Source organism: [Clostridium] citroniae WAL-17108, assembly GCF_000233455.1.
Taxonomy (GTDB): Bacteria; Bacillota; Clostridia; order Lachnospirales; family Lachnospiraceae; genus Enterocloster; species Enterocloster citroniae.
This window is the reverse complement of sequence record NZ_JH376420.1, coordinates 1,004,535-1,119,877: the sequence shown is the minus strand read 5'-3', so window position 1 is coordinate 1,119,877 and position 115,343 is coordinate 1,004,535. Positions and strand designations below refer to the sequence as shown.

Here is a 115,343-nt window from a genome sequence, read left to right as displayed (position 1 = left end):
CAATGCCATGGGGGATTCCAGGACGCCTTTGTACCTGCTCATATTCTCGTCCCTGCTGAATGTGGTTCTGGATATCATATCAGTTACCTGGCTGGGAATGGGGGTGGACGGCGTGGCCATTGCAACCGTAATGGCCCAGGGTGTATCCGCCCTTATCTCTTTTGCCCTTTTGTTGAAAAAATTAAGAGGGTATGCCCAGGGACCGGAAGATGAATTCCGCCTTTATGACACCAGGATGCTGGGATCAGGCACCAAGATCGCGGTTCCGTCCATCCTTCAGCAGTCCATTGTGTCCATCGGGATGCTGCTGGTGCAGTCCGTGGTCAATGGCTTTGGCTCCGCTGCCCTGGCCGGATACTCTGCGGGCAGCCGCATTGAGTCTATCTGCGTGGTGCCAATGATCGCCACAGGAAATGCAGTTGCAACCTTTACGGCCCAGAATATCGGCGCAGGTAAGCTGGAACGGGTGAAAAAGGGGTACAGGGCCAGTTACGGGATCATAATAGGCTTTTCAGTACTCATAGCAGTGGTGGTCTCCCTGACCAACGGCCCGATTATCGCCTCCTTCCTGGGAGGCAGCATGAGCCCTGACGCATACGCGGCAGGCACCGGGTATCTGTCCTTTATCGCATACTTCTTTGTGCTCATCGGGTTAAAAGCGTGTACGGACGGCCTTTTAAGAGGGTCCGGGGATGTGCTTGTGTTTACCATAGCAAACCTGGTGAACCTGGCGATCCGCGTGTTCGGCGCCTTCCATTTCGCACCGGTATGGGGTGTTGCTGCTGTCTGGTATGCGGTTCCCATGGGCTGGATGGCCAACTATGTGATCTCCTTTGCGCGGTATCTCACAGGGAAATGGAAGGATAAGAGGGTGATCTGATTCAGATCAGAAACCGGAAGGGCTGCATTACAAACCCTACCACCTTCCACGCGGCGCGTTTGTAGAGAGGAACGGATGCCACATTTACGTGGGCGGGGATTTTATAGGTGCCGTCTGACTGCAGGGTGCGGCAGTCCTGCTGATAGGAATCCATGTGCTCCTTCAGCTGGGCGGTGAGCGGCGGACTCTGGATGACCAGCATCAGCTCAGTGTCCATATAGGTGCTGCGCAGGTCAAAGTTATAGGAGCCAATGGCGCACAGTTCATCATCGATCACAAGGGATTTGCCGTGATAGGAGAGTCCGCCGTCATACTCCAGGATTTCCATGCCTGTGTTGATAAATTTCTTTTTGTGCAGGGGATAGTCGCTGGAGGCAAAAAAGTTATCTCCGTTTTCCACGGAATTGACCATCATGGTGACCGGGACCTGCTTTGTCACTTCTGACATGGTTTCATACATGGTATTGTTGAATACGGCATAGGGCGTGTGGATCACCACACGCTCTTTTGCTTGTTTCATCAGCTGGGTCAAGGTGTAGAATACCACCGGTTCTTTGGCATAGATGGTGGTGGGATTGGACACCAGGGTTATCTTTCCCGCGGGCACGGTGTGGGTCTGATAATAGGTGAGGGGATCCGGCCCTTCCAGGATCGCCAGGTCATCCTCATTATCCGGGGCAAACAGCTCCGGATGGGCGGATGCCAACGAGTCATACCGCTCCCTGAGCACGGCAGCGGCATTTTTAACAGATGTTTTCTCACCCAGGGTTTCACTGTCGTGGAACAGGGAGGATACCTCCAGGTTCCAGACCTGGTTAAAATATTCCTCTACCTGGTACAGGGAGCTTTTTGCACTGTCTTCTGTGCCGTGGGCCGTGTTGTACACCAGGACTTCCCTGTCGTGGCTGCGGGAGTTGGTGGGATAGGAACCGATAAAATAGTCAAAGGTATTCCTTCCCCCCAGTATATAGCCGTAATCGTCCGCGATCACATATTTGTCATGCATCCGGCCCTGGGTTGTCCAGGGCTGAAGCAGATTTATCTTGTTGTAGATCTTGATCTCTATATTGGGATGGCTGGACAGTGCATAGAAGTAATTGTTCCTCTCCATGCGCACCAGACCGGAAAAACCATCCACCAGTATCTGGACCTTTACCCCCTCATCCGCTTTGTGAAGCATTAGGGACATGATATCCCTGGGGCTTTCTCCGTCCCTGAAATCAAAGGTGGACAGAATGATCCGTTCCTTTGCCATCCCCATCAGGCGCATCCGTTCGTCCCAGGCGCTCTGGTTCGTCTCCAGGATCATGGCCCGGTCACAGCCCGGACCATCCTGATAAAAATCAGCGGCCGAAGTATTTTCTTTTGTTATTTGGGAAACAGGTTTATAATGATAAAAGGGCGCAGTGGCCCCCAGGACAAGATAGAGGAAAATGATCAGGAGGGCCGTCAAAGGTCTGTGTCTTTTTATCCATTTAAGAATCATAAGAAACTCCTTTTGTGTGCATACTCTAATGTGCGGCGGAAAGCCGGATTGATACGGGATCATACTATAGGGTACTATACTAATAATAGAATGGAAAGTCAAATAATTTGAAGGGAGAGCGCATCATGGGACAGATATTGTATTACAATGGAACGATCCTTACCATGGAGGACCAAAAGCCATGCGTGGAGGCCGTGCTTACGGAGAATGGGAGGATTACAGATGCCGGAACTTATAAAGACCTGCTGGAGCGGGCCGGTTCCCAGGTCCGTAAGGGGGATCTTCAGGGAAATGTAATGGTGCCGGGTTTCATCGATCCCCACAGCCATTTTACCGCGTGTGCCAGCAATACCATGGAGGTAAACCTGGACGGAGCGGAAAATTTTGATACCATTATTTCACGCATACAGGATTTTATCAGGCAGAGGAAGATACCGGAGGGCCAGTGGGTACAGGCGTCCGGGTATGACCATAACTGCCTGAAGGAGCACACCCATCCCAGGCGGATGGTGCTGGATCAGGCGGCGCCCCGCAATCCCCTGATCATGAAACACCAGTCAGGCCATATGGGTGTGCTGAATACCATGGCCCTGAACCAGCTTGGGATTACACCCGATACCGTATGTCCCCAGGGAGGCGTGATCGAGATTAAGGACAAAACCATCACCGGCTACATGGAAGAGGCAGCCTTTTTAAAGTACCAGAACCAGGTTCCCATGCCTGATAAGGAGGAGTTTTTGCAGGCGTATTCCAGGGCGCAGGAACTGTACGCCTCCCATGGGATCACCACGGTCCAGGAGGGGCTGCTGTCCCAACGTCTGCTTCCCCTGTACGGGCTGCTGGCCGGTTCCGGGCTTTTGAAACTGGATCTGGTGGCGTATGGGGATATCAGGGACAGCAAGACTGTCACTGAACAATTAAAGGATCACATCAGGATTTATAAAAACCATATCAAGCTGGGCGGATATAAAATGTTCCTGGATGGTTCGCCGCAGGGCAGGACAGCTTGGATGAGGGAACCCTATGAGGCGGATCAAGAGGGCGGACAGCCAAAGGATTACAGAGGATATGGTACGCTGCAGGATGAGGAAGTATACGCCCACATACTGAAAGCTGAAAGGGAGGGAATGCAGCTTCTGGCGCACTGTAACGGGGATATGGCCTGCGAACAGTATCTGAACCAGATGGAAGCTGTTTACGGATATCTGAAAAAAAATGAAGATCCGGACTGTCCCGCCTTTTATCCCGGAGATATACGCCCGGTGATGATACACGCCCAGCTTCTTGGACTGGATCAGCTAAAGCAGGTGAAGCGGCTGAAAGTGATTCCCTCCTTTTTCCTGGCACATGTATACCACTGGGGGGACGTGCACATCAAAAATTTCGGAATGGAGCGGGCCGGCCGCATCAGTCCGGCCGCATCAGCTCTTAAGGAGGGCATTGTATTTACCTTACATCAGGACAGCCCGGTCATACGTCCCGATATGATGGAAACGCTGTGGTGCGCGGTAAACCGCAGGACAAAAGGAGGCGTGGTGCTTGGCGGTACGGAGCGGCTGCCGGTTTGGGAGGCATTAAAGGCCATCACGGTCAATGGGGCGTACCAATACTTTGAGGAAGATGAAAAAGGTTCGATTGTAAGCGGAAAAAAGGCTGATTTTGCAGTGCTGGACAAAAACCCATTGTCAACAGAGCCGGATGGAATCAGGGACATAAAGGTTCTTGCAACCATAAAAGAAGACCAGCTCATCTGGAAAAGACAATAGGAAAAATCCATAACAGCCAAAGGCAGACGGCGTGGGGGCGCTCCGTCTGCCTTTGGCTATGTGGTAAATGTATATTAAAAGAGGGTAAGAAAAGGGAGGGATTACAGTATGTCGATATATTTAGGGGTTTCTTCTACCTTGGGCGCATCCTTTGGCACCTGCAGTTTCAGGATGCCGTTTTCAAAGCCTGCCTTAATGTCTTCCTGTCTGGTCTGCTCGCCTACAAAGAAGGTTCTCTTGCAGGAACTGGTGTAGCGCTCTCTGTGGATCACGGTTCCCTTATCATCCTTGCTCTCGCTGGAGGCGTCATGCTCAGCTGAAATGGTCAGGTATCCGTCCTTTAATTCTGCCTTGATGTCTTCCTTCTTAAATCCCGGAAGTTCAATTTCCATTATATAGTTGCCATCCTTTTCCGTAATATCGGTTCGCATCACGGGAAGCTTCCTGCTGTCGCTGTTTTTCTCAGTGGAGCCGGTAAAGAATGGATCATTAAAAAATTCATCAAATAAATTAAGTCCGTAGTTTCTTCTTGGTATTAACATCATCGTTGTATCCTCCTTGCTGATAGAACTGTTTGTTTTATTTGTTATACATGCATTATAACACAATTGTTAGCACTGTCAAGAGGTGAGTGCTAATTTTATATATTTTTTAGATTTCAGATAAAAGGTCTGGTTTTTTGGTTTCCGCAGATTTCACCGTTTCCCCTAAAACCAATGCAATTTCCAAGGCAATGGCAATATATTTATCACTTAAATGACGCCCGTAATCTGTCAGGTCCCTTGGCTCCCAGCGGTCCGAGTCAAGATGATCGGCTCCGAACAGGAAGGGGATGACCGGAACATTTCTGAATTTAGACACGGCCAGGGAAGCGGAGCATTCCATATCAACCGCAATACAGCCCTGTTTTTTGCGCTCCTCAATTAATCCGGTGGTCTCCCTGTAGATGGCGTCCGTGGTCCAGACCTTTCCGGCCACATAAGGAATCCCATGCTGTTCCAAGCATCTTGTTGTAAGATTGACTGAAGAACTGTCAGCGCTTATCTCTTCACTGCTGGGAATATAGTGATAGCTTGTGCCCTCATCCCTGACCGCTGACAATGGAATGATGATCTTGTTCTGAACAACCGACTGGTTCAACACTCCGCAGCACCCAAAAAGAACGATACCTTTTGCGCCTAAGGCTATTATTTCCTCAAGCCCGGCCACGCATGCCGGAGCGCCGACCCTGGAAAGGAATAAACCAAAGGTCATATCAGCATATTTGACGGCGTACACGGGGATGGCTCCGTTTGAAGAATACAAATGTGCAATTATGCGGGCTTCATTGGTTTCAATAAAATGATTGATAATGTTTTCTGAAAAAGTGGAGATACAGATTTGAGGGAACCCGCTTATCTCTTTTGTCAGGTCGCCTGGGTTTATAAAAGCATTGGTATCCTCCTGAAAATTGTTAAAAACAGCTGCCATTGTTTAATCCTCCCTTATTAATATTTTTTTGATCTCTTTTATGATGCCGGACGGTATCTGTTCATTGATTGGCATCAGTTTGCTGAACATGCGCACACCCTGATAAGAGAACACGATCAGATCAAATACTGCAGGAATATCCACATGGTTAAATTCATTTCTCTCAATCCCATATTGAATAAGTTTTTCCCAGCTGTTGGCGGACAGCATGTACTGTTGATACAGAGCGTTTTTCCGACCGTCCGTCCTCTGTCAACCGCTTTATCGGGCTGCATTGGGTGACAAACCTGTTATATCCGGATTTATATGATGTGGATATTGTGGATCTGGCCATTGACTACTATAAAGTTATGTACCATGTGGATGTGGCCAGGGAGGACATGGAGGGGCTCCTGGTGGATTCCGTTCCCCGGAAATAAGACTCTGAATCTGAAAAACTGCTGCAAAAGGGAAAATGCTCATCCCTTCCGTGGCAGTTTTTTGCTGTCTCTAATAGCAGTTCTTAATAGCAGTTCTTAATGGCTGTTCTCCACAGACCGCCGTGTCTGGGTCCGTTTGCCCTTTAAATTCCACAGCAGCCGTCCATATGTAAATTCCGAGCTCTCATAGAGATTGCCGTCCTCGTCCGCGTGTTCCGCCATCCAGCGGTATATTTTCTCAATCCGATCCGTGGTCCTCTCACCGGGCGGCAGGATAATGGAACCGGATATCTCTGCAAACTCCCTGTCCGCTGTCCGGTAATTTTCCTTGGTCTGGGTATAATAGCTGGTGACCGGCAGGTACCCGGTAAGGAAAAGAGTATTGAAACTGGTGTAAAAATGCCGTCCGTTCCAGCTGTTTAGGGTATCCCTGTGAAACACCTCCCTGGCAATGCGCTCGTGGAGTTGGTGGCGGCCGGATACAATGGCGTTCATGCAGCACCAGGACCTGCTCAACTCCATGAATTTTTCAAGGCCCTCAAGGCCGGAAACAGCCGGGGACAGGGAACAGAAGGCAAGATCAAAGGCATGGTAAAGTCCTTCAGCCTCAAGGTCCATGCTGCAGAAATCACGGACCAGGAACCGGGTGTTGTCCCGTCCCTGCTCACGGGTAAACAGTTGGGCATATTCAATGGTGCGGGTGGAAATGTCAATGCCCACCACCCGGCGCGCGGTGGAGGCAAATTCGGATACAAAACGTCCCGGCCCGCATCCGATATCCACCACATCCGTATCCGGTCCAAGGACTCCGTTGACTCTCAGATAATCAGCAGTTTCCATGATCCGGTCCATGGCTTTTCCCTTTTTCAGGTTTTGATTCCAGAAGTTCTGCTTCCAGTTCTTTACACGCCGGTCCCACATGTCCGCTTTAAGATCTGCCCGGCCGTCATGGGCCTCCTCCTGAAGCTTCAGTATATGTGACAGTTCACTGGATCGATTAAATTCGCTCATATTGGTTTCTCCCGCCCCTGCTCTCAGAGGAAAAGGAAATACACCATAGTCGTCCCTGCCCACTGAGGATATTTATAAAAGTAGCATACAACAAAATTTACCAGGAGTAAATAGATCCGGGAGCAAATAGATTCATGGGCAAATCGTTTTCCGGGTACACGGTTCAAAAAAACACGACAAAATATTTTTTAATACTGGAATATCATTCCTTGAAACAAGGTACTTTATATGTTAGAATGGGGAAAGAGTTTTCAGTACTCATACATAAGGAGGACGCTATGATTAGTCAGTTGATTGAAAAGATAAAGAAGACAAACGCCCCGATCTGTGTCGGACTGGATCCGATGCTGTCCTATGTGCCCGGACATGTGGTTAAGAAATCCTTTGATGCATACGGAGAGACCCTGGAGGGGGCTGCGGACGCTATCTGGCAGTTTAATAAGGAAATCATTGACCATACATGTGATCTGATCCCGGCAGTTAAGCCGCAGATCGCCATGTATGAACAGTTTGGCATAGAAGGGCTTATTGCATATAAGAAAACAGTGGAATACTGCCACGAAAAGGGCCTGACCGTTATTGGAGACGCCAAGCGGGGGGATATTGGTTCCACTTCCGCGGCATATGCCACCGGCCATTTGGGCGCGGTCCAGGTGGGAAGCAATGCATACAGAGGATTTGACGTGGATATGCTTACGGTCAATCCATATCTTGGAACAGACGGAGTAAAGCCCTTTGTAGATGTGTGCAACACTGATGATAAGGGACTGTTTGTCCTGGTTAAGACATCCAACCCCAGCAGCGGCGAATTTCAGGACCGCTTGATCGATGGAAGACCCTTATACGAATGGGTGGCCCAGAAGGTGATGGAGTGGGGAGCTGCTTCCATGGACGGTGCATACAGCAATGTGGGAGCCGTGGTGGGCGCCACCTACCCGGAGATGAGCAGGATCCTCCGCAAGCTGATGCCCGCAACCTATTTCCTGGTGCCGGGATACGGTGCACAGGGCGGTACGGCGGATGACCTAAAGCACTGTTTTAATGAGGATGGACTTGGGGCCATTGTGAACTCATCCAGGGGCATCATAGCTGCTTACAAGCAGGATAAGTATAAACAGTTCGGTCCGGAGCATTTTGGCGAAGCCTCCAGACAGGCCGTACTGGATATGGTTGCTGATATCAACAGCGTACTGTAACGGACTGCAGCACCGGCAGATTATTGCCGGTGCTGTAAGAACATAATGTGGCGGCACAATAAAGATGGAGATTTTTTATGGCAAAGATAAAAATGACAGCGGTCATCACAAAACAGGACCGGCTGACTGAGGATATATATGATATGAGGATCAAGGCCCCCCAGATCGCGGGGGAAGCAGTTCCGGGACAGTTTTTGTCCCTGTACTCAAAGGACGGATCAAAGATGCTTCCAAGGCCCATCAGCCTGTGCGGCATTGACCGGGAAAAGGGAGAACTGCGCCTGGTTTACCGCATTGCAGGCGCCGGCACAAAGGAGTTTTCCTGCCTGAAGGAAGGGGATACCATTGATGTGCTGGGACCTCTGGGCAACGGCTTTCCGTTAAAGCCTGAGAAGAGAGCGTTTCTGATCGGAGGAGGCATCGGAATCCCTCCCCTGCTGGAACTGGCCAAAGCCCTTCAGGCGGAACAAGAGTCCGGCCGGGAGAGCGGAGCTGACAGCGGCCGGGGAATGGTCCGGTCAGTGCTGGGATACAGGGACAGCCAGATGTTCCTGAAGGAGGAGTTTGAGGCGTACGGACCGGTCTATGCGGCCACCGAGGACGGAAGTGCGGGAACAAAAGGCAATGTACTGGATGCCATACGTGAACAGGGGTTAAAGGCCGATATCATTTATGCCTGCGGTCCCACCCCCATGCTCCGTGCCCTGAAGGCTTATGCCGCTGAGCAGGGAATGGAGTGCTGGCTGTCACTGGAAGAAAAGATGGCCTGCGGCGTGGGAGCCTGTCTGGCCTGCGTGTGCCAGTCAAAGGATATTGACCGCCATTCACAGGTACACAATAAGCGCATCTGTAAGGACGGACCCGTATTCCTGGCAGATGAGATCGAACTATAACGGAGGTGCCCAGTGATGAATATGAGTGTAAATATTGCCGGCGTGGAATTTAAGAATCCGGTGATGGAAGCATCGGGGACATTTGGCTCCGGTATGGAATACAGTGAATTTGTGGATTTAAACCGCCTGGGAGCAGTGGTCACCAAGGGCGTGGCCAATGTTGCGTGGCCTGGTAACCCAACCCCCAGGATCGCGGAAACATACGGCGGCATGATCAATGCCATCGGCCTTCAGAATCCCGGCATAGAAGTTTTTGCCAAAAGGGATATTCCCTTTTTAAAACAGTATGACACCAGGATCATTGTCAATGTCTGCGGAAGGACCACAGAGGACTATGTAGAGGTGGTGGAGCGTCTGGGTGACGAACCGGTGGACATGTTGGAGATCAACATATCCTGCCCCAATGTAAAGGAAGGGGGCATTGCCTTTGGCCAGGATCCCAAGGCGGTGGAGGCCATTACCAGGGAGGTAAAGGCCCATGCAAAACAGCCCATTATCATGAAGCTGAGCCCCAATGTGACGGATATTACCGTCATGGCCAAGGCGGCGGAGGCCGGGGGTACGGATGCCGTTTCCCTGATCAACACCCTGACCGGCATGAAGATCGATATACACAAAAGGGCGTTTGCCCTGGCCAACAGGACCGGCGGGCTTTCAGGACCGGCCATTAAGCCGGTGGCTGTGCGTATGGTGTACCAGGTGGCCCAGGCAGTGAAGGTGCCCATTATCGGAATGGGCGGGATCCGGAATGGGGATGATGCCCTGGAATTCATTCTGGCAGGAGCCAGCGCGGTGGCCATCGGCACCGCTAATTTCCACAACCCTTATGCTACTGTGGAGACAGTGGAGGGGATCCGGGCCTATATGGAGCGGTATGGGATTGAGGATATCAACCAGCTCATTGGAGCAGTAAGATAAAAACCGAAAGTGAGGATATAATATATGGAGAGCTATAAGCAGGAATTTATTGAATTTATGGTGGAAAGCAATATGACCAAAAAAATCCTATAAAATACAATGGTTTTTTGAATAATATTCACAAAAAAATAGGATAAAAGTATCGTAAATTATCGCCTATTATCGTAGCTTATTATTAAAACTGTGTAGTAAACTGTGTAGTAAAATATTATATTAAATATCCTTCTTAGTAAATAAAAGTCACAATAATCACTGTGGCTTTTATTTTTTATGATCATAAACATAACATAGCCTTTGTATGCATATACTGGTAATATATGGACATGCTAAAAGTATCCATAGAAGACTTATTTACAGAAAAAGGAGAACATAATTATGGCACGCGGAGTAAGAAAATCACCACTTGAAAAGTTGCAGGGAGAACTGGCAGAGGTGCAGAATTCCATTGCACAGTATGAGAATTGCTTGGAAACATTAAAAGAGAAAGAGAAATTAATCCAAAATCAGATAGAATTAGAGGAGTTTAAGGAATTTAAATCCATGCTTAATGAGCAGGGGATGACCATGGACGATATCAAAGAGTTAGTTTCTACACAGAACGAGATTCAGCAGAGCGCCTAATAAGCGCTCTGTTTTACTATTCAATAGACACAGCTTATTTGGAAAATAGATTTGATTTTTCACCCGTTTCCTTTGTAATCCAATCTTTAAGTACGATATTGATATATTGGCTCACGGAACGATCATCATCCTCTGCTAACTCTTTAATCATTTCCAGGATATCCGAATCAAGTGTGATACTTATGCGCGTTTTTAATGGTCTCATATAACATTCTCCTTTTGCGTATAATATATCATTATTGAACATAAGATATTGATTAATACGATTAAATCATATAAAATAGTATAATATACGATAAAGTAAATAGGAGGCTTACATGAATAATGAATTTATGGAAGTGCTTAAAATAATAGCCGATAAAAGAATGGAAGTATCTCTGGATTCTATGTTAAATGAAGATTGCGAATACAAGAAGATGGAGGAAAGGGCTGCTGCTATGGGAGTAGCTTATGATTCTTTAAAGCTATCTCCAGAATTAAAAGAGGTAGTTGATGATCTATTAGCTGAGAGAGATGGTATGAATATTGAGAAGGTGTCATTAGCATATTGGGCAGGTGTGAAGGATGCAATAATTATTCTAAAGGAGCTAGAGATAATTGCCTTTTAAATCGGCACATAGTATGATATTATAGTATCGTACAAATGACACGATATCAGGAGGTTCAAAATGGCCGGTAGAAAACGGGATATGACTAAGTATGAAAACGAGTTAAAGAAGATTGCTGAAAAGATAGAAAAAAAGAGCAAGAGTTGGTTGAGTTACAGAAAAAGCATGATAGTATCATAGAAGAGATGGATAAGGTTCGGGTAGAGGGCTTGGTAAGTCTAATGAATGAAAAGAACATGACATTTGAGGAACTGAAAACCTTAATTGAAAATAGATAGAACCCTACTGTGGGTTCTATTTTTTTGTCACTGATTCCGAGTGCATATAATATCTTCCTTCGGAGATACTTCTAAAACAGAATTTAATAAATTTGGAAAGTTTGGGTTTTATTTTTTTAGTGATTTAAAGAAATCCGATTATAAATTGGAATTATTTCCTGGGATAGAGAATAATGGTGTTTATGAAGTTACCGTAGCAGCTACAAACAATGGAACATCATTTGTTAATGTGTGCTGCGAAAATCCATATGATGGTACTGATAATCAATTATTATGAATCTGTAGAATGTAGTAGATATACTTCAAGAAAGACGAGGAGTGGAATTCTCCTCGTCTTTTTTTGGAACAACACTTATATTTCATTGCATCCGGTAATATTGAAGCGGTTATATCAGATAAAGCTATTTGCAAATTTCATTATACAACTCCAATACATAAAAATGATTTCCATATTTCATTTAAAATTGAAGCCATTTTTTCTACAGATAGATCCATATCTTGCTGGCACCAGGAAGAAAACAGACAAACATATAAGGAACTTAGGGCAGCTTCTCTGTAAAGCATAATGCGGTCATTTTCACTATTGACCTGTGGGTAGCTGTTCCAGATTTTAATCGTTGCTAATCTGGTTTTGGAAATTGCCTTTGCAAAACGTTCAGAAAACCCTGTTTCATTTTTGGGCCCAAGTAGGGACTTAAATTCGGAAAAGTGTACTTCAATATATTGAAAATACTGTGTAAAGTAGATAATTCGATTATTATTAATATTTTCATAGTAGGCCTTTTTGCCTGTTGCACGCAATTGAAGCATAATATCTAGAAATCCAGAAATCAATTCTTTTTCAATTTGTTCTACAACGTCATACTTGGAATTGTAATAGGTGTAGAAGCTACTACGGCTAACCTCAGCCTCCTCGCAAATTTGTAGAGTAGATATCTGAGTCAGATTGTAAGAAGATAACAGACGTAATAATGCTTTGCGAATATTCCTTTGCGTTTTATTTATCTGATTGGGATTGGTCATATGGTCCTTTCTTGTGTCAATAGATACTTTTCGGTAAGTAATAACTGAAAAATGGACACTTTTTTAAAAAAGTGCAAAAAAAGACAGATTGATGCGTTTTGTTCTGGTTAAATTTCAATTTATATTTTACACTATTTTTATAAAAAATCAATAATTTTTAATAAAGAGGGAGGGAGAAGACTAATGTTGGGCAAAATAATTTCGGCTGAACAGGCAGTCAGCGACATTCATGACAGAAATATCATAATGGTAGCCGGATTCGGTAGTTCTGGTTATGCCTGCGATATGCTTCGGGCACTATATGAAACAACATCAGTTGTAGATCTGACGTTTTATTTGAATTCAAGCTTCAGTAAGATGCATACATATCTGGAATTACTGCTCAAAGAGCGGTGCAAACATGCAAAGTGTAGCTTTATGCGAAATAGTCCAGCACTTCAACAATTGTATCAAGATGGAAAGGTGGAGATGCTTTCACAAGGAACATTGGCAGAGAGTATTCATTTGGCAGGTATCGGTATCCCTGCATTTTATTCACCCGTAGGAATCGGAACTTTTTTAGAAGAAGGACGGGAAACGCGTGATTTTGACGGTAAGGAATACATTCTTATGAATACGCTGGCAGGGGATGTGGCTCTGATTCGTGCATCAAAGGTGGATCGTATGGGAAACTGTTTCCTAAAAGGTTCGACAAAAAATTTCGGATTATCTATGGCAATGGCGTGCAAGCGCGTCTATGTAGAAACCCCTGTTCTTGTGGAAACAGGACAGATCGGGCCGGAAGAGATTACCATTCCGGGTATGCTGATAGATGGAGTGGTGGAGGTGAAGAACGCAGATGGTAATTGATGTTCATAATACGATTGCAAAATGCATCGCCGGAATATTACAGGACGGACAGACAGTAAATTTGGGGATTGGAATTCCAACGCTCGTTACAAAATATATAGCTGATAAGCATATTTTTATTCATACAGAAAACGGTATCCTGGGTTTAGGCGATGTTGCTGAACCAGGACATGAGGATTTAGAGATTATTGACCCGGGTTCTCGCTGTGTAACCGTACTCCCAGGAGGCATGTTTATGGAAAGCCCATTATCATTTGGCCTGATTTGGGGGGGACATGTAGATGTTACAGTGTTGGGAGCACTTCAGGTGGATGAGAAGGGAAATTTGGCGAATTGGACGGTCCCTGGAAAAATGATTGCAGGCGTGGGTGGGGCGATGGATCTAGTTACCTGTGTGCCTACTGTGATTGTTGCCATGGAGCACACGAATCGTGGTAAAGCGAAAATTCTGGAAGAGTGCACGTTCCCTTTGACAGGATTTCATTGTGTGAATTACATTATTACCGAAATGTGTATGATCGAGGTAACATCTGATGGGCTGGTTTTGCGAAAATTGGCGTCCAGCAGAACTGTCGAGGAGGTACAGGATGCAACTGCAGCAAAAATTATTATCCCCGAACAAATCGAGATTATGGAAGAGGTAAGAGAAATACTGGTATAAAAACAATTGTCAAATAGGAAACTCCCCAATGTGCATATGCTTTTGGGATAATCAATAAATCAATCAAGTAGGAGGTATATTTATGGTAACTATTGCAGTACGATATCGGTTAAAACCCGGAAAGAGGGAAGAACTTTTAAAGTTTGTTATGGACAACGTGGTCAATACACGTAAGGAAAAAGGAAATATTTCCTATGATCAATATCCGTCAATGGAAAATGAGCAGGACATGTTTGTTTTCGAATGTTGGGAGACGGAGGACGATGTTAATCGTCACAATAGCGCGCCGCATTTCCTTGAGTTTGCTATGAAGAGAAAACCGATGTTGGAGTCATATACATCTACACGCTATGAGAGCAAGGTTATCCGTACGCATCATGGAATGCCTTCATGGCAAGATCAGGATCCCAATGATACAACTTTTGCCGATTTGAATCTTGATAAGAAGTAAATAGCTATCGTTATTTCTATGCGATAGGAGAGTCATAGAGATGAGAAGAGGGAGTTGCCTATGTGGTAGGCATTTAGCCTCATAGGTAGCTCTTTGTACGAGGAGGTTTGTATATGAGCGGGAGACAAGTGGTGATCACTCATGGGGTGAGAACAGCAATTGGAAAAATTGGGAAATCACTTAAGGATGTCTGTGATACGGAGCTGGCAACTATCGTTTTAGATGATTTACTGAATAATCGAGCGAAGTTGGACGGCTGTTTGGTCGATCAGGTTATCATGGGCGAGGTTAAGCAAAAAGCGGCTCCTGCAAATGTGGCTAGGGTGGCAGCATTAAATGCAGGACTTCCAGAGGAGGTTCCCTGCTATACAGTAAACCGTCAGTGCGGCTCCGGCCTGCAGGCGATTATAGATGGTTATGAGATGATTTCAACAAAAGAGGCTGAAGTGATCGTATCGGGCGGAGTAGAGAATATGAGCCAGTCTGTCTATTTTATGAGAGATGTCAGACAAGGGCTGGGAAATGGTTCCTATATAATCGAAGATTCCTTAACAGAGGGCGGCCCGGGTGCGATCCCGAAGGATAAATATGGATACTTCCCAATGGGAATTACAGCGGAAAAACTAGCAGAGGTCTACGGGATTTCCCGTGCTATGCAGGATGAATTTGCGATGAGCAGTCAGATTAAGATGGCGGCTGCCATGAAAGCCGGACGTTTCCAGGATCAGATAGTGCCGGTGCCAACATTGAGTGGCGGTAGTGAGCATCAGTTTGATATCGATGAACATCCTTTTATGTCTTCTATGGAAAAGTTAGCATCTTTGCGTCCATCCTTTAAGAAGGATGGTACGGTGACAGCGGGGAACTCTTCAGGCCGCAATGATGCAGCCGGTGCCGTTTTGCTGATGTCTGAAGACAAAGCGAAGGAACTGGGCTATGCTCCGATGGTACGGATACTAGGTACTGCAAGTAGTGGCTGTGATCCTACAATGATGGGGTTGGGGCCGGTGGAATGCTCTAAGAAGGCCTTGAGGAGGGCAGGAATCTCCTTAAGCGATGTAGATGTGATTGAGTTAAATGAAGCATTTGCGGCACAGTCACTGGCTGTAATTGCAGAGTGGAAAAAACTAGGCATCGAAGAAGCCGCACTGATGGAAAAAATCAATCCAAACGGCGGTGCAATAGCTCATGGGCATCCGCTAGGCTGCACAGGTGTTGCACTGACTGTAAAGTGCATGTATGAGTTGAAACGCCGTCCAGAAGCAAAATACGGTCTCATCACGCTTTGTTGTGCAGGTGGGCTTGGTGTTGCCGTTGTGATAGGGAGGTGTTGAGATGAAAAAAGTGTGGATTGCGGGTTCTTCCCGCACACCGATCGGAGTTTATGATGGTGTACTGAAGAATTGTAAGGAACAGGAGTTGGCGGTATACGCTGTTAAGGATGTGTTGGAGAAGACTGGTATTAATGGTGCATGTATCGATGAGATAATCTTCGGTATCGCGAAACAGACCAGTACGCCATCCAACTGTGCCAGATACATCGGTTTGGCTGCGGATATTCCGGAAGCGGTTCCAGCTTATACTGTTCAGAGGCAGGGGGCCTCTGGAATGCAGGCGATTGTGAACGGTTTTTTAAAGATTTCTGCAGGAAATGCAGATGTTATTCTGGCTGGAGGGGCGGAGAGTATGTCTCAAATTCCTTATGAAATCCAGAATGCACGTTACGCCTTTTCACCGGATAAGATTGTGGTCGACCCAATTCGTGCGCTGGTAGCCGGCGGCCAACCGGTCAATCGGTATGGAAAGCTGACTATCGAGGATATGAATGGGGTGATTGCAGATTCCCATAGAATTACTAATGCTGATCAAATCGCCTATGCGAGGGAAAGCCTTCGCAGGGCACGAGCCGCAGCACTTGACGAGCAGCTAGTGCCCATTATAGTAAAAGAAAAGAAAATAACACATACGATTACCGAAGATGAACTTTATGTACAACCTAGTGAGGTAGCAGGAGCCGCTGATGCGGCAGCAGCTTGTCTGCTCGTAAGCGAACAGGCGGCGAAGGAAAAGAAAATTCCTATGTTAGGTGAGCTTGTTGCCATAGGCATATCTGCGGGTTCTCCAACTGGTGATGGAATGGTAGGAATTCAGGCGGCTAAAAAAGCGTTGGAGTTTGCTGGAAAAGCAGCGTGCGATGTAGATATTATCCAAATGAACGAGCTTACGGCTGCGCAGAGTATAGCTCTGATTAAAGGGTTGGGGATTACAGCAGAGGAAGCCGCGAAGAAAGTGAATCCCTATGGTGGAGCTCTAGCGACAGGAAATGCTTGGGGAGCCAGTGGCTGCGTGGAATTTCATCGATTGTTGTGTGCACTTAGGATGCAACATAGGGAATGGGGATTGGCGCTTTGCGGAGCAGAGGGCGGACAGGCTCTTGCTGTAGTGGTGAGAATGGCTTCGTTAAACTTCTAGGGGAGGGGTATAAACTATGACAGGTATTACAGTTTCAATTATTATGGGTATTCTTATTGTTTTCGGCGGTATGGCCGTTTTGGGGATTGTTTCTGTACGGAAGGTTAAAAATGCGGAGGACTTTGTAGTTGGTGGAAAACGCGCATCTTCCGTCATGGTAGCTGGTGCGATTCTTTGCTCAATCGTAGGCTCCGGTACCACCATTGGAACAGCGCAGACAGCTTTCACTTACGGTCTGGTAGGCTGGTGGCAGTCTTTAGGCCAAACGATTGGTCTTTTTATTCTGGGCTGTTTACTAAGCCAATTTATCTATAAACTGACTAAAGCACAGACTATTTCTCAGGTGCTAAGTCATACGTATGGGAAAAAAATTGTGGCGGTGACAGCATTGTTTAGTTCCTTAGCAATATTCTTTTCCATTTTATCACAGTCTAAAGGCTTCATTCCTTTACTGACTTCGATTTTTGCTATATCTGACTATGCCGCAGCCTTCATTTGCTTTGCACTGGTCTGTCTCTTTGTTGTATTTGGAGGTATTTTTGCAAACAGTATCGGCGGACTTTTAAAGATGGCTATTATCTATATAGGTGTTGTGGCCAGTGCGGTTATCGCGATGGCGGCTGTGGGAGGTTTTTCTGGTATTACGCAGACTTTGGGCAGTGGAGTCTGGAATATGATGGCACGAAGTAATGCGGAAAACGGGCATTTTTATGATATTGGAATCGCTGTAGGGTTTATGCTTGGAGTTTTGGTTACGCAGGCATATATTCAGGGAGTCCTGTCTGCTAAGGATGCGAAGGCAGCGAGAAATGGTTGTATACTGGGTGGGCTGCTGACACTCCCTGTAGGTTTTATGTGTGCGCTGATCGGCATGTACATGAGAATTACTTATCCGGAAATGACGGCCAGCCGTGCGTTACCCATGTTTATGGTTTATAATTTTCCAGGTATCTTTGCAGGTATCTTCATAGGTGGTCTCATGCTTGCATCTCTTACATCTAATGCTGGCTTGTCCTTAAGTGTAGCGACTATGTTACAGAGAGATGTTATCTGCCGAAATAAACAGGATATGGACTCCCAAAAGCAGGTTTTGCTAATGAGAATTATCATTGTGGTGGTAGTAGCTCTGAGCTGTATTTTCTCTGTATCAACAATCGGTACCTACATTCAAACATTCATCTTTTTGTCTTTTGGTATGCGGACAACAGTGTTCCTCATTCCGATGCTTGCAGCTTTCTTTTGGAAGGGAAAACTGACAAGGAGTTCAGGTATCGCCGCGGCCATTGCAGGGCCAGTAATGGATATTATCGCTTACTTCGTAATGGGTAAGAGTGGTACTCATGTATTTTATGGTCTGGGGGCATCCGTAATTATATTTATTATCGTGAACATTATGTCAAAGGATTTGGTCGAAAACAGGGAGTTATAGGTATATGGAGAGGAATATACAATTACTTATCTGTGCTCTCTATTTTGGGTTAACGTTAGTAGTAGGCCTTATTGCCTCATTTAAAATGCAAGGATCGGCAGCCTATCACGGGACGCAGCTCGGCGTTACTGCAATTGCCTGTGCTTCCTGTGGAGAATGGCTGGGTGGAACGGCGACTACTGGCGTGTCAGAGTACGGCTTCTTGTATGGAATATCTGGAGCATGGTATACGATTGCTAATGCTCTAGGGATATTCCTTTTAGGGGTCCTGTTTGCCAGTCTATACCGGAGTATTGGTAGCATAACAGTTCCTGGTATTATGGAGCATTTCTTTGGTGCAGAGGCTAGAACGGTATCCAGTATACTTTTAATTATTGTTATGCTTGCTGTGGGCGTATCACAGATGGTTGCGGCCGGTAAGCTTGGAGAAGGAATTTTAGGTATAGATTTTACACATTCCTGCCTGGTTTTCGCAGTGATTTTCATTGCATATACCATGATGGGAGGTATGAAAGCCATTACTTCAACAAACAGGATGCACTTGATTGTTATGTATCTTGGTGTGATTTTGGGTATGGTGTTCGCAATAGGAAAAGTGGGCGGTTTTTCTCAGCTGTTTTCGATGTTAAAAGTAGTGGACGCTCAAGAGGGCACTAACCATTTTGGTATGTTTTCAATCGGAATGCCTAAGGTATCCTCTTGGATTATCGCATCTATGCTCGGTGCAGGAACGGCGCAAGCCGGTTTACAACCAGTTCTAGTTGCAAAGGATACAGTATCGGCGAAAAAATCCTGTTTGTTAACTGCATGCATTGTAGCTCCATTTGGCTTTTTTACGGCAGTCATGGGTATGGCGGCAAAAGTACTGTCCAGCTCGGGGCAACTTATAGCAATTACTGGAGAAAATGTCACAGAGGCAAAACTAGGGTTTTCAACATTGCTTTTACAACTCCCGGATTTAGCAGGAGGGTTGATTTTAGCTTCGGTGCTGGCAGCACTTTTGAGCACGGCTTCTCCAATAATTCTGGCTTCAGCTACACTATTCACTAAGGACATTTATCAGCGAAAGCTAAAGCCTAATTCAACAGACAAAGAGATTGTTTGCATTAGTAAGATTATGACAGTGGCATCCGGCATTATCTGTTGTATCTGTGCTATCGCATTAGTGGATGCTACAACAGTGCTTGACCTGGTGTATTCAGCTTATTCTCTGCGCGGTGCCATCTTCATAGTGCTATTGTGTGGGATATGTGGATGGAAACTCTCCAGTAAAGTGGCCTGCCAGAGTATGATTGCATCTAGTATTGTCATGCTATTGTGGGTGGGTTATAAAATGATTTACAGTGTCTATCCACTCTCAATTGGTGGATTTGCAATTACAGAAACTTACGCAGGAATGATGACTGCTGTTGTTATTTGTGTCTTAGGAAAGCTGTTGTTAAAGAAGAACGTAACCGATGTAGAGGAGGTAGACTAAGCAATAGAATGGCCTCATTAATTGCTTATAAAAATTAAATAGATACTCCGCATTTTGTTTAGATTTAAGGGATAGAAAAGTGAAAAAGATGAAAAAGTTTGCAGTGTTTTGCAGGCCTTTTCATCTTTTTTTACCCAATAATTTGGTGACATGTCAAAGAATTCCTCGTCTATTTTTTATTAACACTTTATTTGGACTTAAACGGCCTCATTAAAATTTCCACTATATCTTCAATTGTTTTTTGTTCATATTCTAAAATGTTTTGTGGCAATAATTTCATAATTTTCGAGCCTGAGGATATAGTTGATAATCTATTGACATTTTTTAATATAGGCAGAAATTTTGCCAGACAAAACTTTTAATTTTAAAACTACAGACTATATTGAGATATTATTCCAAATATAGTATAATCATAGTCATATTTAGGCGCGAATAGAAGAATAAAAATATATTTTTTCAGGCTAAATATATAAATAATTAAAATATATCGGAAAATATGGTACGATAATAATGTCCATATTAAATGTATAGAATTTTCTGCAGGCAGAAAGATTGGGGATCATCTATAACAACCTGCAAATGTATCAATAAAGGGGTGGTAGTTATATGGAAAAAAATAATATCGTACGGGTTGTGGGGATTGATTTCGGAACCAGTACATCGCTGATCAAAGTAAAGCGGTATCAGAATGGAGAGCCATTGGGGGATCGGTTTCTTACAACCAGTGTTACCTTTGGAAACGGGGAGGCAGATTCAAAGGCAGTCACAATCGTGCGAAAAAACGCAGACGGAACAATGACCTGCGGACGGGATGCAGATGAACCTGTGGAAGGGGCCCGGATTTTTAAAAATTTCAAGATAGATCTGGAATGTGAAAATACGGAAAAGAGAGAACTCGCCAGACAATTAACAGAAAGCTTTTTGGCGTATATGTATACTTGGTATACTCAACAGTCCAGTACCCTTGGCTCAGTAGAGGATGAAGAGCAGACCATCATCAGCTACCCGGTAAAATGGAAAAATGAGACACGCACCTTTATGGAACAGGCAGCCAGAAAGGCAGGCTTTAAGAATGTTACTTCCATGGATGAGGCATCAGCGGCCCTTTACACCGTACTATGTCAGAAGGCCGGAGAACTGGAAAAGCAGGGGATTTTAAAAAGTGGACAGAACGGCTATCTGCTTTTGGTGGATATGGGGGCAGGGACTACGGATCTTGCCTTTTGTCGGTTCCATGTGGCAGAAAAAACTAAGGGAGTCCTTCATGCCGAGGACATTTCTAATGAAATTATTGCAACCTGGCCGGGGGAGGGGAGTTGCCTGACCTGCGGTGGTTGTGAGATCGATAAGGCCTTAGAGATGTATGTGGCAGACTATCTAAAAGGAATGAAAAGTAATGGACAATCGCTTCCACCCGAGCAGGCGGAGCAGATAGCATCAGCTAACTCTGCTGCAAAGAAGTGGAAGGAGGAGACGGTTTCCCGTGACCTGAATGAGGGGAAACGGGTTACAACCTGCGGATATGTTGCCCCGTTTTCCATGATATTTGAAGGGGCTTCCTTTCCGGGCTTTGATCGTTTCAGGTTTGAGCAGATGATTTCAGATCATTTTTTGAATTTCAGTCAGCTTTTGGAGAGCGGAATGCAAATGGCGGAGATGAAGGATGAGGTATTGTCCATAAAACATCTAGATTTTGTGATACTTACAGGAGGGCACAGTAACTGGTATTTTGCCAAAGATATGTTGGACGGAACCCGGGGAGGTTTATATCATCCTCTTCTGATTAGGGCGCAGTCCGAGAAACAGCGGGTCATCTGCCTGCCTAATCCTCAGGAGACAGTGTCTACAGGGCTTGTGTATAGTTTTTTGCCTTTTAAAATGGAGGCAAAAGAAAGCGCAGAACCGGAGCTGCAATCAGAATCACAACCAGAACAAGAACCTAAGCCACAACCGGAATCACAACCAAAGTCAGAACCGGAGCTAAAACTGGATCGGAGAGATGACTATTATAAAAAATACTCGCGTAAGATTTTGTTTATTGGCGGGGAGGATATTGCAGTAGTTAAATCCGATGGGACGGTTTATTGTACGGCACAAAAGGAGTTTTATACGGGTAACTTAAAAGATATTGATAGGCTCATTGCAGTAAGCTATCTTGAACTACTTGAGATGAGAACGTATCAAATCTTTATTGCAATAGACAAGAGAGGGTATCCTTCATTCGACACCAATATCCATAATGATAGATTTAAAGAAACAATTGTTCCGGCAAGGAAAACAAGAACTCGTTTTGTGGATTTTCTACGTCATGGTTTTCCACAGCTGACGTATTTAATAGGATTGACTTATGACGGAAGAATCGTGGAATTGGATGGTAGCGAGACAGGAAGGAATCTAACTCCGTTTAACGATATTGTATATATGACAGGTACATGGGAATGTATTTGTTTTTTTAGAACAGATGGCACCCTATGGGAATTTAATGGTTCCATTTCAGAAACGGATAAGCATTTATATGGAGATGTTAAGGAGCATGAGTGGAGTTATTGTCATCTGAAACAATTTGTTATGAGTCCTGAAAATGAATGGTTGTATGCTGGTCTTACAAAAGATGGAACTATAAAGGCCTGTTCTGCTTTCAGTGAGGCAGAAAGCTGGAAGAAAATTTCTTCGATTTCCATTGGAGATAACCATTTGATTGGATTAACAATAAAAGGAAATGTAAAAGTGTGTGAATGTAATTACAGGCCGTTTCCGTGGTATCCGCTGTATCATTTTGGAGTGGGATTTTCTTGTGTGTTGGGGAAATTTATTGAAGCCATTGCAGATGGAAGACGGTCAGCTGCCATTCGTCCAAACGGACGAGTTGTTTATACAACTTGGGGACCACAGATGGACCGCCATGGTAGAGTAAAAGACTATGGTTACCTGGATACACCGGAGATTGAGTGTGTCAAATTATTTTAATAATCATTTCGGAATACTGGAAAATATAAATATACGTTTTCAAGGGTGAAATGTACAAAACAATCTGATTTACAGGAACTTCATGATAGTATGGCGTCAGAAGCAACTATACACAAGGAGAATACATATGGAAGTGAGCAACTCAAAGAAGAGGCCGTCCATCCGTTTTGAGGATTTGTTTCATGGGATCGACCCCAATACGTTAGTGATCGATAATCCGATCCAGGTACCAAACAGCTTTTACCGGGAACTGCTGGACTGTTCCATGGAACGCAGCTATCTGGATTATGTCAGTGAGCGTAAGGCATTCCCCCAAAAGACCGGAGAGACGCAGCCGTTTAAAGCCACCTGGCTTCAGATTACGCGTCTTCCGGTCCATCCTGATAATTCAGACAGCTATGATTTGTTTAACCGCTGGCAGGGAGTGCTTTCCTCACTGCATGCATGGGGATACCGTTTCCTTTTCCTGCTGCAGAGACGGGAAGGAAAGACCCATCTTTATCTGGGAGCCATGTCATCCAATCCCAATTTCATTGCATCGGATGCTATAGAGCAGGTGAAGGAGGCGAGTTCCGGCAGTATGCCGGGGGTGGAACTCCGGGCGCTTACAGATATGGAGGCGGCCATGGAGATCAATTTTCCACTTCAGGGTTATGGCTGTATGGGGGCCGTAACGGGACTTCCGTCATTCTTTTCAGAGAAGGAACCAGGTGTTCTTCAAACGCTGGATTCCCTGGCTTTTGGTATCAGAGGGACCCAGAATGAAGACCGGCCCTACTCCCTGCTGGTGATTGCGGATCCTATATCTGATGCAGGTACAAATGAAATTATTAATAAAATGCGTTCCATTGGAAGTGAGATCCATTCCGATGTGGACCGGCGCGTCAACCTCAATGAGAGTAACAGTACATCCGGGCAGAAGGGATTAAATCCTTATGCGGCAGCTGAAGTGTCCAAAATGGCAGGAGTTGGTCTGGGACGATTGATGGGAAAAATGGGCGCGAAAATTGGCACAGAGATTGCCCCAGGATTTGGAACGGCAATCGGCCAGGCCGTAGGAAATGGAGCGGGAAGGCTTCTGGGGAGCGCCGCAGGCGTGGCACTGGGACAGCTGAACAAAACAACGAGCAGCAGCTTTTCACTTACCGTTGACACCTCCTATCTGGACAAATATGCCCAGTATGCCGAAGAACTGACGGAAAAGCACATTGAGCGGATGAAGCAGGGAAGAAATCTGGGGTATTGGAACGTAGGCGTCTATGTATTGGGGAAAAATCGCAAGGACGTGACTACGGTTAACGGTATGCTTCGCTCCATCTACTCAGGAAGGGAGAGTTATTTGGAGCCGATCCGCCTTCATGTGCTGAATGGCACGTCCGGAGCCATGGACATTGTCCGGGGTGGTTTTAACATGATCCCTCTATATAACGCCAGTGCGGATGGGATGTCGGAGGATGTGGAGTGGCACGTATTCGGACGAAATTATCAATATCTCAGCACCCCTATGAACACGAAAGAATTGGCTCTGACTACGTCTTTGCCAAGGCGTGATGTACCGGGGCTGCGTTTTGTAAAGACCGCCGTCCGTTTTGCCAATAACCCGCCCGTGACGGAGGGGGATACCATATGTCTTGGCAAGCTTGTGGATATGGGAGTGGAGCAGAAAAATGAATACCGGATCGAGCCTGATGTCCTGGTAAGGCACGCGCTGGTTACGGGGAGCACCGGTTCCGGAAAGAGCACCAGCGGCAAGCGTATTTTAAAGGGACTGCTGGAGAAGAAGATACCTGTGCTGATCATAGAACCGGCCAAGGATGATTATGTGCGCTGGGCCATGGAAATGAACCGGCACCTGCCACAGGATATGCAGTTTCGGATTTATATGCCAGGCCACACGGAGTTAAACGGTAAAGAGCTGAATCGTCTTCAGTTAAATCCCTTTGAGCCGGCGGCTGTCTCTGGGGCAAAGGTTGATATGACGGCCCGATGTGAAAACCTGATCGCACTATTAAATGCCAGCCTGCCTACCAGTGATATCCTGCCGGTACTCATGGATGAAACGGTTTATAACCTTTACCGCGGTTTTTATGGGAAAGAGTTTGTAAATGGTTTTCCAATGATCCAGCAGGAAAAATATCCCACCCTGGATCTCCTTACAAAGATGGCGCAGCTGGTAATGGATAAGAAGCATTATGAGCAAAAGGTAAAGGATAATCTGATGGCCTGTCTGGAAACACGTTTCCAGTATTTAAACAGGGGGACCAGAGGACGTCTCCTGGCTGTAAAGCGATCCACAGATTATGATAACCTGTTCAGCCGTCCCACAGTAATCAATATAAGCGGTATTTCCTCCGCAAAGGATAAGGCATTGATTATGTCACTGCTTATGCTGAGCCTGTACGAGTACCGGAAATCGATCTATGAAAACGATGCAGAATACCGCAGCTGCGCTGACAGGAATAAGCTTTTACACCTGACCCTGGTGGAGGAGGCGCACAATGTACTGATGAAACCGGAGACGGATGCAGGCGGCACAGGTAATCCCCAGCAGGTGGTTGCCGATCTGTTCAGCAACATGTTGTCAGAAATCCGCAGTTATGGGGAAGGTCTGATGATCGTGGATCAGGTGCCCACCCGTCTGATCCCGGATGCGATCAAGAATACCAACTATAAGATCGTCCACCGCATGACGGCTCCGGATGACTGTCAGGTCATGGCAGCCAGCCTGGCTCTCAGGGAGGAGCAGAAGGCATTGATCCCATCCCTTCCCGTAGGTCATGCTATTGTCTATGGTGATAAGGATGACGCGGCGGCCTGGGTGCACTTAAGCCTTTAGTGTCTTGCAGAAATGAGGAAAAATGAGCAAGAGTATATTATCAAAAGCAACACCGCTCACCATGTTGGCTGTAGTAATTGCAGCGGTAATTGCAGCGGTAACAGCTGGTGCGGCAATTTGTAAAATCCGGAAAAGGAAGCGGATAAGTTCAGAAGAACATAAGGCGGAAGGACTGCTGGTCAGCGGAATCGGAAAAAATTCAGAACTTTTTGACGGCCTGTATGAGAGTCTGTACCTGTCTGTGTTAAAACCAGAACTGGATAACCGGGATGGGTATCTGGAATGGTGCGGCAGGGTCAGGCATCTGGATAACCAAAATGAGTTTCAGATAGCTTTTTTAAAGGAATTGGAAATCGGGGAAAATGCAGACCCTGCAGTGTATCAGAAAGCGGCAAGGTATTTGTTGCAACTGATTGAGAAAGCGAAGATCTGCCGTTCCCAGGATCAGGAGCTTAAAACCAGTGCCGGGGTATTGAGGGATTATCTGTATCTGGGACCTCCTGCTCCGGAAGACGGGGAGGTTTGTGTGGTATTGAAACCGGCCTGGTACCATGATGGAAAACTTGTAGAGCAAGGCATATTGATGCCAAAGGAGATGGGAAAATGAGTGCTGAGTTTGAGTATTTTAGTCCTGAGGAGATAGTTGATCTGACAGAGCCTGTCGGGGAGACGGATCCGGAATGGAAAGAGATCATTGACAATCTTCAGGAGGGGTCTGAGTCCGGAGAGCAGGATCCGGCAGAATGGAAACGGATCATGGAAAACCTTCAGGAACTGGGAACGGAAGGTGAAAAGGAACATGGATCGGAGGGGAATGAGGACAACGGCGTCCGCATTTTTAAGGAAAAAATGGAGGATGGTACTCTGAGGGAAACCATCCGCTCCCCCTTGCTGGAGAAAATGATACAGGAACATAAGATGGAGCAGGACCGTATACATGATACAGGGGAAGCCGCAAAAGAATGGCATCTGCAAAAGTATAATGATACCTGTGCCATTGTCAGCCAGCAGTTCATTCTGAACGAGTATACAAAAGTCATAGAAACTGAGGAAGAAATGAGATTTGCAGCCATGAACCATGGCTGGTATGTGCCGGGTGAGGGTACATCAGGGGAGGATATAGGAAACTTATTAGAGTTATATGGAGTGCATACGACCACAAAGTGGGCAGCTTCTTTTGATGATATTTTGCAGGCCTCCAGAAAGGGGGAGCGTATGATCGTTACAGTAAACGATCTTGCGCTCAGCACAGAATATAGTGACTATTATCCATTATGTTCATCCAACCATGCCATTGAGATCGTAACCGTGGACGAGGTGAAACAGAAGGTCATTGTCAATGATCCGGGTATAGAGGATGGGCGGATGAAGGAAATATCCTATGATAATTTTATGGACGCTTGGTTTACAGGTTTGAATTACCTGCTGATCGCGCATCGTGAATAAGGAGGAACATATGGATTGGAAACAATTTTTAGCTAATATGCAGGGAAATGAGATTTTAAGGAAAATAATTCCCCTGGAACAGGGGATGCTGTATCCGGCATTTTCTCTGATAAATGGTGAACTGTGTGTACATTTTCTCTATCATCGTTTGCGGGTCCGGGAAAATGGCCTGGAGATCTGGAAACCTCAGTATGAAGCCGTTGTGCTCTATCCCCAGGGAAGGGTGATCCGCGTGCAGAATCTGACCTTCCATCCGCAGTTTTGTGATAAAGATTACCACACGCCACAGCTGCTTTTGCCAAAGAGTCCTGAGGAAAAGATAAGGTACCAGAAAGCGTCAAAAAGGTATGAGGAAGCTCTGGCACTGATGCTTAAGGAGGCCGGCGCCCCGGCGGGAGAACACAGAGATCAGAGACTAAGAGATGAGATTAAGCAGTATTATATGGCGTTAAGGGAACTTCTTCTGCCAGATCAGTACGATACTTATTGCAGGCTCACGGGGATAAAAGACCAATGAAAACATAGATGGAAAGGATGTAGATGAGAAACTGAATATGATCATCAATGGATATGTCTTAAAGCCTGAAGAATCAATAACTGAGGATGCGCTGATAATTCTTAGAATGGGGTATGAAATTGGAAAATAAGAAAGACGAGGAGTATAATTCTCCCCGTCTTTTTTTTGAAACATCTATTTGGATTTAAACTGCTTCTTTAAGATTTCCACTATATCTTCAATCGCCTTTTCTTGTTCTGGCGCTAAACCATCAATTACAATTATCTTACGGTTTTCAAGTCCAAGGATATAATCAGTAGTAGTATGGTATAAAATTGCAAGTTTGGACAAAACTTCGGCAGATGGATAAGACAGGTTCCCTTCATAATTACTAATTGCAGATCGTGTGATATCCAAGTGTGCGGCAACTTGCGATTGGGATAAATTGCGTTTTTCTCTAAGTTCTCTTAAACGGTATCCAAAATCATATATTTCCATGCGCACCCCCTATATACCTATTGTTACTATTCTACTAGCTAATTAGACATTTAAAGTGTCAATAAATATATAAAAGTTCAAATAAAATGTCGTATTGGTGGGGATTTTAATATAACATAGCGTTTGCTATAGGGAGGGGGATAAAAATGGGTACATATAGAAGATGTTTTATTGCAGTTATATTAATTATATTATTAGGCGGTATATACATCTGTATTCCAGAATACAAGATATACAAAATATTTTCTCAGGAGGGTGCAGACTTCAGGGATACGGAGCTTCATGTCGTTGTGTATAAGCCGTGGCATACAGATGAAACTGTTGAACGGATTTTAACTCAGCATAAAAAAATGAATGGAATGCCTGATAAGCTGACGGTTTTGCTGTATCATAGTAAATATGATGTAGATCGTGGCCGGGATTATTACATGGCGGTGTTTCTATGTAAAGATTTTAGATAGAAAAATGAAATTATCGTTACAATGGAGTTACAAAGGCAAAAAAGATTGAATTATTTCCTAATGTACCGAATAACGGGGTTTACGAGGTTACTGTAGCGGCAACAACCTATGGTACATCCTTTGCAAATGTATGCTGCAAAAATCCGTATGATCATGAAATTTATACAATGTGGTGAATTGTAAAAAATGGGGAGACAGAATAACTGCCTCCCTAAAAATATGTAAATTATATCCAAAATGTCTATTGTATAAAGACACAAAACGCTAAAAAAACGATAAAGTCCGCCATAAACGGACAAAAATCGCAAAGAATGGTTTCATGGTATAAGCTTTGACAGGATATTGTAAAATTAACTGAGAACTATCAATGGACGAGAAGAAGAAATCTCCCCGTCCATTTTTTTGGAAAAACACCTTCTATTTCGCTGCAGGCGGTAATATAGAGCAAGAATAATTAAGTTTAATAAATATTAGCTTTTAAATGTTCTTCTATTTTGTTAACTTCCTGATTCTTAATGTATTCTAAATATTCCCGATGCTCTTGAGCAACTATGTTTAATGAATCTTTTATGATTCCTTGTTGCAGTAAGTGTGAACGGGTTTTGGATGATATATTATTCCATAAAGCACAGATTGTAAGACTAGAAGCGTGTGTTCAATCAGATAGGAATGAAATTTCATATCCAAATCAGTTAAGTTATAAAGGTCATCTTCCGCATCAGCCATTTCCATTTGCTGAATAAGAGATTCTAAGTACTGGTAATCTGCAATGGTTAAATACCGGCAAGCATTTTTAGCAACAAATGTCTCAATGACTCTTCTGGTAGGCACAAATACTTCTCCTTCTTGATCAATCCGAAGGATTGCTTCACGAACCGGTCCACGGCTAATCACCCTATTATTGTGGTCAGCCTGTTTTTTATGAGGCATCCCTTTTCCTTTTTCTTTCTGATCAGACGATGGATAGTAAATTTTTGAAAGTGTATAAATAAAAACAATGTACTAATTTCATTTTTGAATTAATATATATAAAAATATAAAATAATTTCAAAAATGAATTGACATAGCTAGAAAAATGTGCAAAAATAATAATATGAATCAAATGCAACTTAAAAATTTATTAATTTTAACCAAAAGGGGGAATCAATTATGACATTTGGAATTCATCACACGTGCCTGACTGTCAGTGACATGGACAAGTCTTTGATCTTTTACAGGGATGGACTTGGTCTTGATGTTGTCAAGGATGTTGACGAGCAGGGGGAGCGGCTAAGCATGGAGACTCAGATGGAAGGGGCTCATAACCGTCTTGTATGGTTGAAAACATCCATGGGTAACACGCTTGTTGAGCTTCTTCAGTATATTCATCCGCTAGGAAAAGCCTTTCCTTCCGATGCCAGATGCTGCGATGTAGGTATGCCTCATATTTCTTTTCTGGTTGAAAATATTGATGAGATGTATGAAAAACTTTGCGGTATGGGAGTAACATTTACTGCATCGCCAATGGACTGCGATAACAGTACATTTGAAGGAGCAAAAACAGCTTACTGCTATGATCCCGATGGAATTTTTGTAGAACTGTTTCAAATCCCGGTTGATACGAAAACTTTTTATTAATTTACAGGGGGCTTTACATAAAACTGAACCAGGCAATCCTGGATAAAAATAAAAAAGGAGAAGGAACTATGAAAAAGAAAAAAGTTATTGCATTCGTTTTAACAGCTTTTATGCTGCTGAGTTTAGCGGCGTGCGGGTCGGCGGGCTCTAAAACTGAGACGGCCCCGGCTCCGGAGAAAACAGAAGCGTCTTCCGCTACGGTAGGGACTGAAGCATCCTCCGCTACGGCAGAGACGGAAACGAAAGAGGGCGGACGTGTATTGGGACTTGTTCTTCTGAACGGCGCGATTGAACATTGCCAGCATTTTGACGAAGGCGTACGCGACATTGCGGCAAAAAACGGAGATGAGGTTGTCACCCTTGACGGAGCCTATTCTGTTGAGACCATCAACCAGTGTATAGAAGACCTAGTTGCCAGGGAAGTCGATGGTATCATTGTAGATGCGCTTGATAAAGAAGGACATATTTCATCCATTAAAATAGCAAATGCCGCTGGTATTCCGGTTGTACAGTCGGATAACATTTGTGCGGATGAATCAGTTGTAATTGGCATGACGGCTTCTGACAATTATGACGCCGGTTACCAATGCGGTGTTGACGCGGCCGCCAAAATGGAAAAACGGGGAGAAAAGGGAAAAGCCATATGTCTTGAAAATCCGGGGGCGCCGGCGCCTGAAGCCCGTCTTGAAGGATTTCTTAAGGCGTGCGAGGATAACGATATAGAAATATTGGCTGTTCAGCCGGGGGCAGGAACCGAAGCGGCGGCATCCACCACTGAGAATCTGATTCAGGCACATCCGGAAGCTAATATTTGTTTCTGTATAGATGATCCGGCTGCAATGGGCGCATATTCTTCCTTAAAAACTGCCGGGATGATTCCGAATTGTCTGGTTTATGGCGTGGATGGAAATACAGAGAATAAAGAACTTATCGCTTCCGGTGAAATTGCAGGAACCGTTCAGCAGGATCCGTTTTTAATGGGCCAGACATCAGCGGAATTTTTCTATTCCTACTGGGCCAATGAGGACTATGAGTTTAACATAACGCTACCAATTACATTTATTAACAGTGATAATGTAGCAGATTACCTGTAACCCTTTCCGGCCTTAATGGAATTTGTTAGAAAAAGCAGATCATAAGGGGATAGACGTCATCCCCTTTTGAAAGGTGATGTTTCTATGCATGAAGTCGCATTAAAAATGAAGAATATACAGAAATCCTTTTCTGGAATAAAGGCTCTGGACAATATAAGCTTTGAGCTGAGAAAGGGTGAGGTGCATGCCCTGTTGGGGGAAAATGGCGCCGGAAAATCAACATTGATAAAAATTCTGTCGGGAATTTATCAGGCGGACAGCGGCAGTATAGAAATAGAAGGAAAAGAAATTTCTATACATAATTCACTGGATGCGATTAAACAGGGAATTGCCGTAATACATCAGGAATTGGTTTTAGCTGATAATATGTCAATCGCCGAAAATATATACATGGGTCGTGAGCGCTGTAATAAATTCTGTTTTATTGATTTTAAAGCTGCGGAAAAGGAAATTCAGGAAAGGCTTGATTTGTTGGGTATTGATTTGAAAGCAACCATGATTGTAAGCAAACTCAGCACACCGCAAAAGCAGGTTGTGGAAATTGTAAAAGCTCTTACCTACAATGCCAAAATTGTCGTTATGGATGAACCCACGGCGTCCCTGAGTAATAAAGAAATTGAAATGCTTTTTTCGATAATAGAACAATTAAAAGAGCAACACATTTCAATTATCTATATTTCCCACCGTATGGAAGAAATTTTTCATATTTCAGATCGTGTTACGGTAATCCGCGATGGTGAGTATGTTGAAACGCTTAAAACAGAAGATACCAATGCAGACGAGCTTGTGCGGCTGATGGTTGGCCGCCGGATATCTGATTATTACTCCCACATAAAACGGAAGCTGGATGAGGTTGTACTGGAAGTAGAGGGCCTGTGTACATCAGATAAGCTGCAGGATATCAATATGAAGCTTTATAAAGGCGAGATACTTGGACTATCCGGATTAGTCGGAGCAGGGCGCACAGAATTAGCCAGGGCAATGTTCGGCATTGACAGAATAGAAGCCGGCTCCATAAAAATAAATGGCCGGGCAACGGCAATAGAATCGCCTGAAGATGCAATCAGAAACGGAATTGTACTAATTCCAGAAAGTCGTAAGGAGGAAGGACTCATTCTTGGAAATACGGTTGGGTTTAATATTACAATTACCGTTTTGGAGGAATTTATTAAATTTATTCATGTAAAGCGGCCCAAAGAACAGGAAATCATTCATACGTTTTTCTCAAAGCTTTCAATTAAAGCCAGTTCTCCGTGGCAGACAGTCGGTTCCTTGTCCGGCGGTAACCAGCAGAAGGCAGTTGTTGCAAAATGGCTTGCAACCAAGCCGGATATTATTATTATGGACGAACCGACCCGCGGTATTGATGTGGGAGCAAAGGCTGAAATATACACACTAATGGATGAGCTTGCCAAACAGGGCACTAGTATCATTATGATTTCCTCTGAGCTTCCTGAGGTTCTTGGCATGAGCGACCGTGTTTATGTCATGAACAGTGGCAGGATTGTTGCGTGCCTTGACGGCGCGGAAGCCACGCAGGAACTAATTATGAGTTATGCAGCGGGGGTTAAAAATGATTAAAAAAGTTGAAACGGTGAAAAGACATGCAGAAAGCAAGACAGTGCAAAGCGCCAGAGAGCTTTTAGGCATCCTGGCCGCGCTGATTATAATTTGTATTATACTTACTTTTTTAAGTGAAAAGTTTCTCCGGATTACCAATGTGATTACAATTCTGAGGACCACATCCATTAATGCCATTGTAGCGGTAGGAATGACATTTGTAATCCTTACAGGAGGCATCGATCTTTCTGTAGGCTCTATTATGAGTCTTGGCGGCGTGCTTTGTTCGCTGATGATAGCGCGGACAAATGTGGGCATTTTAGCCTCTCTGCTTATCGGCTTGTTAGCCGGCGCCGCTGTTGGTTTTATTAACGGAATGTGTATAACGAAACTGCGTCTGGTTCCGTTTATTGTTACTCTTGCAACAAGCTATGTAGCCCGCGGCGGTTCCTATCTTTTAACCAATGCCCGCCCGGTCTCTATAAAAGAAGAGTTTTTCTACGAATTTGGCAATGGCATGATTGGCAATGCATTTCCCTACCTGATTATCTATATGCTTATTGTATTTGCTATCTTCTGGATCTTGCTGAACCGTACAAAATACGGCAGGCGTATTTTTGCAATAGGCGGAAACGAAGAAGCCGCAAGATTTTCTGGAATTAAAATTGACCGGATAATTATTATTACATATGTATTAAGCGGGGTTTTGGCGGCATTTGCCGGGATTATAACCTGTGCCAAGATGTACAGCGGCCAGCCTGTTATCGGGGAAGACGCAGCGATGGATGCAATTGCGGGAGTTGTTCTCGGAGGAACCTCCATGACCGGAGGCTTTGGAACATTAACCGGAACGATTATTGGCTGTATCATCATCGCCGTAATTAATAATGGCATGAATTTGATTGGTCTTAATTCTTTCTGGCAGCAAGTGGCAAAGGGGCTTGTTATTCTGATAGCAGTATATGTGGACGCCATGAAAAAAACACGTAAAAATTGATTGCGCCTTCAGAGGAGATGATAACAGGTGGATGAACAGATATGGGAATTGGAGCAGATTTCTAACGAATGTAGAAAAACAATATTAAAAATGATCCATCACGCCCAAAACGGTCATGTTGGAGGTTCTTTATCAGAAATAGACATCCTGGTGGCCCTATATTTTAAAATAATGAAGATAGACCCGGAAAACCCTGGCTGGATTGAAAGGGACAGGCTGATATTGTCAAAGGGACACTCCAGTCCAGGCTATTACACAGCTCTTGCCAAGCGAGGTTATTTTGATGAGGCGCTGCTCGACTCATTTGACCAAATTGATAGCAGGCTTCAGGCGCATCCGGACATGAACAAGTGTCCGGGAGTTGATTACAGCACCGGTTCACTGGGACAGGGTCTTTCTGTTGGCATAGGAATTGCCGAGGCAGGGATCATAAAAAATCTTTCATTTACAACGTTTGTATTAATGGGGGATGGAGAAACTCAGGAAGGCCAGATATGGGAAGCCCTTATGTATGCGGGTGTGAAACAGGTGAAAAACCTGGTGGCAGTTTTTGACTGCAATAAGGTACAGCTGTCCACGCTGTTATCCGACAGCATTGATCTATCACCTTTTTCAGATAAGCTAAAGGCATTTCGCTGGAGGGTTGTAGAAACAGAGGGTAATCATATGGAAGATATCAGCTCCGCGCTTATAAGGGCAAAGGAGGAAAGCAGCAGCGGACCTGTGGCGGTCATAGCAAATACTGTAAAAGGCTGTGGAGTCAGCTTTATGGAAAATAAATACCAATGGCATGGAAAAGCGCCTAATGACGAACAACTGGAATTGGCGCTCCAGGAGCTTGGGAGGTGAAGGATTATGCAATATAAAATTTCATCCATGGTTTCTCAAAGAGCCGCTTTCGGACAGGGTCTAATAGAAAAAGGTGCCGAAAATCCTAATCTAGTAGTACTGGACGCCGATGTATGCTGCTCTACCCAAACACATTTATTTCGCGAAGCTTATCCTGAACGGTTCTTCCAGGTTGGAATTGCCGAACAGAATATGCTGGGAATTGCCGCCGGCATGGCATCAATGGGATTGATACCCTTTGTATCTGCGTTTGCTGTATTTTTGACAGAGCGCGGCGGGGATCAAATCAGGAATTCAATCGCGCACCCCCGGGCCAATGTAAAGTTAAACGGTGCCTATTGCGGCCTGCCTACAGGGAGAGGCGGAGCCACTCATTCGGCAGTGGAAGATATAGCTGTTATGAGATGCCTGCCTAATATGGTCATTTTGGATCCAGCCGATGCTACAGAGACAAGGCTTTGTATTGATTTGGCCATGGAAATAGAAGGCCCCGTATATTTGAGAACTGTTAGATGCGAGGTTCCTACAATCTTCGGTCCGGAGCATCAAATAAAGCTGGGAAGGACGGTAAAGCTTTTAGAAGGCAATGATATTACGGTTATATCCAGTGGCATGATGACGGGCAAAGCAAAAGCGGCAGGTGCCATGCTGGAAAAGCAGGGCATTCACATTGATTTACTTCATATGCCTTCTATTAAACCCCTGGATGAAGAAGCTGTGATAGAATCGGCAGCGAAAACAGGGAAAGTTATTACTGTCGAAAACCATTCCGTAATCGGAGGATTAGGAAGCGCAGTATGCGAATTGTTATCAAAAAAATATCCGGTTAAAACCAGTTGTCTAGGTTTTCCTGATATATTTCTGCAATGCGGAGCTGATGAGGAATTATTCTCAAGGTATGGTATGAACACGGAAAACATTGCAGATACAATATTGAAAAGAGTAAAGTAACAACAGACACATTTTAAGGTTTATTGTCCATTTTATAGTAAATTCAAAAATTCCATAGAATCTAAAAAAGTATTGCATCTATACATAAATGGATTATAATTACAATAATGGATAAATTTGCTAAAAATGGAGGTTGGTTTTAAGATGGATAACAAAAACGAACAGGGTGGTCAGATGATCACAAAATTATTTTCAATATTGGAATATATGTCCAAACGAACAGGGCAGGTGCGGCTGCAGAATTTAGCAGCTCATTTGGATATGTCACAATCAACGCTGCTTCGTTATCTAAACAGTATGATTCGTGAAGGCTATGTTTATCAGGATAAAGATACTTTGGGTTATGCGTTAACGTGGAAAATATGTAAAATAGCGAGTGAACTAAGCTCTCCGCTGGCAGCCAAATGTATCGTCAGCCCTTATGTGAACCATTTATCTCGGGATACCGGACTGGGCGCGGCTGCAATGGTAATGCAGGGGTACGAGGGAATTTACGTTGATTTGATCGATGATCCCACAACACTTCTGACTTCTCTTGTAAGACTAGGAAATTGCCCTCCGTTAAATGCTACGGCTTCCGGGAAGGTGCTGCTGTCACAGCTGTCACCTTTAGAATTTGAAGATTTCTATGCGCTGAAGGGATTGGAAAGAAAGACATCCAGTACAATTGTTGATAGAAACCAGTTAATGGAAGAACTTGAATGTGTTCGAAGACAGGGGTATGCTTTAGAGCTTGATGAATGCACAGATGGTGTGGAATGTGTTGCAATGCCTATTTATGATTACCGCAATAAAATTTACATGGCATTGTGTGTGTTTGATAGCAGGCATTTTACAGAACCAACCTATTTAAAAGAACAGATTTTACCGAAACTTAGTAAATACGCAAAGGAAGTATCCTTTCGCTTAGGATGTTCAGAGAATCAGTTAAAAAGCTACAAATATTAGTAAATGGTTCAGCTAAGACCTGTTCATCAGTGTTTTCTGTTAGATGTTTGCAAAATAATATACATGTAAAGGGGTATTATGATGAGTCAGGAAATTAATTATGCAGAAACAAAGCGTATCAAGGGAAAAGAATCGGAGGTAAAGGTGGCGTCCATACAGATGGAGCCTGTTTTCGGAAATAAAAAAATAAATCTGGAAAAGACGCTGCGGTTAATAAATGAGGCAGCGGATCATGGAGCGCAGATAATTGTGCTGCCGGAGTTATGCAATACGGGTTATATGTTTAACAGCAGAGCGGAAGCTTTTTTACTGGCCGAAGAAGTTCCGGCAGGAGAAACCAGCCAGGCTTGGATTGATGTGGCCAGGAAACGGAAGTTGTATATTGCCGCCGGCATTGCGGAGCGTGAAGGTAATGATTTATATAACTCAAGTGTATTTGTGGGGCCTGAGGGCTATATTGGAACCCACAGAAAGGTTTGCTTATGGGATGAAGAAAAAATGTTTTTCGAGCCCGGAAACCTGGGTAATCAGGTGTTCCACACTCCCTACGGGCGGATCAGCCTGCTAATCTGCTATGATATGTGGTATCCGGAGCAGTGGAGGAACTGCGCGCTGGGAGGGGCGGACATCGTATTGGTTTCAACGGCCTGGATTTATTATCCGGATCTTCCCTATGGGGTAGGGAATCTGGGAGTTTTTCTCGGTATCAGCGCTGCGCTCTGCAATAATTATTTTGTTGCGGTTGCAGACAGAGTGGGAACAGAAAGAGGATGTAGATTCCCCGGAAACAGCCTGATTATTGATCAGGGAGGAAAACCTATTGCCGGGCCTGTGGGAATGGAAGAAGAGACGGTTATCTATGCAGATATTAATATGAGCGATGCAAGACGTAACCAGTGGACGGAATTTGCAAATCCCATCAGAGACAGACGAATTGATTTGTGGGGATCTTATATTGGGGATACCTCTTTCGATAGGGTTTTGCCAAGGTAGTAAAGCAGCTTAACAGGTCTTGCAGGGAAATAAAAGGAGAAACAGGGTATGGATGATATAATAAAAAAAGGTTACTGCGTAAACGGTGAATGGAAGGAATCTAAAACAAGTAAGTGGATGTCCGTTACAGACTCATCTACGGGAGAGGTAATGGCGGAGGTGCCCTGCTGTACAGCTGATGAGGTAGAAGAAGCCATTGCTTCAGCTCAGGCGGCATTTTCTGAATGGTCGATGCTCTCCCTCAGTAAACGGACGCAGATGTTGTTTAGATGGCGCAGTGTTTTGACAGAGCATGTAGAAGAATTAGCTTTGTTGTGCGCGAAGGAATTAGGGAAAACACTTGATGAGGCAAGAGGCGATGTTTTAAAGGCGATTGAACCTACAGAGCTGGCGTGCGCCGCGCCGTTTATCACCCAGGGGTCCGCATCGCTGCAGGTCACCAGCGGTTTTGACACGGCCTCTTACAGAATGCCCCTAGGCGTTGTGGCGGGTATTGTTCCCTTTAACTTTCCGGCAATGATTCCCTGGGGATGGATGGTGCCCCTGGCAATCGCAACAGGAAATACCGTAGTGTTGAAAGCCGCATCCTACACACCGCTTACTTCTATGAGAATGCTGGAACTATTTTATGAGGAAGCAGGATTTCCCAAAGGTGTAGTGAATTTAGTTACGTGCAGCAGAAAAGAATCCGAGCTGTTTTTGACAGATCCAAGAATTAAGGCAGTAACCTTCGTGGGCTCTACGGATGTTGGAAAGCATATCTATTCGGTGGCGGCAGCTCACGGAAAACGTGTGCAGGCACAATGCGAAGCGAAAAACCATGCGCTGGTGCTGGAAGACTGTGATCTGGAAAGCACCACAAACGCCATTATTAATTCTACATACGGATGTGCGGGAATGCGCTGCATGGCCTTGCCTGCTATTGTTGTGCAGGAAAGTATTGCAGATAAATTTGTCCATTTACTGAAAGAAAAAGCTATGGCAATGAAAATAGGCTGCGCCTATGATCCAGAGACACAACTGGGCCCAGTAGTAAATGAGAAACATAAGCAGTTTATATGCGATTGGATTCAAAAGGGAATTGACGAAGGAGCGGAACTTGTTCTTGACGGGCGTGCTGTTTCGGTTCCTGGGTTTGAAAAAGGTTTTTTTGTAGGACCTACAATTTTAGACCATGTAGAGAATGAAATGACAGTTGGGGATAGGGAAATATTTGGGCCGGTCACTGTTATTAAGAGAGTGAAAGACTTTGAAGAAGGTCTGGCAGTTATGAACTCCAATCCCTTTGCCAATGGTTCGGTTATCTTTACACAGAGCGGATATTATGCCCGCCAGTTTGAACTGCTAACAGACGGCGGTATGGTAGGAATCAATGTGGGCATTCCGGTTCCCTCGGCCTACTTCCCCTTCTCAGGCAATAAAGACTCGTTCTTTGGAGATCAGCATGTACTGGGGATCGATGGGGTCCGCTTTTATACCAGGGCAAAGACTGTTACAAAGCACTGGTATGATGAGCATTCTAAAAAGAAAGTTATGGATACATGGGAAGGAACAGTAGAACGTATTTAAACTCTGCCGGTTCTGCTCTCCACAGCTTGCTACAGCAAATTAGGCTAAGCTAAATAAACTGCCCCTGCGGCAAGCCGCAGGGCAGTTTATTTAGTAATATTTATAATGGAGAAAAGGCAAATGAAAGAACAGTGGGATCTGATTATAAAAGCCGGCACGATTGTAAACAGTAGCGGATCCATTCGTGCCGATTTGGCAGTTAAAAAGGGGAAGATTGCGGCTATCGGTTATTTTGAGCATATGGAAAATGTAAAGAGCATTGATGCAAATGGCAAGCTGGTTTTACCGGGCTTGATTGATGCCCACGCCCACATACAAACAGGCGTTGGGGAAGCAAAATCAAAGGATAACTATTTAAATGGAAGCATTGCCGCCGCATATGGAGGAACCACTTCCTTTATAGATTTTGCTTTTAATAATGAAGGTGAAAAGCCCAAAAATTCCATGGAAAGAAAATTAAGGGAAGCAGCCGGAAACAGCATTCTGGATTTTTCGTTTCATCCCTGCATTAACCAATTGGATACGGAGTCTTTAGAGGATATCAGATATTATTTAAGAAACGGTTTTCCTTCAGTAAAGTTATTTACTGTATATAGAAATAGTTTAATGCTGGAAAAAAAAGGAATCTATGAGGTGCTGAAAATAGTTGCGGAAGAAAACGGGATTTCTCTTATTCATGCAGAAGAAGCGGATATAATCGAGAGAAATATTTCAGATGCAATAGAGTCAGGTAAAACGCTGCCGAAAAATCACGCTGAAAGCAGACCAGTTATTTCGGAGATTGAAGCAATGTACGGTATTCTTGCTATGTCTGCCGAGACAAAGGCGCCGGTTATATTTGCTCATATGACAACTGGAGCAAGCAGGGCGCTCTTAGAAAGAAGAGATGGAGCAAAACTTTTCGCGGAAGCATGTCCTCACTATTTGGTTCTGGATGAAAGGGTTTATGAACAGGAAGACGGGTATAACTATATCTGCAGCCCGCCTATTCGGTCTGCATCAGACAGAGAGAAACTTTGGCAATTAATTAAAGACGGTTATGTGCAGATGATTAACAGTGATCATACGGATTATTCATCGGAGCAAAAGAAAAAGTATTGTAATTACTTCCCCAAAATACCAAACGGTCTTCCCACCATTGAAACACGGGGAATGGTATTCTTTTCAGAAGCGGTTATGAAAAGAAGAATGCCTGTAGAGCGTTTTGTGGCTCTGACATCTGCAAATGCTGCAAAATTAATGGGGCTTTATCCTCGGAAGGGTGTGCTGCAGCCCGGGAGCGATGCAGATATCATAATTGTGGATCCGGATAGGAAATATATTATGAGGGCTTCCGATATGCATATGCAGACAGATTTTTGTCCCTATGAAGGAATTCAGATGAGAGGGAAGGTTGAATATACAATAGCGGGGGGAGATATTTTGATAGAAAATGGAATATATACCGGAAAAGCGCATACCGGAAAGCTGTTGAAACGCGGAAAACCCATACTTGATTTGTAGGAGAGATAGAAAAATGGAGAAAGAGTATGTTTTTATAACTGGAGGAACGGGATTTATAGGCATGAATATTGCTAGTCTTCTTCTAAACAAAAGGTACAATGTCATTTTGTATGCAAGAAAACCTCCGGCGGATACTTTTACCAGGGAATTCGAAAAAATGCCGGGAAAGATTTTTTTTGAGCAGGGAGATGTTCTGGATCAGGAAAAAATAGAGAAAGTAATCCAAAAATATCGCGTGAGCTATTTTATCCATGGGGCGGCCATTACTCCGGACAGAACCATGGAGGAAAACAATCCATCTTCTATCATAGAAGTAAATTGCCTTGGGCTTTTAAAGGCTGTTTTGGCAGCAAAAAATCAACATGTGAAACGGTTTATATATTTAGGCTCTATTTCTGCATATGGAGAAACCGCTTTTCAGGAGAAAAAGCTGAGTGAGGAAAGCAGTATTGGAACCCCAAAATCGCTATATGAGATTTCAAAATACGCTGGAGAAAAAATACTGCTGCGTTTAAAAGAGTTGTATATGATGGATGCGGTAATTGCCAGAATCGGAGATGTCTATGGGCCCTGGGAGAGATATACGGGCGTAAGAGGACATATGAGTTTGATTTATCAATTAACGCAAAAAGCAATCAGCGGCGAGCATGCTGTTTTGCCAAGACCATGTTGTCAGGATTGGGTATGCGGAATTGATATTGCAGATGCAGCTGTCAGACTTATGGAGGCAGAAACCCTCCGCTATGACAGCTATCCTTTATGCAGCGGCAAGCAATGGAGCCTGCTTGAATGGTGTGAATTGTTAAAAAAAAGATACCCTGATTTCTCATATAGCCTGGCATCGATTCCAGAAGAGGCAACTATACAGGTAAACCAGACGAGGGATAACGCTGCCATGTCTCTCGATAGATTATATGAAGATACCGGATTTGTCCCGGCTGCCGACACTCCGGAGAAAGGGTTTGAATGCTATATGAAGTGGTTAAGCAGCCATCCGGATTTCCTGGTTTAGCGCAGACATGTTCATGAAAACAGTCCAACGGGAAAAGAATATGGTAAGAGGCGTAAATCAAATACCATACCGGCTTACCTCCTAAGCTACACCAAATGCATTGTTCATGAATGCCAGGATATTTTCATTCTCGTCCAGAGAATCACAGAAGTATTCAAAGATCGTATGACTGGAACTATGACCCAGTAAAGCGGAAATTTTAATAAGCGGAACCTCCATTTCCAGCAAGATGACCACATACATTTGTCGCAGAAAATCCAAACATTTGGATTTTCTTCATCATTCCTTTGCAAGTCACATGATTGAACAGGGCGTTCCAATCAACAATATTCGGTCTATGCTTGGACACAGATTTATATCCACATCTCCAATAAAACGGTAATAGATCCCCTTCCCACCAAAAAACGGAAGTCCTCAAGATGCCCACTAAAACCATCAGTCCAACCAAGGTAGGCGGAATTCCCGCTAATATATGGTCGGCTCTGAGCACCCACAGAAGAAGGCGATATTCGAGATGGAAATAGGAACATAAGCCGCGTAATGGCGCGTTTATTGATGCGGTAGCCCATTATGTGGTTGAACACTACGAATAGAGATTACATACGATTATATTTATTGATATAAACATTTTATTATGGTAAAATAACTACAGTATGCAGACAGTTGTCTGTGTACGCCTAGAGTGAAATCCTCATAACTATGTTCGTTTTAAACAAGTATGCACGATAGTTGATTGTAATAGCAATTAGCGTCTTGCAAATTTGCTGAACATGGGAGGTGGTCACGTGAATTATGATCTACTTATGATTTTGCTTATAATTCTGGTGATTTCAAAAAAGTAACAACTTTTTATGGGGGTGTGAACCCCCATTTTTTATCGTAAAAAAAATAGGGCAGAAGAGTATTAAAACTCAACTGCCCTATCGATTTGTATCTTGTTTAATATCCCACTAAAATAATTAAAGAAGGATAGATCAAAGGTGTATATAAAAGCTACCATCATAAATATCATATATAATTCTCATAATACTAATTAAAAATATGCATATGAATAAAATATTAAAAATACCATGTTTTCTTAGAAAACACGATTTGCTTGATTTGTGAAACTCCACGTTATCTTTATTGTTGTAAAGAATATGTAGCAAGACAGATGAAAAGAATCCTATCACATTGATTACAAATTTCACATAATATGCTGTTACATTTATGTACGACAACACTTTTTCACCATACCCAACTCTTACATATCCAAAAAATCCTTCCAATTCGACAATTAACATAAAAAATAGGTAAAAAGATATAATCTGAAGAATTACTATATTTTGCTTGTTTCTTCTAACTTCAAAGTAATCATTAATTAATACCTCTCTTAAAATTATAAACACGCCTATAGATAAAATAGGAGTATTTCTGTAAAAGAAATATTTATAAATATCCCCAGATATCTCAAAATGGTTTACCAATAAGCCATCAAAGCCAATTAGAAAACCACTTGTAACTAATTTTGAGTAACTGTTTAGATAATAAATTAAAAGTAAGAATGCAAATACGTAGGAAAACTTTATTATATATGAAAGTATATAGAAAGCCACATTGGGTTTTCCATTTATGACTACTAATGGCTGACTAATGGGGTTTATATTTATATAAAGAATTAATAAAACGCAGCAAATAAGCCCAAAAGCCAATATGAAATAAGTTAATGAATTTGGTGTTAATTTTACCAACAAATCGTTTGCCTCATAACTCATCCATCCACCCCCTCACTGCGCCTTACAATATTATATCACCCTTTCCTTGTGATTCCAATATTACTTTTCCCAAAACTAGACACTGTATATAAGAGTACCGCCAGTCCCGGCATTGTAAGGCAAGCCAGCATCATCAATCTTAATATCTATATCAGGTGTTACTTTTGACTCCAATGCTTCAGATATACGGGTGTATTTTGTGTCTTTCCATACTTTAAGCATACTAATCTTTAAGGTATCGAAGTTATAGTATTGATCTCCATTGACTATGGCTTCTGCGAGAGCTTGGCCTGAAGTGTAATATTCAGGATTCTTTGTTGTGGGTGTTTTTCTATCGCCTGTGTTTATGTATAGATATCCGGAATATTTTTGAAGAACACCAGGAGATGCGATTGCATTATATTCTGATACTTCATCATAGTTTGTTTTAAAAGTATCTTGAGTCAACAATACTGTGAATGGATACGACTTTAGCACAGATGGATCTGTTTTAAATACTCTGCTGTATCGTTCTACATTCGTGCTTTGAGAGGATGGAGTATGATTCATACATAGATAAAAGGATTCATACGTATCAGCGTTAAACTGTATTGTAACGCCACAGGTGCCGGTGTTATTACTCGGAGCCTTGCTGGTGATCATGTGAGTACCCTCGATGTTGTCTTTTGATGGATAGGAATATCCTTCAATGGTAGCTAGTACAGTGCTGTTTTCATTTAGGCCAGATAGTGGAACATATGCTATCTTCCTGCCAAAGTCGTAATATTTCTCAGCAGTTGGCATATTGACTGTCAAGGTTGCAACATTTGATTCAACGCTATTCCCGAAAGTATCTGATACTACACACTTATATTGTCTGCCATTGCGTACACCTAAGGCTTCAACCGTTAACGATGCCCCCATAGATGCATCCATCCATTTGTTGTTTGTATAATATTTCCATTGATAGGATATGTCTGTACCAGTAGCTTCAATATCAAAGGATGCATATTCACAAGCATTTGCTGTGACATTCTCTGGCTGCCGAGTTATAACTAAGCTTGTACCTACCAGGATTGATAGGATACATGTAAGCCCATCATGATTTATAGTAAAAGTGTTTGTTCCCGCTTTTAATATGAGATCAGCTTCTGTGATCGTAAAATCTGATATGGTCTGTTTTGTCCCGTCTGCCTCTGTTAGGGTAACATTTATTAATGATTGATCAACCGTGTCTCCAACTGCCGGAGTTTTATTGCTATAAGTAGCTGAAATGTAACGTCCGGTTTTCTCCGTTCTTATAAAGAAACGTTTAAGAGTTGCTTTTAAAGGACGATCCTTCGCTGATCGGTTCAATAGGTATATACTGTTTCCAGTGATTGCAGCACGAGTGAAGTGACTTAATGGCTGGATCGTTCCAGGCGTATTATAGTCATTCATCTCTGAGACAACGATTTCTTCTTCCGTGCCTCCAGATGGTGTACGGGTATATCGGAAAGATGAGCAAGGATGGGAAATATCATCAAAGCGCATAGTCAGCTTAAAATTGCTATAGGAATACTGTGTGCTAAGCTGCGGTGTTCTTCCTACAACTGTAGTATTATTGTCATTTGTATATTCAATAGCAATGTATTTTCTTGAATCATCATCGCATATCACATAGCAGTCATATATATCATCATTCATTATGATGAATCGCCCTCTGTGGTTTATTGTAGTGAATGGGAAATCCGCAAACTCCATACCGATTTCAACGGGACCAGATAATTGATCAAGTCCAAGATTACTTATAGTAACCAAACCGGTGCCATCTGTATTATTTAGATATCCGGCGGAATTAAATCCGGATGTTGCAATACCAGTAAAACCTGACAAGCTAACTGTTGCATGTCCCATTTTATCATTGGCAACAAGGTTGTCATTTGAGCCGGTAAAGTCAATGTCAACATGATAATCATATTCTGGTCCAGGCGCTTCTTGCACTTCATGATAGAAGGTAACTTCATCCCGTACTTCAAAACCATCCTTGGTGCCTTTTACGACAAAGACCTCATCGGATGTAGAGGAAGAGAAGGAGACATTTTTAAACTCCCAGACAACGCCACATTTTGTAGCTGTGGTAAGTGTGGCGATCAATGTGGTCCCATCTGCCCGGTAAAGTGATACCGAGTCCGTGTTCGCATAGACCTTGATGGATATTGTATCTGGACGCACTGCAGTAAATCGGCGGCTTGTAATGTAGATCATCGGTTCAGGGTTCCAGGCAGCCTTATATAAGAAAAAGGAATCTTTCTTAACCTGTCTATCCCGCGTGATGAGCCCTTTATTGTTTGTATAGGGCATCCGGCCCTCGTTTCTCCCGGATACCGCAAAATCAAACAGTACCCAGAGCGAGGTGAATACCAGCCATGGCTTGGCTTGGATCTGCTCTAAGTGAGACTCGTGGAATAGATTCTGATACTCTTCATCATGAACAGCTCCGCCGGTTCCGGTTGTGGTGGTTGTCAAAGGAGTCTCGCTGTGGGTTGCTGGATTCCCACCGGCGCCATATTCTGTTAATGCGAGAAAAGGCCTATGGTTGTGATAATGATCCAGGGCAGTAGTAAGCCCATTAAAATTACCATAGTACCATCCATAATATAGATTGAGTCCGATCCAATCAGCCGACCAATCAGCCGAATTTGCCGGGGTATTGTTAAAGGTGTTTGGATGTGCAACAAAACCAATAAACCTGGTGCTATCCAGTGTCTTTGCATATGTGTACAAAAGGTTATTCCATTCCAGCGCTTTTGAATAGCTATAACCTCCTTGTGGATCTCCGCCGCCTTTCCAGTGGCTTCCATTCAGTTCATTGGAAAGTCCCCAGAAAACAATGGAGGGGTGGTTGTAGTGATTTCTTATCATACTTTCCAGATTGGTTTTTATGCAGTCATAGTATTCCTGAGTGGCATTTACGCCGCAATGATTCACCCATGGAATTTCAGTCTGTACAATCAGGCCGAGTTCATCACATTTTTGAAATGCATATTTATCGTGCGGGTAATGAGCCAGCCTAACTACATTACAGCCAATATCAATCACGGTAGAGTAGTCAGCATCAAAGCAGTCTTTGGTCATAGCAGACATGACTCCCGGATAATCCTGATGCATTGCAACGCCTCTCAGCGGGTAGCTTTTATCATTCAGTAGAAAGCCGTTTGCTTCATCCAGAGATATTTTGCGGAAACCAATGCGGTCGGAGAGTGTGTCTACCAGAATATCACCATATACGAGAAGATCCAGCTTGACGATATATAGGAAGGGATCCTTAATACCATTCCATAAATGTACAGAGGTTACGTCAAATGTGGCATCATAATTGTAACTTCCGGAAGATGGCAGCATAACATTTTCAGAATCAGAGAGTATTGTATTCCCGGTCGATCTCTCATACAGTGTCATTCGGATAACCGCATTGATGTTTTTTACTCCGGTATTAATTATTTTAGCCTTTATAGACAACTTGGCGCTGGCATTGCTAGTGCTGCCAATTGTAACAACGGATGGAATAATGTGCATTCTTGAATCACCAAATTCGACTGCATCAAAGCCAACCAATGACTGGGTAAAGAGATAGACATCCCTATGTAGCCCGTTATTAAAGTTGAAATCTGCTGATACTGGTATCAGGTTAGTATCAGCAGTATTATCACACATTATCTTTATTTTATGTGCGCCGGATGTGAGATTAGCAAGTTTAAGTATGAATGGTGTATATCCGCCTCCATAACTGCTCATCTCTACGTTGTCTACATAAACAATGGATTTCTGTCCGGCCGCTTCAAATATAATATAAAATACCTTCGTTCCATCATCATTGGATACAACTAAATCTTTACTATACCATGTCTTCCCACGGTACATACTTTGGCTTGCCCCATCCGTTTGGTTGCAGGTATGGGGGAGATTGACGATTGTATATGTAGAGTTATCTTTTGTAAAACTCCAATTATCTGACCAATTGACAACGGAGTATGTGGAGAGGCCGCTGATGACGGGATTGATCAACCCCAGTTCAATCGCACGGTTAATGATACATTCTACCATATGATCCATTGATATTTTTTTCTGGATATCTTCGCTGATTACAATCCCATACTCTAATTCAGTAGCCTCCTCTAAAGCATTGACGTCTGTTCCTGAATATGATTCAAGATGTTTTTCTAAGCTGTTTCCTTTATAACTTACGTTTGAGGCATCAACAACCTTAAAATCAGATGTCTTAGGCTCGATTGTGTCAATAACTTTTATAGGCATTTCAACAAGCCTCCATTCTATGAAATATCAATTGTTGTGTTGCCGAGTCCTTTATTTGTTGAACGATATACATTATAATTTTCAGTATAACCGCTTGCGTTTGTAAAGCTGAGTGTCTTTGCTAGTGAAAAACCACCTTCAAAACCGCTGACCTTAAATACCGGAGTTCCGAGACGGGCGGGGATAGCATAGTAAATATACTCATCTGTTCCAGGATTCACAGTAATAGTGCGTGCCTTAGAATTAGAAAGAACTTTTGTAAAACTAAGGATGAGCTGATTATTAATAGCTGCATCACTAACATCTGAACTGACTCCGTAATAGCATCCATTGAGAAATGCGATAGATGCGGTCTTACTGGCACTGGCATTTCTTTCATCTGTGGCGGTAAGTCTGTATGTCTTGTCCGAGGTGATCCCAGCATTCGTTAGTACTTTCTGAGATAAAGAAGTATTGATGACTTCGCTATCAAGAATCAAGGACTTGGGAACTTTATTTGTTGTCCACTTTAGAGTTAGAGAGTTTACAGTTGATCCTAATTCGGCTGTCGTTACATTTGTTGTGAAGCTAGTAATAGAAATAGCTTTATACAATAGATCGGCAATCTGATTTTCTAAAGCTGTAATCCTTGGTAGTATATCATCCGGAAGCGTGATTTCGGGATTCTTTTCCATATAAGTTTCAACTGCTTCAGATATTTGTTCTGGTGTCACGGCATTTTTTTGTATATTTTCCAAGGCGGTTTGGGTGTCCTGAACGTATTCCACGGCCACATCTGGTTCCGCCCCTCCGGCAGTGATGGTGATGTGGGTGGTACCGGTAAAGGTGGTAAGGGCGTTTAGGGCGGATTGAGTTGCGGCGGGGAGGTCTGTCTCCACTGGAGTATCCAGATAGGTGACTATCTTAAGTGGATGGGATGCAAGATGGGCTTTCCAGGCAGCAAGGCCCTTATCGGCGGCTGTGTCATCAAAAAATTGACTATTTATAGCATAAATAGCTTTATTGCCACTGTTTGGGCCTAACCATAAACCGTTTTCTGTTTTTCGGCCAATTGTATCAATTTTTAATTGATTACAAAATCCTTCTCGCCTATTCATTTTTTCCGGAAGCGCATTGTATAACCAAAACCCTTTATATACTGTGCTATCATAAAGACCCCAATCCTCGCTCCCATTAAACTCAAGCTCCACACACCGGTTAATCCGCTTGGTCATAGTAATCTCATCTTTGTGATCCTCCACAGCATAGAGCGGAGATGTTAACTGGATAGTTGCGGTATTGGACTGGTAAGGCCTCCAATCAACTTTTGATTCCGATAAGATCACCCTTTCAAAGACTGCTTCTGTGCCTATTACAGGATATGAGTTATCATTTTTATACTCAGTGATACACAAGTATAGCGACAAAGTATCTGCTGAATCAGGAATAGAAGAAGGGATATCAATTTCCTTCCATGTTCCAAATTGGGATTTACCATATGTGAAAAATGACGTGACAGCACCAATATTATCTTTCGTCCAAACTAACATAGCCCTTGCCGTATCCGTTCCCCCGCTCATATTCGTAATATGCAGATATAACTTCTTCCCGGCATATTTTTCTGCTGGACCGATGCGAAAATGTATATTTTGCCAGCCAGTATCATCTACAGCTACGATTTTAATTTTATCATTAATAACAGTGCAGATAGCGCGGCTGGCATTTCTACTATCTGGATTAATTAATTGCGCGCCAGTTACAGTTATGGCCAGTGGTTGCGGATACTCACTTGAGGGGCTGGGTTTCCCTCCTGTATATGGTTCCCATGGGTTAGTTCTGGTTCCAATATTAAGCATAACTTGTGGTTCTGTAGTATATTCAGTAGAATCAAGCTTTCTAAATGATATCCCTAAGTATCCATCTGATGCCAATATACATGTATATCCTGATCCATCTACAATGGCAGTGTTATTATTGCCAAATACTCCATCGATAACTGTCTTAACGATCATTGCTCCACCAGAAACTGAAAATGTGTATGTTCCGGCCAATAGATTAATCCAGATCGTCCTATAAATACTGTTTGGGTCTTTTTTCCCATCCGCACTCGTTAAGTAACCTGTGGACAGGGCACTATCTGGTAATAATTGCATTCCCATTGTAACTGTCCCTGTTCCGATAACCTCCTGCGGATACTCCGGTGACGGCGAAGGCTTACCGCCTGTGTAGGGTTCCCAAGGTAGAGGTATGGGACCTGCATTAAGCATAGGATAGACAACAACCTTAAAATCAGATAATCCCTGATAGATTTGGATAAAATAGTCTATTTTCGTTTCTGTTCCATCTACAACAAAAGAAGTATCATTGATAACAACAGATGAACCGTCACTATACCATTTCTTTGCCTTGACAAAAATCTTGGAATTGTCTATTGGGACACTTCCACTGACATAGTAGGTACCAGGTGATAAATTAGTTGAAGCAACGGCAGAATTAGCTGCATTCTGTAATGTATTCCCCGTCACCAGAATACTACCATCCTCCCGAACAGTAAAAACAACATCATTGTGTATTCTCGCCATCCTAGAAGTGTCCATTAACTGTGCTCCGGTCGCTCTCACCTGCTCACCCTTGCCCGCAACATTTAGATTGACAAAAGGTGCTGCGGCAGCATCATTAACTGTAACGTGGCCGGATCCTCCGGTCGAGCTAGTAAGCGCATTAGCATATTTAACATCCGTTTCGTGACGGTTATATCCCACAAAGGCATCTTTCTGGGATTCTACATAAGCCTTATTGTCTGCAAGCGCCTGGGCAGAAGCAGCAGCCGACTCGGCGGACTTGGTAGCAGCATCGGAAGAATCATTGGCAAAATGCGAAGCTACAGTAACCTGAGCAGACATTCTATCTTCAAAGTTCGCAATATCATTTGTAATAGAAGCATTCAGCTTATTCATTCGGTATTCCCACATCGAAAGAATGGACGGTGTAATTAATAGATCAGACTTAGTTGTGTCCATACCATCCAGGATTGACGTTTTTGCTTCTAATGTATTGAAGTTATATGAAAAGGAATTATCGGTGATTGAGTAGAATCTAATAGCAAAAAACACATTACCGGGAATACTGGTGACATCATTGTTAACGGTCCAGCCAAAAATGATTTTATCTGGAACAGAATCTAAATCAAACTCAGTAACTGGATAAAAGCCCTCGGCGATTTGCACACCATCAGAACATATGTATTGTACAATACAGGTGTGAATGCTAAGGTCCGTGCCATCGTAATATCTATCAATTTCAAAATAGAACGTTTTTGCAGCATGATCATTTTCAACACCCAGGAAACGAAAGTCTGTTGGCAATTGTATTTCACGAGTTTTGGTATTGATAATGAGGTGCTGATCCAAGGAGTTAAAAGTAGTATGAGTTACGGATGTATTGTTTTGAATTTCTTTGAGTTCATCTTTATAATGCTGTACATCTAGGATCAATTACGTCACCTCCTTATGTAATAATACAATTTTTTCATATATATCAATATTTAGTTTGGTTAGCTCTTCAATTTTGGTGTACGTATCCGCCAATTGTTTGGAAAAAGTTTCTGTTAGTAGCGTATAGTGACTAACTTTCATTTTATCAATCTTTACAATTACGTGTAAATCCTGCGAAATAGTGATAGATCCCATATCCGGGCTAATTAAAACTAGATATATTATTGAATTGCCAGACTTAATCCGATAAGAATAAGAAGGGTCAAAGTTGAAGACTTTATAATTGGCTCTAAGTTCCGTATTTGTTAAGCTGCAGATTTCATTAACACCGGTACAGTCATAAATGATGGCATAAATTGTATGATCAAAATATTCGGCAGGAATATAAAAACTCAAATCAGTCAGTTCATATTCTGTACTGGAGCTAAAATCTACGGTTCTGATTTTGCTATTGTCTAATATTATATTTGGCATTTTGTCTCCTAACTGGATTTAATCATCCGTAGAAGTGCGGCTGATAACTTTCCATAAATTTGATTCGGGCTCACATGTGTCGTGAACAAAACTATTTTTACCCCCATGCGCTTCATAATCGCGGATTAAGTCCCCGAAGGATTCCTTCTCCATATAGCTCCATTCACCTTTTTCATGGTAAATCCTATATGCTTGAGAGATTCGATCCTTGAGTCTGGCTCTTTCAGTTGCGTCAGTTTTATCTTGCATGTCTAAAATCATTTGCCCAAGCACATTGATTTTGTCTTTTGTTGTATGTACATATGAGGAAATATCATTGAGTTTTTCTTCATGCCGCAAAAGCATATCTTTATCATATTTCTTTTGCAAAGACCATTTTGTCTGAACTCCTAATATTTCTAAAAACCAATTTAAAATATTCCATATCTCCTTGAGCGCAAACAGCAATAAAAAAATGGATAATAAGGTATCCATTGTCCATGTATTAAATAACGTTTCTATTGTATTCAAACCAACTCACACCATTCCTTTCATTCAGCTAATTCATACTTTAACAAATCAGGAGTTGTTGTATCCCATTTTTCTTCCCAGATACCGTCAGTGTTAAGCCAACAATATACACCGGAGGTTGTGGATTTGACATATGTATTTTGGGCTGTCAGACCCGATTTGGTTGCGTAATACCATTTTCCATTTATATCGAACCATTGGGAAGAAAGCATGGCACCATCGGCAGGATTCATGTAATACCAACCATTTTCAGCATTTCCAAACCATCCGGTAACCATTGTCCCATCTCCGACAAACGCAAACCATTGTTTCCCAGCAGCAGTAGCGATTTCTTTCCAAGAATCTCTGATATACTCACCGTTTAGAAGATACTTCCAAGTTCCATCTGTTTGCCGTTCCCAACCAGTCCTGGTTAGTTCCATATGCTTTTTACATGCTACATAACCACACCAGGATACGAACTGGGCACACCAAGCAACGCCATTGCACCCGTACCACTTTCCATATTTAGTATAGTTATTGTCGCCAGAATTGGAAGTTTTGCTGTCCAATTGGCTATTAGATGCTTTTTCAATATATCCTACTTCACCTTCAAGAATCTCAATGAATTCATCAATGGTACAAGTATCATTGCCATACATAGGACGAGCAAAACCGTTGAATTTGTTTTTACCACCAATCTCAGAGAATTTGATAGTATATTCTTTAATAGCGACCATTCCACCATTACGTTCATAGGCTACCCCAGAAGTATTTCCTTCAATGGATTTGATATAAATGGTTTGCTTCGTCTGATTAACCGATACTACATAGGCAGCTAAGACATGTCCTACACGACCGAGGGAAGAGTAGTAGAAGAATGCTAAATCACCTCGTTGAACTTTAGATCCATCAGTTATATATCGCCCAGCCTTTTTCGCAAGACTAACGCCGGTAGGAGTGTATTGAAAATAATCACCCCAAAACAGTTTTTTTCCTTTTGCATAAGCATTATCCATAATGCAATCACTATTCCTTTCCATAAGATTTAAGCGAATAGGCTTAAATAACGCCGCCATCTTTAACAGCTGCTAATATATCCGTTTTTTCTTTATCTGATAATTTTGTGTATCCTGATAAGATTTCTTCAGGTTTTTCTCCATGGCTCACCCGGATCCGTAAGGCACGGATAATGATATTGCGCTGTATATTGCTAATCATATTGAAACACCTCCAATTATATCTGCCAAGGCTATCGTCAGTTCCTGGTTTTCCTGTTTAAGTAGCAGACTTTCGTCTCTTAACTGGGTGATTTCTTGCTCTGGTGTAGGTAGCCATGCCCTAACGGTACCATTAATATCATAAAAGGTACCATCTATGTATGTGTCACCTTCCTCACAGGGGCAATATGTACAATTCACCGCGAACGCATTATCACCATAAACACACCGTGCCACTCGGTTGGCATCCTCATAACTAAAGGCTACACCAACCTGTGTTACGGTATTATTATAAATTTGCGCGTATATCTCATGAGCTATCATTTAATCATCCTCCTAATATAACCTCATTAGTATTACACCAGATCCGCCGCGTCCTGCATCTTTCCAGAGACCGTCATCGCGAGCACGTCCACCACCACCGCCTCCAGTATTGGCAACACCATTTTGGGCAGGTATTTCTGCGTCAATCGAACCGTTTTGTCCACCTTGTCCAGTCCATCCACCGCCGTTTGCGCCACCGCCAGCGCCGCCTTTTCCACCGGCACTAAAGTAGTAGTTCCGTTCTCCTTCGTTATCTACTCGGTCGTACCAGCTATTACCGCCAGCACCAGCCCCGGAGTATACTGTCCCAGATGCATCTCCCCATGCTCTTGTTGTTGTTTTTTGGCCAGTACCTCCAGATGTACCGCTTCCGCCACCTAAAATTTTAGGCGTTACGCCATCAGAGCCATCAGAGCCACCATCGCCGGGAGAAGTAGCGCCAATCGTACATCCGCCGCCTCCAGAACCGCCGGATCCACCATTATCGCCACCAGCGTTTCCTCCTGACGCCGAAGCTATTGTTATTCCAGCGCGTGAGACAGAAGATGCCCCACCATTTCCCTGTTGTGCTCCGCCAGCACCAACTGTCATTGCTAATACTTCACCGGTATTAACAGACACCCCCTTTTTGGTAGTCGTTCTGCCGCTACCACCGCCTCCGAGATGACCACCACCACCACCTCCGACTAAAAAGAAATCTGCATATTTGAAGCCTTGTATAGTATAGGTTTGTGTTGCCTTAATAGTCACATAAATCTCTGTTAATGTCTTTATGGAAGCATTAAGTACATCCCCTGTCATCTCCCCTGTACTACAAGTTACATAGGGATAAATACTCAAATAGTAGGTTGTATTTAAATTGGGAAGATCAAGATATGCTTGAGAATTTCCTCCAGATGAAGAGCTGCTTCCGGCTCCCTTATAGATCTGCGTCCCCCCGGTCTTACCAGGATATCCGCTGGTGCTGTAGCGGATGATCACTCCGCTGTAAGGTTTTCCAGTCGCCGCCTTTGGATTCTGCCATTTGGCCAACACCCTCCGGCCAGAATAGGCGGCACAGCTAAAAGACAGTAAACTATTTACAACTACATTGCCAGTAAGCTTTTTCTTTGCGTCCGTGGAGTAGAAGCTATATCCATTGAGAACGCGAGATTCTATAGCGTTTCCCGTTAACTCAAGAGTACCAATGCCACCTTCGTCTCCAGAATCTGAAGTCATAGCTTTTTTCCCTTTTATTACATCTCCGAGAGTAGAATCCATGTCTTCAGATAGGACACTAATCCCCCCGGAGCAGTTCGTTTTCCCGTATTTAGCCATTTTTTCTTATCACCTCAATATTTCGTATTGTTAAGTCTGTATAGGGGAGTTTTCTGGCAAGGAGAGTAAGGCTGCCAGCTAGATTATCTTCTTTGACAATAATAAAAGCTTTGGAAGCATTGAGCATGCTTGTATTATCAAAATTCACGCTTACGCCATCATCCGCCATGATAGAAGAGTTTTCATATGTATAAGAGAAACCATAATCTTGAATATCTGTTAAGGCTGTCCAATCTGATTGCTTAATTACAATGTTTTCTGCTAATTGAAAGCCGCTATATTTTTCAACCTTATCATCAAGGCGTACTATATCATCGCTTTTTGCAATGGATATCTTTCCATTTTCAGAACCATCCCCTTCAATTCGATACCAAGGAAGTCCGTTCTTTATCCCTAAGTTATATCTGGTATTTGTAGTATCATCAATCAAACAAAATTTCTCAGAACTGAATTCCATTACAGGTAGCCAGGTACCTGCGTTTGCAGTACTGGGTTCCTTTCCAGTATTGTTTACTAAGGCTGCCCACAGTTTGTTATTCCAACTCACCATATCATCTTTATAGTAGTCCACATATAGATTCCATGTACCGCGTGGAGAGAGGCCAGTTCCTGATTCTCCCTTTTCACCCCGAGCTGTCCATGGGATCCAGCAGGATAAGTCAGTAGGTAAGGTACCTATCGGACAGTCCGGAACAATGCAGAGGTAAGCCTGTTGAGCATTGTGGACTATATACGTTACTACTGAGTATTTAGGATATTTTTTTGTTGGAACATATTCTCCAGAATATTGAACAATATTTTGAAGATATGCTTGAAAATCACTGAAATAGAATCTTTCCATTGCTATAATGGCATCATACAATTTGTTCATGCTCTCGGCATTTACAATTATACGTTTTAATGAGGGATTACTTTCAATAACTATATTTGCTTCTTCAAATTTGGATTGACTGTATAGCGACTGATATTGCTGAATCGCAGCAATGGTCTGAAGTGTAGGATCAAGCCAACGGTCCCAATTATCTATTTCATCCGGGAATTTTGTCCCGGTTAAGTCAGGATTTGTAACTGACATGGATTACTCCTTTCAAATGTTGTATTTGTAAGTTGGGTAGAAAGAGATACAGCTAATAGACATCTCCGCATCGGTTGTGCTGCCGGATATAGACTTAACAATATATTGTTTTTCCTCTAACTCATTTTGGGAGATATAGGATATTTTTTGGTTGACATCCAGCCAAGGAATAGATACCAGATTTAGATCTAGAGATGTGCTGAGGACTGTATGGTTATATATTTCATATCTGGCCCGTTGATTAGCTAAGTCATTACTGTATATATTGTCAAAATCGCTACCTTCGCAGACAAGCAGTAACTCTTTGCCTAATGCATCAATTCTAAAAGGGCTGTCAGGATTTTCATCATATGCTTCACCGAATACCTGGTACTGACCAAGGTAATACATGCTTTTGTCTTTACGGCGATATTTGAATACACCATCTGTCCCAGTTGGAAGAGTTTGAGCGGGAAGAGGGTTGCCGGAATCATCAACAATAAGCAGTTTTTCTAACCCATTTATGGATATTGCAGCGTTTGCTGGGTTGGTTGTATTTATCTTGAAGGCTATCTTTTCAAAGTTATCCAAGTCCGAAAGTGAAGCTATGCCATCCAAAGAAATGTTGTAAGTATCACCAGAGAGGGCAGAAGCATTCACGTATCGGTCAGTTTCAATTATCTGTCCCCACACTTGGATATGATTGTATATTCCAGTTAAAGAGGTTGAGCGTCCCTCATTAATAACAAGAGGGCGTAGCTGAGTGTAATCAAGTGTTATATTATCTTCAAACCTTTGAGGAATCTTCCGAAAGAAAAATGTTCCATAAATGTCAAACCCCATTTCATATCCAGAATATAGGTTCCTTATTTCATCAAGGATTTCATAAGCAGTAACATTTGCATTAAATTCCAAATCATAAGGGATCTCAAAATCAACATCCTCAATTATGTATTTTGATATTCCGATTTCCTTGAGTGTACCAACAAGGGCCTTGTAAGCGTCCGTTCCCGCCTCGATTTTTGTAGACAGCCCCTCGAGGTGACCACCACGGTCGCCGTTAATAGTAGCAATGAGATCACCACATTCCAAGCTTAGTGAATAGGATTCAGCATCATCATATGATACATTGGTAGGCACGTAAGTCCCCATAAGATTCCATATGATTTCTCCGCTACGTAGATGCTCAATACCAACATATGGTCGCACATAATTATCCAGCCAGACCCAACTATTTTGATCAAGGATAAAGGACGCATCGGTGACAGCGAGAGAGCAGTCATATGTTCTTCTCATATCAGAATCAGCATCAATGGAATATTTGTCATCTAATAGGTTACCTTCTACATAATTGATGATTTTAAAATTCCGATTCAGAATTTCAACCTTTGAATGAAGTACCCAATCAGATTGATAAATAATGTCCCGTTGAGCTTGCGTAATATCTGTCATATTATCACCTGCTTCCTAGATGCTGCGGCTGACATCTCTATCACAATCAATAAAGTTATTGTCATATAAGTCGTTTATGGATTCGCAATCTCCAGTTTCGGCGGCCGTGAGACTTGTTGTTATATTTAGTGGGTGGCCATTTTCAGAATGTGAAATGGAATCAACAATACATACCAGCGCCATCCGCCCATCAAAAGCTTTAAAGATTTTGGGTTTTTTATTAGAAAGAAAGTTGTCAACCTTTTCCCGATATTCTCTGCTGTTTTCAATATCAAACGTACAGGCATCTTCTTTCATATATACGAAGGAGGCATCGATATTGAACTCGCGATAATTAGTGTCTCCATTGTAAATGACAAGGGGCTTTTTCCTGCCTTTCGGTTCGAGCTTACTGGATGTGAAAATGCGTTCTTCCTGAATTGATATATCAATTATTGTATGGTATGCCACCTCTTTTTCAACCAAAAATATACCATCAAATTTTGAAAGGATTGTACTCATGTTATGGTTAGAAGAGTAGTTCCCTTCAACTCCATTTAGGGTAGGAATGAGACAATACTGATATTCGCATCCAGATCGGTTATAATAATCGTTTCTGATAAAGTTGAAGTCTTGGTTTGAATTTATCGGTATTTCAAAAAACGTTTTCCATGCTAGTTCGCCGACACGCCGCTTTTTTACCAGAATTGAAGATACGGTTTCGGAGGTAAAGTCAACGTTACCACCAAAAAGGCTTTTCTGGAATAAAGCATGCATTTTCGTATCAAAATCCCAATCTTGTGGTATTGTTCCATCCCAAGTAGTGTATACCTGTGTGGTTATAAAGAGTTCATCAAACACCCCGTTTTGCATACGAATATCATTTATATTATTTACTGTTGTAGGGGTAGACATCATTGAGTTTTTGTCTCCGCAGGCTGTGCTGCCTAGAATGATCATGTTCTAGTCACCGCCTTTCCATAATTGTAAGCACAGATTTCATAATAGTTTTCTTTTCTAGATAACATAAAACCAATAAGGACATTAGAGGAGGGAAGATCTATATAATTACTGTAAATGGAATATATCATTTCATTTTCAACCTTGGCTTCGAAATAGGCTTTTTCAATACCACCTGCGCTATCATAGCATCCTGCACGGTAATACACGGATATGTGGTATTTTCCATTGGTTAGGATAAGGGGGATTGTATTACGGATAAACCCATATCCCTTAAGTTCAAGAGTGAAATTATTTGGGATAATAAAACTATCTGCAAATTTCAGTACATCTGATTGGTTGCTAAGATCAACATATTCTCCGTTAATATAGTTTGGATCTATTTCAACTCCATCTCTATATACTCGCCCTCTTAATGAAACAATATTTGACTTGATAGTGGTATATCCACCGCGGTAATTATTACTTAATTCAATAAGGCTATATAGCGTGGGTTGTAGGTAACGCACAGTTATGTGTATTAAGGTTGTTTCGATGTCCATCCCGGTGATGGTTTTTCCAAAGGCCTTTATATAATATTGAGTATTGTTCTCTAAGCCAGGAACAACTAAACTCATGTTTTCTGTATCATAACGAATTGAAGAAGTGTACAGTACCCGGTTGTCATTTGAATAAAGTGTGATATAGTAGTCTTCAAGCTCCTCATTTTCAGGCTGGAAATATGAGATTTCCACCCTGAAACTATCACTTTCAATTAACTGATCCTGTGCAAGATTTGTAAAAGCTAAAGTAGGGGTAGTGTAGCAGTAGAATAGCAGTGCTTCACTCGGTGCCGAGGTACCTTCACTAGATATAACACAGATAGTCGCCTTATACAATACGCCGTTAACCAGCGTGTTAGCAGGAATGATGCATTCCGTTCTATAATAATTTGGAGTAGTTGCAGTATACACAACGGAATTTGTTTCATTATTATAAATGGTTACTACATTTCCTGTCTGCTGCGGGTTATTGCCGTCCCACTTATATGTAATTTTAAAATCGTTGAATGCGTCTTTAGAGATACGCGTATCATCATAAAGAACAGGAACACCAATCATATTTGAGCCTCCTTTTAATATACAATAAAGGCACGGTTCCATTCTCCATCGGGAAGCATTACCTCTACAATGCTGTCAGGAGGGTAAGTGCCCCGTCCTCTAACGAGATGAGTATTTCCATTACGTTTGACCAGGTATTTGTTATCCCCGGTCTTGGAAATGATTTTACAGGATACAACAACGGGGAACTTTGCTTTCTTTATAAGACCTTCAAATAGTTCTGTTAGCAGAGCTATAAAGTCCTTTGATAGATTATTGTTTGTCATATCTCCTCCAAATAGAGTGGGAGCCCAGACAAGTGGACTCCCGGAGCCTATCTTCGTTTATAAAGTTGTTGTTGAATAGCAGATTGCATGCTGCCATCAGTCATGGATTTTAGGAAGCTATCACTATCTTTTACACGTGGCAATGTCACATTAGCTATCTCAACCTTTATATCCCCGTGTCTTACATTACTGTTGGAGACATTCGGTGGGAGAGTTGAGATACCTTTGAAGATATTTCCTTTAGTAAACATAGCATTATTGCTAAGCATTCCTGAGAATGAGGAAATGTTATCGGCGTCAAATATGAGTTGGGCACCTGAAACGTCAGCCAATTTCTCCGTATTCTGAATGGCCTGTTCCTGCTGATCAGGGTTCAAGACGACTTCATTTTCATGACCAATAATAGGAATTTCTCCATTTTTAAGATCATGTGTAGTCAGATACTTAAGCATCTTTTCTTTTTCAGATTCGCTACGTCCACCAAGACGCCCATTTAATATTCCATCAGCGTATACGCCTGGGCCCCCGGACGCACCGGAAGAGTCCCAATGACCACCGCTTGAGGATCCACCACCATTCTCTGCTTTATCCAAACTACGTAATGCTCGTTCTGCTTCTTTGCATGCATCAACAATGCTTTTGCATTTGTCTCCAATTACAGAAGCCATTTCGGCATAAACATCTTTGAAAAGACTTAATTTGCTTATTCTGGCATCAAGAAATAAACCTTCAGCATTTGTGGCAGCGGCGTTGGCTTCAGTAATGTTAGATAGCGAACTTCCAACGGAAAGAACATTATTGGCCCATTGATCAGCATACTGTAATGCAGCATCACGCCGTTGGTTTGTTGCATTTACCTCGGCACTGTTATTAGCAGTTGTATCATTGAGGGCGCTAATGTTTTCGCTTACCCTATCATTAGCATTGGTCCATTGATCCTGGTAAGTTGAAATACTATTGACACGCTCATCGTTTGCCTCAATTTCAGGAGCAATATCTCCTACAATATCATTAATAGATTCCCGGGCCTCCCGGATGCTGATTTCTCCCATCTGCCAAGCTGATACATATCGTTCAACTTCACGGATAAGCCGTTCATTGGCTTCAATTTGTTCTTCCACCCAAGAGCGATCACGATCATTTTTATCATACTTGCCGGTTATGTCTTCTAAATCACTTGTATCGCCACTGGTAACACGATCTTGCCATCCAGCGCCGAAGATAGAATTAGCCATAGCCATATCTTTAGCTCGTTGGATTGCATCAGTAATATCATTCCATGAATCCATAATTGTTTGAAGCCGGTCAATTTCATTATCATAAGAATCTAACAATGCATCGCGTGAATCCTCAATGTCCTTAATCTTGTCTTCCAGATCAGACAATTGCTTGTTCAAGAGAGCATCATCATAAGCATCTTGGGCATCACGAATAGCGCTTTGATCAGCTTCATATATAAAGCCGCCAGCTTCTTCACGGAAGACTTTAGTTGTCTTTTGATTCTTAGCCCGTTCAAGATCATATTGCTTTTGCTCTAATTCTAGCTGTTGCTTACGCTTATCGTTTGATTCCTGGAGGCCATCAATTTGTTCCTGAATAGCATCGATCTGAGCCTGCGATGTTTTTTCTGCTTCATCCCTTAGTTTTTGCTGGGCGTCAATTTGTTCTTGCAAATGGCTGGTGACACCATTTATAGCACTGTCATAATCGTTCTGCTTGTCCTGTAACTCCTCCAGCTGGTCATTGAGCTCATCATTGGCCTTCTCTAAATATTGAATGGGAAGTTCCAACATAGCCTTATTCCATTTGGCTTGATTCTGAGCACATTGGGATATTGCATTTTCGCAATTCTGGATTGCTTCAGCGGTTTCGTAATACTGGTCGGTGTTTGTTTCTCCGGCAACCTCCATGGCGATTAGATTTGCCATATATCCTTGAAGCTTATTCTGTTGGTAGGAAGCAGCCTGTTTTGAAAGACTGATTAAGTTCTTATACTGCTTTTTGGTGGATTGCAAGCCCATGGCTTCAGCTTCGTCCATTTTATTTTGGATATCAGTTATTTTATTCTCAAGAAGACCAATTTCATTATCTAACTTTGTTTGAGCTAAATCATGCGTCTTTTGCTTGGTCGTATCCAATTCACCGTTTGCTTTTTGGATCTCTTGTTTTACAGCAACCCATTTATCTTTCAATCCCTGAGCTTCTGTGACAGCATCTTTTATGGATTCAGGAACCTCATCAATGGAAAAGTTATCATCGCCGGTAATCCTATCTTGCCATTCTTGAGGTAGAGAAGAGAGGGACTGCTGGTATGCTCCATTGTAAAATTCATCCTGCTTTTTTAACGCATCAAAGTATTCCTTCTGTTTTTCAACAATGAGATTAAGAATTCTTAGCTGCTGATCATAAGGCTTCGTATTTTCAAGTACGCCATTTAAGGAGTCAATTTGGGCTTTTAGATTTTTAACTGATTCCGCAGCTGCATCAAATTCTGTTGGCTTTTTAGGCTTACTCCCTTTTGAGCCACTTTTGTTGGATTCATTACCACCAATGTAATTGACCTTGCCTTTTCCTTTATATTCGGCAGCCTTCTTTAAAGCTTCTTCAATTTCAAGCTGTGCCTGTCGAACAAGATAGTCATAGCCTTCCTTACCGCCAATATTTCCGCCAACATCGCCGCCTTGTCGTAATGTATTTAAGGCTTTTAATGCAGTATTAGCAGAACCGATTATTCCAACGAGTGCAAGTAAGTTTTCAATGTCTGCAGAGGTATCAAGGGATATTCCATTGGCAATTTCTTTTTGCAGAGCAAATCCAGCCATCGCTTGTTTTGCCTCGTCAACAACATCTGCTTCATCAAAAATTTTATTAATCTCGCTGGCAGTGGCTCCCTCAAGATTAGCTGACATCTCAGCATTGAATTTCTTCTCAAGCGCTGCGTATTCATGAGCATCGGCGAGATGGCTCATTACCAATTCTTCGGCATTTGCAACACCCATAATTTTAAGCATTGCCACGGTTACGCCCGCAGTATCTTCATTAACATCATCTAAGATGTGGGTGCTTTCAAGCCATGTGGTGATCAAGTCATTAAAAGCACTTTGACAAGCAGCAATATCTTTAGGAGAACTTGCTATTTGTTCTACGAAGTCCGTGTAGCTTTTGCCGAGTCCGCCAAATGTATCCTTGAAATTTTTATTATCAAGCAATGAAAAGTCAAACGGATCTTTTCCCTTGAGGCTTTTGTAAATCTTATCCAATTCTTCAAAACCATCAGTAAGAGCGTTTACGGCACTGATTGCTTCGGCTTTGGTTTGGGGCTTAACAATTTCCTGCTTGGATACTGTACTCTGTACAACACCAAGTTGAACTAATAATGATATCAGCTCTCCAACATTAACTTGATACCGTTTTGCTTTTGCGGATAACCGATCAAAGATATCACCATTTGCTCCATTATCCGACATAGCTTGTAAGTCCACATCCGACAAATTCAAATCCTTGATTTCAGAAACTAAATCCCCGATCCCCTCTTTGTTGGAACCAATGAGATTATTGAAATCGATAAGTCTTGTATCAGCAGCACTAAATACATCACTAATAACAGACTCGTATCCATCCCATGCACTGGAATTTTCTTCTATAGAAGCTCGGATGATCTGCAAGTTTTCATACGCTTCAGTAACGGCTTTGTCATCATACGGATTAGAACTTTTTAGTAATGCTTCATTGTATTCATTTACCGCGGCAGTGGCATCACTATATCCTTGAGAGAGGACATTATCAGCCCGTCCATAGTCCGTTTGGACTTCAGCCAATAGTGCTTCTTGGAATTGGTCTCCATACAGATTGAAGAAATCATCCTGAAGGTTCTTCATGACCCGGCTGGAAGAATCCAGTACATTTTCTACGGCACTATCATTAAATCTGCCTTGCATCTTGCTCAAGTCAGTCATGAAACTATTTGTTGTTTCTTTGGCTTGAGTAGCGTCTGCTTTAATGTATAGACTAAACAATCCATACTCTTCATTTTCCGCGATTTTTATACCATGCTTTTTGGCTAGATTTTTAATGGATATTCCAGAACTGGATTTTGATGAAATCATATCTGCCAATTGGAAGGTATTGATTTCAGTCATTTTTTGCTTGGCATCATTAATACCTAAGCGATTCTCATTTAAATATTTCTCGCTGGCAGCACGCTTGTAAGCTAGAATAGCCTCCGTCTGATCTCTATAAGCATCAGTGACGAGATTGATTTTCCCATACTCATCACCGTATTTCTCGTTTAATTCTTTTTGAAGTGCTAATAGATCACTCTTAATTTTGTATGTTTCTTCTTCACTATCTTTTGCATCATGAAGAGCTGTATGAAGTTCCTTATATCTATCCGCATAAGTGCCAATTTCTTTTGATGAGTTTTCTAGTTCGGCTGCTGCATCCGCTGTAGTCTGGCGTAATTCTTCTTGAGCCTGTTTCCATTTTGTAACTCCCAGAGTAACTGCTGATATTAAGCCGACAACTAGGATTAACGGGTTGGCCATTAGGGTAGCCCATAAACCTTGGAGCAGGAATTTGGATTGGACAATTGTTCTGGAAAACAGTACTGTTGTAGCAGACGTTACTTTTTGTGCTGTACCAAGTATTCCTGTTGCTGTAGCTATTTGATAGGTAGACATGGCTTCCTTGAGCTGTTCTGCCCGTAATCCCTTAGAATATAGTATCCTGGCGGCCAGTTGCTTATTGACTTGGGCATAAGACAAATATTCCATTGTTTTCTGGACAGTCATATCTTTTGTCAGCTCTAAGAGTTCATTTGTTATGTTTTTTAGAGATGATGATGATGTGACGGCGGCCTTGATTCCATTTATTTTTTCCCCAACTAATTCGAATGTCACAATGTGGTAGGTAGCCATACATATATGAAATAGCAGGTGCATTGCATATATTCATATGTTATAATTGGTTAAAAAGAGGGGAGGGGAAATAATGATGGTATCTCAAAAATATACTTTAAATGAACGCAAAATTTTGCAAAAAAGTAGTTCGCTTTTTACTGAAATTCGGAAAAGTAATAGTGTTCATGAAAGAAAAAGGTTAATACAAAGAATTAGCGAAGTCGGAGGATGTAGCCCTGATGAAGCAAGGGTTATAGTTGAGAAATACATCTCCTTTGAAAATAGTAATGATATGCGATTGCGCAATGAATATAAAAAAGAACATGTTGTTCGTTGCCCAACTTGTTCAAGCACAAATGTTCATAAAATATCAGAGATATCAAAGGCAGGATCGGTACTGGCTTTTGGGATATTTTCGCAGAAAGTGAAACGTCAGTTTCACTGTGATAATTGTGGATATGAATGGTAATCTATAATTATTTGTTGGCATTAGATCAAAAGAAAGATCCAATAAAAATAGCAGAAGAGTGTTCTGCGTATTTAAAACATACCGTGTTGAATAATAATAATTTTTTTGATGAAATTACCAGAACGATTACTTGGCGAAATGTATGGAGCGAATATTATCAAGAGATAGATTAGTTAAAGATATTATGAGAGAAATGAAATAGGCTATAATTTTGATGCAATTGGTTGGGATACAAATACTTTTTGCATAGAATGATTAAGAGGTAAATATACTATATGCCAAAGGAACAGTTTAAATGGATTCAAACTGCTAAAGTGGAAAAAAGACGGGACATACAGGCATCTTATGATGATTTACAAATATTATATAACAGTATTGAGAAAATTGAAAAGCAAGTACAGGAATTAAGGACCAAGAGTAAACGTGCTAGGAATTCTGGCAACAAAGCTGATGTATTAAATAACCCACTAAAGTATATTGCTATAGATAAAAAGATTGCATTTTTAAAGGAATCAATTCAAATATTGCGACAAGAAATTGATGAGATAAAAAAAACAATAAAGTATATTAATGAAAAATGTATATACTTGGAGGATAATTCAGCTTACTTGGACTCATACAATAATGCTAAGCGGAGTTATAGTACATCTCTTAATATGTTACGATTATATAGGATTAAATTAAATAGTACTTTGCAACTTAGGTCAGTTATTATTAAGTTTCCACATTATTATTTTTCAACAATAGAAAAAGCTATTATCGGAATAAATGAAATAAATGATTTTAGAGAGAGGAATAAAAGGAATCCTATCCACCCAACGGAATTAAAGAATACCCTTTCTAAAGATTGGTTTTTTAAAAATCAAAAAAGAATCAGAAATGGAAAAATGCCTGACTTAGAGATTGACTTTTATAATTTTGCAAATTTTGATTTTGGCATTGTGCCTTTAAAACAGGCAGATTGGTACAAGAGGTTAGAGGATGATATAAATAGTGGAATTCATAAGAGCATAATGGAGGGATTTCGAGATTGGTCAAAGGATCTCTATCGCCTTGATGAGTGGGTTAAAGAGAAATATAGGCAATATAAAAAACTTGATCTAGAAGAGAAAATTGCATTATATAATCTTGACAATGAATATTTTCCTCTATATAGATATTACAATTCACTGAATTGTAAACAGCGACTTGATGCAAACAAAATCCCCCCAAAAACGTTTAGACTAAACAAATATAATTGTGAGTCAAAAAATATTGATTGCTATTGTAATAAAAAAAATTACTGTATTAACAACAATGTGGAATATTCTCAGTGTGATTTCGCCAGTTTTCCTCCTCTGACCACTAGCACACAAATTAAAGAGGCTATTTTAGAAAGCGGAACTTTGTATGAAGGTATTGTAGAACTGATTATTTAGTAATATGTAGTAGAGGGAATTGAAGTTATGTTTGACATGAACCATGATAATAAAATCGACTCCCGAGATCACTATCTTTTTGATCAGGCAAGAGGTGTTGATAGAGAAAAGACACCCAAGAGGTTTTCTCTAAAACAGACGAAGAATAAAAAAGTGAAGGGACAGAAGCCCACTGGAGAATCATTACTTTGGATTATTATCTTTATATTTTTGGCTATTTTAATGTTTTATTTCCTTTTATAATTTTTAGAAAATATCACTCATTTAAGAGCACTTCGATTGCCACCGGGATAACCCGTTGCACCAGGCAATAGAAGAAGAGTACCACACGGAGCACTACTCCGACCGAAGTGTTATCCAATTTCCTTCGGCATTTGGACTGTATTTTGAATCCGCACGCAATTATCCCTGCGGGCAGACCGGCCTTGTCAGTCTCTGGGGCGATTCCATATGCTTACGCACTTAGGAAACAGCCTGCTTTCACCCATATGGGCTACCTATTGACCCTCCCTTGACCAGAAAATATTGGACTGGTGTATTGAACAGAATTTTGTTCTGAACAAGAACCTCTTACTTTTTTCTGCCTCACGGCCCCGGCTGTACAGCACACCTTTCGGTGAGTTTCGGTGAAGAGGTGTTTGGGGGAGTTCCCAGCATATTATACGCCTATGCGTCCCTTAGTTATTTATTTACGTGACGGGACATTCTCATCGTTTACTTTGTGGGAGTATATTACGCAGCATTAATGAGAAGGGCACATTCGTTGTCACGGTTACGAATTACTTTACCCGCATATTTGATACCAGCTAATAATGTCGTTAAGGTTGCAACTATAGGAAGTAGTCCTCCCATATCAGTTGCAACTTTAGTGACACTTGTCGCAAGTTCAATAAAGAATTTGATTGAATCGTCATTTAGGGTGGTCTGCCAAAGCTCTTGATACTGAGCCTGTAATTGCTTAACGCGACCAGATATTGAATCAAGATAGGTTTCGTTTTCTTTGGCTGCTGATCCAGATGAATCCAAGGAAGTTTTTAGTATGGCTTCGGCTTCGGACCAATTGTTTAAAAGCGCAGATACTCCTTGAGCTCTCATCTTACCTGCGATTAATTCAAGTAAGCCAGCTCTGGATATATCATCCATACCTTTCCACTTTTCAGCAATTCCATCCATCATTTCGTATACATCTTTGAATGTATTATCATCCTTCATTATGTCAAATCCGCCAGATCCATTTATGTTCGTCAGGGCTTTGATTTTTTCGCGAAGTTTTGATGTGGATTCTGCCATACCTTCAGTTGATTCACCCGCAGCCTCTAATTCTACTTTTGCTCCGCGTAGCCTCATGGACAATATTTTCAATGTGCTACCAGAAGTAGAACTATCTTGTAGAACTTCATTCATGGCAGCGCCCATTGCTATTGTTTTATCTATTGAAGTATTGGCGGCAGCGAGAGAGGATGAGGAATGATTTAGAATATTTCCTAGATCTTTTGATGTGACAGCAAAATTATTTGATACAGCATTTAGACGATCAACAATGCCTATTGAATCATCTGCGTTCATATTAAACGCTTTAATGGTAGAAACTAAGTCTGATGTAGCCTCGGTTATGTTAACATCGTCACCAACATTAACATAGAGTGATGATGATTTTGCGAGATTAAGGGATTCCTGTAAATTGTATCCCATCTTTTTCCAGTCAGACGAAGCCTGAACCATGTCGCTCGTAGTTTGGGCAACATCGCGCCCTTCGGCAGCTGCCTGCTTTTGAAACTTAGTGTATGTATAGGCAGTTTCATCACTGACCTTCTTGAGTTCAGTCATGGCATCATCAATGTCACGAATGATAGTAATTCCCTGTTTTAGTTCTGCCCATAATCTATAAAAAGACCCAAAACTAAAGATATATGACGATACCTTCTTAAAACTCTGAGATAAAAAGTTGAAAAATTCTTGTGTTGGACCTATGGCCTGAATAGTCTTTGTTTGATAACGAAGAAGTTCGTCATTAAGTGAATTGATGGCAATAGAATACTTACTAATATTTCCAGCAGCATCTTTTGTTTCATATGACATTCTTTTTGATTGTTCATTGAATGCAATACTTTCTGGAATAATACCTTCAGTTGCCAGAGCAAGAGCGCGCATCTCTTTTTCCAGTATAATTATGTTCTGTGGATTAGTCGAAAAGACGCCGGTCTCTGCGCCGGTTAAGTTATATTTTTTATTACTTAATTCACTATTGATTTTTGCTATCTCTGTTTCATATTTCTTTGCAGATATGCTACCATTCTCCCAGGCAGTCGCCAGATGATTAGCCTTATCACTGGCACTTTGAACTGCACGCCCATAGCCAATTACTTTACCTTCAGCCGCAGCATAGGATGATAACATCCTGTTAGTCTCTGCTATAATCCAACTTTGGTTATAATTATTTTCTTGTTCTTTCCTTAAGTTAGCATAAGCTTCTTGCTGTGCAACTCCATCTTTTAAAAGCTTTTCCCGTGTCTCCCAATATGAATTCTCTCGTTCGTCTAAGAATAAGAGTTCTTTTTGGAGCGCAATTTCATTTTGTTTCTGCTTTTCCTGTACATCATCTAACTCTTTAGTAGCTTTAGTTTTTTTCTCAAGTTTATCAATATCAGTATCCAACGTGGAATCGATAGAAGCGGTGGGGGCATCTAACTTATCCCTTTCTTTTTCAGCTTCATTCAATTGGTTAATGGCTTCCGTGGTGTTTTCTATATTAGTGATATGATCATCGGATAATGATGATGTTTTTGATAAAGCTTCATCAGATTCTGCCTGGCGCTGCATTGCTTCGGTTAAATTTTCAATGGCGTCAGTTTTTGCCTCTATTTTAGATTCATCACTATCTGGATTAAGGGAATTTTCCACTTTTTCAATAGCAGGAACAGCTTCCTCAGCAGTAGACTCCAATTGATTGAGTTGATCTATTGTGGATTTAAATACTTCTTCTAATGATTCGTCAACTGTAAATTCATCTTTTAAGAAACTCTGGATTTCTTTTAGCTCATCTTGGAAGCCAAAGAACTCATCACCTTCTAAAGAAAGCTTCGATAAATCACCCTCAGAAAAGTGTTCCAGTAAAGCCATCATCTTTGTGAGGTCTGAAATGCTCCTACTGCTTAATCCATAAAAGCCATCATCGCTATCATTAGCCTGAGAAAATATTTTGTCAATCTTCACGAATACTTCTTCGGCAGTAGCCCCATATTTGTCAAATAACTGAGCAGATGAAGTAAGTTGCTTATGTGAAGTTTCTAGCGTTTCGGAAGTCTTTCCTTTAATGAGGCCGAGCTTCATTAAATAGTCTTGAGCAGATGATTCGATAGCATTAAATTTACTAATAAGATCCGGGAAAACAAACTCATCGAATTTGCCTTCTCTCATTATTTTGTTAGCAGATTTTTCATAATCCTTTAACGCTACCAATATATTTTCTTTTTCTTTATCAGCAGCAGTATAGAGTTCATCAGCCATTAATCTTTTTGATTCTTTTAATGCTTCCTTTTGCGCATTTACATCGGATCCATTAAATTTTGTAGACCAATCGCTTTTTGGAAGAAAGGGTTTTACTTTTGTATCTATTTGTAGAATTTTTTCTTTTAAAGCTATTTGTTGTTGCAGTAGCTCAATATTGGCTCTTGCTTTGCTTATAGATGGTCCATCATCCATCCATACTTGCTTTAAGGCTTTATGTTTTGATGTGTTTTCGCCTAGTCTAGCAAGAAGTTTCTCTCTGGCGATTAGCTGCTTAGAAAATGAATCGGTCTGTAATGATGGAAGATCATAGTTCATTCTGGCTTTTGCTATCTGCCGATCAATTTTCTTTTGTGTTTCTTCCCATAACTCAACATCACGCAAGTTGAATTGGATCTTGGGGATGTAATTGATGACCCTTTTATCAATATTAGCTTTTCTTTTAGCTATAATACGATCAATTTCATCAAACTCTTTTGTGAATTCTTTTACAAATCCACCGAGATTAACTTTAATTGGTTCTTCAGCATTCTTCTTGGTCTCATCTATTTCGCCATTTACCTTACGGAGAGCTTTAATAATATCATCATCATTAAAACCTCCTTTAAATTCAATATCTACTCCTTTATTAGCCACTTTTACCTCCTATTAAAAAGGGCATGATCCCACAATTTTTTTAGCGCTCTCAATAGCTTTGGATTTAATATCTTTGTCATTATACAAATTGATATAATCTATTATTCTTTTCATTGGAGCAGGGAGGGAGATTTTGACCTTTGCTGTACCGTGTTTTCCCATTATAATAGCACCAACAAAAATATACTCAGTCGGATCTCTATACCAATCCTCCATATAAGCACTTCTTATTGAAAACAATATTGATGGTTCTGAAAACGAATACCTTCTTGTTATATGAATGGCATTGTAAAGTCCATAGTTACGTTTATAATAGATTGGATCGTAATCAGCATAAAAATCATCAATAATTTTCCAAGCCATCCATTCTAATTCAGTGGCTAATAGTTCCAAATATTCAATATTACATTGTCGATAGTAGTTTTTTAACCAGTTAATTTTCTTTTCAGACATATATTTCATGATTACCTCCAATAAATAAGTCTGGCGGCTATGACCCCGACAGACTCTAAATTAAGTATTTAAGTTCTATTTCAATAGTTTAATCATACTATTCTTGAGATTATCCTTTTGGCTTTCATTGAGGTTATTCATTTCTGACTGGATTGTGTTCGCGAGTGGCCTGAAAGCTGAACTGATCAATGTCCCGAAACGTGTTATCTGGTTTGAAAGCTGAACAACCAAATCGTTCTCTGTGGCCATATTTTCCAAGTATAGATCCCTTATTTTTTCCAATTCTTTGTAGTCAGCGCCAATTTGACGCTTAAGTACGTTCCATAATTCACAAGACTGGAAAATATCGTAGGTGCGGAAACCGGCTGTTCTATCATTTTCTTTTTTATCAATTTCTAGATCAGTGTATAGGGATAGGATTATAATATGGAAATTGATATGGAGGCACAGTGCATTAGGGATTTTCAATCCATCTTTCTCATCGAAGGCCACCCCTAATAGTTCTTGGATAATAGATACTTTTTCAGTGACTGGAACATAAGACCTTTTAATAATACTACGTACTAAACTATTTCGGTCACTTTCCTTTTTACAATTAATATATTGGGTTGTAAATGTAGATACGGTCATTTTTTTATTCATTAAATATCTCCTTTAAGTCCGGGTTGTATTTGTTAATAGCAGCAATTCCAATTAAAATCGATTCTGCGACATCATCATTTACTGTGATATTAAATATACTTTTTACCATTTCAATCGCCGCGATCTTCAGTTCATTTTTACGCTTTCCCTTACTTTTAATTCCTACTAAGGACCTCCAACTGGATGGCCTAATAAATTCGCAATCGGCACCGTGTGATATTGCCCAAGAATATACAACGCCTTGAAGCCGGACAAGAAGACGCTGAGTATGCGGATTCCTTGGATTGGCCGCCTCTTCCATATATATGATATCTGGATTTAGGGTGTCCAGTTCTCTCAATATAGCTAAACACATTTTATTAAAGCGAGAGTCAGCAATTTTATCATCATATTGGATAAGAGTGGAAGATTGGTATTCACCGTTTAAAAAGTATGAAATCCCTGTAGAAGTAGTAGATGCGTCAATGGAACATAACCTGCAGTCCATATTTATGTCAGATCATGCCTACACCATTTGTCGTACAATGGCTTAGAAGCAGCCCTGTCGAATGCGAAGACAAGTGTGCCATTTGAGCAAAATAAATCAACGAGTGGACAGTTTTTTAAAACATAGAAGTATGCTTGCTTGGTATTGTAAATTAGTATTACATCTTCAGCTTCGTAATAGTGTTTAAAAATATCAGAATATTCTCTCATTCATTCTCCTTTAATTCAGCGTAAAAAGTAAGGCATGCAAAAACTATACTCGTGACGAGTTAGATGCATGCCTTTTGGCTTAGATCAATTCTCGTCACTTAAATCTGCGTCTTGGGTTTTCGATGCTTTAATACTTTATCACTTGATTCGTTTTCGGGGCTGATAATATCATCCTCTCCATCAGGTTTAAAGAGTTCGCGGAGTACAGCGCCCGTCTGAGTGTTGAATCTTTCATAACCCTCCGTATTTGTTTTTGCCAGCATCTCTAAAATTTTGTCCTTTGGTAACTTCCCATTCACATAATCCCGAACCAACTCAAAAATCTTGAAGTGATCCACTGAACAATGCATGGTTCGCCATGGCGTATAGCCAACGTCTGTAGGGCAATGAATGCATAAATCATAGGTTTTCCCGCAGCAGATACATTTTTGTTTTCTTGGCATAGATGTCTCCTATATAAATTAAGAAGAGATGGTGTTACCATCCCTCCTTAACGATTAGTCTTGACTCACTAATATTTCAAACAGCTTAGACTCTTCTTCATTGCAATAATCTGGACGGATTAAATATGTAGCAGAGTGCTTGCTATCGGATTTCAAGCCGATTTCTACGCTGCTTGGATCAATTTGGGCATTTTCGGCCACTATAACACCGGCATACTTTACATTCTCATTACAAGGATCATGAAAGATTGCATGCATCCAGATGGTCTTAATCTCCGGAATGCCATCGCTGCGTTTAGATACCGAAGCACCGGTAGAAGTCTCTCTGACATAACTCACAAAAACTCGTCCAGTTACTCCTTTGGGCAATGTGATTACTTTGTCCGCCAGAGAGAACTTTTTGTCATCTGCAGAAGCTGCCGTATCAAGGATGTATGTTTCTCCAAAAGTCTTATTTGCATTTACTACTTTCACATACTTTACAGTACCTGTAATAGGAGTGTAATGTAATTCCGCAGTGGGAGCTTCAGCGGTCCCGCCCACTTTAATGATTTCGGATGTCGGTATTTTTAGTTTTGCATCTTCACCCGCAACCACTTTTTCTGATCCAAACTGAGTAGCAGCTAAATCAAGAGAGAAAAGTGAGTTGGTAAAACTTAATTGTGCTTGCTGATTCCGATAAAAAGTCATGATCGGTGTTCCCATAGCGTCAGTAACATCAGTTCCTTCTGCTGATGTTTGAAGCGATGGCTCTTCAATCTGAGTGTATCTACCGGTTAATTCTAAGGTCTGAGGATCATATTCCTCAATAGCCCGAATTTTCTCCAATATTAATTCATTTGGATTAAAAACCATAATTTGTCTCCTTTCAAAGAAAAGGGATGAGTTAGTATAAACCGCCCATCCAATTGAGTTGTTTTTGATCAACTTCTTTTAAATTTATTCCAAAACCTGAATACCCACTTTGAAGTAACAGGCTTGCATTTTTTATTTTCCCTATCCTCATAACACTATCCATGAATACGTTTATTTTAAGATTCCATACTTCATTATGGTTATACTTAAATCCTTCGCTATTGACCATGGCTGATATCATGTTTAGTAAAGAGGAATGCTTATGATTACGGCTTTTAATCAAAGCTTCATCACGAGCATCTTCTATTAAAACCATCTTCGTACTTTCATTAGCTGGTATGGCTACATTCTTTTCTAGAAAATGTACTTTGCGTAGGTAATCAACAAGAATTTCATATGTACATTCGTCAATATACCAGCTACCATCAGGATACTCCATAACGATCTCACCTTTATTATTTGGATGAGCTTTCAGACGGAATTTTGTGAAATCCAGTCTGCCGAAAATAATAGATGTTTTTTCTGGTGGGAACATCTTAGATATAAGCTGCGAAAAAAGAACATAGTCAGAGATGGTCGTATAATCAAATCCAAGGTCCCATAACTGATAGCATAGATCGGTGGGAGTAGCAGCTAGAAAATGAATGAGCGAAAAGTATTCATCTTCACCATAATTGCATATTTCATCAAGTGTTGGAGTATGGACAACGATATGTTCATTGATTACATAATCCTCCCCACGGTATATGCGCAGTTCTTCACTTCCGGATGAGAATAAGCTCATGCATACCACTCCTCATCTGGATCATTATTACAGAAATAGGTTTCACCATTTGTCATGTCTGTCTTGGCAATTCCATTGGGGAGTTCGCATTCAAATATTAGTGTTCTGGTGGCGTAGTTAAGGTCAGTAGTACTGGCCTTGTCTTGAACAATTTTACATTTCATTCCAAAGGCTTCAGACCAATTAATGTCTCTGGTTAACAACGCAGATATTAAATCATGGCGGGCTATACCGCTTTGTGGGTGAATAATGTCAGACTTATTTATGCATATATAAAATATAATTTGCATGGTTTTATATATTTCACTATATCTAGGTGTTTCAAAGAATGAAGTTTCAAAGCACAGGTAGTTGTGCACTTCCGCGTTTGAACTATCTACAATATAGCAGGGTAATACATATTTTCCAAAAAAGTCCTCTGCTTCATAATCATCCTCGGCGGCATTAAGCAAATATAATATATCGTTATTTGCCAGTATCTTCTTTTTTATAATATCTTTAATTCTGATATTATCTGAATCTGGAAGAGACAGGAATTTTGTGAAATCCATAGTTGGTTGAGGATTCGTTATAAATACTCCCATACAATACTCCTTATAAACTTAAAATCTCAAGTCCAATATATGCCTTCTCATCACCTGCAGGGTTATGAGCTTCTACCATAAGTATTTTGGTGAGATAATTGAAGTCACCTAAAAACTGTATCTTGATCACATTTGGTAGGATATTATTATCAGAATCATAAACGGGGATCATATCAACTAAGTTAGAAACATCATTGTTATCAATTGAGAAATTCCAGTCATTGATCATAGTTGTAATAGATTTGTTTTCAGAACCATTCGGATTCATCCATTGCACTTGTACCTTCTTATGGCCTCCACCAACTCGTATGTTCTTTGTACTAACGATCATGTTACCGTGAATGCCAGAGACAGAGGAATCAGATGGCAGGGTAGGAGAGATGGGTGATAAATAGTAATCAGCATACATTTCGCCGGTGTCAAGATTGACATAATCAATATCGCGGTTAAATGTGTCTTGATAAAGTACCAAGCGATTTATACCATACGGCAAAGTATTTTCTACCTTACTTACCGCCCATGTTAATGGACAGTCAATTGGTGCAGAGACTATAAGCCGTTTATCATATGTCAGTTTTTCTGAAATGGAATTCATAGGAAGCCATAATACTGTTTGGTTCTCCACTCGTGTAAAAACTCTATCTGTATAAACCCCTGCGTTGTAACTGTTTCTCATTCTTTCAACAGCCCACATATGCCGGAGCAATCTTGAACTGCCACTTTCATCGATCCAATGTAATAAATAATTTGTCGGATAAACACAGTACTTATCAAAAGAAAGATCATAGCGACTTCCGTCCTCGGCTATTAACCAACGGCGATAAGAGCCTTTTCTATCGGGGATATCAATATAAAGTCCAATAGGAAACTGGGCTCCATATTTCTTTTCATATGATTGCTCATAATAATCAAGTGAACAGGAATATGATGGCTTAAACTGTATGTGGTAACTAACCTGGTCTTTTCCATCTGCGTTGTAGGAATGTACGATGAATTTAATGTGAACGGGTATCTTCAATGAATCTTTTGGTGAGTTCAGCTTATATGCCATAGATGATTCGTTATCATGAAAATAGTCATATATGTAAGCAATGCGACTTTGAGGATCACCATCCCACGTTGACTCCATGATAAGATCTGATGCTTCACTGCGTATTTCTCCCAGGGACACAGCTGATCCATCTTGATTTCTGTATATCTCCTTTAACTTAGATAATGAAGGCATGTTATTCCTCCTTTATCATGTCGGTTATAGAGTGCGCATCAAGCACTAATTTTCTGTACATTTTAAAGTCACAATCGGGAGAATCATTCATATCCCTTATGGCTTGTAGAAGGCTTAGTAAAGTGACTAATTCGGCAGGTTCGTTTAAAAGCTTGTTCAATCCAGATATGCGTATCATCAAAGACTTTATATAACTTGATAAATGGGGATACTGTTGTTCTTTGTAAAGCAAAAGCCAGTGGATGGAATTATGCAGATTCTCCTTCTGCTGATGAATCTGTTCAGCCGAAAAAGTTCCATATATATGCTTCACTTTTGTTCCCCTCTCTTTGAGATAACGTCATAGTCGTACCCGAAACTTCTGATTAATTTGCGTTGATCATTCTTGATTTCTCTATTCCGGCTTTGCAATTGGGCTAAGTGGTTGGATTGGGAATAGAATTTTTCTTCTTTACCACCGTACATTTGCTCCAGATTTTCTGTTGAATTTAACTTTGGACGCATCCATTCAACCAGCATTCCTAGCGAAAGAATATCTACAATAAAATCTGAATCAAAGTTATCGTCAATGCTTTGGAATAGAACAGCATCAATTTTGGTTGTCTCATCGCTCATTGTAAATTCTTTGAACAATTTTCTCACATATGGTTTTGAGGCAGCTGCATGGAGCCATTCACACATATTTTCATTTGCCATCTCTTCAGGAAGAGATATCAGTTTATAGTCTTTTTGCTTTCCCAAAAAATATGAGAATATATCTTCATAAAAGAGTGTCATATGGCCACCCTCTGACTTAGATCATTGCTTTAAAATCGGTCCCGCAGATAGAATCAATGATCTCAATCTTTTTAATACTATCAAAGTTATTCTTGGAAACCAGACTACCAACCTTAGATTTAATCAGGTTCTTGAGGACCGCGGGGGCAGATCTTAATTCATTTTCAAATTTCTGATTAGGAAGGGAGAGAAAAGTATTTATATCATCTTCACTCCATAGCTTTTCGTATATTTCATGCAGCTCCTGGAAAAATGGATCATTTAAGAAATCCTCATCTTCAATAATAAGAAGTGGCTCAAATATATAATCGGATGTCTCCATAAATGCAGTTTTTAAATCCACATATTGAACATATTTGACATCACCCATTTTAGCCCAAAAGTAATGGACGCCTGATTCACCATTAAAAGTTAGCCTTCCTAAGAAGTAGGAGCGGCAGGGGATCATATCACCGGGTTTGAATTCTTTCTGCTTTACCACTTCAAGCTGTTCGGAGTTTGCAGGATCCGCCTTGGCGGCTGGCTTTCTGGCTGTTGTTTGTCTTGCTGGCATTATTATCTCCTTTATATCAATAAAATGGCGGCAACCATCCTTTGACAGTTGCCACGTCAAATTAGTCGGCTATTTTAACCGTACCAAACCTTGTACCGGCAGTTACTATACCCAGGCCAAACTTACGGCTGATCTCGTAGTCATAAGTGTGATCCATATGAGTAGCCCTATCTGTGATTTCATAAATCTCAGTATCGCCTTCATCATACCACTTAATGAATTGTCCGCTATCGGGCATAATGTATAGGATATCATCATCTACCAAATATTTACTGGTGTCATTGTCCTCAAAGGCATTTGGGATTTCAATGATATCATATTTAGTCCATTTTCCAAGGCGCCCAAGACTGTAAACATCCGACTTTGCACTTTCCGGTGCCCAGTCAACATCGGCCATGTCTGTAAGGCGTGCTAAGCCAACAGCTGTACCTATAATAATGGGCTGTTTGCCAGTAGCCATGGCTACATCTTGGCAAAGTTTATCAAAGTTCTTTCTGTCAGCCTTCTGCATCTGAGATGCAATATTCCACTGATCTGGATTAGGCAGCATTTTACCGGCAGACTTAATTGCGGAATAGATTAAAGTATTGATGCGTTTAGTATAGGCTTTAGCAATCTTTTCGATTAAAGCAGACCAATCTTCAAGTCCCATTAAGTAAGCCTCAGCCTCGCAATAGAATTTTGCACCATAAGACTTAACACTTACGGTAAACTCTTTACCCTTTCCAGGTCTCTGACGAGTGATCATGTGGTTACTTGCGGAAATCTCACTTACAATGAAATCAGTATTTTCCGGTACGGAGAACCGATTGCTCTGCCCCAAAGCCATTGTACGGTACTCTACATACTTAACAAAAAACGGTTGATCCTGCCAGCCAGTAATGATCGTATCCTCAATAGTCTCGGCAACTAACTCAAACATTGCTTCCCTATTAGCGGTTTTCTTCAGTGATTTCTTTACTTCTCTAATGGTAGGATTATTGCTAATTCCCATTACCTTGCGTACATTTTTCAGGATTATTCTATTAGCATCCTCTGTACTATATTTGACTACAGCTCCCTTAACGGTATCAGAACATAATTTTGAAAATTCTATGTAATCGGGAGCACTGAACACGGCCTTGATGTTGTCAGCGCATGCATCGTAATTAAAGTCTAATCTCATTATTCAAATACCTCTTTCATTAGGCGTTTTTAAGTACCATGGCACGGTACTTCCCATTAGTTGCAATGTCATACACATGAGCAGCAAATGCACTGTCACCAGGGGCATCTGCGACCTGAAGTTTTGTTTTGCCAGCTTCAAGAATCAGGTACTTTCCAATTGCGGCATCATCCGCATTTGTACCCAATGCTTCCTTTGAAATAGCAAACTTATCATATGGCTTCATATCGTAGCATCGCATAACGTCATCTTTGGCATTGTAAAACCGGGCCTCATCTTGGAACATTTCGGTATAATCTTCATAAATAACAACGGATGTTCCTACTAAAAAAACGTGGTCGGTCGCAGCTGGAGACTTGGAATACCATACATCAAGATTTTTGGCATCATGATCACCTAATGCAACAACATTACCGTTATCAATATCTTCGTGAGCGCGCAGGTTTAAAATATGTGCACCACCATTTGTGGCGAGCATAAGTGAGGTTTCAACCGCGCCATGTGTAGCTCCTAAATTATAATTAGTCATAAAAAATATCTCCTTTCATTTTGACAATAAAAAAGAAAGCTCTTAAGCTTTCAAAATCAGATTAGGGCTCTAAATCATCAAATAGAGAACCATATGGTTTATCTTCAATGTCGGTTAGATTGAAGGCAACGCGGTTGGTTGTTTTTGGTTTATAAGAGAATGTTCCCTCCTTGAGGACATACTCAGCAAGCAAAATCTTTGCTTTATCTTCAAGTTCTTTAACCGAGTAGTTGTCAATGTCATTTGTAAGTGTTTTAAATGCTTCATCTCCTGTAAGAACAGAATATTTTTCATCTTTTAATATGGTCAGCTTCTCATTGCGGCTGCTGTTCAGTTCATACTCATTCAACTTCTTTTCATAAACAGAGTAATTAGAACGCATGGATTCTAATTCTGCTTTTTCTGATGCCGTTAGGAGCTCCTTATAAAGTTCATACCGTTCTCCATCAAGCGAAATATTATCTTTTTCTTGTGTATATTTCTGTCCCCAGATCCGGCCGCTTGCCCACCCCTCAAAAGCAAAATAATCATTATAGACAGCAGATATGTAATAATAATCATTGTCCATTTCATCAAAGGGTTCAATTAGCTTATATAGTGCGTATCTGATGTCTTCGTGCGACAATTCAAAACTAATGTTGGTCATGTTGTTAACTGTATTAAGTTTTTTTGTTGGTAACGGATTGTCATGCTCAAACGTATCATTTAGAGGAGTATCCGGATTTGATTCCATGTTAGAATTATCTGTGATACTGTCAAAAGCCATAGCAAAGGCGGCTTCGAGTTCTGTATCTGTTAAACCTTCATATTCAAATTCTATATCCTTTAAATCCACATCGTATTTAGCAAGTAATTCATCAAATTTTGTCAAATTTTCACCGCCTTTCAAATTTTCTTGCTGGGTTTTTAATTCTTCTATAGCCATGATGGCCTGATTAAGTCTTTCAAGCAGACAATTATATTTCTCTTCATCACCAGGAATGGAAGAGAAGTGGCTATTATTTTGTTTACTGAAGCTTTCTATAGATATCTCGCTTCCAACCATTCCTTCTCCGATTTCGATACCAGTATCGGGATCTGTTCCAAGAATTGTTGCTCCATTAAAATAAAAGTCAGTAATTTCTAAATATTTGTCTTTTGCATTAAATGAAAACTCATTTACCACCAGTTCACAGCTCATTTTCTTGGAGCCGGATTTTCTTAATATGGAAGCAGCCTGGTTCCCATAATCTTCATATACATACCCATCAGCAAGGACATAAGTCTTTTTATTGATACTGTCGTATTCAAGGCGGGCGTTGCATGACTCAGGGAAGACCCCTACAGGTCTTTCGATATATGTAATCGTGTCATCCTCATTGATTTCCATATCATGTGCATGAAAATCAGCAACTCCATCATCATTCACGATTATGTGACCAAGTATTGGCCTGTTGAAGAGAGAGGGGAGTGCCTTGTTCATATTTTCTTCTGAAATAAATGAGTTGTTGCGATTGAGTTTGGTATGGCATACTTTCATATGTACAGGCATCAGCCCTTTAGCCGATTCCGTTGAAGCTGAAAAATAGGCGGGGACTTGTACACATATACCATCCGAACCAGATGTCTTAGCGCAAAACTGAATGTCTTTATTTTGTTTAAGAAAGAATTCATAGAGATTATCTAAAGTAAGTAATTTTTCCTTCAAGCTTTACCTCCTTTCTGCAGATTTGCCCAGAATATGGGGACTAGATTTCAAGCTTGTTAGAAAAACTAAGCTTTTTGAGATCATTTGCAAACTTTACATCTATTGATTTAGAAGCATCATTTACGAATGTGTATATACCAGCAACTTCTGAAATCAAAACGAATCCAGAATCCAATAGCCGTTTGGCCGTTTCACAGTCGCTTGTTTTTATAAAGGGTTGGGGCATATTTTACTCCTTCGTTTTTCTGGGACGTCCGCGTCCTCGTGCGGGAGATGAGTTTAGTGCCTTCTTGGCAGCAGTCCCTTCATTCTTACCATCATCCCTGCTAGATGCCCCTTCATCCGTTAATGCCTCATCGTCCTTTTTCGGAGCACCACTTTTTTCCTGAGATGCTTCATTATAAGAAGATATGAGTGGGGTCCAAAGAGAACTTAAATCAAGAGCATTCTCGAAATGAGTTTTTTGGACAAGTTGAAGAGGTGTAAAACCAAGCACAATTCCATAGTCCATCTTTACAGGTACACCAAGAGTAGCAGCTTCTTTAAGTTTGCCGGCATATTCATTACGGCTGTAGTAGGTTATTTGATGGAAATAGAAGAGGTAGTCTTCAGATATATTGAGCTGCAGATATCGGCTTACCCATGATTCTAACCGGCTAAGAAACCGGAAGAATACCATTTCATCTTCCTTAATCGATGCATTTAACCCAACAGATCCATTTTTATCTGGATTGAATAACATTTCACTTAGGCCAATATTACTCATAAGGTTAGAGAGCGCCTGTCCATATATATTGGTCTGCTGAACCTGATTGTCATTGTTGAATTCAATTTTATCAACTTCGCAGGGACTATAGGCTGTTGCCACTAAAGACGGAACCACTTCATCGATGACGGCCTGAGTAGCTTGTACCAGATCCAAATCAACCGAAAAGTCATTTACCTCATTGGATCCATCCAAAAGAGGAATCTTGCTAATAAGCAATACTGTGTTCTCTAACTCGGTTTTACTTTTTATCAGGTCCTGGTAATCCAGTAAATCTAATAAGTCATTAAAGACACTAAGAAAATAAGGTAGTGGGCATATAGCATCATCACCGGCAATGATACAAATCCCCTTTTCGGGGGGGATATCAAACCACATATAATCCCGTCCTTGTGATTTATATGTGTTGTAACCATCTATGAATACTTGATCCCAAAGGCCATCAGGATTGAGGTCACTATCAATATAATATTTGTTTGTGCCCTGATCAAAAAATGATGCATTAAATGAAAAATCGTAAACTCCGTTCTGTAAGGAAGATACTTTACAATATTTTGGATCTAATGCATTTATAAAGAAAGTATCCTCATTGTCACAGCAGAATCCAAAAAAGGCACCATCTCTAATGGCAGTAGCTATTACACTGGGTAACTCATCTTTGAAGCGTATTGATTCTAACCTTCTAAGTGTCTCTTGATATGACTTCAACATTTTGTTCTTTTCTGAAGAAGACTTAGTTATGTCAGTTTTGTAAATTGTGTTATAGGAAAAAGTACCGAGATTGGCAAAGTAATTGACGATAATTTTGTAGGGAGCAGAAACTCTATATAAGAATTGTGAGACTAATCTAATATTATCGAGGTTTGATAATGGTGAACGTAGATATGTTTGAATGTTATCTTTGGTATACTGAACATAGGTACGATTAGTTGTTTTTCCTACATTCTGAAGAAGTAATTTCTTCAACTCAGAATAGTTTATTATTTGTCCATGCGATTTGTTGGTGGAAGTGAGATTTCCATCGGGTATTTTCGCCTTGACTTTGTTTGTTGAAGCTATAACTGTTTTATTCAATAGGTAAAATCACTTCCTTTCAAAGCATAATAAAACAGCGAGAGATCACCTCCGCCGCCAAACGTTAGCCTTTTTAGAAATGCCCACCATTCTAGATGAGTCAATCTTTCGTGCTTTACGCCGGTCTATCATCTTTTTTCTACGTTCGAGACTGAGGGCATAGGAAGCCATACATAGCGTATATGCACGATCATCATTTAGCCGGTTCGCATTTTCTGGACATAATTCAAAACTGTCTTTTCCTGATTCCCTTGGTTTGCGGATCATATTGACAAGTTCTTCCTTCAAGGCATCAATATTCTTAAGGGCAAGTTCTTCCTGCCAGTCCAGTTTAATAGACTTCGTTTTTATTGAATCAATATTTGCCAATTCCTTTTTCAATTCCTCATCAAATTTTTTACCTTGAATATTCAGGCTATGTAATTTATCAGAGATCCGTTTCTTTTCGGCTTCTAGCTTTTTTTGATCCACATCAAATAAAGTCAAATAGCCTTTATTATCATAAGTGGCAGTAAAATCGATTTTGTTCTGATTCATAAGTTCAATCATACATTCGTACATTTCTGATTTAAATGCCGATGGAGACATTAGGCGTATTTTATCTACGGCATTCGGGAATTTTTTGACATAATCTGCAGAATACTCCTTGTCAATTAATCCACGATGTAAAATACCATCCGTACCAATCCAATCTGGCATCAAATAGTCGGCTATATTAACGCCGGAACCACCAGATCCAGCATCAATATATATGCCAATGATATTGCCATATGCATCTGCACCAGCGTTATAATCAAGAATGACTTCCTTGAGATACTCAACCTGATCAGGCGTCTGCATAGGGGACTTTCTTTTCTTGCCAACGTCAAGCAGATTGATACAATTGACGATCCTCATTCTTGTGTCAAGCTCTCCATTAATCATTTCCTCGTATACTTCACAAACCAATATAACGGAGTTGTCCCGGCTCCTGGCGGGATCATACGAAATGATAAACTTTTTATCACCGGTATCATTATATAATAAGGGCTTTCTGAGCTCTTCGTTTTGGGTTATGACACCACGTTTTATAATAGCTTTAACTCCGGCATCCGTAGTAAACTCACAGTAATACTCGCGGCGCGCTTTTTCAGGATTTGTGCGCATTTCAGTTTCTACCGTGTCACGGCTTAGAAGAGGAGAGATGATCTCACCTTTCATTGTAGGAGAGAAAGCTACCTCACAATCAATGTGCAAAACACAATAATTGGGATCACCTATAAGCTGTTTTTTGGAAAACTCACGGTACAGATGATAGAATTCTGTATCAGTAGACGAAGCTGAGCTAATGTAGAATTTTTGGTTGGGAATATTAGTAGCAAAAGTTCTTTGCCGAATAGGATCAATGGAATTACCATCACGATCTTTTCCGGTAGTGAAGTTCTTATTTACAATAGCGAATGCCCCATAGACTTTTATCATCTCAGCGGATAAGAATCCACATTCATCAAAAATAACGGATCCGCGGAAACCTCTTTTTGAATCAATGTTGGAATTTAGGGTCATGGTCATTGAGCCGTTATAGGTTGAATAGGTAAAACCATTGCTTGAGTGGGAGAAACCATCGCCAGCAGCATTTTTAATTTCAACCTCGTTTTTGAATATGTAACCCGTGGAACCCTTCATCTCATCAATGTTATCATTCGCGATTTTTTCAAGGGTTGCAAATGTTTGCTCGGCCTGGCTGCCAGATCCAGATGCAATATAGCACCAATAGTTGGAGAATAGCATATCCTTTGCCATTATCAAAAGATCAATGATGGTTGACTTTCCGAATCCACGAGTGGCAACGACCAGCACATTTGGGCAATTCCAAGCTTTTGTTATGACAAGGGCTTGTGCATCAAATAACTCAATTTTGAAGAAATCATCAATGAACCGAACCGGATTACATTGATAGTACTTTTGAATTTCTGCAATTTTAATTAAGCTTTCAAGTTTTCGGGATGACATGGCGTAAATGCCAGGCTTTACATATACAGTGTAGTTGTCATCAAACATTTTGGACAATAAATCATCCGTCATGTTATCAACAATCTGCAGTTTGTATTTTGGTTTGCCCATGGACCTATACACCTATTTCTTCATTTGGATCTGGGGTTGTGTTAGAAATTTCTGAGAACGGAGAGAAGAGAGAGGGTAAATCAACAAGATTGTCTTTGAGGGACACCCCCTTAGACTTTAGCGTATCTTTCAAATCAAGGTTCTCCCTTAGTAATACCCTAGCTATCTCTTGATAGATGTCTTTTTCTTTTTGAGTAGTAGTAAGTTTGTCGCGTTGTTCCTTGACGATATCAGACCATTCAGACTCGTCTAGAGATAGTTGTTTGAGAATTGAAGCGTTACTCATATCCAAGACCTGTTGCATACCACGACAGGTTCCAATGTCAAAACCATTGACCTCGCCTTCGCGAAGGCTGATTTCCTTAATCTTTTTAATTTTACCGGTCCAGGTATTTTCTCCTTTTTTGGAATTTTTGCTATTTTTCAGTGAGATGCAGCTTTGTTCAGCTAACTTTGTAATTCTCATACTGATGTTTTTGCTTATTTCTTCATAAGCCTTTATATTTGCGACATTCTTGATCGCACCTTTGGGGTCTTGCAGTGCTTGGGCAACCATATCATCTATTTGCGATATCTGAAGAAAGCCACGCACAATAGTAATAATGGATTGTGTCCGCATCATGTCATCATTGCCCTCGGGAGATGAATCCAAAAATCCTATGAGCTGAGCATATAAAAATGGTTGATCAGATAATTTTTCTTGCTCAAAAGGAAGATACCCCAAAAGCCTGAGTGTGTCTTTCTTATTCTTTTCAAATTGTTCAATAATTTCTTGGGATTCACTACTCTTTGCATTTTTCTTAATTGATTCAACACTATAATTTCCACTTGTATATCCATCTGATTGTTCATAGGTCATTGTCCCATAGTTCACCATTTGGATGTTTTTAATATAAGAGGTCCAGGCGTTTTTCTTGGGTTTTCCGCTCACTGTATTCGCCGCCTCATAGAGAGAAGACTCCCAAAGCTTTTCCAACATGGGTTTATTCAAGGCTCTCAAGGCAGCATCTACTGTATTTTTTGTGGGCGGCTGCTGTACTCCATTAACAGTGGGCATGGCTATTTCATTAGCACAAGCCTTACATATATTGGTTATTTGTGATTTGACGCCGGGTTCTGTTGAAACATAAAAGTCTCCGCGTAGGAGCACCCTATTACATCTTTGGCAAGTATAATATTGGCTTCCAACGCCTAATTTTTGTAACAGTTTGAAAATATATCGATTGTCCCATTCTGAGATTTCATTTGCAATTTCAGCAATTCGGCTGTCCATAATCTTTGTTATGCCCTTCGGATTGCCGTTATTTCTTTGCATGCTTTGTACCAAAACGGCACCTCCTTGAGTAGTTTATAAAAATGGGCCGGGTAGGAATTAAATCTACAATGTTTAGCAAGAGGTACCTACAATAAGAGAGCCATCCAACTATTACTGCTAGACAGCCCTCAAATAAACCTTATTCAGTTTTCTCTATATATTGTTTAAAGAACTGGTGCGTGCCGGTAGATGATAGGCCACTAAACAATCCTTGGAGTAGAATTTGGGGAGTAAAAGCTCCATCGTTGATCCAGATGTTGATCAGTACACCTAAAATAGCGACAATGGTCGGGATGTACTTATTGTCTAAATCTGCAATCCATTTTTTAACAATATATCCTACACATAAACAAATCCCCAGAATTACTACAACACTATATTCTTGTAAAAAATCCATATGTTTCCTCCTCTAAATTAAAAGCCACTTATTCGTCATCAATATCTGAAAGTGAGAAGATGAATAAATAGTCCTCATTTATGCTATTTACAGCATTACAGTTACAGCTTTTATGTAGTAATGTTGGTATCTCCGGGTCTAAATCTCTTTGTCTGCTGTAGAGCTTGTTATCAAGATAGGTTTTCTGTACCCGGATATTTAAATTGGAATCAAGACATACCAAGTATTCCTGGGCGTAGCCGCCTATAAACTCATTTTCCAAATCAATTGAAGCAAATGATGTATTATCATCCTGACTTAGATTTGAAATAAGAGCATTAGCAATTTCAAATTTACATATGATATTCAAATCAAGTCCCGATACTTTTACAGTATTTAGAACAAAGTCAGAGAAATCATATATATCTCTAAATATAAGACCATGCATATTATCTACCCGCAATATTCTTAAACCCAGGAGTTTGAGAAATCCTAATTCGTTTCTTGGGAGCAAGTATCTTTTTCTCTTTTGTAATGGGGTCAGTAAAATTTTGAGCCGGTTTTTCTACTACTTGCATACTTAAAAATCCATGAAGGGTAACCTTTTTGCCAGTACTCAAAGCTTCCCCAATTACATTGATAAAATTATCAATCTGTTCTGCCGCTTCGGTGATGGATCCGGCATAGCCATTGTTAACGTATATTTTAGCTAAATCATTTTTTGACATATTAATCTCCTTAAATCTCCAATTTATATTTTTACTATTTTTGTTTTTTCATTGATGATATTTCCATCTATATCTTGGCAAATATAGATAAATCCATTTTGATTGGGCAGAGTAAGCATCCCATCCGCATAATCAAGCCGGGACAAATCGCAGGTACAACCTTGCTCGTACATTTGTATTCCACCTTGAATGAAACTTCCAAGTTTATGTGTATGGCCCAATACGACAGACGTAAAGATTCTGTTTTTCCGAAGAAAATAGTCTGTAGCCTTCTCTGTGGTTTTTAACATTCCGGAAGAGTAAGAGAGTGGATGTGCGAAAATAGTATTACCAACCATACAATACCATCCGCCGGTGTATATAATATCTATACCGGAATCTTTAAACACCTCTTTTAACGGAGAGTAGTATGTTTCAGTTTTATTCTCGCGGTCCTTATCCTTGAAGCCATCGTTGATTATCAAATCAAGAGGATTATCTGGCATAATGCGCATTAAGTCGTCATTCAACCGTTCTGATAGGTATTTACCAAGCCGTTTTTCGTGATTCCCAACATTAATGTAGACGGTTTTTGGTTGTATCATTTTTATGACATCTGTCATATACTTCCGGGCCCGGATCATTTCTTCTGTGAGGCTGATTCTATATAACCGAGGAAACTTGGATATAGATTGACAATCTAAAATATCTCCATTGAAGATTAGAATATCAACCATCCCGGAGTATTGTTTGAATATGCCAGGTGATAGGTTAAATGGGATATGTGCATCCGAAATGGACAGAATACGCCGGGAGATATTAATATCATTGGTGCTGGCCTCTATTATTTCAACAAGTCTCTGCATGCCATACATTCTTTTGCGGACTTCACTTTCACAGAAGCAGTTTCCCTCTCCAAAAAGATACTCGCTTAATTCTTCAAAACTGCGGGAATCTGTCTTATCAATTAGTTTTGACTTGACCAGATCCTTAACTTCCTGATATGTAATCATGCAAGAACCTATAGTATTACATCCTTTCTGCGTATATTTTAATAAGCCGGAAGTTGGGATCGAACCAACAGCCTTTCACATACTCTGTGGCTGCTCACCTAAATGAGTTATTCCGGCAAAGGGCACTTTGGTGCCATGACCAAATTACTGAGTTTCTGTATCTTTGGCGCGTTCGTCCTCTACCCCAGTGGCGGGACCGGTGGTTACATAGGCTGTATCCTGGGCACCTTTGGGACGGACATTCTGAGCAGCATCGTTAGCTCTCTGCTCCGCAGTTCTTGGGTCTGCATTTTTGTTTGTAACAACTGCCATATTATTACCTACCTTTCATAGTTTGATTATTATTTTCCCATATCATTAAAAAAAGTACGTCATGCTGGGGATGACTCTATAGATCAAGTGAAATTTGACTTGCTTGCTACGCACAGGAGTTGAACCTGTTTGACCAAGCTTATGAGGCTTAGTAAGATATCCGACCTTCCGCCAGCTATAAGTAAAAGCGAATAACCGGATTCGAACCAGCAATATACTTGCTTGGAAGGCAAGGGAGATAGCCATTACTCAATATTCGCATTTTATTTCAAGAAAGTTTGGCATGGCTGGGCAGCCTATTGGACCATTCCGGCCTAATCACACAAGCGGCGCTAACCAATCTTATAGGATTTTATCGATGATTTAGGATTTATAATTGATGATTAATCATAAGATGATTGAAATGTAAGAATTTAGAATTGATGATTGAATATTAAGCATTTTTATAAAAAGTAAGCCAGCATCTTTTGCATTAAAGAATGCATACTTTGCTCAATTAGATAATATGTTTTAATATCCATTATTCTGTTTTCTATTAACAGTATTCGTATTGGATTTAATATTCAAATTTTCCTATTTGAGAAGGTGTGTGAATTTGGAATTTTCGCACAACCATGCCAAACTATTTTCTTTTAAATTAAGGCTTGCATGTATTAAAATTCAATATAGGTCGTACAGTTGCTTATCTGCAGAGCAGCATCCACGTTAGAGATAAATCCCTGGATGGCTTCCTCCATTTGAGCAATAAGTTTCTCAATGCCTAGTGGATCAACCAAACCATACTCATTGTTCGTCCTATACGGCTTAGCAATGGCCTCATAATCATCAGAATTGATTTTCTGCCTGGAGTCTTTCCCAAACGAGGACTCTACAATTTTGTCAATCTGAAGCTCCATATTTAAATTTTTCTGACCAACAGTAGCCCTTGCATTGCTTAGTTGTTTTTTTAGGGTTCCCAGAATTTCTTCGTCATACTCAATACTATCTTTACGTTCAATTGCGTCTGCCACAGTCATTGAAACTCCTGAAATGTCAACAAAAGTGTTGGCATTTGAAATTACAACGGCAGCCTTGATCTTTTTACGCCTTTCAATCAGGTCATTTACTGATTGGAGCGAGGACTTGGCATTTGAGATGAACTCCTCTTTTGTCACGGTACTGGATACTTTAGATTCGTTTAGTCTTGCAGCAGCCACATATTCTCCATTGGAAATTGCACGGTTTATACGACCATCTAAAAGTTTCAATTCATTAAGCGCCTGTGTTACCAGCATTTTCTCCATAATATTTCTCCTTCAATGTGTTTTCTCTTATCTCTTCATAATAACGAAAATTGCAAGGTGCCCGAAAACCATCATAAAAACGTGGATTTTGGGGCCAAATAAAATCAAACATTTTCAAGCCCTTAGATTCTGCATCCTCTGCCGGGTCTTTTCTCTGTTTATATTTTTGGCGCAATTAGAACAGTACTTGGGTCGTCTTTTCCCTTTTTTGATTAATAGACTGCACTTCTCACAGTGGGTGAACTGCTCCTTACCAAGGTATTGCAGATACGCATACCCCAGTTCTCTGAAGTCAGATATCTGCAGCACCGGCTTACCGCTTATATCTAAAAAGTTCAGTTTCACATTGGTGTTGGTATTTTTCTTTGATAATGATATATATGGTTCGCCATCACATTTTGCCATATTTAAAAGCTTATTTAGAATCAGGAGTTTATCTTTACGGCACCGCGTATTAACTCTTGCGTTTTTAAAGATTTCAGCTATATCCGTGTTAATCCAGTTATTATTTCGGGGATTTATGGCATTGTAAAATTTGGCGTAACATAGCATAGTAAACATGATTTTCTGTAGATTCAAGTCATCGATTAAAGCTATACAGTCCAATTCAGTTTGCATGATCTCAATGTGATCCAGTTCACGAATCAGGTATTTCTTTGACCTGGCTATTTTCTCAATAACTTCTTCCCAAGAATCTGGGTTATAGTCATCATAGTGCGATACCATGAAATCATTTAAAGCGGTAATTGTCTCCATTGGTTTTAGACCTACCTTTTGTCGATAGTACTTACCAAGAAGCGTGAGAGTAGCATATGGTTTATTTGCGGGTTCTTCACCACTTAAAATTTGTTCGGCATACTTTACTTCGTTAAGGATTATACTCAATGAATGGTATCCTCAATATCTATAGCAACTTTTATATCTGTGGTTGTCATCCTATATGTGTTACCTCCAAATTCAATGTCTCCGTTCTGATCATACGTAGGGTATGTTATTTTATAGTTGTTTCGTTTCAATAGATTCTGGATAATGGTTTCACCGCACATGTCCCAGGCGAATCTTTTAGAACCATTTTTGGTATAACATATATCCAGGATGATATTGCATAGCATGTCGGCATTTGGGCATGCTTCCACGCAGTGCCTTCTGAAGTTTTCCTGTAAAGTGAATTTTAGTGTCTTGCTGTCATAATCTTTAATCCTTTCTTTGGCACATACTTTACTGTATTCCCGCAGTTCTGATACATACTCATCATAGATCCTTTTGATTTTCCCAAACATATAAGGGGTGTATTCTACATCTGATTTCAGGATCGAGTAATCAAAATTATCCTTCAGCGGTAAATAATACTTGTCAAAGATACTTTCTATTTTCCAGCATATACGGTTTAATGTGCAGGGGGCCATACCCAGAGGAAGGCCAATGTAATAAGCCTTTAAAAATTGTTCTTCCTCTGCCGTATGGGTGGGCTTGCTGATCAACTCATCCAGCGTAAGCGAGAACCTTAGTATGCACTTATCACTATTTGATTTAAGATATTTTTCATATTCCGCTTTTGATGAGGGGTATATGTATTTCATGAAATATGGTTTTTTGTCGGCCAGGAGATAACGGTTGAGTACATTATATTTCTTTTCTCTTGATGGTTGAGTACGAGTTACCTTATTGGAAATCCAATTATACCACTTTGCGGGCATTGGACGCGCTTCAATTCCCTTGCTTTTGTCAATAGCGTTCTGCTGATAAAGCTGACCGCATTTTATCCTATAGTCCATGATGTTGTATTCTCGGCTGCCGGGAGAAAACCGTGCTTTAACATCATACATTGAGGTGATTTTATTGGTAATGGGGCCAACCGCATTTCCAAAGCTTTTGATATTGGATGCCATCAGATCATCAGAAGTGGGGACACATTTTGGAGCCTTTCGCTGCACGCAACATATGGCCGGCAGCTGGTGCGTGTTATTTACTATTAATGGCAGGGATGTGTTGATCACACAATCACCATCAAAGTCGAACCCATTCATGGCTTGGGCGCAGGTGTCCCAGCTATTAAAAATGGTGGGAGTGGTAATATAACGGTAGAATTCATCCATTTCGCTGTTATGGACAACATCTAAGAGTCTGATATTATTGTGTGATGTCATAGGCGCCCGGAAGCTGGCTATTCTGTTTATACCATGATCAATCCAGTATTTTGAATAGATCTGCCCCTTCTGGAGCAGCCCGGTCACTTCCAGGCCAAACATGGATTGGCAAAGGGAGTACGGATCCCCGCAGATGATAGAATAGTTTGCTGGAACATTTAAGACTCCAACTTTTGCATTGTCTATTCTCTTGCGGATCATCCCGCGTATCTGATCTTGTACAAACGGGTCCTTCTGCATTTCCTTATCAATCATCAGAGCAGTTGCGAAAGAGGTGTCCAGGTGTTGTACATTATCATCATTCAGGCCGATGCCCTTTACATAGAGTATGGTTTTCCTGTAATCTCCGGAGAGGATGTCCTGTATCTCATTTACTGTAGGGGCAATCAACTCGTCAATTTCTTCGTCTGTAAAATCATAGCTTTGTAAAAACTGATAGTTCATAGTTCTCATATTTTCAAGTTCGGACTCAGATGACTTCGTAATGGCAAAAGTATAATGATTCTTTTTACAGTTTTCCAGATAATCGTCAATGGAGGAGTAGGAATCCCAGAGCTTAAGCATTGATTCTGTTAAGATAAGTGCTACTTCAAATATGCTATGCGTGTTCCCCCAGATATCTTGTATGGTTGTCAGGCCATGGTCTGAAGCGAATTGCTGAAAATCCACACATACGACAGCTCCTTTGCAGAATGAGTTTCGTATAACACAAGCAGGAAGGATAAAGTCTTCTCCAATGTCTATCCCCCATTGTTCCATAAGGGACGGCATCCCGAGCCCGTAGCCATCGCTATTGTTCAGTTCAATCTCGTGGTTTTTGAGGAACCGCATCTTTGGTTGATCAACTCCGGTATCATCCAGTTCGATCACATCATCTTTGAAGTGTGTAATACAATCGTGCACAACTACAATGCCACGCGGCATACTAACCGGAGTGGAGGAGCTGCATGTTAATGCAATGTATGCTTCAAGTTTGGCTGGAGAAAACTCCTTCCGAGGATCGCGCCCGTTATTGATCCTTGTCATTAATTCTGGCAGCAGCAGCTCGTTTACAAAAACGATAGTGTTTGTCTTGATACCGCCGGTAGTCCCCAGCAGCCTGCGGAATGTTGTGCCATTTATTTTGAATCCCCTCTTGTATATGTGATAATAATCTTTTTCGTTATCTATCACGACACACACATAATCTTTTTTGAACTGATAGTGATCCAGTTCTTCATAGAGCCGCTGAACCTTTGGCCGGGACCTTATAATATCCTTGTCCCGCCTAAGCCTTTTTATCTCCCTGCGTATTGATGATATGTGTAGTTCGGGATTAGTGATCCCGTTGATCTCATCAATGAACCGCATCATCTGGCTTTCGCTTAGAGCAATCAATTCTTTGTTTTTTCTGGCACGATCAAGCGAGAGCTGCAGATCCCATTTCGCCCGGCGTAACCGGGATGAATGGATTTTAAAAACATACCGTTGAGATATTAAATGTTTGGGTATTGGTAATTCCTCCTGTTGCTTACTGCTGATTGTTGAAACGAATACTGCGCTGTTCTAAGCTGGCATTCTTTGCAAAAAATAAGCATTACCTCCTTGTACCGTGGGTATTTACATTTATTGGGAATCGCGTATAAGATCTAAAGAGGGACGCGGGATGGAAGATCCTCTCGAAGAAAATGAAATGCAGAAAATGCTGGATATTATAATGGTTTTGGCCGGATCGGCGCTATGCTTCGCCTTATTCCTTATATATTATATATAATAATATATATAAAGAGTTATTATATATAACTATATATATAAAGAGTTTATATATAATAATATATACTATGTTATTATAAACACTATATATAATAACTCTTTTTTTATAAGAGTTTATAATAACATATTCTGGCTCACATGATTTTATAAAAATATGGTTAATAGATTTTTTGTGAGCCAGAGAGAGAACAGAAGCTTTATAATACCATGAAAAGAAAAAAGATATGCTTCTGTTCTCTTATATTAAAAGATTAGAAGTAATCTTTAAATGAGATAGTCCTGTGATGTTCAGATAAGAATATGGAAAACTGATACCATTGAACATCACAGTGTATATGTCTTACAGGTTATTGCTACTACAGTTTATAATAATATATTAGCAGCGAGTATATATAATAATATTAACCTGTAAGCCATATAGAAATATATAGTATATTTATTTAAGGGGATAACAGTTTCCGAACAGGAAAGAAGAGTAGATATATAATCTACGATGAATTAAAGCGATAAACACATATTCATTTTTTGCCCGTAGATCCATTTTGTATAATAATAAATGCTTCGTTTTTTCTGTAATACTATATATATTATAACACTTGAAAAGCAATATGTCAATAAGTATTACTTATAAAGTATTCCCGATCTCATATCGATAACGTTCTTATTTTTCTTGGCCAATCGCTATAACCGCACTGTATAATATGCATTTTTATTGCATAAATATGATTTTCTGCGGTAAAAATATACATTCCCTTATAAGGTTTAAATAGGGGCCTAACCCTGGTATCGGATCTTGAATCGGCTGGATTAGGCCTTTTTTGATGAAAAATGGCGGTATTTTGGGTCAGTTCGGAAGGAGGACAGCTATGGAGGTATCAGTGATAAAAACGATTTTTTTAGGTTTTAATACGCCCCCTAGTCCGCTTTTATTTATGTGAAAAATATACATTTTCCCCATAAAACATACGGTTTTCCGGAAAAATATTAACGTGGTGGAATTGTTTTCGCGTATTGTGTATTATTAAGATGTCAGCAGGGAGGAGGGGCTGACGGTGACTATCGTAAATTTTAAGAACTGGATGCATATTTATTCATCCACCTGCACCATGACATAATTGCATTCCAAAACACAGTGTGTGCCCACGGCAACACCTCCGCAGTGCGCTAAGCGGCTACGGGGTACAGTGAAACGGCGTGCATCCATACGGCGAAATCCGCGAACTATTGCGAAAGTAGGCGCGGTTATGGGGGCAACCTCATAGTTTGATTTACTCGTGCCCGTCCTAGTGTGTAGGACTATCCTATGCAGTATGTGGGGCATGATGACAAAGAATTTTATAGCGGGAAAACCGCAGAGAGGAAGGAACAATATGAAAAAGGACATTACACTGAAACTGAATTTTAAGAACGAGGAAGCAAGGCAGATTTTTGAGAACGGCGTAGAACATTGGGCACTGGAATACCAGATAAGCAAGGTAAAGCTTGCCATTACATCCATCTTAACGATCGTTGACCGTGATGGAAACAAGGTTACTCGCAGCGAGGAGGAGTTAACCGAAGAGGAAAAAGCACTTGTCTCAAGTTATAGTGAGACTAAATGCATTCTTAAGGAAAAACAGGGTGAGATAGTGTTTAATCCTGAGGACGTGACCGGGAAAGACCTGCACATTATAAAGACCATAGCAAGGTTTTCCATTCCAGGCGTGGGATATATGGCACCGCGTAAAGGCGTTGACGGGGTGGATTACGCCCCGGCTTATATCCGGCTGGAAAATGCTGTACATAACTTTAATTGCTATCTAGCAACCTGTGATACGGAGGGGGACGGCAACTTTATACTTGACGAGTATACAAAGGACGCTTTTAAAGAGTTACGGACTGCGATTGCGGTGTATCTGAATGATAATTTCGGCATAAGGGAGGAGGGGACGCTTTTCAAGTCCAATCTTTTCCTTCCCATAAAATGGCATTGTAGCGCCACTTTAACATGGACGGTCAGCAGACTTTACAATAGCGTGCTGAGAGTTGATAAAGACGGGGGCAAGGTTGTTCGTAAGGATAATAAGGCCGGATTCAAGAAATTAGCAGTGGTCTTTGGGTATGCTATGATTACGGGACAAAGTATTGATCAGACCAGGGAGGAGATAATTGCGGAGGAGAAAAAGGCGGAGAAGGTCGGCATGAATAAATCTAAGAATGAATTACTCAATCAGTCTGAGACGGCTTGAGTATAGTTCAGGGGGCGGACGCAATCTGTCTGCCCCTGGGGAGTGTATTTAAGCACAAAAATACAAGGAGGTAGTGCCATGAAACAATGTCGTTTTACAGGTGATTTCTGCACTTGCATATATGACAGGAAAGTCCCTAAGGGGGCTTGTTACGGGGAATATAGGGTGGATAGTGGGCGTATACCATATGTCTGTGATGACTACAGATTACGCCATGGCAAACTGACCGTTCACATTGTCAGTGATGACAAGGCCGCCCCTGTCATACAGCGTTATAGCAAAGGATCTTTGCGCTCATACCTTTACGGCAAAAATATTTGGTTCGACATTGAGATTCCACAGACCCATTGCCTTGCAAAAATGATATTGGAAAAGAGAAGGATTTTTCATCTGTCTGTAGAACAATTGCCGGATTCCAATCAGATGTACAAAAAAATGCGTAGACCTTTGCTTACGAGGTCATGGACGAAGGCGTCACGCTTAAAGGTTCGGAGGACCCCTGAAAGGGGGATAAACGCAATTCCGCAATGCCGGGGAAATGGGACGCGGTTCGAGGCATCAACGAATCATGATTCAATCTGGAAATAGAATTTTTGCAAGGGGCACTTGCCAGGGGATAACCCTGGCTTTTTTTGTGCCTGGAAATGGAGGAGGAAATGAGGATTAAAACCTTAGCGGCCATATCATGCTTTTTTACATTTGGATTTTTTGTGGGTATGGCTGTGCCGGAAAACACCAGCTATGCAAATGCTCCAGACTATCTGGACATACGGACAGTTATAGACTTTAACGCCACAGAAGCCGGGCTTATGTTATACACGGAAGATGGTTTCGGCTGGTATTGGGAACGATAGTCGCGAATCAGGAATGCCGGGGAATCACAGGGTTAATTTGCCTTTAACAGAATGCCTGGGCAAATGTCAGGGAAGGCGCTGGACGGCAACTGATTCAATAATAGAGGGGGAATGCAGAAAAGCGAATAGCACAGTTGGATAGAATGGCACAGTCAGGAGAGCAGAAAACAGGATAGTTCTGCTCTTTTATGATGTGCTGTGAAACAAAAAATCACCCACACAATCCAAAAGGAAGGGAGGGAGATTTGATGGTTACGAAACACTTTTGTTTTGGCCATGGCGTAGTCAAGGCGGGGTAAGCACAATATCCCTGCCATGCAGAAAGGAAATATTATGTTGACGAGTAGAAAGATAAAGGCACATATGAGAAAGCTGGATCCGGGTTTTGAATGCCATGTACAACCGATCAGAATAAACGGAACCGTCAGAGGAGCAAGTGGTTTCATCCTTAATGCAGGTAATGGAAAAATCATGTACATAAACACGGAAAGCAGCTGCTATGGTCCATTAAGAGATAAGGTCCTGTACCGCGAAGCTAGGTCATTGACCGATTATGTTGGCGGAAGGAATCAATGGGCGGGAGAGGATGAGGTTTTAGGATTAATACATGATGCGCTGAGCTAAAGGCGCTTTAGCTAATACCAATATAGAAGGAGACAAGGAAAATGACTAAGTTTGAGCAGGTAGGGGTTAATTATCAGATGCAATGTACTTCCGCACAGGAAGCAATGAGCAGCTTTAAACATAGCTGTGATATATGTTGCTGCAGAGGGATAAACATAAAATGTGATTATTGCACTATAGCGTCAGTACATAAGATGGTTGTTGCGTCACTGGAACCGGTACGGAAGGTCCCAACGGATTGATCATAAGGCAAATGAAAGACCGGTGATAGGTTCATATTGCCATTAGATAACCTCGGCTCCCTGGATCTCCCTTTGGGTATGCCCTGACTATACATCAAATACCTTCGGGCGAAGGGAAAGTAAATGTAAGGTGAAAGTCCGGTATAAGCATGAATATACGGAAACGCAAAGCGTGCCAGGAATAAGGGTCTTAGGAACGGAGAAGGGAAATTTCTATGTGTGTTGATTGGTGTTACATATACAAAAAGCAGAGAAAAATAAATGGAGGGATATAGTATGGTAAAAAGGATTTATGAAATAGCAGAGGAGTATTTTAACAGGGTCGGAAACCATGAAAGGATGAATGATCTGCTGGCAAATGTTGATGTAATGGTAACGGAAGATGGACGAGATATTTTAGGGACAGCTAAAGTTCCGCTTACAATGCTAAACTTTCCCAGATATCAAGTCGATAGAATCCATTTTCTGAATGAAGATAAAATTCTCTCCTTAAGCCAGAACTTTGATCTAAGAAAGGCTGGATATATAGATATCATACCAAATCCTCAGAAAGGGAGTTTTGATGTGTGTGAGGGGATGGGCAGGGTAATAGCTGCACAGATGTGTGGGCGTGAATATGTCCTGGCAAATGTCCATTTAAGTGTGGGAGATGATGAGATAGAGAGATACGGAGCGGAGCTTTTCCGCGGACAGTATGACGAGGTACGCCCAATGAAGGCAATACACCAGCATACGGCAGCCCTTGTTCTGAATGATCCTATTGTATCCGTAGTTGATACGCTGTCAAGGAAGTATGGTGTTTTGATAAGTCCAACAACAAAGGAGAGGAGAGACGGAAAGGTATATCTCAAATCCTATCTGGATGCCTTAGACATTGTAAAAACGAATGGGCCGAAAGGGTTGGAATTTGCGTTCAAGGTGATTCACCATGCTGGCTGGGATATGGAAACCTTTGGTTATTCCACCTATACCATGAGAACAATGAAATACATTTTCCAGGCATATGGGGAAGAACGTAAGATAGTTAATATATTTGGAACCTTGCTAAGGGAAAGTTCGCCCACGGCATTTAAAGAGCGGGCTCATTTGGCCTATCCAAATCGGAATTATAGGGTTGCATGTGTGCTGTATGCTGATGATCTGCTGAAAGAGCGTTTTGGGAGCCGTAACAGATTTGCCTATGTTGATAACAAAATTTCAATTGTGGCGTAAAAAGGAGAACGAATGTTTGGAAAAAACATTGACATATAACTTTAAAAGTGATATAACTAAAAAGACATGAGATATATGTCTATTTTCAAATCTGAAACACATGGTTTCTATGTGACAACTCCCACAAATTTTATTGATATGAAACGGACCAGGTATAGAGAGGTCTAGGAGGTTATCAGAAAGAACTTAATGAAAAAGACCGTAGTCAGTTATGGTGGAATAGTTTATCTGGCCAACAGAAAAATATCATTAAAGAGATCCCTAATTTTGATGTGAAAATTTTTGAAGAAATTACAGGGATCAAGGTGAAATAAAAGTATGCGGGGAGATATTGTGATTGGAAAAAAGGTATTTACCAAAACATTGAATGGAAGGGGGCAGAGGGATGTGGACAAATATTGGAATCCAATGAATAGGGCTTTAGGCTCAAAGCATCTGATGTCATCATACCAATAGGTTGGATTATCTGGAAATTAACATATCTAATTATTCGTGACAATCGTCACAACTTTTTCAAAAGGAGATAACTGAATATGGCAAATAAGATCCTAAGGTTTTTGGCGTTGGGTGTGGTTTTTGTTGCCCAAATTGGGACTTTGACTACGAAAACTTTTGCTGCCGAGCCTATTTTGAGCCTCAGCATTGAATGCGGAACTGCTTATGATTGGGGCTCAATCATTGTCCTGGATAATGGAGAGGCTGTAGAAATCAGTGACCCGCCAGAGTTACCTGACGGCACAAGAGTTGTTGTTAAATTTGCTGATTTTGAAATCAACAAAAATGTGGTTATAGATGTAATGGAACTAAATTAGAGCTCATTGGATGTATTGACGAAAGGTGGAAAAAATTATGTATGAAAAATATGCTGTAGGAAATTTATATAGAGGAGATGAATGCAGTCTTAGATCAGACCATGGAACACTTTTGAGGTTGATTGATGAAGAGGTAGATTGTGATGGACAGGTATCCGTTGAGATTATAGCTAGTCGATTTGGCAAAAATCTTGGTTACATAGATACGGTCGATATTCGCAGGATTCATCCAATATCAGAGGAGGAGTTTTTCAGTATTTACCCCAATGCGGAGAAAGTGCCGGGATATGATGATTTGTCAAAGAATGTACCTCTCCCCTGCGGCGATCATGCATATATGAAGGAGATTGTTGCAGGAGAAAAATTTGTATTGACTGAGGAACGGAGGGATGAGCTGCTCGAGGAGATGATGGCACTTCTCAATGAATACGAGTATCATCCAACTATTAGTGGATGCAATAAAATATTGGATGAATGGGCAGAAAAAAAAGGAGATCTAATTCTTTTGATATCGAGGCATCCTAATTACAATGGGAAATATCAAATAGCCTTTGACGAGGATTATAATAGAATATGCGACAGTAAAATATTAGAAGACTTTAGTGGGTACATCCGCAGATGGTCTCAGAATATTAGAAAGAAATACATGATTGGTTGCCATAGCTATCAAGAGTCCGTTGATATCAGAGATCGAATGTATAAAATTATTAGCGCCTACAATACTATAAGAGCTCATGGAGGGCTATATCTGAAGGACTACTACCTTGAGTGTGTTAAAAATCATAGTTTCTTTACAGAAAAAGTCAATAAATTTGAAGAAGCCAATCGGGCGCATTTATGTGGCTGGTCTGGTTGCCCCAGTGAGTTATATACATCAGAATCTTTAGGTTTATTGAGCAAAGTAAGAGATTTTTCTCTACAATTAATGAACTATAAAGATCAGTTTATAGATGTGTTTATGGCCGATGTTATAAATGCAATATCCCCCACATTGAAGGCTGTTGCAGGACAAAAAACATCAAGAATTGTAAATAAATTTTGCCACTTTATTGGTATCGACAAGGATCCGGAATATCAGAGAAGGTTCGCGCAATATTCAGACGCAATAAATCCACTTAAAATCACAAGACATACAATACTTAGCTGCCACCCAATAGATTATTTTACTATGTCTTTTGGGAATAGTTGGGCTAGTTGCCATACTATTGATAAGGAGAACAAGCGCGGTATGGAACATGCTTATGAGGGCTGCTATTCAGGTGGGACACTATCATATATGCTTGATGGTACAAGTATGGTATTCTACACGGTCGATAGTTCTTATACGGGAGATCAATTAGAATTAGAGCCCAAAATCAACAGGAATATGTTCCATTTGGGTGAAGATAAGATTGTGCAGGGACGTATTTATCCGCAAGCGACAGATGGAGAAAACTCTTTCTATCAAGAAGTACGTGAAATAGTTCAAAAAGTCATATCTGACTGTATGAATCGACCAAACATTTGGGTAAACAAGAAAGGACCCTCGGAATGTAATAACGTAATAGATACTTATGGGGTGCACTATACGGACTACTTGTATTTTAAAGATTGCAATGTCAGTTACCTTAAAAACGCTGACGGAGGGGTAAATATCAAAAGAATAAGCGTTGGACATGCCCCAATCTGTCCCCGCTGTGGAAGAGAACATATGGAAGAAAAAACAATTGAGTGTGATCAGTGTTTTGCCAGAGAAATCTGCTGTGAATGTGAAGAGGAAAATAATACCGATGATATGCATTATATTGATGGCGAGTGGTACTGCGAAAATTGTTGCTTCTATTGTAGTTATCATAGTGAGTGGGAAATTGGCAGTGGCAATCACATAGTTGGATATGGAAACGTATGTGACAACGCACTAGATGAGCCGGAATTTCGTGAATGTGATTCCTGCGGTGCCTTTTATTATATATATGGTGATTCAGTCGAGACAGAGGACGGTCGGAGTTACTGTAATTCGAGTTGCGCTTATCTTGATGGGTACCGCATGGTAGAGAGCGGAGAGTGGTATCCACAGAATGAAGTTCATCATTGTGAGCATTGCGAATCTTTAGTACATGACTCCGCCTGGAATAGTGACCATGATTGTTGCGATGATTGTGTGGATGATATTCTTGAAGAAAACGAAGATGAAGCGGGAATAAATAGCCCTGCTGCCTGAGGAAGGAAATAGCATGAGCAAAAGTGGGAAAACAAAAGGAAAACTATACAAAAACGAAAATGGCATTGGGATAAATTTTTCCATAGTGCCAGATTTTATAAAACTTTGTAAAATGACACAGGTGCAACTTAAAGAGTTTCTTCCGAGAGCATTGATTGCTGCTGGTTATACGGATATCGCAGTCGGTGATGGGTTCATATACGCAAAGGGGACAATTCCTGTTCTTCTTACCGCCCATATGGATACTGTGCATAAATCGACAGTGTATAATTTCTATGAACAAATTATTGAGGGGCAACATATTATTAGTTCACCCCAAGGAATAGGGGGCGATGACAGGTGTGGTATCTATATAATTCTAAAAATCGTGGAAGAGTATAAATGCTCCGTTCTTTTCTGCGAGGACGAAGAAATCGGTGGAGTTGGAAGTGGGAAATTTTGTGATACAGATCTCTTATATGAGTTAAACTCGCTGCATTATTTGATTGAACTTGACCGGGCACACGCAAATGATGCGGTATTCTATGAGTGCGATAATCCGGAGTTTACAGAATTCATCATAAAAGAAACGGGATTTAAGGAGTGCTATGGTACCTTTTCTGATATTAGCATTATAGCTCCCCAATGTGGCATAGCTGCTGTTAATTTGAGCTGTGGATATTATTATGCACATACAGTAAAAGAAGAAGTGGTAGTCGAAGAAATGCTGAATACGATAGAGGTGGTCAAGCGGCTTCTTCTTGTTGAAAGCAAACAGTATGAATACATAGAAAGATCCTATGGTGTTTGGCATGATTACGAACGATCATATGGAGGTGGATATAAATGCGGTGTAGAAGACTGGTTTGATGATATGGATACATATTCCTATAGAAAAGGATCTAAAAAAGAAAAAGTTGTTTATTTACTGGTTTATGTTAATGACGGAGGATGTGAATCTGAGTATTGCGTTAATTCATCTTCGGCCGAGAGCGCCTGGGGAAAGTTTTTTTTAGAAAACGGAAATATTTGTTTTAATGATGTATATGACTATGAAATCTTTTAATTATACCGGGGAGGTTAAGCATGAAAAGTGATAAACTTGTTTATCCGAGAATATCCACGGGAATCTCAAAATTGGGAGCCAGCATTGCAAGTGTTAATCTTCCTGTGGGTGAGACCTGTAGGAGGGATGCTCCCTGTAATCGTAAATGCTACGCTTTACGAGGGAATTTTGCATTTGATCGTGTGAAGGAAAGTTTAAGAAAAAACTTAATGGCCTACCAAGATAATCCGCAGGGGTATTTCAATGTGATTGATTCGGTATTAACCATGGTCCCGTACAAGTATTTCAGATGGCATTCAAGCGGTGATATACCTGATCAGCAGTATTTAGAGTTGATGTGCAAATTGGCACGGAAACATAGGTTTACCAGATTCCTTTGTTTCACTAAGAAATATGAATTGGTCAATGAGTATTTGGACAGGCGAAGGAAACCGTCAAATTTGATTTTGGTCTTTAGTAATTGGGGGAGATGGAGATGTGAGAATCCGCATAATCTCCCCACTTCCTGGGTCCGACTGAACGATTCAGAATGTGAGATACCTGATGATGCGATTGAATGCACTGGCTACTGCGGCAAATGCGTGACAACAGAGAACTCTTGCTGGAGTTTGAAACCCGGGCAGTCGGTCTGGTTTAAGAAACACTAGAGGAAATAGAGTGGGTGGTAAAACCGAGGGTGTACAGACAGATCATGCTAGTCTGACGCTGTGGAATCAATGTCATGATATTGATGATGTGAATGAAGACTTGGCTTCATAGCCAGGGGAAAGGAATGAAGAAAGGTAGATTCTTGAATTATGTGATCACAAATGGCACGCAGTATATGTCCTATAGTACTGGGGGGAAAATTAATAAGACAAGCAGTAAGCGAAAGGCACAACAGTTTTCAAGTTCTGAAGAAGCAAGGGCCGTGCTGAATAAAGCAACCAGAAAATTAAAAAATTTCTATATCATGTCATTGAATGAAGATGCTGCGATGGATATAAGAACGATGTCAAAAAGAAGGCGATTCGAGCCAGCTGAAAGAAAAGTCATTTATGCAAAATCAAAAGGTCGCTGCGTTTTATGTGGGAGATTCATGGGGGTTGATGAATTTACAGTCGATCATATTATTCCCTTATCAAAGGGCGGAACTAATGATTTAGATAACTTGCAAGCAACCTGCAGGGTCTGTAATAGTATTAAGCAGGATATCCTTCCGCGGGATTTCATGGAAAAGATTTCTGAGATATTTTTATATCAAATGAGAATCCGATTTAATATTGACACATGGAAACATTTATGCTTCTTACATAGGAGATATGTATCAAAAAAAATAAGGGCGGTAATGAAATTATTTTGAAAATATAGCTTACAAAGTAAAGGATAGCTGTAATGGAATTGTGGGGATGCCTACCCAGGGAGTATTGGAGTATACATCAGAAAGCAAAGATTTAGTAGAGGAAGGAGCAGAATGAGACTAACGCAGAAAGACGATCAAGGCAACTGGAGTCTGCGAGGCGTGAAATGGGAGCAGCTACATGTTGGGCAGACAATCACTCAGGAGGTATCCGAGAAGCTGTACGGTGCCCTCTGGAAGCTGATGGAGTATGAGGGTACCGATCAGATTGAGGAACTGAATAACTTTGAAAAACCCCGGACCGCGCACTGTTTGGCAGCGTTTCAGGAGGAGCAGTGGAAACAACGGTGGATTTCGGTGATGGAGCGGCTGCCACAAAAAGAGGTTAGGGTTCTCGTTACGATTATGCATCATAAATGGATTGCAGATCCCAGACATAGAGATCAATGCACGCATCCCGAATGGTTGGAGACATGTGAGGCGAGATATATCGATGAAAAAGAGTGGGAATATGCAGACCAGGAATGCGAATATGAGATGACATCAGCATTTTCGGCCTTAGGAGATTTGAATCATATCTTCTACCCAATAGACGAAGTGTTAGCCTGGATGCCTTTACCGGAGCCATTTAAGGGGGCAGAGTGAGACGGTTAAGATTGATAGAGATGGTTGTCCCAGAGATAGTTGCATATATGGGACAATTAAGTTTACAAAATCGATATTGAAAGTGTAAATGAACCTTGACAAGTTTATATTGATAGTTAGTATATTCGGGTGTATATTGTAAATAGAAAATGGTATTTGTGGAGGATGATAAATTATGGCGTTAAGATTAGTAAAGGCAAGTGCTCAGTATGAAAATTTAATAGTAAATATGCTGGAAGAATGGATTGATTATAATAATAACCATGCATCTGCCAATCATTCTCCTTGGGCAATTTTCAGAAATGACTACCACAATTTTACATCCTACATTTCAAATCTAGATTGTAAGAAAGCTGGAGAAGGAATGGTTCCAGATTCAACATTTTTTTGTTTGGATAACGAAAGAAATATTATTGTTGGTGCTGTGAATATTCGCCACTATTTAAATGATTATTTACTACAATTTGGGGGTCATATCGGTGATGGAATTCGACCATCGGAAAGAAGAAAAGGATATGCCACAAAAATGATTGCATTAGCATTAGAAGAATGCAAAATACTTGGAATTCATAAGGTTCTAATGGTATGCGACAAGGATAATATCGGCTCAGCAAAATCCATTCAAAACAATGGTGGAATCTTGGAAAATGAGATTCAAAATCAAGGGAAAACAGAGCAAAGATATTGGATTGATATAGATTGATAATTTCCGGTTGTAATAATCGTTACGGTGATATGCTGTCGTACAAAATCCAGTTTTAATAATATGTAAATAGGGAACCGCTAACTTAAATATGGAGTTAGTGGTTTTTTATTATGTAATATTGTAGTTTAGTAGGAGAAGCGTTGAAAGAAATTTTAAATGTATTGATGACGTTCAGTCTTAATGAAAAGCAACGGATAGAAGAATATGTAGGACACAGTATTGAGGACGATGAAGAAATGAGTATGACAATATGGAACCTTATAGAAGAGTGTTTGGGATCGTCAGATGTGTAAAGAATACAGGGATCACCATAAAATAAGTTGAATCAAGAGATAAAATCAGGATTCGATAAGGAGGAAACTAACAATGGTAACAGATGAAATGATGGATGCTATTGATAAGTTAATAGAGATATGTAGTGATGAAGAACAGGCGAAAGGGATGAAATCCGTTCGAGAAATGCTTGCAGATTTTGATGAAGCTGGCTGGTTATGTACTAAAAGGTCATCGGATTGTTATAAGTGGCTTGAAGGGTATTTGTCTTGTGAAAGGAAATAGAATCGCTATTTTTAAAAGGAGAAAACTATGGATTTTTATAACTGTCCTTATGTTGTAGTTATTCCATTTCGTAACGGGAACGAATATGACGAAGCTTATAGATGTGCAGTGACAAGGAAAAGTTGTCAGGGATGTATTTGTAAATTATCAACAGAAGAGTGCGAACGGTTAATTCGTGAGCAGAAGAATTAAAATTTGGAGGAACTTAGTATGAAGGATACTAATATATACAAGATTTCAGACATACAAAAAGCGCATAAATGTAGTTATTCGGAAGCTTTCAAGGCAAGACGGTTATTATTTTTTATTTCTGATAATGCACTTGAATTGGAAGAAATATTAAGAAAAGATGAGCAAGAAGCGCTGTTGAAATTTTGTATAGAATACGCAAAAAAGGATAAGGTTACACAACAAAACTGATATTTTGAGGACTAAGAAAGGAGCCGTTCCCCGGCCGGGAAAGTGTACACGGAACCTTTTGAGACATGAAAATATTAAGTTGTGGAGCGGGAATGCAAAGTACTGCATTGGCCCTAATGGCTTGCGAAAATGTACGGCATCCCGGGAGGTACCCGATTGTACCAGTTTATGATCTAGTGGTCTTTTGCGATCTTGGAAAAGAGCCACCTTGGGTTATAGATCAGGTAAGGTTTGTACAGACTGCCTGTGAGGATGCCGGAATAAGATTTGAGGTTCTAACGTCACCATTATATCAAGATTATTTGCGGGATTTCGGTAACAGGCGTGTCGTGTCTATCCCATTCTGGACATTGGATCTGGACGGAAAAAAGGGCAAAATGATGCGTAACTGCACAATGGATTATAAGATTGGTCTGATCCAGAAGTATGTACGATGGAATCTGCTGGGATACCGAAAGGGACAGAGAACAAGGCCGGAGGATCTAAAAGCCCATGAGATGCACATTGGATTTTCTGCCGAGGAGAAACAGCGCTGCAAAGAAAATCCGCACAAGATGTTTGTGAATTATTTTCCGCTGGTCGAGATGGGGTTGGAACGTAAAGACAACTATGCATACATACGAGATGTGTGGGGGCTGGAAACAAGGGCCAGCGCATGTACATTTTGCCCATTTCATCGGAATTACTTTTTTGAATATCTGCGGAATAATCATACAGATCAGTACTGCGAACTGGTTGAATTTGACCGTATGTTAGAGTGTGAGCAGCCAAACACGCAGATACGGAGCAAGCTTTATATTTCCCGATCACGCAAACGGATCGAGGATTTGATGCCGAAGGAGTGCCAAGATGCAGAATGTTTCCGATATCATGATCAGAAAATATGGAACGGATTTTAACTGTGAAATTAGGATTTAGGCGGGTAGTAGTCCAAGTTGGCAGGACAACAGCGCCAGATATTAAATGTCGGTGTTGTACGGCGCTGGTTCGATTCCAGCCTACCTGCACCAATTAAAATTTAAGGAGAAGTTATGAGAAGATTAAAACAATTTTTGTGCGGAATATTTGGACATGGGGAAAGCTGGCATATAATTCCAATAAACAGAACTGAAATTTTGGAGGAAGATCATGGAAAAACAATATACAGTCAAAATGACAATAACAGTTGATGATGAGATTGCCGGAAAATATACATTGTCAGAGGTTGTTTTTGAAGCCCTAGAAGACGCACCATTTCAGGTTGATTGTATTCAGGTAGATTAATAATTTGGAGGCTATATGAAAGAGCGATACACAAAAAAGCAATTAGAGGAGTTGTATCATTGTACGATTTTTAAAGATACCGGTTTTGATGATTCCCATCAGTTCTGGACGGCTCACGGAACTCCTATAGAACCATATGACGAACCGATTTTTGAATATGCTGATGGGTGGACGCTGGATGAATTGCACGTAAATATAAGGGGAGAGATACTTCTTCCCTTCATGACGGGAACGGAAAATTAGGATTTGAGGAGGTCAACAATGAAGGAATGTAAGTATGCGGAAGATACCGAACGTGGAACATATTGCAGTGCTTCAGGTTGTGGGTGTGATGATCCATATGTTGCAATTTGTGATATTGCAGCAAGAACAGATTTTATGCGTGAAAATGGTTTGGAAGAAGATGATATGCGCGGATCTCTGATTGGAATAGATGCTGTGGGTAATCCGATTTATAACTGAAAATTAGGATTTAACCAATTAAGCGAAAGGGGCTATAAAGTGAGAGAAATATTGTTTAAGGCAAAGGGTCGTGATAATGGCGAATGGGTGGAAGGGTATTATGTACTCTATCGTAAATGTCATTATATACTTCCAATATATAATGATGATGTATTTTATAGATTTGAAAATTGGCCATTTTACGGATATGACGAATGGATTGAGATAGAACCGTCCACCATCTGCCAGTGTACCGGATTAACTGATAAAAACGGTTTAAAGATATGGGAAGGTGACATTGTCGAATGTGTCTATGATGGACAAGTCAATGTTAGAAAGATTATTTGGGATGAATCAGAGCTGAATTTTAAGGGGACAAATGGAAAAGACGAATATGGAACAAATTATGATTATTTGTCTTGTTGTGAAGAACTTGTTATTATGGGGAATATTTATGATAGCCCTAATCTGCTAAACTGATATTTAATGAGGTAAAATAATGACAAAAAAATTGAAAGAAATGAATATCGAATTAGCATCAAATTATGCAGATGAATTAAAAATGCTTGTATATTCTTTGTGCGAAGATATTAAAGATTCTGAATCAATGACTGATGCATGGAATAAGATTGACCGTTTTTACAAGGATGCAGAGGCTATGCGAAATAAACAGAAATGTACTGGTAGCAAGTCTTTTAGTATTCTTACGGATGATGTAGATGGACATACAAAATACTTGCAAGGTATCAATTTGCCAATTATGGTAAATACGATTTGGGAAAGTGAAGATAATTGTAAGCCTAGTGAAGTAAGTGAAATGCACATTGGTTCTGTGAATGGTATTCAAACACTTCTAATTACACCAGAACACATTTCGCTGCCAATCTAAACTGATACTTTAAGAAAAAGAGAGGTGCTAAATGGTAGTCGGAAAATATATACCTGCCACAGGAAATAAAGCCGAGACAATTCAAAGGGAGTTTTATGGCCAAGGAATGATATATAAAAGTAATGAGGCATATGACAGCGGCCTTGATATAGTCTGCTATATTCCGGAGCAGTCTGATAGCAAGTACACCCACCGCGATTTTCTGGCAATGTGTAATGAGCAAGAGGAAATTGCACAGGTTGTATTTGATTCTGTGGACTGGCAGCACCCCGAAACCTATGTAGACGAACAATTCAGAGATCAGGAGTTTGCCGTATGTGAGCAGTGCCATAAGTGGTACTGGAGTTATGAGACTGAAATTTGCCCGAACTGCCTCGGGCGGGGAATTAAGGAGGATTAAATTAATGTTTAAGGAGGTAAAAAATGCAAATAGAAATTAATGAGGTGGAGTTAAAAGAGTGGGCAGTTAACCAGATTAGAAAGCGCATGGGTGACAGAATTAACACTTTGATGCGGGAATGGGACTGGAATAGTTATATGAGGGATGCTGTGGACAGGGTAGTAAGAGAAAAGGTCACGGATGAAGCGGTTAAATGCCTTATGGAAAATATAGACAAAGGCGATGTGATTAGAACTGTCAGTGACCGTATTGCAACTGAGATAACAGATAGTCTTCAAAACTGAGATTTGCCCGAACTGCCTCGGGCGGGGAATTAAGGAGGATTAAATTAGTATTTCGGAGGACAGATATGAAAGATTTTTTAGAATCAGCAAAAGCATTTTCAATCCCACATGAAGCATGGTTTGGAGAGACTTCTGCTAAGCTGTTTTCAAAGCATCCATATTTGATGATTGGATTCTACTATGAGAATGACGGCACAGAAGGCGAATTTGAAATTGTGTGGGATAGTATTGGGATACGATTAAAAGCCTATGATGATTCATGGGAGGCATTAAGCAAAATGCCTGAGTTAATAAAATTGATGGCTGAAATTGACCATAATAAAGAACAGCCATCTATAACAGAGTTTTCTGCCAGGTTGAAAAAATTGGGATATAAAGATATTACTGAGCGAGTACGTTCATAAAACTGATATCAGCAGTATTAACATTTTCCGGGGAACCAGAAGGAAAGGAAAAAATATGTCAGAATGTGTAAGAGAGATGGAAGTAGCACCATTGACATTGGAGCAGTTTGAAGTCTTAAACAAAAAGAACTATATGCTGGAAGAAGAAAATAGAAAACTGAAAAGCGATGTAAGGGAGTTGCAACAGGTAATCATAAATATGTGTCACGAGCGATATTCTCTTTATCGCCCAGATTAAAATTTTAGGAAGTGAAAATATGGATAGGATTATGAAAACGTGTTGGTGGTACATAATACTTGCACTGGTATGGCAGGGATTGGAGTTGTTAATATACCACCAGATACAGCCAAGAGTGGTTGACGACATTATGGGACTCTTGTATTTGCCCTTTATATATAAGGCAGTAGATTAGGGTTTCCGGCATGATCGGAGGAAGGATAAACACATGGATGTATTTTTAGGATTTGAATACGACATGGAATTTTACAAGATTGGTGATGAAATTGATGTAATATTCTATGATGGCACTCATTTTGATGGCACATTAGAAGACATCAGAGTGGATGATAAAGAAATCATTGTAGTTGGATTCGTCTTCAGCTTAGAAAGAGTAGAAAAAGTTATTCATCTAAACTGATATTTAGTAAATCAATCATCTGTTTGATCGATAATAATTAAAGAAGGAGTAATGTTATGAATAAAGGTTACGATATTTTTGATTTTGATGGAACTGGAATGCTGGAAATCCAGAAAGTTGATGCAGCAGGAATTTTTGAAGATGACTCAGGCGCCGTGAAGCAGGCGGTACATGATGGTATCAAAATCATTCCGGTTGAGGACCTTCCGGATAATTTTGGCAGAAGATATTTTGGCTGGATTGATACGCTAGAAAATCGAGAGGCTATAGCAAAATTTTGTAGGAAGTGCTTATGAGATATCTAGTGCTGGAATATTTGATGCAATATAAATAGTATAACAACACAAGGATCCTCTTATTCAGATTAATCTAATCGTTTGCCGCAGTAAGGGCAATAATGTTTTTTATCATCATCATGTTTATCAATCTGTTCTACAAAACCTGCAGAGATAATACCAGTTGGGACAGCAACTAGTCCAATTCCAAGAAACGCTATGATTGTACTTAAAAGTTTACCGGCTACGGTGATCGGGTAAATATCTCCGTATCCAACAGTAGTGAAAGTGGCAACAGCCCACCACATACTATCAAAGATATTGGTGAAGGCTTCCGGTTGGGCAGTATTTTCAATGTTAAACATTAAAATTGATGACAAAATAATAAGCATTACCACAACTAGCATAGAAGATATTAATTGACTAGCCTTGGCTTTGAAAACAGCTCCGACTTTATAGAGTGCGTTTGTATATCGGTTCATTTTAAATATTCGTAATAAGCGTGTTAAGCGTAACAATCTTAATGACTTTAGATTAAATGGTATTAACATTGGTAGGTAAAATGGAAGTATAGCAAGTAAATCTATTATAGCCATAAAGGAAAAGATATAACGTATACGCGCTTTTGTATTTGATTTATTTGGAAATAAAAACGGAGCGGTCCAAATTCTTAATGCGTATTCAATAGAAAAAATGATTGATGTAGAAGTATCAATTATACGGATAGTTGTCTTGAAGTTCTGAGGCAAAGAAAAAGTATCAATCATTATCGTTATTGAATTGATTATTACAAGAAGCATGATAAATAAATCAAATATCTTACTTGCAATATCACCGGTATTTGCTGACTGAATAATCTCAAATATTCTTTTTTTCATAAATGTCTCCCCCAAAATGAATTACAACTAAATTATATCACGAAACAAGAAGGAAGGCGATAAGATTAGATAGAACTGGCAAATTAAACGACACATCGGTAATTAATGGTTGAAAGGTATGGAACACAAGAATTTTGGAGGAAAAGGATAAATAGAAGAGACACCGAGGAAATAGCACGTCAAAATTTAAATAAAATGAACCAATTATGTATGGATGAGTAGCTAAGTTATTAGGAGAATATAAAAAATATGGATGTGCCAAAGATTGAAAAATCATATGAACTGCTCAGGCGAGCAGAAAGGGAGCATGATATAGAAGCAGGGGCAACACTTCGATGGGCGATTTTTAACCTGGAAAATTATCTAATTACTAAAGGGAAATAAGGAGAAGAATGATAGAAAATAAATTAGTAACGTATAAGCATTTAAGAGTAGGACAGGAAATTAAAGGGACAGAAGGTGGAGGAAGTAACAGATATTTTTCAGCAATTGTAAAATCTATTAATTCGGCCTATGTCACAGTAGAAATGTGGCGGAAGGGTGGAGATGAAGAAAAGATAGATGCCTCTCTTATGTTTCGGGTCGAAATGACCGAGGAAGAGTTTAAAGTAAAATACCATGACAAGGCAAAAGAAGTATTAAGGGCAATGCAAAATAGGTTAAATGGTGATGAATTAGGATATCATGAAATGTGCAATTCGTGGTTATATGGAACCCCATATGAAATGGCATGCTATTGTTTGAAAAATAATATGGAAGTGGTTGGACATTCAGCAGATATTATACCAAAACGGGCGATGTTTTCTGGTGATATTCTGGATGTGGGCGTATGTGCAGAATATGAAGATGGTAAGAGAGTCTGGTGTCATTACAGATCAGAAGATATCAAAAAAATGTTGAAACGTTATAAAGATTTAATTGACTAAGAACTGTTACTTAGGGGAATTCCCTATTCTTTGGACATGGCTTGACAATATTGAGATTTGCAAGAAATGTGAGAAAACAGACTGGTGGAGAAAGGATAAAAATAATATGGGAAGATATGCAGTTAGTGTAAGAGAAATATTTAAAAGGACTGTGATTGTTAACGCGGAAAATTCAGGAGATGCAATACGGAAAGTGGAGGATGCAGTTGGGCGTGATGAAATTCTTTTGGATTTAGATGATTTTGATTATAGAGAAATTGTACCATCAGATCATTGGAAAAATGGTGAGATCCCGGATGGAGAAGATGTAAGCTACTACTGGCACTTAAAAGCTTAAAACAGGTATTGAATCAGCTGATATTTCTGGATCGTAACAGTCAAGGTAGCCTAGATTAAAAAACTGGTGGTATTTTAACGAATTAATAGTATAATAGAAACAGACAGATCAGGGGGAATCATGTAGAATATTGTACTTGCTGGAGAGGATAAATATATGGACTATATAAAGTATATAAGAAATTTGAGCGATGAATATTTGCTTAAGGCCTTTAGTGAGTGTAGAGTGTACCATATTACTAAAATATTACCGGAAGATGGACATGTTAAAGAGATTTGTCGGAAGTATAATGAAATTTACAAAAAGGATGTTTCATTAGAACTTCTTATAAATGATATATATTTTGAGTTGGCACTCAGATACTACAATTCGAAATTGTGGGATTTACAGAACAATAAAGATTAAGAAGAATTGTAATGACTATAATAATAGTGGAAATTAAATGTGGTCGGCAGGGATGCCGGCCTTTTTGATGTCTGGAGGTAATGAAATGTTGAAAGAATTGTATACTGGAGAACTAAAACCGGTGGATCGCCTTGGGATTTCGGAGGAATATATGAGTTGCCGAGAACAGGCTTTCTTATTGGAACAGCAATTAAGAGAACTGCTGAATAATGAGCAACAGGAAATCCTTGATGAGGTTCTTGAGGCGCAGATGCTAATGGTGTCAGCCGCCTTACAGGAAGGATATCTTTTGGGCTTTCGAGAAGGAGCACAAATGCAGATTGAGATACTGGCGGATAATACATAAATTATAGGCTACTACCTAAAAAATGATATGGAGGTAATGGTGTGGGAAAGAAAAAATGTAAGAAGTGAGAGAGGTGATAACGTTATGACACCAAGACGAAGTTACAATGTATTATGGGGATTTATTTTATGTTGCTGTTTGTCTATATGCAATGGCGTTGGCATTCCGTTGGCCATTGCAATTTTTTGTGGGATCCTGTTATATAATAGGAGACAATCAAAAAAAGAGTTTACCAAAGCAGAACATCAGAAACATCAGAAAACAGTTTGGAGCAGTAAACAAAAAAGGTTTATCTCAATCCCCAAAAAACAGGACACCTGGGAGTGATATATGAATAAAAATAAGAGAAAGCTTCTAGCTGCCGCCAGAGACATAATTGAGCGTGCCATAGAAATCATATGTGGTGTAATGGATTCTGAATCAGAAAATTTTGATAATCTTTCTGATGGACTAAAGTGTACCGAACGTGGTGCAGCCATGGAGGAGGCCGTAGAGATACTTGACAGTTTGGTAGACAAATTAAATGAAGTTATTGCGGGTATTGATAAAATTCTAAAAATCTAAAAGGAAGCCTGCAAATAAAAAGTCAAGCTAAATTTTAAAGAACATTGAAAAATTTATACAGGTTGAAAAGTGGGTATCAAAATAAGACCGCCAGGATATGCCGGTCTAAAAACAGGTTTTACGTGTTGGTTATTCCGATGCCGGAAGAGAAGCAAGATATTCTTTCACTCGCCCATAGTAAATACGTAAAAATTTATTGGCACCTGCGGTCATGTAAACATAGTAAGGTTTACCTTGTGCGCGCTTCTTGTCCATGAATAGATAAACGGGATCATCCGGTTTGGTTTTAATTAGAACATCCATGACCTGGTACAGTGTTTTGCGTAAAGCGGGTGAGCCATGCTTGGAAACATGCACACTCTTCTGAGAATAATCCCCGGAATCGTTCACACCGGGG

Annotated in this window: 115 protein-coding genes and 2 tRNA genes (1 of these 117 only partly in view); 65 read left to right on the top strand and 52 right to left on the bottom strand. The window is 40.7% G+C overall.

What is annotated here, in order from left to right; genetic code table 11:
* Positions 1 to 880 carry the 3' portion of an MATE family efflux transporter gene (locus HMPREF9469_RS05035; RefSeq protein ID WP_007859836.1) on the top strand. 512 nt of this gene lie to the left of the window's left edge, so only the last 880 of its 1,392 coding nucleotides appear in the window; the start codon falls outside the window, past its left edge; it ends in the stop codon at positions 878 to 880.
* A gap of 1 nt (position 881) precedes the next feature.
* Here the strand turns inward: HMPREF9469_RS05035 and HMPREF9469_RS05030 are convergent, their stop codons facing one another.
* A complete protein-coding gene (locus tag HMPREF9469_RS05030; RefSeq protein ID WP_007859834.1) occupies positions 882 to 2,366 on the bottom strand; it encodes a phospholipase D family protein in 1,485 nt (494 codons plus the stop codon).
* A gap of 125 nt (positions 2,367 to 2,491) precedes the next feature.
* Between HMPREF9469_RS05030 and HMPREF9469_RS05025 the strand changes: the two genes are divergently transcribed.
* The gene (locus HMPREF9469_RS05025) at positions 2,492 to 4,132 is read left to right on the top strand and encodes an amidohydrolase (protein ID WP_007859831.1); all 1,641 of its coding nucleotides are present in this window, start codon (positions 2,492 to 2,494) and stop codon (positions 4,130 to 4,132) included.
* A gap of 101 nt (positions 4,133 to 4,233) precedes the next feature.
* On the opposite strand, the gene HMPREF9469_RS05020 is transcribed toward HMPREF9469_RS05025, so the two are convergent.
* Positions 4,234 to 4,677: an Hsp20/alpha crystallin family protein gene (locus HMPREF9469_RS05020; protein ID WP_007859828.1), complete on the bottom strand. Its 444-nt coding sequence runs from the start codon at positions 4,675 to 4,677 to the stop codon at positions 4,234 to 4,236.
* A gap of 106 nt (positions 4,678 to 4,783) precedes the next feature.
* Entirely contained in the window at positions 4,784 to 5,602 is an 819-nt protein-coding gene (locus HMPREF9469_RS05015) for a nucleoside phosphorylase (protein WP_007859826.1), read from the bottom strand.
* Between the two features lie 278 nt (positions 5,603 to 5,880).
* Here HMPREF9469_RS05015 and HMPREF9469_RS31925 point away from each other — a divergent pair, with 278 nt between their 5' ends.
* Positions 5,881 to 6,021 (top strand): hypothetical protein, encoded by a 141-nt coding sequence (locus HMPREF9469_RS31925; protein ID WP_156200181.1) that lies wholly within the window; start codon positions 5,881 to 5,883, stop codon positions 6,019 to 6,021.
* Positions 6,022 to 6,117: 96 nt separating this feature from the next.
* Here the strand turns inward: HMPREF9469_RS31925 and HMPREF9469_RS05005 are convergent, their stop codons facing one another.
* A complete protein-coding gene (locus HMPREF9469_RS05005; protein WP_007859824.1) occupies positions 6,118 to 7,032 on the bottom strand; it encodes a class I SAM-dependent methyltransferase in 915 nt (304 codons plus the stop codon).
* 278 nt (positions 7,033 to 7,310) lie between these two features.
* On the opposite strand from HMPREF9469_RS05005, the gene pyrF reads away from it, so the two are divergent.
* From pyrF to HMPREF9469_RS04985, 4 genes are all read left to right on the top strand, one after another.
* The gene (pyrF, locus tag HMPREF9469_RS05000; RefSeq protein ID WP_007859822.1) at positions 7,311 to 8,228 is read left to right on the top strand and encodes an orotidine-5'-phosphate decarboxylase; all 918 of its coding nucleotides are present in this window, start codon (positions 7,311 to 7,313) and stop codon (positions 8,226 to 8,228) included.
* A gap of 77 nt (positions 8,229 to 8,305) precedes the next feature.
* Complete coding sequence (locus HMPREF9469_RS04995; RefSeq protein WP_007859820.1) at positions 8,306 to 9,121, top strand: dihydroorotate dehydrogenase electron transfer subunit; 816 nt, start codon at positions 8,306 to 8,308, stop codon at positions 9,119 to 9,121.
* 15 nt (positions 9,122 to 9,136) lie between these two features.
* Complete coding sequence (locus tag HMPREF9469_RS04990; protein WP_007859818.1) at positions 9,137 to 10,039, top strand: dihydroorotate dehydrogenase; 903 nt, start codon at positions 9,137 to 9,139, stop codon at positions 10,037 to 10,039.
* 375 nt (positions 10,040 to 10,414) lie between these two features.
* Positions 10,415 to 10,660 carry a hypothetical protein gene (locus HMPREF9469_RS04985; protein ID WP_007859809.1) on the top strand — a complete coding sequence of 82 codons (246 nt, stop codon included), beginning with the start codon at positions 10,415 to 10,417 and terminating at the stop codon, positions 10,658 to 10,660.
* 34 nt (positions 10,661 to 10,694) lie between these two features.
* On the opposite strand, the gene HMPREF9469_RS04980 is transcribed toward HMPREF9469_RS04985, so the two are convergent.
* Positions 10,695 to 10,865 (bottom strand): ribbon-helix-helix protein, CopG family, encoded by a 171-nt coding sequence (locus HMPREF9469_RS04980; RefSeq protein ID WP_007859807.1) that lies wholly within the window; start codon positions 10,863 to 10,865, stop codon positions 10,695 to 10,697.
* A gap of 112 nt (positions 10,866 to 10,977) precedes the next feature.
* Here HMPREF9469_RS04980 and HMPREF9469_RS04975 point away from each other — a divergent pair, with 112 nt between their 5' ends.
* The gene (locus tag HMPREF9469_RS04975) at positions 10,978 to 11,268 is read left to right on the top strand and encodes a hypothetical protein (protein WP_007859805.1); all 291 of its coding nucleotides are present in this window, start codon (positions 10,978 to 10,980) and stop codon (positions 11,266 to 11,268) included.
* 695 nt (positions 11,269 to 11,963) lie between these two features.
* On the opposite strand, the gene HMPREF9469_RS04970 is transcribed toward HMPREF9469_RS04975, so the two are convergent.
* Positions 11,964 to 12,569 carry a TetR/AcrR family transcriptional regulator gene (locus tag HMPREF9469_RS04970; RefSeq protein WP_007859802.1) on the bottom strand — a complete coding sequence of 202 codons (606 nt, stop codon included), beginning with the start codon at positions 12,567 to 12,569 and terminating at the stop codon, positions 11,964 to 11,966.
* Between the two features lie 183 nt (positions 12,570 to 12,752).
* Here HMPREF9469_RS04970 and HMPREF9469_RS04965 point away from each other — a divergent pair, with 183 nt between their 5' ends.
* From HMPREF9469_RS04965 to HMPREF9469_RS04910, 12 genes are all read left to right on the top strand, one after another.
* Entirely contained in the window at positions 12,753 to 13,418 is a 666-nt protein-coding gene (locus tag HMPREF9469_RS04965) for a CoA transferase subunit A (RefSeq protein ID WP_007859801.1), read from the top strand.
* On the top strand, positions 13,408 to 14,079 hold the full coding sequence (locus HMPREF9469_RS04960; protein ID WP_007859800.1) for a 3-oxoacid CoA-transferase subunit B: 672 nt from the start codon (positions 13,408 to 13,410) through the stop codon (positions 14,077 to 14,079). The genes HMPREF9469_RS04965 and HMPREF9469_RS04960 overlap by 11 nt, the downstream gene beginning before the upstream one ends.
* Positions 14,080 to 14,161: 82 nt before the next feature.
* Positions 14,162 to 14,530, top strand: a complete 369-nt coding sequence (locus HMPREF9469_RS04955; RefSeq protein WP_007859799.1) for a putative quinol monooxygenase — start codon at positions 14,162 to 14,164, stop codon at positions 14,528 to 14,530.
* Between the two features lie 113 nt (positions 14,531 to 14,643).
* On the top strand, positions 14,644 to 15,864 hold the full coding sequence (locus HMPREF9469_RS04950) for a thiolase family protein (protein WP_007859794.1): 1,221 nt from the start codon (positions 14,644 to 14,646) through the stop codon (positions 15,862 to 15,864).
* A 1-nt stretch (position 15,865) separates the two neighbouring features.
* Complete coding sequence (locus HMPREF9469_RS04945) at positions 15,866 to 17,002, top strand: thiolase family protein (RefSeq protein ID WP_007859783.1); 1,137 nt, start codon at positions 15,866 to 15,868, stop codon at positions 17,000 to 17,002.
* Positions 17,003 to 17,018: 16 nt separating this feature from the next.
* Positions 17,019 to 18,431 carry a sodium:solute symporter family protein gene (locus HMPREF9469_RS04940; protein ID WP_007859782.1) on the top strand — a complete coding sequence of 471 codons (1,413 nt, stop codon included), beginning with the start codon at positions 17,019 to 17,021 and terminating at the stop codon, positions 18,429 to 18,431.
* A gap of 4 nt (positions 18,432 to 18,435) precedes the next feature.
* Positions 18,436 to 19,908 carry a sodium:solute symporter family protein gene (locus HMPREF9469_RS04935; protein ID WP_007859780.1) on the top strand — a complete coding sequence of 491 codons (1,473 nt, stop codon included), beginning with the start codon at positions 18,436 to 18,438 and terminating at the stop codon, positions 19,906 to 19,908.
* Positions 19,909 to 20,514: 606 nt separating this feature from the next.
* Complete coding sequence (locus tag HMPREF9469_RS04930) at positions 20,515 to 22,875, top strand: hypothetical protein (protein WP_007859778.1); 2,361 nt, start codon at positions 20,515 to 20,517, stop codon at positions 22,873 to 22,875.
* A gap of 127 nt (positions 22,876 to 23,002) precedes the next feature.
* Positions 23,003 to 25,711 carry an ATP-binding protein gene (locus HMPREF9469_RS04925; protein ID WP_007859777.1) on the top strand — a complete coding sequence of 903 codons (2,709 nt, stop codon included), beginning with the start codon at positions 23,003 to 23,005 and terminating at the stop codon, positions 25,709 to 25,711.
* Positions 25,712 to 25,733: 22 nt separating this feature from the next.
* On the top strand, positions 25,734 to 26,318 hold the full coding sequence (locus HMPREF9469_RS04920; protein WP_007859775.1) for a hypothetical protein: 585 nt from the start codon (positions 25,734 to 25,736) through the stop codon (positions 26,316 to 26,318).
* Positions 26,315 to 27,157 (top strand): C39 family peptidase, encoded by an 843-nt coding sequence (locus tag HMPREF9469_RS04915; RefSeq protein WP_007859773.1) that lies wholly within the window; start codon positions 26,315 to 26,317, stop codon positions 27,155 to 27,157. The genes HMPREF9469_RS04920 and HMPREF9469_RS04915 overlap by 4 nt, the downstream gene beginning before the upstream one ends.
* A gap of 10 nt (positions 27,158 to 27,167) precedes the next feature.
* Positions 27,168 to 27,674 (top strand): hypothetical protein, encoded by a 507-nt coding sequence (locus tag HMPREF9469_RS04910; RefSeq protein ID WP_007859771.1) that lies wholly within the window; start codon positions 27,168 to 27,170, stop codon positions 27,672 to 27,674.
* Between the two features lie 174 nt (positions 27,675 to 27,848).
* Here the strand turns inward: HMPREF9469_RS04910 and HMPREF9469_RS04905 are convergent, their stop codons facing one another.
* Positions 27,849 to 28,151 carry a helix-turn-helix domain-containing protein gene (locus tag HMPREF9469_RS04905; protein ID WP_007859770.1) on the bottom strand — a complete coding sequence of 101 codons (303 nt, stop codon included), beginning with the start codon at positions 28,149 to 28,151 and terminating at the stop codon, positions 27,849 to 27,851.
* Positions 28,152 to 28,297: 146 nt separating this feature from the next.
* Between HMPREF9469_RS04905 and HMPREF9469_RS04900 the strand changes: the two genes are divergently transcribed.
* Positions 28,298 to 28,612, top strand: a complete 315-nt coding sequence (locus tag HMPREF9469_RS04900; RefSeq protein ID WP_007859768.1) for a hypothetical protein — start codon at positions 28,298 to 28,300, stop codon at positions 28,610 to 28,612.
* Between the two features lie 567 nt (positions 28,613 to 29,179).
* Here HMPREF9469_RS04900 and HMPREF9469_RS04895 read toward each other — a convergent pair.
* Positions 29,180 to 29,542 (bottom strand): FCD domain-containing protein, encoded by a 363-nt coding sequence (locus HMPREF9469_RS04895; RefSeq protein ID WP_007859766.1) that lies wholly within the window; start codon positions 29,540 to 29,542, stop codon positions 29,180 to 29,182.
* 219 nt (positions 29,543 to 29,761) lie between these two features.
* Between HMPREF9469_RS04895 and HMPREF9469_RS04890 the strand changes: the two genes are divergently transcribed.
* The 11 genes from HMPREF9469_RS04890 (at position 29,762) to HMPREF9469_RS04840 (ending at position 41,705) form a co-directional block, all read left to right on the top strand.
* Positions 29,762 to 30,229 (top strand): VOC family protein, encoded by a 468-nt coding sequence (locus HMPREF9469_RS04890; protein WP_007859762.1) that lies wholly within the window; start codon positions 29,762 to 29,764, stop codon positions 30,227 to 30,229.
* A 68-nt stretch (positions 30,230 to 30,297) separates the two neighbouring features.
* Positions 30,298 to 31,323: a sugar ABC transporter substrate-binding protein gene (locus HMPREF9469_RS04885; protein ID WP_007859761.1), complete on the top strand. Its 1,026-nt coding sequence runs from the start codon at positions 30,298 to 30,300 to the stop codon at positions 31,321 to 31,323.
* An 84-nt stretch (positions 31,324 to 31,407) separates the two neighbouring features.
* A complete protein-coding gene (locus HMPREF9469_RS04880) occupies positions 31,408 to 32,904 on the top strand; it encodes a sugar ABC transporter ATP-binding protein (RefSeq protein WP_007859759.1) in 1,497 nt (498 codons plus the stop codon).
* Positions 32,897 to 33,880, top strand: coding sequence for an ABC transporter permease (locus HMPREF9469_RS04875; protein WP_007859758.1), 984 nt, complete (start codon positions 32,897 to 32,899; stop codon positions 33,878 to 33,880). Before HMPREF9469_RS04880 ends, HMPREF9469_RS04875 begins: the two co-directional genes overlap by 8 nt.
* A 27-nt stretch (positions 33,881 to 33,907) precedes the next feature.
* The gene (locus tag HMPREF9469_RS04870; RefSeq protein ID WP_007859756.1) at positions 33,908 to 34,729 is read left to right on the top strand and encodes a transketolase; all 822 of its coding nucleotides are present in this window, start codon (positions 33,908 to 33,910) and stop codon (positions 34,727 to 34,729) included.
* Between the two features lie 6 nt (positions 34,730 to 34,735).
* Positions 34,736 to 35,680, top strand: a complete 945-nt coding sequence (locus HMPREF9469_RS04865; RefSeq protein ID WP_007859754.1) for a transketolase family protein — start codon at positions 34,736 to 34,738, stop codon at positions 35,678 to 35,680.
* Between the two features lie 144 nt (positions 35,681 to 35,824).
* On the top strand, positions 35,825 to 36,628 hold the full coding sequence (locus tag HMPREF9469_RS04860; RefSeq protein ID WP_007859752.1) for an IclR family transcriptional regulator: 804 nt from the start codon (positions 35,825 to 35,827) through the stop codon (positions 36,626 to 36,628).
* 78 nt (positions 36,629 to 36,706) lie between these two features.
* Entirely contained in the window at positions 36,707 to 37,621 is a 915-nt protein-coding gene (locus tag HMPREF9469_RS04855) for a nitrilase family protein (protein ID WP_007859751.1), read from the top strand.
* A 48-nt stretch (positions 37,622 to 37,669) separates the two neighbouring features.
* Positions 37,670 to 39,190 carry a CoA-acylating methylmalonate-semialdehyde dehydrogenase gene (locus HMPREF9469_RS04850; RefSeq protein ID WP_007859750.1) on the top strand — a complete coding sequence of 507 codons (1,521 nt, stop codon included), beginning with the start codon at positions 37,670 to 37,672 and terminating at the stop codon, positions 39,188 to 39,190.
* Between the two features lie 120 nt (positions 39,191 to 39,310).
* Positions 39,311 to 40,693 (top strand): dihydropyrimidinase, encoded by a 1,383-nt coding sequence (hydA, locus tag HMPREF9469_RS04845; protein WP_007859749.1) that lies wholly within the window; start codon positions 39,311 to 39,313, stop codon positions 40,691 to 40,693.
* Positions 40,694 to 40,706: 13 nt separating this feature from the next.
* Positions 40,707 to 41,705 (top strand): NAD-dependent epimerase/dehydratase family protein, encoded by a 999-nt coding sequence (locus HMPREF9469_RS04840; RefSeq protein ID WP_007859743.1) that lies wholly within the window; start codon positions 40,707 to 40,709, stop codon positions 41,703 to 41,705.
* A 974-nt stretch (positions 41,706 to 42,679) separates the two neighbouring features.
* Here HMPREF9469_RS04840 and HMPREF9469_RS04835 read toward each other — a convergent pair.
* The 15 genes from HMPREF9469_RS04835 to HMPREF9469_RS04775 form a co-directional block, all read right to left on the bottom strand.
* A complete protein-coding gene (locus HMPREF9469_RS04835; protein WP_007859741.1) occupies positions 42,680 to 43,459 on the bottom strand; it encodes a hypothetical protein in 780 nt (259 codons plus the stop codon).
* 75 nt (positions 43,460 to 43,534) lie between these two features.
* Complete coding sequence (locus tag HMPREF9469_RS04830) at positions 43,535 to 47,734, bottom strand: glycoside hydrolase family 2 protein (protein ID WP_007859739.1); 4,200 nt, start codon at positions 47,732 to 47,734, stop codon at positions 43,535 to 43,537.
* Between the two features lie 17 nt (positions 47,735 to 47,751).
* Positions 47,752 to 51,207, bottom strand: a complete 3,456-nt coding sequence (locus tag HMPREF9469_RS32350) for a hypothetical protein (protein ID WP_007859737.1) — start codon at positions 51,205 to 51,207, stop codon at positions 47,752 to 47,754.
* Positions 51,208 to 51,681: a hypothetical protein gene (locus HMPREF9469_RS04820; protein ID WP_007859736.1), complete on the bottom strand. Its 474-nt coding sequence runs from the start codon at positions 51,679 to 51,681 to the stop codon at positions 51,208 to 51,210.
* A gap of 18 nt (positions 51,682 to 51,699) precedes the next feature.
* Complete coding sequence (locus tag HMPREF9469_RS04815) at positions 51,700 to 52,191, bottom strand: hypothetical protein (protein WP_007859733.1); 492 nt, start codon at positions 52,189 to 52,191, stop codon at positions 51,700 to 51,702.
* 20 nt (positions 52,192 to 52,211) lie between these two features.
* Positions 52,212 to 53,249, bottom strand: a complete 1,038-nt coding sequence (locus HMPREF9469_RS04810) for a CHAP domain-containing protein (RefSeq protein WP_007859731.1) — start codon at positions 53,247 to 53,249, stop codon at positions 52,212 to 52,214.
* Positions 53,233 to 53,391, bottom strand: a complete 159-nt coding sequence (locus HMPREF9469_RS32345) for a hypothetical protein (protein WP_007859730.1) — start codon at positions 53,389 to 53,391, stop codon at positions 53,233 to 53,235. Before HMPREF9469_RS32345 ends, HMPREF9469_RS04810 begins: the two co-directional genes overlap by 17 nt.
* Positions 53,388 to 53,714, bottom strand: coding sequence for a hypothetical protein (locus HMPREF9469_RS04805; protein ID WP_007859729.1), 327 nt, complete (start codon positions 53,712 to 53,714; stop codon positions 53,388 to 53,390). Before HMPREF9469_RS04805 ends, HMPREF9469_RS32345 begins: the two co-directional genes overlap by 4 nt.
* Before the next feature lie 12 nt (positions 53,715 to 53,726).
* Positions 53,727 to 55,031: a glycine-rich domain-containing protein gene (locus HMPREF9469_RS04800; protein ID WP_007859728.1), complete on the bottom strand. Its 1,305-nt coding sequence runs from the start codon at positions 55,029 to 55,031 to the stop codon at positions 53,727 to 53,729.
* A complete protein-coding gene (locus HMPREF9469_RS04795) occupies positions 55,024 to 56,106 on the bottom strand; it encodes a hypothetical protein (RefSeq protein ID WP_007859727.1) in 1,083 nt (360 codons plus the stop codon). Before HMPREF9469_RS04795 ends, HMPREF9469_RS04800 begins: the two co-directional genes overlap by 8 nt.
* A 12-nt stretch (positions 56,107 to 56,118) precedes the next feature.
* Positions 56,119 to 57,537 (bottom strand): DUF5048 domain-containing protein, encoded by a 1,419-nt coding sequence (locus HMPREF9469_RS04790; protein WP_007859726.1) that lies wholly within the window; start codon positions 57,535 to 57,537, stop codon positions 56,119 to 56,121.
* A gap of 15 nt (positions 57,538 to 57,552) precedes the next feature.
* Positions 57,553 to 58,476, bottom strand: coding sequence for a hypothetical protein (locus HMPREF9469_RS04785; RefSeq protein ID WP_007859725.1), 924 nt, complete (start codon positions 58,474 to 58,476; stop codon positions 57,553 to 57,555).
* Positions 58,473 to 59,576 carry a hypothetical protein gene (locus HMPREF9469_RS04780; protein ID WP_007859724.1) on the bottom strand — a complete coding sequence of 368 codons (1,104 nt, stop codon included), beginning with the start codon at positions 59,574 to 59,576 and terminating at the stop codon, positions 58,473 to 58,475. Before HMPREF9469_RS04780 ends, HMPREF9469_RS04785 begins: the two co-directional genes overlap by 4 nt.
* Before the next feature lie 14 nt (positions 59,577 to 59,590).
* Positions 59,591 to 59,842, bottom strand: a complete 252-nt coding sequence (locus tag HMPREF9469_RS31920; RefSeq protein ID WP_007859722.1) for a hypothetical protein — start codon at positions 59,840 to 59,842, stop codon at positions 59,591 to 59,593.
* Between the two features lie 47 nt (positions 59,843 to 59,889).
* Positions 59,890 to 64,740 carry a hypothetical protein gene (locus HMPREF9469_RS04775; RefSeq protein ID WP_157140257.1) on the bottom strand — a complete coding sequence of 1,617 codons (4,851 nt, stop codon included), beginning with the start codon at positions 64,738 to 64,740 and terminating at the stop codon, positions 59,890 to 59,892.
* A 91-nt stretch (positions 64,741 to 64,831) separates the two neighbouring features.
* Here HMPREF9469_RS04775 and HMPREF9469_RS04770 point away from each other — a divergent pair, with 91 nt between their 5' ends.
* A complete protein-coding gene (locus HMPREF9469_RS04770) occupies positions 64,832 to 65,209 on the top strand; it encodes a hypothetical protein (RefSeq protein ID WP_040414991.1) in 378 nt (125 codons plus the stop codon).
* A 275-nt stretch (positions 65,210 to 65,484) separates the two neighbouring features.
* On the top strand, positions 65,485 to 66,627 hold the full coding sequence (locus tag HMPREF9469_RS04765; RefSeq protein WP_007859715.1) for a hypothetical protein: 1,143 nt from the start codon (positions 65,485 to 65,487) through the stop codon (positions 66,625 to 66,627).
* A gap of 732 nt (positions 66,628 to 67,359) precedes the next feature.
* Here HMPREF9469_RS04765 and HMPREF9469_RS04755 read toward each other — a convergent pair.
* From HMPREF9469_RS04755 to HMPREF9469_RS04620, 27 genes are all read right to left on the bottom strand, one after another.
* Positions 67,360 to 70,770: a phage tail tape measure protein gene (locus tag HMPREF9469_RS04755; RefSeq protein WP_007859712.1), complete on the bottom strand. Its 3,411-nt coding sequence runs from the start codon at positions 70,768 to 70,770 to the stop codon at positions 67,360 to 67,362.
* Between the two features lie 12 nt (positions 70,771 to 70,782).
* On the bottom strand, positions 70,783 to 71,232 hold the full coding sequence (locus HMPREF9469_RS04750) for a hypothetical protein (RefSeq protein ID WP_007859711.1): 450 nt from the start codon (positions 71,230 to 71,232) through the stop codon (positions 70,783 to 70,785).
* Positions 71,233 to 71,298: 66 nt separating this feature from the next.
* Complete coding sequence (locus tag HMPREF9469_RS04745; protein ID WP_007859710.1) at positions 71,299 to 71,865, bottom strand: hypothetical protein; 567 nt, start codon at positions 71,863 to 71,865, stop codon at positions 71,299 to 71,301.
* Positions 71,858 to 72,352: a RuvC family protein gene (locus HMPREF9469_RS04740; protein ID WP_040414989.1), complete on the bottom strand. Its 495-nt coding sequence runs from the start codon at positions 72,350 to 72,352 to the stop codon at positions 71,858 to 71,860. Before HMPREF9469_RS04740 ends, HMPREF9469_RS04745 begins: the two co-directional genes overlap by 8 nt.
* A gap of 2 nt (positions 72,353 to 72,354) precedes the next feature.
* Positions 72,355 to 72,561, bottom strand: coding sequence for a hypothetical protein (locus HMPREF9469_RS04735; RefSeq protein ID WP_007859709.1), 207 nt, complete (start codon positions 72,559 to 72,561; stop codon positions 72,355 to 72,357).
* A gap of 98 nt (positions 72,562 to 72,659) precedes the next feature.
* Positions 72,660 to 73,004, bottom strand: a complete 345-nt coding sequence (locus HMPREF9469_RS04730) for a hypothetical protein (RefSeq protein ID WP_007859706.1) — start codon at positions 73,002 to 73,004, stop codon at positions 72,660 to 72,662.
* A gap of 54 nt (positions 73,005 to 73,058) precedes the next feature.
* Entirely contained in the window at positions 73,059 to 73,859 is an 801-nt protein-coding gene (locus HMPREF9469_RS04725; protein WP_007859700.1) for a hypothetical protein, read from the bottom strand.
* 31 nt (positions 73,860 to 73,890) lie between these two features.
* Positions 73,891 to 74,643, bottom strand: coding sequence for a hypothetical protein (locus tag HMPREF9469_RS04720; protein ID WP_007859694.1), 753 nt, complete (start codon positions 74,641 to 74,643; stop codon positions 73,891 to 73,893).
* Entirely contained in the window at positions 74,640 to 75,227 is a 588-nt protein-coding gene (locus HMPREF9469_RS04715; protein ID WP_007859693.1) for a hypothetical protein, read from the bottom strand. Before HMPREF9469_RS04715 ends, HMPREF9469_RS04720 begins: the two co-directional genes overlap by 4 nt.
* 10 nt (positions 75,228 to 75,237) lie before the next feature.
* Positions 75,238 to 76,452, bottom strand: coding sequence for a hypothetical protein (locus tag HMPREF9469_RS04710; protein WP_007859692.1), 1,215 nt, complete (start codon positions 76,450 to 76,452; stop codon positions 75,238 to 75,240).
* 309 nt (positions 76,453 to 76,761) lie between these two features.
* The gene (locus tag HMPREF9469_RS04700; protein ID WP_007859690.1) at positions 76,762 to 77,229 is read right to left on the bottom strand and encodes a hypothetical protein; all 468 of its coding nucleotides are present in this window, start codon (positions 77,227 to 77,229) and stop codon (positions 76,762 to 76,764) included.
* A gap of 16 nt (positions 77,230 to 77,245) precedes the next feature.
* Entirely contained in the window at positions 77,246 to 77,782 is a 537-nt protein-coding gene (locus tag HMPREF9469_RS04695; RefSeq protein WP_007859689.1) for a hypothetical protein, read from the bottom strand.
* 61 nt (positions 77,783 to 77,843) lie between these two features.
* Positions 77,844 to 78,947: a hypothetical protein gene (locus HMPREF9469_RS04690; RefSeq protein ID WP_007859688.1), complete on the bottom strand. Its 1,104-nt coding sequence runs from the start codon at positions 78,945 to 78,947 to the stop codon at positions 77,844 to 77,846.
* Positions 78,948 to 78,966: 19 nt separating this feature from the next.
* Positions 78,967 to 79,476, bottom strand: coding sequence for a hypothetical protein (locus tag HMPREF9469_RS04685; protein ID WP_007859687.1), 510 nt, complete (start codon positions 79,474 to 79,476; stop codon positions 78,967 to 78,969).
* Positions 79,477 to 79,537: 61 nt separating this feature from the next.
* Positions 79,538 to 81,163, bottom strand: coding sequence for a hypothetical protein (locus HMPREF9469_RS04680; RefSeq protein WP_007859684.1), 1,626 nt, complete (start codon positions 81,161 to 81,163; stop codon positions 79,538 to 79,540).
* A 229-nt stretch (positions 81,164 to 81,392) separates the two neighbouring features.
* Positions 81,393 to 83,003: a hypothetical protein gene (locus HMPREF9469_RS04670; protein WP_040414986.1), complete on the bottom strand. Its 1,611-nt coding sequence runs from the start codon at positions 83,001 to 83,003 to the stop codon at positions 81,393 to 81,395.
* 45 nt (positions 83,004 to 83,048) lie between these two features.
* A complete protein-coding gene (locus tag HMPREF9469_RS04665; protein WP_007859679.1) occupies positions 83,049 to 85,106 on the bottom strand; it encodes a hypothetical protein in 2,058 nt (685 codons plus the stop codon).
* 4 nt (positions 85,107 to 85,110) lie between these two features.
* Positions 85,111 to 86,433, bottom strand: coding sequence for a hypothetical protein (locus HMPREF9469_RS04660; protein ID WP_007859677.1), 1,323 nt, complete (start codon positions 86,431 to 86,433; stop codon positions 85,111 to 85,113).
* A 127-nt stretch (positions 86,434 to 86,560) separates the two neighbouring features.
* Positions 86,561 to 86,818: a phage holin family protein gene (locus HMPREF9469_RS04655; protein ID WP_007859676.1), complete on the bottom strand. Its 258-nt coding sequence runs from the start codon at positions 86,816 to 86,818 to the stop codon at positions 86,561 to 86,563.
* A 28-nt stretch (positions 86,819 to 86,846) separates the two neighbouring features.
* A complete protein-coding gene (locus tag HMPREF9469_RS04650) occupies positions 86,847 to 87,245 on the bottom strand; it encodes a hypothetical protein (RefSeq protein ID WP_040414985.1) in 399 nt (132 codons plus the stop codon).
* Between the two features lies 1 nt (position 87,246).
* Entirely contained in the window at positions 87,247 to 87,525 is a 279-nt protein-coding gene (locus HMPREF9469_RS04645) for an HU family DNA-binding protein (RefSeq protein ID WP_007859675.1), read from the bottom strand.
* A gap of 23 nt (positions 87,526 to 87,548) precedes the next feature.
* A complete protein-coding gene (locus tag HMPREF9469_RS04640; RefSeq protein WP_007859674.1) occupies positions 87,549 to 88,517 on the bottom strand; it encodes a metallophosphoesterase in 969 nt (322 codons plus the stop codon).
* 144 nt (positions 88,518 to 88,661) lie between these two features.
* Positions 88,662 to 88,829: a hypothetical protein gene (locus HMPREF9469_RS31915; RefSeq protein WP_007859673.1), complete on the bottom strand. Its 168-nt coding sequence runs from the start codon at positions 88,827 to 88,829 to the stop codon at positions 88,662 to 88,664.
* A 186-nt stretch (positions 88,830 to 89,015) separates the two neighbouring features.
* Positions 89,016 to 89,089, bottom strand: a tRNA-Gly gene (locus HMPREF9469_RS04635).
* Between the two features lie 393 nt (positions 89,090 to 89,482).
* The gene (locus HMPREF9469_RS04630) at positions 89,483 to 90,112 is read right to left on the bottom strand and encodes a hypothetical protein (protein WP_007859671.1); all 630 of its coding nucleotides are present in this window, start codon (positions 90,110 to 90,112) and stop codon (positions 89,483 to 89,485) included.
* Between the two features lie 114 nt (positions 90,113 to 90,226).
* The gene (locus HMPREF9469_RS04625; protein ID WP_007859670.1) at positions 90,227 to 90,997 is read right to left on the bottom strand and encodes a hypothetical protein; all 771 of its coding nucleotides are present in this window, start codon (positions 90,995 to 90,997) and stop codon (positions 90,227 to 90,229) included.
* Entirely contained in the window at positions 90,994 to 93,612 is a 2,619-nt protein-coding gene (locus HMPREF9469_RS04620; protein WP_227884046.1) for a hypothetical protein, read from the bottom strand. The genes HMPREF9469_RS04625 and HMPREF9469_RS04620 overlap by 4 nt, the downstream gene beginning before the upstream one ends.
* Positions 93,613 to 95,381: 1,769 nt before the next feature.
* Between HMPREF9469_RS04620 and HMPREF9469_RS04615 the strand changes: the two genes are divergently transcribed.
* From HMPREF9469_RS04615 to HMPREF9469_RS04490, 26 genes are all read left to right on the top strand, one after another.
* Entirely contained in the window at positions 95,382 to 96,239 is an 858-nt protein-coding gene (locus HMPREF9469_RS04615; RefSeq protein WP_007859666.1) for a hypothetical protein, read from the top strand.
* 656 nt (positions 96,240 to 96,895) lie between these two features.
* Positions 96,896 to 97,093: a hypothetical protein gene (locus HMPREF9469_RS04605; RefSeq protein ID WP_007859663.1), complete on the top strand. Its 198-nt coding sequence runs from the start codon at positions 96,896 to 96,898 to the stop codon at positions 97,091 to 97,093.
* A gap of 333 nt (positions 97,094 to 97,426) precedes the next feature.
* Complete coding sequence (locus HMPREF9469_RS04600) at positions 97,427 to 97,717, top strand: hypothetical protein (RefSeq protein ID WP_157140256.1); 291 nt, start codon at positions 97,427 to 97,429, stop codon at positions 97,715 to 97,717.
* 518 nt (positions 97,718 to 98,235) lie between these two features.
* Positions 98,236 to 99,171: a hypothetical protein gene (locus HMPREF9469_RS04590; protein ID WP_007859660.1), complete on the top strand. Its 936-nt coding sequence runs from the start codon at positions 98,236 to 98,238 to the stop codon at positions 99,169 to 99,171.
* Positions 99,172 to 99,704: 533 nt separating this feature from the next.
* On the top strand, positions 99,705 to 99,983 hold the full coding sequence (locus HMPREF9469_RS04585; protein WP_007859659.1) for an SRPBCC family protein: 279 nt from the start codon (positions 99,705 to 99,707) through the stop codon (positions 99,981 to 99,983).
* A gap of 37 nt (positions 99,984 to 100,020) precedes the next feature.
* Positions 100,021 to 102,183, top strand: coding sequence for a hypothetical protein (locus HMPREF9469_RS04580; RefSeq protein WP_007859655.1), 2,163 nt, complete (start codon positions 100,021 to 100,023; stop codon positions 102,181 to 102,183).
* A gap of 13 nt (positions 102,184 to 102,196) precedes the next feature.
* The gene (locus HMPREF9469_RS04575; RefSeq protein ID WP_007859651.1) at positions 102,197 to 103,228 is read left to right on the top strand and encodes a hypothetical protein; all 1,032 of its coding nucleotides are present in this window, start codon (positions 102,197 to 102,199) and stop codon (positions 103,226 to 103,228) included.
* 20 nt (positions 103,229 to 103,248) lie between these two features.
* Positions 103,249 to 103,875 (top strand): GP88 family protein, encoded by a 627-nt coding sequence (locus tag HMPREF9469_RS34020; protein ID WP_007859648.1) that lies wholly within the window; start codon positions 103,249 to 103,251, stop codon positions 103,873 to 103,875.
* Positions 103,876 to 104,000: 125 nt separating this feature from the next.
* Positions 104,001 to 104,570 carry an HNH endonuclease gene (locus tag HMPREF9469_RS31785; protein ID WP_007859647.1) on the top strand — a complete coding sequence of 190 codons (570 nt, stop codon included), beginning with the start codon at positions 104,001 to 104,003 and terminating at the stop codon, positions 104,568 to 104,570.
* A 111-nt stretch (positions 104,571 to 104,681) separates the two neighbouring features.
* Entirely contained in the window at positions 104,682 to 105,212 is a 531-nt protein-coding gene (locus tag HMPREF9469_RS04560) for a DUF551 domain-containing protein (protein WP_007859646.1), read from the top strand.
* Between the two features lie 175 nt (positions 105,213 to 105,387).
* Complete coding sequence (locus tag HMPREF9469_RS04555; RefSeq protein ID WP_007859645.1) at positions 105,388 to 105,915, top strand: GNAT family N-acetyltransferase; 528 nt, start codon at positions 105,388 to 105,390, stop codon at positions 105,913 to 105,915.
* Positions 105,916 to 106,284: 369 nt separating this feature from the next.
* Positions 106,285 to 106,476, top strand: coding sequence for a hypothetical protein (locus HMPREF9469_RS04550; protein WP_007859644.1), 192 nt, complete (start codon positions 106,285 to 106,287; stop codon positions 106,474 to 106,476).
* A gap of 210 nt (positions 106,477 to 106,686) precedes the next feature.
* Positions 106,687 to 106,896 carry a hypothetical protein gene (locus HMPREF9469_RS04545; RefSeq protein ID WP_007859642.1) on the top strand — a complete coding sequence of 70 codons (210 nt, stop codon included), beginning with the start codon at positions 106,687 to 106,689 and terminating at the stop codon, positions 106,894 to 106,896.
* A gap of 377 nt (positions 106,897 to 107,273) precedes the next feature.
* A complete protein-coding gene (locus HMPREF9469_RS32780) occupies positions 107,274 to 107,795 on the top strand; it encodes a hypothetical protein (RefSeq protein WP_242827895.1) in 522 nt (173 codons plus the stop codon).
* 19 nt (positions 107,796 to 107,814) lie between these two features.
* Positions 107,815 to 107,906, top strand: a tRNA-OTHER gene (locus HMPREF9469_RS31910).
* Between the two features lie 118 nt (positions 107,907 to 108,024).
* On the top strand, positions 108,025 to 108,159 hold the full coding sequence (locus HMPREF9469_RS33315) for a hypothetical protein (protein WP_007859629.1): 135 nt from the start codon (positions 108,025 to 108,027) through the stop codon (positions 108,157 to 108,159).
* 15 nt (positions 108,160 to 108,174) lie between these two features.
* Complete coding sequence (locus HMPREF9469_RS04535; protein WP_007859627.1) at positions 108,175 to 108,402, top strand: hypothetical protein; 228 nt, start codon at positions 108,175 to 108,177, stop codon at positions 108,400 to 108,402.
* A gap of 18 nt (positions 108,403 to 108,420) precedes the next feature.
* A complete protein-coding gene (locus HMPREF9469_RS04530; protein ID WP_007859621.1) occupies positions 108,421 to 108,621 on the top strand; it encodes a hypothetical protein in 201 nt (66 codons plus the stop codon).
* A 39-nt stretch (positions 108,622 to 108,660) separates the two neighbouring features.
* Positions 108,661 to 109,080: a YopX family protein gene (locus HMPREF9469_RS04525; RefSeq protein ID WP_007859620.1), complete on the top strand. Its 420-nt coding sequence runs from the start codon at positions 108,661 to 108,663 to the stop codon at positions 109,078 to 109,080.
* A 19-nt stretch (positions 109,081 to 109,099) separates the two neighbouring features.
* Positions 109,100 to 109,489, top strand: coding sequence for a hypothetical protein (locus HMPREF9469_RS04520; RefSeq protein ID WP_007859619.1), 390 nt, complete (start codon positions 109,100 to 109,102; stop codon positions 109,487 to 109,489).
* A gap of 31 nt (positions 109,490 to 109,520) precedes the next feature.
* Positions 109,521 to 109,889 carry a hypothetical protein gene (locus HMPREF9469_RS04515; protein ID WP_007859618.1) on the top strand — a complete coding sequence of 123 codons (369 nt, stop codon included), beginning with the start codon at positions 109,521 to 109,523 and terminating at the stop codon, positions 109,887 to 109,889.
* A gap of 23 nt (positions 109,890 to 109,912) precedes the next feature.
* Positions 109,913 to 110,173 carry a hypothetical protein gene (locus HMPREF9469_RS04510; protein WP_007859615.1) on the top strand — a complete coding sequence of 87 codons (261 nt, stop codon included), beginning with the start codon at positions 109,913 to 109,915 and terminating at the stop codon, positions 110,171 to 110,173.
* 65 nt (positions 110,174 to 110,238) lie between these two features.
* A complete protein-coding gene (locus tag HMPREF9469_RS04505) occupies positions 110,239 to 110,577 on the top strand; it encodes a hypothetical protein (protein ID WP_007859613.1) in 339 nt (112 codons plus the stop codon).
* A 55-nt stretch (positions 110,578 to 110,632) separates the two neighbouring features.
* Entirely contained in the window at positions 110,633 to 110,815 is a 183-nt protein-coding gene (locus HMPREF9469_RS04500) for a hypothetical protein (RefSeq protein ID WP_007859607.1), read from the top strand.
* A gap of 208 nt (positions 110,816 to 111,023) precedes the next feature.
* Complete coding sequence (locus tag HMPREF9469_RS04495; RefSeq protein ID WP_007859605.1) at positions 111,024 to 111,215, top strand: hypothetical protein; 192 nt, start codon at positions 111,024 to 111,026, stop codon at positions 111,213 to 111,215.
* A gap of 56 nt (positions 111,216 to 111,271) precedes the next feature.
* Positions 111,272 to 111,511: a hypothetical protein gene (locus HMPREF9469_RS04490; RefSeq protein ID WP_007859604.1), complete on the top strand. Its 240-nt coding sequence runs from the start codon at positions 111,272 to 111,274 to the stop codon at positions 111,509 to 111,511.
* A gap of 68 nt (positions 111,512 to 111,579) precedes the next feature.
* On the opposite strand, the gene HMPREF9469_RS04485 is transcribed toward HMPREF9469_RS04490, so the two are convergent.
* Entirely contained in the window at positions 111,580 to 112,368 is a 789-nt protein-coding gene (locus HMPREF9469_RS04485) for an ion transporter (RefSeq protein WP_007859603.1), read from the bottom strand.
* A 249-nt stretch (positions 112,369 to 112,617) separates the two neighbouring features.
* On the opposite strand from HMPREF9469_RS04485, the gene HMPREF9469_RS33310 reads away from it, so the two are divergent.
* The 5 genes from HMPREF9469_RS33310 to HMPREF9469_RS04460 all read left to right on the top strand — a co-directional run bounded on the left by HMPREF9469_RS33310 (position 112,618) and on the right by HMPREF9469_RS04460 (position 114,946).
* Positions 112,618 to 112,752 (top strand): hypothetical protein, encoded by a 135-nt coding sequence (locus tag HMPREF9469_RS33310; protein ID WP_007859600.1) that lies wholly within the window; start codon positions 112,618 to 112,620, stop codon positions 112,750 to 112,752.
* 8 nt (positions 112,753 to 112,760) lie between these two features.
* Entirely contained in the window at positions 112,761 to 113,294 is a 534-nt protein-coding gene (locus tag HMPREF9469_RS04480; RefSeq protein ID WP_007859598.1) for a hypothetical protein, read from the top strand.
* A gap of 106 nt (positions 113,295 to 113,400) precedes the next feature.
* Entirely contained in the window at positions 113,401 to 113,631 is a 231-nt protein-coding gene (locus HMPREF9469_RS04475; RefSeq protein WP_007859591.1) for a DpnD/PcfM family protein, read from the top strand.
* Between the two features lie 490 nt (positions 113,632 to 114,121).
* Positions 114,122 to 114,382 (top strand): DUF6809 family protein, encoded by a 261-nt coding sequence (locus HMPREF9469_RS04465; protein ID WP_007859587.1) that lies wholly within the window; start codon positions 114,122 to 114,124, stop codon positions 114,380 to 114,382.
* A 330-nt stretch (positions 114,383 to 114,712) separates the two neighbouring features.
* Positions 114,713 to 114,946 (top strand): hypothetical protein, encoded by a 234-nt coding sequence (locus HMPREF9469_RS04460; RefSeq protein ID WP_007859584.1) that lies wholly within the window; start codon positions 114,713 to 114,715, stop codon positions 114,944 to 114,946.
* Positions 114,947 to 115,075: 129 nt separating this feature from the next.
* Here HMPREF9469_RS04460 and HMPREF9469_RS04455 read toward each other — a convergent pair.
* Positions 115,076 to 115,343: transposase (locus tag HMPREF9469_RS04455; RefSeq protein ID WP_007859583.1), on the bottom strand; the 268-nt coding region annotated here is incomplete at its 5' end.

What these genes read in the sequence shown, in the direction of transcription:
- HMPREF9469_RS04930 (WP_007859778.1), top strand. Translation starts at nt 20,515, where the DNA reads ATGGAAAAAAATAATATCGTACGGGTTGTGGGGATTGATTTCGGAACC.
- HMPREF9469_RS04650 (WP_040414985.1), bottom strand. Translation starts at nt 87,245, where the DNA reads ATGCATGGTCTTATATTTAGAGATATATATGATTTCTCTGACTTTGTT.
- HMPREF9469_RS04795 (WP_007859727.1), bottom strand. Translation starts at nt 56,106, where the DNA reads ATGTCAGTTACAAATCCTGACTTAACCGGGACAAAATTCCCGGATGAA.
- HMPREF9469_RS04810 (WP_007859731.1), bottom strand. Translation starts at nt 53,249, where the DNA reads ATGGCGGCGTTATTTAAGCCTATTCGCTTAAATCTTATGGAAAGGAAT.
- HMPREF9469_RS33310 (WP_007859600.1), top strand. Translation starts at nt 112,618, where the DNA reads ATGGATGTGCCAAAGATTGAAAAATCATATGAACTGCTCAGGCGAGCA.
- HMPREF9469_RS04915 (WP_007859773.1), top strand. Translation starts at nt 26,315, where the DNA reads ATGAGTGCTGAGTTTGAGTATTTTAGTCCTGAGGAGATAGTTGATCTG.
- HMPREF9469_RS04980 (WP_007859807.1), bottom strand. Translation starts at nt 10,865, where the DNA reads ATGAGACCATTAAAAACGCGCATAAGTATCACACTTGATTCGGATATC.
- HMPREF9469_RS04865 (WP_007859754.1), top strand. Translation starts at nt 34,736, where the DNA reads ATGCAATATAAAATTTCATCCATGGTTTCTCAAAGAGCCGCTTTCGGA.
- HMPREF9469_RS04875 (WP_007859758.1), top strand. Translation starts at nt 32,897, where the DNA reads ATGATTAAAAAAGTTGAAACGGTGAAAAGACATGCAGAAAGCAAGACA.
- HMPREF9469_RS04465 (WP_007859587.1), top strand. Translation starts at nt 114,122, where the DNA reads ATGTTGAAAGAATTGTATACTGGAGAACTAAAACCGGTGGATCGCCTT.
- HMPREF9469_RS04725 (WP_007859700.1), bottom strand. Translation starts at nt 73,859, where the DNA reads ATGGTTTTTAATCCAAATGAATTAATATTGGAGAAAATTCGGGCTATT.
- HMPREF9469_RS04510 (WP_007859615.1), top strand. Translation starts at nt 109,913, where the DNA reads ATGCAAATAGAAATTAATGAGGTGGAGTTAAAAGAGTGGGCAGTTAAC.
- HMPREF9469_RS04985 (WP_007859809.1), top strand. Translation starts at nt 10,415, where the DNA reads ATGGCACGCGGAGTAAGAAAATCACCACTTGAAAAGTTGCAGGGAGAA.
- HMPREF9469_RS04655 (WP_007859676.1), bottom strand. Translation starts at nt 86,818, where the DNA reads ATGGATTTTTTACAAGAATATAGTGTTGTAGTAATTCTGGGGATTTGT.
- HMPREF9469_RS04735 (WP_007859709.1), bottom strand. Translation starts at nt 72,561, where the DNA reads ATGAGAGAATATTCTGATATTTTTAAACACTATTACGAAGCTGAAGAT.
- HMPREF9469_RS04495 (WP_007859605.1), top strand. Translation starts at nt 111,024, where the DNA reads ATGGATGTATTTTTAGGATTTGAATACGACATGGAATTTTACAAGATT.
- HMPREF9469_RS04560 (WP_007859646.1), top strand. Translation starts at nt 104,682, where the DNA reads ATGAGACTAACGCAGAAAGACGATCAAGGCAACTGGAGTCTGCGAGGC.
- HMPREF9469_RS04940 (WP_007859782.1), top strand. Translation starts at nt 17,019, where the DNA reads ATGACAGGTATTACAGTTTCAATTATTATGGGTATTCTTATTGTTTTC.
- HMPREF9469_RS05030 (WP_007859834.1), bottom strand. Translation starts at nt 2,366, where the DNA reads ATGATTCTTAAATGGATAAAAAGACACAGACCTTTGACGGCCCTCCTG.
- HMPREF9469_RS04480 (WP_007859598.1), top strand. Translation starts at nt 112,761, where the DNA reads ATGATAGAAAATAAATTAGTAACGTATAAGCATTTAAGAGTAGGACAG.
- HMPREF9469_RS04995 (WP_007859820.1), top strand. Translation starts at nt 8,306, where the DNA reads ATGGCAAAGATAAAAATGACAGCGGTCATCACAAAACAGGACCGGCTG.
- HMPREF9469_RS04645 (WP_007859675.1), bottom strand. Translation starts at nt 87,525, where the DNA reads ATGTCAAAAAATGATTTAGCTAAAATATACGTTAACAATGGCTATGCC.
- HMPREF9469_RS04720 (WP_007859694.1), bottom strand. Translation starts at nt 74,643, where the DNA reads ATGAGCTTATTCTCATCCGGAAGTGAAGAACTGCGCATATACCGTGGG.
- HMPREF9469_RS04920 (WP_007859775.1), top strand. Translation starts at nt 25,734, where the DNA reads ATGAGCAAGAGTATATTATCAAAAGCAACACCGCTCACCATGTTGGCT.
- HMPREF9469_RS04485 (WP_007859603.1), bottom strand. Translation starts at nt 112,368, where the DNA reads ATGAAAAAAAGAATATTTGAGATTATTCAGTCAGCAAATACCGGTGAT.
- HMPREF9469_RS04585 (WP_007859659.1), top strand. Translation starts at nt 99,705, where the DNA reads ATGGCAAATAAGATCCTAAGGTTTTTGGCGTTGGGTGTGGTTTTTGTT.
- HMPREF9469_RS04850 (WP_007859750.1), top strand. Translation starts at nt 37,670, where the DNA reads ATGGATGATATAATAAAAAAAGGTTACTGCGTAAACGGTGAATGGAAG.
- HMPREF9469_RS04545 (WP_007859642.1), top strand. Translation starts at nt 106,687, where the DNA reads ATGAAGGATACTAATATATACAAGATTTCAGACATACAAAAAGCGCAT.
- HMPREF9469_RS33315 (WP_007859629.1), top strand. Translation starts at nt 108,025, where the DNA reads ATGGAAAAACAATATACAGTCAAAATGACAATAACAGTTGATGATGAG.
- HMPREF9469_RS04550 (WP_007859644.1), top strand. Translation starts at nt 106,285, where the DNA reads ATGGTAACAGATGAAATGATGGATGCTATTGATAAGTTAATAGAGATA.
- HMPREF9469_RS04935 (WP_007859780.1), top strand. Translation starts at nt 18,436, where the DNA reads ATGGAGAGGAATATACAATTACTTATCTGTGCTCTCTATTTTGGGTTA.
- HMPREF9469_RS05025 (WP_007859831.1), top strand. Translation starts at nt 2,492, where the DNA reads ATGGGACAGATATTGTATTACAATGGAACGATCCTTACCATGGAGGAC.
- HMPREF9469_RS04835 (WP_007859741.1), bottom strand. Translation starts at nt 43,459, where the DNA reads ATGAGTTATGAGGCAAACGATTTGTTGGTAAAATTAACACCAAATTCA.
- HMPREF9469_RS31920 (WP_007859722.1), bottom strand. Translation starts at nt 59,842, where the DNA reads ATGACAAACAATAATCTATCAAAGGACTTTATAGCTCTGCTAACAGAA.
- HMPREF9469_RS04890 (WP_007859762.1), top strand. Translation starts at nt 29,762, where the DNA reads ATGACATTTGGAATTCATCACACGTGCCTGACTGTCAGTGACATGGAC.
- HMPREF9469_RS05005 (WP_007859824.1), bottom strand. Translation starts at nt 7,032, where the DNA reads ATGAGCGAATTTAATCGATCCAGTGAACTGTCACATATACTGAAGCTT.
- HMPREF9469_RS05015 (WP_007859826.1), bottom strand. Translation starts at nt 5,602, where the DNA reads ATGGCAGCTGTTTTTAACAATTTTCAGGAGGATACCAATGCTTTTATA.
- HMPREF9469_RS04715 (WP_007859693.1), bottom strand. Translation starts at nt 75,227, where the DNA reads ATGGGAGTATTTATAACGAATCCTCAACCAACTATGGATTTCACAAAA.
- HMPREF9469_RS04500 (WP_007859607.1), top strand. Translation starts at nt 110,633, where the DNA reads ATGTCAGAATGTGTAAGAGAGATGGAAGTAGCACCATTGACATTGGAG.
- HMPREF9469_RS04975 (WP_007859805.1), top strand. Translation starts at nt 10,978, where the DNA reads ATGAATAATGAATTTATGGAAGTGCTTAAAATAATAGCCGATAAAAGA.
- HMPREF9469_RS04950 (WP_007859794.1), top strand. Translation starts at nt 14,644, where the DNA reads ATGAGCGGGAGACAAGTGGTGATCACTCATGGGGTGAGAACAGCAATT.
- HMPREF9469_RS04910 (WP_007859771.1), top strand. Translation starts at nt 27,168, where the DNA reads ATGGATTGGAAACAATTTTTAGCTAATATGCAGGGAAATGAGATTTTA.
- HMPREF9469_RS04555 (WP_007859645.1), top strand. Translation starts at nt 105,388, where the DNA reads ATGGCGTTAAGATTAGTAAAGGCAAGTGCTCAGTATGAAAATTTAATA.
- HMPREF9469_RS32780 (WP_242827895.1), top strand. Translation starts at nt 107,274, where the DNA reads ATGATGCGTAACTGCACAATGGATTATAAGATTGGTCTGATCCAGAAG.
- HMPREF9469_RS04830 (WP_007859739.1), bottom strand. Translation starts at nt 47,734, where the DNA reads ATGCCTATAAAAGTTATTGACACAATCGAGCCTAAGACATCTGATTTT.
- HMPREF9469_RS04990 (WP_007859818.1), top strand. Translation starts at nt 9,137, where the DNA reads ATGAATATGAGTGTAAATATTGCCGGCGTGGAATTTAAGAATCCGGTG.
- HMPREF9469_RS04955 (WP_007859799.1), top strand. Translation starts at nt 14,162, where the DNA reads ATGGTAACTATTGCAGTACGATATCGGTTAAAACCCGGAAAGAGGGAA.
- HMPREF9469_RS04970 (WP_007859802.1), bottom strand. Translation starts at nt 12,569, where the DNA reads ATGACCAATCCCAATCAGATAAATAAAACGCAAAGGAATATTCGCAAA.
- HMPREF9469_RS04605 (WP_007859663.1), top strand. Translation starts at nt 96,896, where the DNA reads ATGAGGATTAAAACCTTAGCGGCCATATCATGCTTTTTTACATTTGGA.
- HMPREF9469_RS04895 (WP_007859766.1), bottom strand. Translation starts at nt 29,542, where the DNA reads ATGCCTCATAAAAAACAGGCTGACCACAATAATAGGGTGATTAGCCGT.
- HMPREF9469_RS31915 (WP_007859673.1), bottom strand. Translation starts at nt 88,829, where the DNA reads ATGGCAGTTGTTACAAACAAAAATGCAGACCCAAGAACTGCGGAGCAG.
- HMPREF9469_RS04840 (WP_007859743.1), top strand. Translation starts at nt 40,707, where the DNA reads ATGGAGAAAGAGTATGTTTTTATAACTGGAGGAACGGGATTTATAGGC.
- HMPREF9469_RS04640 (WP_007859674.1), bottom strand. Translation starts at nt 88,517, where the DNA reads ATGATTACATATCAGGAAGTTAAGGATCTGGTCAAGTCAAAACTAATT.
- HMPREF9469_RS04730 (WP_007859706.1), bottom strand. Translation starts at nt 73,004, where the DNA reads ATGCCAAGAAAACAAAAATGTATCTGCTGCGGGAAAACCTATGATTTA.
- HMPREF9469_RS04620 (WP_227884046.1), bottom strand. Translation starts at nt 93,612, where the DNA reads ATGATGCGGTTCATTGATGAGATCAACGGGATCACTAATCCCGAACTA.
- HMPREF9469_RS04750 (WP_007859711.1), bottom strand. Translation starts at nt 71,232, where the DNA reads ATGAAATATATGTCTGAAAAGAAAATTAACTGGTTAAAAAACTACTAT.
- HMPREF9469_RS04515 (WP_007859618.1), top strand. Translation starts at nt 109,521, where the DNA reads ATGGTAGTCGGAAAATATATACCTGCCACAGGAAATAAAGCCGAGACA.
- HMPREF9469_RS04900 (WP_007859768.1), top strand. Translation starts at nt 28,298, where the DNA reads ATGGGTACATATAGAAGATGTTTTATTGCAGTTATATTAATTATATTA.
- HMPREF9469_RS04770 (WP_040414991.1), top strand. Translation starts at nt 64,832, where the DNA reads ATGATGGTATCTCAAAAATATACTTTAAATGAACGCAAAATTTTGCAA.
- HMPREF9469_RS04475 (WP_007859591.1), top strand. Translation starts at nt 113,401, where the DNA reads ATGGGAAGATATGCAGTTAGTGTAAGAGAAATATTTAAAAGGACTGTG.
- HMPREF9469_RS04960 (WP_007859800.1), top strand. Translation starts at nt 13,408, where the DNA reads ATGGTAATTGATGTTCATAATACGATTGCAAAATGCATCGCCGGAATA.
- HMPREF9469_RS04490 (WP_007859604.1), top strand. Translation starts at nt 111,272, where the DNA reads ATGAATAAAGGTTACGATATTTTTGATTTTGATGGAACTGGAATGCTG.
- HMPREF9469_RS04740 (WP_040414989.1), bottom strand. Translation starts at nt 72,352, where the DNA reads ATGGACTGCAGGTTATGTTCCATTGACGCATCTACTACTTCTACAGGG.
- HMPREF9469_RS04600 (WP_157140256.1), top strand. Translation starts at nt 97,427, where the DNA reads ATGTTGACGAGTAGAAAGATAAAGGCACATATGAGAAAGCTGGATCCG.
- HMPREF9469_RS04590 (WP_007859660.1), top strand. Translation starts at nt 98,236, where the DNA reads ATGGTAAAAAGGATTTATGAAATAGCAGAGGAGTATTTTAACAGGGTC.
- HMPREF9469_RS05020 (WP_007859828.1), bottom strand. Translation starts at nt 4,677, where the DNA reads ATGATGTTAATACCAAGAAGAAACTACGGACTTAATTTATTTGATGAA.
- HMPREF9469_RS32345 (WP_007859730.1), bottom strand. Translation starts at nt 53,391, where the DNA reads ATGATTAGCAATATACAGCGCAATATCATTATCCGTGCCTTACGGATC.
- HMPREF9469_RS04765 (WP_007859715.1), top strand. Translation starts at nt 65,485, where the DNA reads ATGCCAAAGGAACAGTTTAAATGGATTCAAACTGCTAAAGTGGAAAAA.
- HMPREF9469_RS04665 (WP_007859679.1), bottom strand. Translation starts at nt 85,106, where the DNA reads ATGGGCAAACCAAAATACAAACTGCAGATTGTTGATAACATGACGGAT.
- pyrF (WP_007859822.1), top strand. Translation starts at nt 7,311, where the DNA reads ATGATTAGTCAGTTGATTGAAAAGATAAAGAAGACAAACGCCCCGATC.
- HMPREF9469_RS04460 (WP_007859584.1), top strand. Translation starts at nt 114,713, where the DNA reads ATGAATAAAAATAAGAGAAAGCTTCTAGCTGCCGCCAGAGACATAATT.
- HMPREF9469_RS04580 (WP_007859655.1), top strand. Translation starts at nt 100,021, where the DNA reads ATGTATGAAAAATATGCTGTAGGAAATTTATATAGAGGAGATGAATGC.
- HMPREF9469_RS04520 (WP_007859619.1), top strand. Translation starts at nt 109,100, where the DNA reads ATGACAAAAAAATTGAAAGAAATGAATATCGAATTAGCATCAAATTAT.
- HMPREF9469_RS04575 (WP_007859651.1), top strand. Translation starts at nt 102,197, where the DNA reads ATGAGCAAAAGTGGGAAAACAAAAGGAAAACTATACAAAAACGAAAAT.
- HMPREF9469_RS04700 (WP_007859690.1), bottom strand. Translation starts at nt 77,229, where the DNA reads ATGACACTCTTTTATGAAGATATATTCTCATATTTTTTGGGAAAGCAA.
- HMPREF9469_RS04530 (WP_007859621.1), top strand. Translation starts at nt 108,421, where the DNA reads ATGAAGGAATGTAAGTATGCGGAAGATACCGAACGTGGAACATATTGC.
- HMPREF9469_RS04780 (WP_007859724.1), bottom strand. Translation starts at nt 59,576, where the DNA reads ATGATTGGTGTTCCTGTTCTTTATGATGATACGCGTATCTCTAAAGAC.
- HMPREF9469_RS04820 (WP_007859736.1), bottom strand. Translation starts at nt 51,681, where the DNA reads ATGCCAAATATAATATTAGACAATAGCAAAATCAGAACCGTAGATTTT.
- HMPREF9469_RS04790 (WP_007859726.1), bottom strand. Translation starts at nt 57,537, where the DNA reads ATGACAGATATTACGCAAGCTCAACGGGACATTATTTATCAATCTGAT.
- HMPREF9469_RS04800 (WP_007859728.1), bottom strand. Translation starts at nt 55,031, where the DNA reads ATGGCTAAATACGGGAAAACGAACTGCTCCGGGGGGATTAGTGTCCTA.
- HMPREF9469_RS04855 (WP_007859751.1), top strand. Translation starts at nt 36,707, where the DNA reads ATGATGAGTCAGGAAATTAATTATGCAGAAACAAAGCGTATCAAGGGA.
- HMPREF9469_RS34020 (WP_007859648.1), top strand. Translation starts at nt 103,249, where the DNA reads ATGAAAAGTGATAAACTTGTTTATCCGAGAATATCCACGGGAATCTCA.
- HMPREF9469_RS04745 (WP_007859710.1), bottom strand. Translation starts at nt 71,865, where the DNA reads ATGAATAAAAAAATGACCGTATCTACATTTACAACCCAATATATTAAT.
- HMPREF9469_RS04615 (WP_007859666.1), top strand. Translation starts at nt 95,382, where the DNA reads ATGAAAAAGGACATTACACTGAAACTGAATTTTAAGAACGAGGAAGCA.
- HMPREF9469_RS04925 (WP_007859777.1), top strand. Translation starts at nt 23,003, where the DNA reads ATGGAAGTGAGCAACTCAAAGAAGAGGCCGTCCATCCGTTTTGAGGAT.
- HMPREF9469_RS04880 (WP_007859759.1), top strand. Translation starts at nt 31,408, where the DNA reads ATGCATGAAGTCGCATTAAAAATGAAGAATATACAGAAATCCTTTTCT.
- HMPREF9469_RS04860 (WP_007859752.1), top strand. Translation starts at nt 35,825, where the DNA reads ATGGATAACAAAAACGAACAGGGTGGTCAGATGATCACAAAATTATTT.
- hydA (WP_007859749.1), top strand. Translation starts at nt 39,311, where the DNA reads ATGAAAGAACAGTGGGATCTGATTATAAAAGCCGGCACGATTGTAAAC.
- HMPREF9469_RS04785 (WP_007859725.1), bottom strand. Translation starts at nt 58,476, where the DNA reads ATGATCATTCTAGGCAGCACAGCCTGCGGAGACAAAAACTCAATGATG.
- HMPREF9469_RS04885 (WP_007859761.1), top strand. Translation starts at nt 30,298, where the DNA reads ATGAAAAAGAAAAAAGTTATTGCATTCGTTTTAACAGCTTTTATGCTG.
- HMPREF9469_RS04905 (WP_007859770.1), bottom strand. Translation starts at nt 28,151, where the DNA reads ATGGAAATATATGATTTTGGATACCGTTTAAGAGAACTTAGAGAAAAA.
- HMPREF9469_RS04965 (WP_007859801.1), top strand. Translation starts at nt 12,753, where the DNA reads ATGTTGGGCAAAATAATTTCGGCTGAACAGGCAGTCAGCGACATTCAT.
- HMPREF9469_RS04630 (WP_007859671.1), bottom strand. Translation starts at nt 90,112, where the DNA reads ATGGAGAAAATGCTGGTAACACAGGCGCTTAATGAATTGAAACTTTTA.
- HMPREF9469_RS04945 (WP_007859783.1), top strand. Translation starts at nt 15,866, where the DNA reads ATGAAAAAAGTGTGGATTGCGGGTTCTTCCCGCACACCGATCGGAGTT.
- HMPREF9469_RS04690 (WP_007859688.1), bottom strand. Translation starts at nt 78,947, where the DNA reads ATGAGATTAGACTTTAATTACGATGCATGCGCTGACAACATCAAGGCC.
- HMPREF9469_RS31785 (WP_007859647.1), top strand. Translation starts at nt 104,001, where the DNA reads ATGAAGAAAGGTAGATTCTTGAATTATGTGATCACAAATGGCACGCAG.
- HMPREF9469_RS04685 (WP_007859687.1), bottom strand. Translation starts at nt 79,476, where the DNA reads ATGACTAATTATAATTTAGGAGCTACACATGGCGCGGTTGAAACCTCA.
- HMPREF9469_RS04695 (WP_007859689.1), bottom strand. Translation starts at nt 77,782, where the DNA reads ATGCCAGCAAGACAAACAACAGCCAGAAAGCCAGCCGCCAAGGCGGAT.
- HMPREF9469_RS04535 (WP_007859627.1), top strand. Translation starts at nt 108,175, where the DNA reads ATGAAAGAGCGATACACAAAAAAGCAATTAGAGGAGTTGTATCATTGT.
- HMPREF9469_RS04805 (WP_007859729.1), bottom strand. Translation starts at nt 53,714, where the DNA reads ATGATAGCTCATGAGATATACGCGCAAATTTATAATAATACCGTAACA.
- HMPREF9469_RS04505 (WP_007859613.1), top strand. Translation starts at nt 110,239, where the DNA reads ATGAAAGATTTTTTAGAATCAGCAAAAGCATTTTCAATCCCACATGAA.
- HMPREF9469_RS04710 (WP_007859692.1), bottom strand. Translation starts at nt 76,452, where the DNA reads ATGCCTTCATTATCTAAGTTAAAGGAGATATACAGAAATCAAGATGGA.